This is a genomic window from Lancefieldella sp. (assembly GCF_057237245.1).
This window is the reverse complement of sequence record NZ_DBHHJM010000002.1, coordinates 204,920-312,596: the sequence shown is the minus strand read 5'-3', so window position 1 is coordinate 312,596 and position 107,677 is coordinate 204,920. Positions and strand designations below refer to the sequence as shown.

Annotated in this window: 96 protein-coding genes and 4 tRNA genes; 62 read left to right on the top strand and 38 right to left on the bottom strand. The window is 47.6% G+C overall.

Annotated features, from left to right (window positions below; all coding sequences use genetic code 11):
- Positions 1 to 122: 122 nt before the first annotated feature.
- Both ACO5GU_RS03360 and ACO5GU_RS03355 read right to left on the bottom strand, forming a co-directional pair.
- Positions 123 to 198: transfer RNA gene (locus ACO5GU_RS03360), tRNA-Gly, on the bottom strand.
- A gap of 22 nt (positions 199 to 220) precedes the next feature.
- Positions 221 to 297 (bottom strand) — tRNA-Pro (locus ACO5GU_RS03355).
- Between the two features lie 155 nt (positions 298 to 452).
- Between ACO5GU_RS03355 and gdhA the strand changes: the two genes are divergently transcribed.
- Positions 453 to 1,784, top strand: coding sequence for an NADP-specific glutamate dehydrogenase (gdhA, locus tag ACO5GU_RS03350; RefSeq protein WP_484930111.1), 1,332 nt, complete (start codon positions 453 to 455; stop codon positions 1,782 to 1,784).
- Between the two features lie 179 nt (positions 1,785 to 1,963).
- Here the strand turns inward: gdhA and ACO5GU_RS03345 are convergent, their stop codons facing one another.
- Complete coding sequence (locus ACO5GU_RS03345) at positions 1,964 to 2,611, bottom strand: DNA-3-methyladenine glycosylase (RefSeq protein WP_484930109.1); 648 nt, start codon at positions 2,609 to 2,611, stop codon at positions 1,964 to 1,966.
- Positions 2,612 to 2,774: 163 nt separating this feature from the next.
- Between ACO5GU_RS03345 and carA the strand changes: the two genes are divergently transcribed.
- Together carA and carB are read left to right on the top strand one after the other, a co-directional pair.
- A complete protein-coding gene (carA, locus tag ACO5GU_RS03340) occupies positions 2,775 to 4,028 on the top strand; it encodes a glutamine-hydrolyzing carbamoyl-phosphate synthase small subunit (RefSeq protein WP_484930121.1) in 1,254 nt (417 codons plus the stop codon).
- On the top strand, positions 4,028 to 7,249 hold the full coding sequence (gene carB / locus ACO5GU_RS03335) for a carbamoyl-phosphate synthase large subunit (RefSeq protein ID WP_484930107.1): 3,222 nt from the start codon (positions 4,028 to 4,030) through the stop codon (positions 7,247 to 7,249). The genes carA and carB overlap by 1 nt, the downstream gene beginning before the upstream one ends.
- 47 nt (positions 7,250 to 7,296) lie before the next feature.
- On the opposite strand, the gene ACO5GU_RS03330 is transcribed toward carB, so the two are convergent.
- Positions 7,297 to 8,304: an HNH endonuclease gene (locus ACO5GU_RS03330; RefSeq protein ID WP_484903030.1), complete on the bottom strand. Its 1,008-nt coding sequence runs from the start codon at positions 8,302 to 8,304 to the stop codon at positions 7,297 to 7,299.
- A gap of 210 nt (positions 8,305 to 8,514) precedes the next feature.
- Between ACO5GU_RS03330 and ACO5GU_RS03325 the strand changes: the two genes are divergently transcribed.
- The 4 genes from ACO5GU_RS03325 (at position 8,515) to clpX (ending at position 12,134) form a co-directional block, all read left to right on the top strand.
- A tRNA-Leu gene (locus ACO5GU_RS03325) sits at positions 8,515 to 8,600 on the top strand.
- A 59-nt stretch (positions 8,601 to 8,659) separates the two neighbouring features.
- Entirely contained in the window at positions 8,660 to 10,069 is a 1,410-nt protein-coding gene (gene tig / locus ACO5GU_RS03320) for a trigger factor (protein ID WP_484855597.1), read from the top strand.
- A 131-nt stretch (positions 10,070 to 10,200) separates the two neighbouring features.
- The gene (locus tag ACO5GU_RS03315; RefSeq protein ID WP_475003006.1) at positions 10,201 to 10,809 is read left to right on the top strand and encodes an ATP-dependent Clp protease proteolytic subunit; all 609 of its coding nucleotides are present in this window, start codon (positions 10,201 to 10,203) and stop codon (positions 10,807 to 10,809) included.
- Between the two features lie 26 nt (positions 10,810 to 10,835).
- Positions 10,836 to 12,134 (top strand): ATP-dependent Clp protease ATP-binding subunit ClpX, encoded by a 1,299-nt coding sequence (gene clpX, locus ACO5GU_RS03310; RefSeq protein ID WP_484868250.1) that lies wholly within the window; start codon positions 10,836 to 10,838, stop codon positions 12,132 to 12,134.
- A gap of 44 nt (positions 12,135 to 12,178) precedes the next feature.
- Here the strand turns inward: clpX and ACO5GU_RS03305 are convergent, their stop codons facing one another.
- The 3 genes from ACO5GU_RS03305 to ACO5GU_RS03295 all read right to left on the bottom strand — a co-directional run bounded on the left by ACO5GU_RS03305 (position 12,179) and on the right by ACO5GU_RS03295 (position 14,839).
- Positions 12,179 to 13,255, bottom strand: coding sequence for a glycosyltransferase family 8 protein (locus ACO5GU_RS03305; protein WP_035428735.1), 1,077 nt, complete (start codon positions 13,253 to 13,255; stop codon positions 12,179 to 12,181).
- 86 nt (positions 13,256 to 13,341) lie between these two features.
- On the bottom strand, positions 13,342 to 14,112 hold the full coding sequence (locus ACO5GU_RS03300) for a TatD family hydrolase (RefSeq protein WP_484930104.1): 771 nt from the start codon (positions 14,110 to 14,112) through the stop codon (positions 13,342 to 13,344).
- Positions 14,105 to 14,839: a tRNA threonylcarbamoyladenosine dehydratase gene (locus tag ACO5GU_RS03295; RefSeq protein WP_035428738.1), complete on the bottom strand. Its 735-nt coding sequence runs from the start codon at positions 14,837 to 14,839 to the stop codon at positions 14,105 to 14,107. Before ACO5GU_RS03295 ends, ACO5GU_RS03300 begins: the two co-directional genes overlap by 8 nt.
- Positions 14,840 to 15,022: 183 nt before the next feature.
- On the opposite strand from ACO5GU_RS03295, the gene ACO5GU_RS03290 reads away from it, so the two are divergent.
- The 10 genes from ACO5GU_RS03290 to adhE all read left to right on the top strand — a co-directional run bounded on the left by ACO5GU_RS03290 (position 15,023) and on the right by adhE (position 28,948).
- The gene (locus ACO5GU_RS03290) at positions 15,023 to 17,710 is read left to right on the top strand and encodes a valine--tRNA ligase (protein ID WP_484930119.1); all 2,688 of its coding nucleotides are present in this window, start codon (positions 15,023 to 15,025) and stop codon (positions 17,708 to 17,710) included.
- A 76-nt stretch (positions 17,711 to 17,786) separates the two neighbouring features.
- Positions 17,787 to 19,460 (top strand): formate--tetrahydrofolate ligase, encoded by a 1,674-nt coding sequence (locus ACO5GU_RS03285; protein WP_484930102.1) that lies wholly within the window; start codon positions 17,787 to 17,789, stop codon positions 19,458 to 19,460.
- Entirely contained in the window at positions 19,460 to 20,113 is a 654-nt protein-coding gene (locus tag ACO5GU_RS03280; RefSeq protein ID WP_484861286.1) for a cyclodeaminase/cyclohydrolase family protein, read from the top strand. Before ACO5GU_RS03285 ends, ACO5GU_RS03280 begins: the two co-directional genes overlap by 1 nt.
- A gap of 1 nt (position 20,114) precedes the next feature.
- A complete protein-coding gene (locus tag ACO5GU_RS03275; RefSeq protein ID WP_484930100.1) occupies positions 20,115 to 20,984 on the top strand; it encodes a bifunctional 5,10-methylenetetrahydrofolate dehydrogenase/5,10-methenyltetrahydrofolate cyclohydrolase in 870 nt (289 codons plus the stop codon).
- 21 nt (positions 20,985 to 21,005) lie between these two features.
- Positions 21,006 to 21,593 (top strand): GTP cyclohydrolase I FolE, encoded by a 588-nt coding sequence (folE, locus tag ACO5GU_RS03270; protein ID WP_035431661.1) that lies wholly within the window; start codon positions 21,006 to 21,008, stop codon positions 21,591 to 21,593.
- Positions 21,594 to 21,607: 14 nt separating this feature from the next.
- On the top strand, positions 21,608 to 23,032 hold the full coding sequence (locus tag ACO5GU_RS03265) for a bifunctional folylpolyglutamate synthase/dihydrofolate synthase (RefSeq protein WP_484930098.1): 1,425 nt from the start codon (positions 21,608 to 21,610) through the stop codon (positions 23,030 to 23,032).
- A gap of 86 nt (positions 23,033 to 23,118) precedes the next feature.
- A complete protein-coding gene (locus ACO5GU_RS03260) occupies positions 23,119 to 23,550 on the top strand; it encodes a zinc ribbon domain-containing protein (RefSeq protein ID WP_012808713.1) in 432 nt (143 codons plus the stop codon).
- A gap of 137 nt (positions 23,551 to 23,687) precedes the next feature.
- Positions 23,688 to 25,454 carry a threonine--tRNA ligase gene (gene thrS, locus ACO5GU_RS03255; protein WP_484930096.1) on the top strand — a complete coding sequence of 589 codons (1,767 nt, stop codon included), beginning with the start codon at positions 23,688 to 23,690 and terminating at the stop codon, positions 25,452 to 25,454.
- Positions 25,455 to 25,479: 25 nt separating this feature from the next.
- Complete coding sequence (locus ACO5GU_RS03250) at positions 25,480 to 26,262, top strand: PLP-dependent transferase (RefSeq protein WP_484930094.1); 783 nt, start codon at positions 25,480 to 25,482, stop codon at positions 26,260 to 26,262.
- 67 nt (positions 26,263 to 26,329) lie between these two features.
- A complete protein-coding gene (adhE, locus tag ACO5GU_RS03245; RefSeq protein WP_484858042.1) occupies positions 26,330 to 28,948 on the top strand; it encodes a bifunctional acetaldehyde-CoA/alcohol dehydrogenase in 2,619 nt (872 codons plus the stop codon).
- Positions 28,949 to 29,261: 313 nt separating this feature from the next.
- Here the strand turns inward: adhE and ACO5GU_RS03240 are convergent, their stop codons facing one another.
- The 9 genes from ACO5GU_RS03240 to ACO5GU_RS03200 all read right to left on the bottom strand — a co-directional run bounded on the left by ACO5GU_RS03240 (position 29,262) and on the right by ACO5GU_RS03200 (position 36,267).
- Complete coding sequence (locus ACO5GU_RS03240) at positions 29,262 to 30,305, bottom strand: hypothetical protein (protein WP_484930092.1); 1,044 nt, start codon at positions 30,303 to 30,305, stop codon at positions 29,262 to 29,264.
- 213 nt (positions 30,306 to 30,518) lie between these two features.
- The gene (locus ACO5GU_RS03235; protein WP_484930090.1) at positions 30,519 to 31,007 is read right to left on the bottom strand and encodes a dihydrofolate reductase; all 489 of its coding nucleotides are present in this window, start codon (positions 31,005 to 31,007) and stop codon (positions 30,519 to 30,521) included.
- Between the two features lie 137 nt (positions 31,008 to 31,144).
- Complete coding sequence (thyA, locus tag ACO5GU_RS03230; protein ID WP_484824670.1) at positions 31,145 to 31,993, bottom strand: thymidylate synthase; 849 nt, start codon at positions 31,991 to 31,993, stop codon at positions 31,145 to 31,147.
- A gap of 78 nt (positions 31,994 to 32,071) precedes the next feature.
- Positions 32,072 to 32,320: a hypothetical protein gene (locus ACO5GU_RS03225; protein ID WP_475002991.1), complete on the bottom strand. Its 249-nt coding sequence runs from the start codon at positions 32,318 to 32,320 to the stop codon at positions 32,072 to 32,074.
- 183 nt (positions 32,321 to 32,503) lie between these two features.
- Entirely contained in the window at positions 32,504 to 32,935 is a 432-nt protein-coding gene (locus tag ACO5GU_RS03220; RefSeq protein ID WP_484930088.1) for a (deoxy)nucleoside triphosphate pyrophosphohydrolase, read from the bottom strand.
- Position 32,936: 1 nt separating this feature from the next.
- Positions 32,937 to 33,653, bottom strand: a complete 717-nt coding sequence (locus tag ACO5GU_RS03215; RefSeq protein ID WP_484907144.1) for an acyl-[acyl-carrier-protein] thioesterase — start codon at positions 33,651 to 33,653, stop codon at positions 32,937 to 32,939.
- A gap of 59 nt (positions 33,654 to 33,712) precedes the next feature.
- On the bottom strand, positions 33,713 to 34,573 hold the full coding sequence (locus ACO5GU_RS03210) for a putative ABC transporter permease (protein ID WP_484930117.1): 861 nt from the start codon (positions 34,571 to 34,573) through the stop codon (positions 33,713 to 33,715).
- 5 nt (positions 34,574 to 34,578) lie between these two features.
- The gene (locus tag ACO5GU_RS03205; protein WP_484845695.1) at positions 34,579 to 35,160 is read right to left on the bottom strand and encodes an HD domain-containing protein; all 582 of its coding nucleotides are present in this window, start codon (positions 35,158 to 35,160) and stop codon (positions 34,579 to 34,581) included.
- 177 nt (positions 35,161 to 35,337) lie between these two features.
- Positions 35,338 to 36,267 carry a diacylglycerol/lipid kinase family protein gene (locus ACO5GU_RS03200; RefSeq protein ID WP_484813489.1) on the bottom strand — a complete coding sequence of 310 codons (930 nt, stop codon included), beginning with the start codon at positions 36,265 to 36,267 and terminating at the stop codon, positions 35,338 to 35,340.
- Between the two features lie 47 nt (positions 36,268 to 36,314).
- Here ACO5GU_RS03200 and rnd point away from each other — a divergent pair, with 47 nt between their 5' ends.
- The 7 genes from rnd (at position 36,315) to ACO5GU_RS03165 (ending at position 43,329) form a co-directional block, all read left to right on the top strand.
- Positions 36,315 to 37,496: a ribonuclease D gene (gene rnd / locus ACO5GU_RS03195; protein WP_484930085.1), complete on the top strand. Its 1,182-nt coding sequence runs from the start codon at positions 36,315 to 36,317 to the stop codon at positions 37,494 to 37,496.
- Positions 37,497 to 37,600: 104 nt separating this feature from the next.
- Complete coding sequence (locus ACO5GU_RS03190; RefSeq protein WP_484807243.1) at positions 37,601 to 38,287, top strand: zinc metallopeptidase; 687 nt, start codon at positions 37,601 to 37,603, stop codon at positions 38,285 to 38,287.
- 2 nt (positions 38,288 to 38,289) lie between these two features.
- Complete coding sequence (xseA, locus tag ACO5GU_RS03185) at positions 38,290 to 39,639, top strand: exodeoxyribonuclease VII large subunit (protein WP_484861910.1); 1,350 nt, start codon at positions 38,290 to 38,292, stop codon at positions 39,637 to 39,639.
- A gap of 14 nt (positions 39,640 to 39,653) precedes the next feature.
- Positions 39,654 to 39,917, top strand: coding sequence for an exodeoxyribonuclease VII small subunit (gene xseB, locus ACO5GU_RS03180; RefSeq protein ID WP_035428758.1), 264 nt, complete (start codon positions 39,654 to 39,656; stop codon positions 39,915 to 39,917).
- A 10-nt stretch (positions 39,918 to 39,927) separates the two neighbouring features.
- On the top strand, positions 39,928 to 40,272 hold the full coding sequence (locus tag ACO5GU_RS03175; RefSeq protein WP_484930083.1) for an HIT domain-containing protein: 345 nt from the start codon (positions 39,928 to 39,930) through the stop codon (positions 40,270 to 40,272).
- Positions 40,273 to 40,405: 133 nt separating this feature from the next.
- Positions 40,406 to 41,575: an acetate/propionate family kinase gene (locus ACO5GU_RS03170; RefSeq protein WP_035431633.1), complete on the top strand. Its 1,170-nt coding sequence runs from the start codon at positions 40,406 to 40,408 to the stop codon at positions 41,573 to 41,575.
- Positions 41,576 to 41,778: 203 nt separating this feature from the next.
- Positions 41,779 to 43,329 carry a Cna B-type domain-containing protein gene (locus ACO5GU_RS03165; RefSeq protein ID WP_484930082.1) on the top strand — a complete coding sequence of 517 codons (1,551 nt, stop codon included), beginning with the start codon at positions 41,779 to 41,781 and terminating at the stop codon, positions 43,327 to 43,329.
- Between the two features lie 556 nt (positions 43,330 to 43,885).
- On the opposite strand, the gene ACO5GU_RS03160 is transcribed toward ACO5GU_RS03165, so the two are convergent.
- From ACO5GU_RS03160 to pta, 3 genes are all read right to left on the bottom strand, one after another.
- Positions 43,886 to 44,380, bottom strand: coding sequence for a GNAT family N-acetyltransferase (locus tag ACO5GU_RS03160; protein ID WP_484810621.1), 495 nt, complete (start codon positions 44,378 to 44,380; stop codon positions 43,886 to 43,888).
- Positions 44,380 to 45,279 (bottom strand): aldose 1-epimerase family protein, encoded by a 900-nt coding sequence (locus ACO5GU_RS03155; RefSeq protein ID WP_484930080.1) that lies wholly within the window; start codon positions 45,277 to 45,279, stop codon positions 44,380 to 44,382. Before ACO5GU_RS03155 ends, ACO5GU_RS03160 begins: the two co-directional genes overlap by 1 nt.
- 75 nt (positions 45,280 to 45,354) lie before the next feature.
- Positions 45,355 to 46,335 carry a phosphate acetyltransferase gene (gene pta / locus ACO5GU_RS03150; protein ID WP_484930078.1) on the bottom strand — a complete coding sequence of 327 codons (981 nt, stop codon included), beginning with the start codon at positions 46,333 to 46,335 and terminating at the stop codon, positions 45,355 to 45,357.
- Between the two features lie 238 nt (positions 46,336 to 46,573).
- Here pta and glf point away from each other — a divergent pair, with 238 nt between their 5' ends.
- On the top strand, positions 46,574 to 47,776 hold the full coding sequence (gene glf, locus ACO5GU_RS03145) for a UDP-galactopyranose mutase (protein WP_484930076.1): 1,203 nt from the start codon (positions 46,574 to 46,576) through the stop codon (positions 47,774 to 47,776).
- A gap of 9 nt (positions 47,777 to 47,785) precedes the next feature.
- Entirely contained in the window at positions 47,786 to 48,820 is a 1,035-nt protein-coding gene (locus ACO5GU_RS03140; RefSeq protein WP_035431620.1) for a glycosyltransferase family 2 protein, read from the top strand.
- A 537-nt stretch (positions 48,821 to 49,357) separates the two neighbouring features.
- Here ACO5GU_RS03140 and ACO5GU_RS03135 read toward each other — a convergent pair.
- Both ACO5GU_RS03135 and ACO5GU_RS03130 read right to left on the bottom strand, forming a co-directional pair.
- Positions 49,358 to 50,020 (bottom strand): Maf family protein, encoded by a 663-nt coding sequence (locus ACO5GU_RS03135; RefSeq protein WP_484930075.1) that lies wholly within the window; start codon positions 50,018 to 50,020, stop codon positions 49,358 to 49,360.
- A gap of 110 nt (positions 50,021 to 50,130) precedes the next feature.
- On the bottom strand, positions 50,131 to 50,316 hold the full coding sequence (locus ACO5GU_RS03130; protein ID WP_035433296.1) for a ferredoxin: 186 nt from the start codon (positions 50,314 to 50,316) through the stop codon (positions 50,131 to 50,133).
- A 477-nt stretch (positions 50,317 to 50,793) separates the two neighbouring features.
- On the opposite strand from ACO5GU_RS03130, the gene ACO5GU_RS03125 reads away from it, so the two are divergent.
- The 4 genes from ACO5GU_RS03125 (at position 50,794) to ACO5GU_RS03110 (ending at position 55,965) form a co-directional block, all read left to right on the top strand.
- Entirely contained in the window at positions 50,794 to 51,408 is a 615-nt protein-coding gene (locus ACO5GU_RS03125; RefSeq protein WP_484930073.1) for a TetR/AcrR family transcriptional regulator, read from the top strand.
- Positions 51,409 to 51,460: 52 nt separating this feature from the next.
- Positions 51,461 to 53,179, top strand: coding sequence for an ABC transporter ATP-binding protein (locus ACO5GU_RS03120; protein ID WP_484872182.1), 1,719 nt, complete (start codon positions 51,461 to 51,463; stop codon positions 53,177 to 53,179).
- Positions 53,172 to 54,908, top strand: a complete 1,737-nt coding sequence (locus ACO5GU_RS03115; protein WP_484872181.1) for an ABC transporter ATP-binding protein — start codon at positions 53,172 to 53,174, stop codon at positions 54,906 to 54,908. The genes ACO5GU_RS03120 and ACO5GU_RS03115 overlap by 8 nt, the downstream gene beginning before the upstream one ends.
- A 550-nt stretch (positions 54,909 to 55,458) precedes the next feature.
- Entirely contained in the window at positions 55,459 to 55,965 is a 507-nt protein-coding gene (locus tag ACO5GU_RS03110; RefSeq protein ID WP_183684651.1) for an EXLDI protein, read from the top strand.
- Positions 55,966 to 56,210: 245 nt separating this feature from the next.
- Here ACO5GU_RS03110 and ACO5GU_RS03105 read toward each other — a convergent pair whose 3' ends face one another.
- From ACO5GU_RS03105 to ACO5GU_RS03075, 7 genes are all read right to left on the bottom strand, one after another.
- Positions 56,211 to 56,786: a GNAT family N-acetyltransferase gene (locus ACO5GU_RS03105; protein WP_484930070.1), complete on the bottom strand. Its 576-nt coding sequence runs from the start codon at positions 56,784 to 56,786 to the stop codon at positions 56,211 to 56,213.
- Positions 56,787 to 57,285: 499 nt separating this feature from the next.
- The gene (locus ACO5GU_RS03100) at positions 57,286 to 57,621 is read right to left on the bottom strand and encodes a type II toxin-antitoxin system RelE/ParE family toxin (RefSeq protein WP_035427394.1); all 336 of its coding nucleotides are present in this window, start codon (positions 57,619 to 57,621) and stop codon (positions 57,286 to 57,288) included.
- On the bottom strand, positions 57,622 to 57,918 hold the full coding sequence (locus tag ACO5GU_RS03095) for a type II toxin-antitoxin system RelB/DinJ family antitoxin (protein WP_035427395.1): 297 nt from the start codon (positions 57,916 to 57,918) through the stop codon (positions 57,622 to 57,624). It lies immediately after the preceding gene.
- A 172-nt stretch (positions 57,919 to 58,090) separates the two neighbouring features.
- Positions 58,091 to 59,080, bottom strand: a complete 990-nt coding sequence (locus ACO5GU_RS03090; RefSeq protein ID WP_484871507.1) for a hypothetical protein — start codon at positions 59,078 to 59,080, stop codon at positions 58,091 to 58,093.
- Positions 59,081 to 59,123: 43 nt separating this feature from the next.
- The gene (gene rlmD / locus ACO5GU_RS03085; protein WP_484930067.1) at positions 59,124 to 60,455 is read right to left on the bottom strand and encodes a 23S rRNA (uracil(1939)-C(5))-methyltransferase RlmD; all 1,332 of its coding nucleotides are present in this window, start codon (positions 60,453 to 60,455) and stop codon (positions 59,124 to 59,126) included.
- Positions 60,456 to 61,505: a tryptophan--tRNA ligase gene (trpS, locus tag ACO5GU_RS03080; protein WP_484930066.1), complete on the bottom strand. Its 1,050-nt coding sequence runs from the start codon at positions 61,503 to 61,505 to the stop codon at positions 60,456 to 60,458. It lies immediately after the preceding gene.
- A 75-nt stretch (positions 61,506 to 61,580) separates the two neighbouring features.
- Complete coding sequence (locus ACO5GU_RS03075) at positions 61,581 to 62,315, bottom strand: M48 family metallopeptidase (RefSeq protein WP_484930065.1); 735 nt, start codon at positions 62,313 to 62,315, stop codon at positions 61,581 to 61,583.
- A 257-nt stretch (positions 62,316 to 62,572) separates the two neighbouring features.
- On the opposite strand from ACO5GU_RS03075, the gene ACO5GU_RS03070 reads away from it, so the two are divergent.
- The gene (locus tag ACO5GU_RS03070; protein WP_484930063.1) at positions 62,573 to 65,956 is read left to right on the top strand and encodes an InlB B-repeat-containing protein; all 3,384 of its coding nucleotides are present in this window, start codon (positions 62,573 to 62,575) and stop codon (positions 65,954 to 65,956) included.
- Between the two features lie 465 nt (positions 65,957 to 66,421).
- On the opposite strand, the gene pflA is transcribed toward ACO5GU_RS03070, so the two are convergent.
- The 3 genes from pflA to pflB form a co-directional block, all read right to left on the bottom strand.
- Positions 66,422 to 67,219, bottom strand: a complete 798-nt coding sequence (pflA, locus tag ACO5GU_RS03065; protein WP_484930061.1) for a pyruvate formate-lyase-activating protein — start codon at positions 67,217 to 67,219, stop codon at positions 66,422 to 66,424.
- A gap of 13 nt (positions 67,220 to 67,232) precedes the next feature.
- On the bottom strand, positions 67,233 to 67,484 hold the full coding sequence (gene grcA3 / locus ACO5GU_RS03060) for an autonomous glycyl radical cofactor GrcA3 (protein ID WP_035427399.1): 252 nt from the start codon (positions 67,482 to 67,484) through the stop codon (positions 67,233 to 67,235).
- Between the two features lie 65 nt (positions 67,485 to 67,549).
- Positions 67,550 to 69,706 carry a formate C-acetyltransferase gene (pflB, locus tag ACO5GU_RS03055; RefSeq protein WP_484930059.1) on the bottom strand — a complete coding sequence of 719 codons (2,157 nt, stop codon included), beginning with the start codon at positions 69,704 to 69,706 and terminating at the stop codon, positions 67,550 to 67,552.
- A 370-nt stretch (positions 69,707 to 70,076) separates the two neighbouring features.
- Between pflB and ACO5GU_RS03050 the strand changes: the two genes are divergently transcribed.
- Entirely contained in the window at positions 70,077 to 70,658 is a 582-nt protein-coding gene (locus ACO5GU_RS03050; protein ID WP_484890418.1) for a 5-formyltetrahydrofolate cyclo-ligase, read from the top strand.
- 66 nt (positions 70,659 to 70,724) lie between these two features.
- Here the strand turns inward: ACO5GU_RS03050 and ACO5GU_RS03045 are convergent, their stop codons facing one another.
- From ACO5GU_RS03045 to aroA, 5 genes are all read right to left on the bottom strand, one after another.
- Positions 70,725 to 71,615: a type II 3-dehydroquinate dehydratase gene (locus tag ACO5GU_RS03045; protein ID WP_484930057.1), complete on the bottom strand. Its 891-nt coding sequence runs from the start codon at positions 71,613 to 71,615 to the stop codon at positions 70,725 to 70,727.
- Positions 71,616 to 71,801: 186 nt separating this feature from the next.
- On the bottom strand, positions 71,802 to 73,106 hold the full coding sequence (locus tag ACO5GU_RS03040; RefSeq protein ID WP_484930055.1) for a shikimate kinase: 1,305 nt from the start codon (positions 73,104 to 73,106) through the stop codon (positions 71,802 to 71,804).
- Positions 73,096 to 73,368, bottom strand: coding sequence for a chorismate mutase (locus ACO5GU_RS03035; RefSeq protein ID WP_484810438.1), 273 nt, complete (start codon positions 73,366 to 73,368; stop codon positions 73,096 to 73,098). The genes ACO5GU_RS03040 and ACO5GU_RS03035 overlap by 11 nt, the downstream gene beginning before the upstream one ends.
- Entirely contained in the window at positions 73,361 to 74,503 is a 1,143-nt protein-coding gene (gene aroC / locus ACO5GU_RS03030; protein WP_484930053.1) for a chorismate synthase, read from the bottom strand. The genes ACO5GU_RS03035 and aroC overlap by 8 nt, the downstream gene beginning before the upstream one ends.
- Complete coding sequence (gene aroA / locus ACO5GU_RS03025) at positions 74,504 to 75,784, bottom strand: 3-phosphoshikimate 1-carboxyvinyltransferase (RefSeq protein WP_035427405.1); 1,281 nt, start codon at positions 75,782 to 75,784, stop codon at positions 74,504 to 74,506.
- A gap of 102 nt (positions 75,785 to 75,886) precedes the next feature.
- Between aroA and ACO5GU_RS03020 the strand changes: the two genes are divergently transcribed.
- Positions 75,887 to 76,513 (top strand): bifunctional 4-hydroxy-2-oxoglutarate aldolase/2-dehydro-3-deoxy-phosphogluconate aldolase, encoded by a 627-nt coding sequence (locus ACO5GU_RS03020; RefSeq protein ID WP_484930051.1) that lies wholly within the window; start codon positions 75,887 to 75,889, stop codon positions 76,511 to 76,513.
- On the opposite strand, the gene aroB is transcribed toward ACO5GU_RS03020, so the two are convergent.
- Complete coding sequence (gene aroB, locus ACO5GU_RS03015) at positions 76,510 to 77,589, bottom strand: 3-dehydroquinate synthase (protein WP_484930049.1); 1,080 nt, start codon at positions 77,587 to 77,589, stop codon at positions 76,510 to 76,512. The two genes, ACO5GU_RS03020 and aroB, sit on opposite strands and share 4 nt — an antisense overlap.
- A gap of 111 nt (positions 77,590 to 77,700) precedes the next feature.
- Between aroB and ACO5GU_RS03010 the strand changes: the two genes are divergently transcribed.
- The 22 genes from ACO5GU_RS03010 to rsfS all read left to right on the top strand — a co-directional run bounded on the left by ACO5GU_RS03010 (position 77,701) and on the right by rsfS (position 101,246).
- Positions 77,701 to 77,777, top strand: a tRNA-Arg gene (locus ACO5GU_RS03010).
- 40 nt (positions 77,778 to 77,817) lie between these two features.
- Positions 77,818 to 80,262 (top strand): HAD-IC family P-type ATPase, encoded by a 2,445-nt coding sequence (locus ACO5GU_RS03005; RefSeq protein WP_484930047.1) that lies wholly within the window; start codon positions 77,818 to 77,820, stop codon positions 80,260 to 80,262.
- A gap of 33 nt (positions 80,263 to 80,295) precedes the next feature.
- A complete protein-coding gene (locus ACO5GU_RS03000) occupies positions 80,296 to 81,417 on the top strand; it encodes a zinc ribbon domain-containing protein (RefSeq protein ID WP_484853975.1) in 1,122 nt (373 codons plus the stop codon).
- 137 nt (positions 81,418 to 81,554) lie between these two features.
- Positions 81,555 to 82,094, top strand: a complete 540-nt coding sequence (locus ACO5GU_RS02995; protein WP_484885120.1) for a peptidylprolyl isomerase — start codon at positions 81,555 to 81,557, stop codon at positions 82,092 to 82,094.
- 31 nt (positions 82,095 to 82,125) lie between these two features.
- A complete protein-coding gene (locus ACO5GU_RS02990; protein ID WP_484885118.1) occupies positions 82,126 to 83,529 on the top strand; it encodes a tetratricopeptide repeat protein in 1,404 nt (467 codons plus the stop codon).
- Between the two features lie 70 nt (positions 83,530 to 83,599).
- Positions 83,600 to 84,643, top strand: coding sequence for a rod shape-determining protein (gene mreB / locus ACO5GU_RS02985; RefSeq protein WP_012808756.1), 1,044 nt, complete (start codon positions 83,600 to 83,602; stop codon positions 84,641 to 84,643).
- Between the two features lie 2 nt (positions 84,644 to 84,645).
- A complete protein-coding gene (gene mreC / locus ACO5GU_RS02980) occupies positions 84,646 to 85,737 on the top strand; it encodes a rod shape-determining protein MreC (protein WP_484821266.1) in 1,092 nt (363 codons plus the stop codon).
- 9 nt (positions 85,738 to 85,746) lie between these two features.
- Entirely contained in the window at positions 85,747 to 86,307 is a 561-nt protein-coding gene (gene mreD / locus ACO5GU_RS02975; protein WP_484847675.1) for a rod shape-determining protein MreD, read from the top strand.
- A 9-nt stretch (positions 86,308 to 86,316) separates the two neighbouring features.
- The gene (gene mrdA / locus ACO5GU_RS02970; RefSeq protein ID WP_314007853.1) at positions 86,317 to 88,326 is read left to right on the top strand and encodes a penicillin-binding protein 2; all 2,010 of its coding nucleotides are present in this window, start codon (positions 86,317 to 86,319) and stop codon (positions 88,324 to 88,326) included.
- 15 nt (positions 88,327 to 88,341) lie between these two features.
- Positions 88,342 to 89,568 carry an FtsW/RodA/SpoVE family cell cycle protein gene (locus ACO5GU_RS02965; RefSeq protein WP_484820365.1) on the top strand — a complete coding sequence of 409 codons (1,227 nt, stop codon included), beginning with the start codon at positions 88,342 to 88,344 and terminating at the stop codon, positions 89,566 to 89,568.
- Between the two features lie 3 nt (positions 89,569 to 89,571).
- Positions 89,572 to 90,564: a hypothetical protein gene (locus ACO5GU_RS02960; protein WP_052039074.1), complete on the top strand. Its 993-nt coding sequence runs from the start codon at positions 89,572 to 89,574 to the stop codon at positions 90,562 to 90,564.
- Positions 90,565 to 90,577: 13 nt separating this feature from the next.
- Complete coding sequence (locus ACO5GU_RS02955; protein ID WP_484930043.1) at positions 90,578 to 92,443, top strand: TIGR03960 family B12-binding radical SAM protein; 1,866 nt, start codon at positions 90,578 to 90,580, stop codon at positions 92,441 to 92,443.
- Positions 92,440 to 93,261 (top strand): TIGR03936 family radical SAM-associated protein, encoded by an 822-nt coding sequence (locus ACO5GU_RS02950; protein WP_484930041.1) that lies wholly within the window; start codon positions 92,440 to 92,442, stop codon positions 93,259 to 93,261. The genes ACO5GU_RS02955 and ACO5GU_RS02950 overlap by 4 nt, the downstream gene beginning before the upstream one ends.
- Positions 93,262 to 93,456: 195 nt before the next feature.
- The gene (rplU, locus tag ACO5GU_RS02945; protein WP_035427428.1) at positions 93,457 to 93,807 is read left to right on the top strand and encodes a 50S ribosomal protein L21; all 351 of its coding nucleotides are present in this window, start codon (positions 93,457 to 93,459) and stop codon (positions 93,805 to 93,807) included.
- Between the two features lie 38 nt (positions 93,808 to 93,845).
- Positions 93,846 to 94,100 carry a 50S ribosomal protein L27 gene (gene rpmA / locus ACO5GU_RS02940; protein WP_012808765.1) on the top strand — a complete coding sequence of 85 codons (255 nt, stop codon included), beginning with the start codon at positions 93,846 to 93,848 and terminating at the stop codon, positions 94,098 to 94,100.
- Between the two features lie 392 nt (positions 94,101 to 94,492).
- Positions 94,493 to 95,086: a hypothetical protein gene (locus tag ACO5GU_RS02935; RefSeq protein WP_484930039.1), complete on the top strand. Its 594-nt coding sequence runs from the start codon at positions 94,493 to 94,495 to the stop codon at positions 95,084 to 95,086.
- Positions 95,087 to 95,121: 35 nt separating this feature from the next.
- A complete protein-coding gene (locus tag ACO5GU_RS02930) occupies positions 95,122 to 97,047 on the top strand; it encodes an ABC transporter ATP-binding protein (RefSeq protein WP_484930037.1) in 1,926 nt (641 codons plus the stop codon).
- Positions 97,040 to 97,789 carry an energy-coupling factor transporter transmembrane component T family protein gene (locus ACO5GU_RS02925; RefSeq protein WP_484930035.1) on the top strand — a complete coding sequence of 250 codons (750 nt, stop codon included), beginning with the start codon at positions 97,040 to 97,042 and terminating at the stop codon, positions 97,787 to 97,789. Before ACO5GU_RS02930 ends, ACO5GU_RS02925 begins: the two co-directional genes overlap by 8 nt.
- Before the next feature lie 69 nt (positions 97,790 to 97,858).
- On the top strand, positions 97,859 to 99,307 hold the full coding sequence (obgE, locus tag ACO5GU_RS02920; protein WP_484930033.1) for a GTPase ObgE: 1,449 nt from the start codon (positions 97,859 to 97,861) through the stop codon (positions 99,305 to 99,307).
- 3 nt (positions 99,308 to 99,310) lie between these two features.
- The gene (nadD, locus tag ACO5GU_RS02915) at positions 99,311 to 99,997 is read left to right on the top strand and encodes a nicotinate-nucleotide adenylyltransferase (protein WP_484905286.1); all 687 of its coding nucleotides are present in this window, start codon (positions 99,311 to 99,313) and stop codon (positions 99,995 to 99,997) included.
- 104 nt (positions 99,998 to 100,101) lie between these two features.
- Entirely contained in the window at positions 100,102 to 100,740 is a 639-nt protein-coding gene (gene yqeK / locus ACO5GU_RS02910) for a bis(5'-nucleosyl)-tetraphosphatase (symmetrical) YqeK (protein ID WP_484930031.1), read from the top strand.
- Positions 100,741 to 100,769: 29 nt separating this feature from the next.
- Positions 100,770 to 101,246: a ribosome silencing factor gene (rsfS, locus tag ACO5GU_RS02905; protein WP_035436123.1), complete on the top strand. Its 477-nt coding sequence runs from the start codon at positions 100,770 to 100,772 to the stop codon at positions 101,244 to 101,246.
- Positions 101,247 to 101,256: 10 nt separating this feature from the next.
- Here the strand turns inward: rsfS and dinB are convergent, their stop codons facing one another.
- Positions 101,257 to 102,591: a DNA polymerase IV gene (gene dinB, locus ACO5GU_RS02900; RefSeq protein WP_484930029.1), complete on the bottom strand. Its 1,335-nt coding sequence runs from the start codon at positions 102,589 to 102,591 to the stop codon at positions 101,257 to 101,259.
- Positions 102,592 to 102,778: 187 nt separating this feature from the next.
- Between dinB and rpsP the strand changes: the two genes are divergently transcribed.
- The 7 genes from rpsP to glyS form a co-directional block, all read left to right on the top strand.
- Positions 102,779 to 103,162, top strand: coding sequence for a 30S ribosomal protein S16 (gene rpsP / locus ACO5GU_RS02895; RefSeq protein ID WP_484859791.1), 384 nt, complete (start codon positions 102,779 to 102,781; stop codon positions 103,160 to 103,162).
- 60 nt (positions 103,163 to 103,222) lie between these two features.
- Positions 103,223 to 103,468 carry a KH domain-containing protein gene (locus ACO5GU_RS02890; protein WP_484930115.1) on the top strand — a complete coding sequence of 82 codons (246 nt, stop codon included), beginning with the start codon at positions 103,223 to 103,225 and terminating at the stop codon, positions 103,466 to 103,468.
- A gap of 2 nt (positions 103,469 to 103,470) precedes the next feature.
- On the top strand, positions 103,471 to 103,992 hold the full coding sequence (locus ACO5GU_RS02885; RefSeq protein ID WP_484859498.1) for a ribosome maturation factor RimM: 522 nt from the start codon (positions 103,471 to 103,473) through the stop codon (positions 103,990 to 103,992).
- 1 nt (position 103,993) lies between these two features.
- Entirely contained in the window at positions 103,994 to 104,743 is a 750-nt protein-coding gene (gene trmD, locus ACO5GU_RS02880) for a tRNA (guanosine(37)-N1)-methyltransferase TrmD (protein WP_484930026.1), read from the top strand.
- Entirely contained in the window at positions 104,736 to 105,290 is a 555-nt protein-coding gene (gene lepB, locus ACO5GU_RS02875; protein WP_484917974.1) for a signal peptidase I, read from the top strand. Before trmD ends, lepB begins: the two co-directional genes overlap by 8 nt.
- A gap of 33 nt (positions 105,291 to 105,323) precedes the next feature.
- Entirely contained in the window at positions 105,324 to 106,238 is a 915-nt protein-coding gene (locus tag ACO5GU_RS02870; RefSeq protein ID WP_035431212.1) for a glycine--tRNA ligase subunit alpha, read from the top strand.
- Positions 106,239 to 107,677: glycine--tRNA ligase subunit beta (glyS, locus tag ACO5GU_RS02865; RefSeq protein WP_484930024.1), on the top strand; the 1,439-nt coding region annotated here is incomplete at its 3' end. It abuts the gene before it with no gap.

Here is a 107,677-nt window from a genome sequence, read left to right as displayed (position 1 = left end):
GTGCCCTTGGGAAGTCTACCATCACCAAACGTTGCACTTGCTTTGACAATTCAAGACTGAATAAGCAGGGAACAAGCAGAATTATGCCTTGAACAGGAGATAATTTAAAATAGGAAATTTTATGGAGCGGCGGACGGGACTCGAACCCGCAACAGTCAGCTTGGAAGGCTGATGCTCTACCAATTGAACTACCGCCGCAAGGGTAAAGCAAAAAGAAAAATGGTCGGGGTGACTGGATTCGAACCAGCGACCCACTGCTCCCAAAGCAGTTGCGCTACCAAGCTGCGCTACACCCCGAGCCGAGAGAAAAGTATAGGTGACAAATCGCCCAAGAGCAAGAATAAATTGCAATCTTTTTGAACTAATTTTTCGTATCTCAGATTTTTCTATTTTGTTATGTAATCGAAACATTGGATGACTATGCTATTCGTAACCACTTCGAAAGGGGTTTCATGAGCTATTCATCTAAGGTAATCGCACAGCTTGAAGAGCGTTACGCAGATCAGCCTGAGTTTATCCAGGCAGCAAAAGAAGTTCTTACCACCATCCAACCTGCACTTGACGCTCATCCAGAGTTCGAGAAAGCCGCATTGCTAGAGCGTCTTGTTGAGCCAGAGCGCATTGTTATGTTCCGCGTCCCCTGGATTGACGACGCTGGCAACGTTCAGGTCAATCGCGGATACCGCATTGAGTTTAACTCTGCAATTGGACCTTACAAGGGCGGCCTCCGTCTCCATCCAACCGTTAACCTTTCTATCTTGAAGTTCCTCGGCTTTGAGCAGATCTTCAAGAACTCCCTGACCACGCTTCCAATGGGTGGCGGCAAGGGCGGCTCCGACTTCGATCCAAAGGGCAAGTCTGACCGCGAGATTATGGCGTTTTGCCAGTCCTTTATGACTGAGCTTGCTCGCCACATTGGTCCAAACACCGACGTTCCAGCTGGCGACATCGGCACCGGCGCGCGCGAGATCGGCTACATGTTTGGCCAGTACAAGCGCCTTCGCAACGAGTGGACCGGCGTCCTGACCGGCAAAGGCCTCTCCTTCGGCGGCTCCCTTGCTCGCACCGAGGCAACCGGCTACGGCGCGGTTTACTTCCTCACCCACATGCTTGCCGAGAAGAACGATTCGCTCGCAGGTAAAACGGTCTGCATCTCGGGTTCCGGAAACGTTGCTACCTACGCTGCCCAGAAGGCACAGCAACTCGGAGCAACCGTGGTGACCGTATCTGACTCTTCAGGTTATGTTTATGACCCTGAGGGTATTGACGTTGAGCTGCTGAAAGACGTCAAGGAGGTTCGTCGCGCACGCATCAAGGAGTACGCCGACGCACGTCCTTCTGCTACTTTCTTCCCAGGCGAGCGTCCTTGGAGTCAGAAGTGTGACGTCGCTATGCCATGCGCAACTCAGAACGAGCTCGAGCTTGCTGACGTGCAGAAACTTGTTGCTAACGGCACCAAGTACGTCGTTGAGGGCGCTAATATGCCAACCACCCTCGAGGCAACCAATTATCTCATCGAAAACGGCGTCTTCTTCGCACCTGGCAAGGCTGCAAACGCAGGTGGCGTAGCTGTTTCCGGTCTTGAGATGTCCCAGAACGCCGAACACCTTTCCTGGACGTTTGGGGAGGTAGACTCCAAGTTGCAGGGAATCATGGAGAGCATCTACACCGCTGCTTCAGAGGCCGCAGCAACGTATGGCCACCCCGGCAACCTGGTCTTTGGCGCAAATATCGCCGGTTTCCTCAAGGTTGCAAACGCAATGATGGCGCAGGGTGTCTGCTAGTTCGCATAACACTTGGCGAGAAACCCGATGCAGCGGCATTCGATTGTCTATCTTCACTGCCGGCTTGGCTTCAACGTAACTACTAAAAAGGACCTTGGTCACCCAAGGTCCTTTTTTTGATTGCAAGTCATGATTGCATGTCTTGTTCGCACGCCTGACGCACCCTGTATACCCACGCACTACGCTCTTGAAACAAACTCGTTTCCTTCGATGAAAAAGCGCTTTGGAGCATCAATGTTTTTGCTGATGCCTACGCGAGGTGAACGCCCAATTGTTTCTCCTGGTAACAGAGGAGCAAAGCCCAGCACAAGCGGCTCAACTGTCAGGTCATGTCCGTAGAGTTCCTTGTTAATGCCAAGTGCAGCGCACACCTTACCTGGCCCGTTGGTGAGGTCGCGCAGCTTGAGCGGGTGCTTACGCGCACGTTCCGCTTGCTCTTTACCTGCATGTCCCGTATGCACTTTACCCGCGCGTCCTGCTTCACGGAGCTCGCGCATAGCCGCCGTGCCTTCAAGAGGCTCAACCGCGCGCACCAAGCAACCGCTGCCAAAGCCCTCAGGACCACACACCACATTGCAGCAGTGATGCATGCCGTACGAAACGTAAACGTAGAGGTGACCCGCAGGTCCAAACATGGCCGCATTGCGCTCGCTAGGACCGCCAAACGCATGACTTGCGGGATCATCTTGGTCGTAAGCCTCGGTCTCCACAATTCTTGCAACTAGTTTGTGTTTCTCGCCATTAAGCGTAATTGTCCTTGTCAGAGTGCATCCCAGCAGCAGCGGCGCGGCCACATCTGAGGGATTCTCTAGAAAATCTGGAAACATGCCATCTCCTTTATTGGTTATGCGCTACAATACTACCAACCTTTAAGGACGGTGCGAGACACCGGCAAGGCCCATAGCGTTGAGTGCGCATGTTCGCTGTTGAGCCTCCATAAGGAGTGCTTTTTTTATGGCTCGGCATGCTCCTACGCAGATCGGAGAGTATATGAATCCACTGGCAAGTGCCACCTCGCAGCCTCGCGCGCTGCTTGTTCTCGAAGACGGAACAACCTTCGAGGGGAGGTGCTGTGGTGCTAGTGGAGAGACCTTCGGCGAGATTGTTTTTAACACGTCTATGACCGGTTACCAGGAGATTATTTCCGATCCAAGTTACGCCGGCCAGATTGTCACGCTGACCTATCCGCAGGTAGGCAACTACGGTATCGATCCTGCGGTCATGCAACGAGACGTCTTGCACCTTCGTGGTTTTGTCGTCCACGACATGTGCTACGAGCCAAGCAACTGGACATCCAAGCAGAGCCTGCCAGAGTTTCTGCAGGAAAACGGCGTCGTTGCCATCGAGGGCATCGATACCCGCGCGCTGACCATGCACCTGCGCGACTATGGCGCACAGAAGGCGGCCATCTCCACCGAGGACCTGGATCCCGCCCATCTGCTCACGCGCGTCCAGGCGTCGCCCAACATCTCCGAGCACAACTTTGTCCCCGACGTCTCCGTCGACGCACCTCACATGGTCTCCGCTACGTCCAAGAAGCGCTTCAACGTTGTCGCATACGACTGTGGCGAGAAGAACGGCATTCTCCAGGGTCTTGCGGCAAACGGCTGCGAGGTCACGGTTGTACCGTGGAACACACCTGCTGAGGACGCCTTAGCCTACAACCCAGATGGCATCTTCTTCTCCAACGGCCCTGGTGACCCAGAGCAGGTTGACGCTACGCAAGAGGCCGCTCGCGGCGTTCTGGGCAAGGTTCCCGTCTTTGGTATCTGCCTGGGCAACCAGATGCTCTCCATTGTCGCAGGTGCAGATATCGAGAAACTCAAATTTGGCCACCATGGCGGTAACGAACCAGTCATGAATCTTCTGACCGGCAAGGTTGAGATTACTGCTCAGAACCACAATTACGGTCTGGTTTTCCCAAGTCTGGGCAAGCTTATTGCAGAGGAGTCCGGTGGAATCTCCGAGCACTTTGACAACCTCTGCGAGTGGTCCGCAAGGCGTATTGCTCCTGTTGTCCAGACAAAGGAGTTTGGCCGCGTCAGGCTCACACACGTCAACCTTAACGACGGAACTCCAGAGGGCATTCAGTTCCTGGATATTCCAGCGTTTTCCGTTCAGTATCACCCTGAAGCAAGCCCAGGACCTCACGATTCATCCTACTTGTTCAAGGCATTTGCTCGTTTGATGGAGGGACAGTCTGACTATCTTGCCATCGACGTTCGTGAGGGGAGGCGCTTCTAATGCCAAAGCGTACTGATATTAAGAAGATCCTGGTCATCGGCTCTGGCCCAATTGTTATTGGCCAGGCTTGCGAGTTTGACTATTCTGGCACTCAAGCATGCCGCGCCCTTCGCAAAGAGGGCTTTGAGGTTGTTCTGGTTAACTCAAACCCAGCAACCATCATGACTGACCCAGAAACTGCAGATAGAACTTACGTTGAGCCAATCACCGTTGAGTCTGTGACCCGCGTCATTGAGCGCGAGCGTCCTGATGCGCTTCTGCCAAACATGGGCGGCCAGACTGCTCTGAACTGTACCATCAGCCTTGGCGAGGCTGGCGTCCTTGACAAGTACAACATCGAGGTCATCGGCTGTAACCTGGAGTCCATTCGCACCGGTGAGGACCGAGAGCTCTTCAGCGAGGCTGTTCAGGACATTGGCCTGGAGGTTGCTCGCGCAGATATCGCTCACTCCATGGAAGATGCCCAACGCATTGTTGCTGAGCTTGGATACCCTGTGGTCATTCGCCCAAGCTTCACCCTTGGTGGCGCGGGCGGCGGCATTGCTCACACCCCAGAAGAGCTCGTAGAGATTGTTGAACAGGGCCTCTTGCTTTCCCCAGAGCACGAGGTGCTGGTAGAGGAGTCCATTGAAGGCTGGAAAGAGATTGAGATGGAGGTCATGCGCGATACCGCAGGTAACGGTATTGTTGTCTGCTCCATCGAGAACCTCGATCCAATGGGTGTTCACACGGGAGACTCCATTACCGTTGCTCCAGCTCAGACGCTTACCGATGAAGAGCTCCAGAACCTCCGCGACTACTCCATTGCTATTCTCGAGCGTGTAGGCGTTGCCTGCGGTGGCTCTAACGTTCAGTTTGCGGTCAACCCAACTAATGGCCGCGTCATTGTCATTGAGATGAACCCTCGCGTTAGCCGCTCTTCCGCGCTAGCGTCCAAGGCAACTGGTTTCCCAATTGCAAAGATGGCTGCGCTGCTTTCTGTTGGCTACACACTGGATGAGATTACCAACGACATCACCAAGGCAACTCCTGCTGCCTTTGAGCCTTCCATCGACTACTGCGTGGTCAAGGTTCCTCGCTTTGCCTTCGTCAAGTTCAAGGGCACCAGCCGCGTCCTAACCACCCGCATGAAGTCGGTCGGCGAGGCTATGGCTATGGGTAGAACCTTTGAGGAGGCCCTGCAGAAGGCGCTTCGTTCCCTGGAGCAAGATCGCGCTGGTCTGGGCGCTGACGGCCACGATGTCTTTGACGAGAAGAACTTCGATGAGCTAGTCAGCAAGCCAACACCAGAGCGTATTTTCTACGTTGCTGAGGCACTGCGCAGAAATTGGAGCGTTGAGCGCATCCACGATATGACCGGTATCGATCCATGGTACTTGCATCGTATGGCAGGCATCATCAACGCCGAGAAACGCATCAAGGAGCTGGGTCTTTCTGGTCTCACTACCGATAACATGCTTGCTGCCAAACAGCTGGGCTTTTCGGATGAGCAGCTTGCACACCTCACTGGCACCAAGACAGACGTTGTCCGCGCCGTTAGGGAAGTGCTGGGTGTTCGCCCGCAGGTCAAAACAGTTGATACCTGCGCAGGTGAGTTTGGTGCAACCACGCAGTACCACTACGTCACATACGAGAAGGGCAATGCCACGGAGTACGTGATGGCAGAAAAGCCACGCGTTATGATTCTCTCCGCAGGTCCTAACCGTATTGGTCAGGGTATTGAGTTTGACTACTGCTGCGTTCATGCTGCCTACGCTCTTCGTGAGCAGGGCTATGAGACGGTCATGGTTAACTGCAACCCTGAGACGGTCTCAACAGACTACGACACCTCTGATCGCCTGTATTTCCAGCCTCTGACCTTTGAAGACGTCATGGACGTTATTGAGGTTGAGAAGCCAGTAGGCGTCATTGTCACCCTTGGTGGCCAGACGCCAATCAAGCTGGCACGCGCCTTGAAGGACGCCGGCGTTCCTATCATGGGTACTCAGCCAGAGGCAATTGACCTGGCAGAGGACCGCGACCGCTTCGCAGCCCTTCTGGATCGCCTGAACATTGCCTGCCCTCCTTCGGCAGTTGCTTCTACCATGGACGAGGCTCGCGACGCTGCACGCCGCATTGGCTACCCACTGATTGTCCGCCCAAGCTACGTTCTTGGTGGTCGCGGTATGGCCATTGTCTACGACGACTCCGACCTGGTCACCTACATGGAATCCGCGACGCACGTCACGCCAGACCGTCCTGTCTACCTGGACGCCTTCCTGGAGGACGCAATTGAGCTGGACGTTGACGCCCTCTGCGACACCGAGGAGTGCTACGTAGGCTCCGTTCTGGAGCACATTGAGGAGTGCGGTATTCACTCTGGCGACTCCGCCTGCTGCTGGCCGCCCTTCTCGCTCTCTGAAAAGATTGTTGACCAGATTAGGGCCATCACCAAAAAGCTGGCGCTTGCCTGCGGTATTCGCGGCCTCTTGAACATCCAGTACGCCGTCCGCGACGAGCACGTCTTTGTCATCGAGCTCAACCCTCGCGCTTCTAGAACCGTGCCTTTCTCGTCTAAGGCAACTGGCGTCTCCCTGGCCAAATACGCATCTCGCATCATGGCTGGCGAGAAGATCAGTGAGCTCAGAGCACAAGGCCTGCTTCCAGACGAAAATCGCACCGTCGATTACTACGCGGTCAAAGAGGCGGTTATGCCTTGGTCTAGATTCCCTGGTGCTGACTCAATCCTTGGCCCAGAGATGAAGTCTACCGGTGAGGTCATGGGTATTGCTCGAACCTTCCCAGCAGCGTACGCAAAGACTCGTGAGGCAGTTGAGAACAAGCTACCTGAGCAGGGCTCCGTCTTTATCAGTGTGTGCGACCGCGATAAGCGCGCCATTGCTCCTGTTGCTATGGCTCTGGAGAACCTTGGCTACGGCATCTACACCACGGGTGGTACCGCAAAGACGCTGCGTGCGGCTGGAATTGACTGCACCACCGTCAATCGCATTTCCGATGGTCATCCAAATGTTGTTGACCTTATGCGCGATAAGACCGTTAGCTTCATCATCAATACGCCTCATGGTCACGAGGCTCATAGCGACGGCACCAAGATGCGCGCAGAAGCTGTCAGCCAGGGTATTACCTGCGTCACCGCAATGTCTGCAGCTACCGCTCTTATTCAGGCACTTGCTGCGGCAAGAAAGAGTGAGCCCGAGACCTTTGCACTACAAGATCTTTAAAACGTGCTTTATAAAAAAGGAGGCGGAATTTTCCGCCTCCTTTTTTATTACTCTGATTCAGCAGAATTTGATGCGGGGAGTTTTGACCCTTTAGACCTATTGCATTTCCAACAAAGTGTTTGAAGGTTATCAACAGAAGTTATGCCGCCTTTTGCTAGAGGAACAATATGATCAACCTCTAAAAGTAGATGTGGCTCTTGCGCTGTGCTAATACCACATTGTTTACAAGTATGATTGTCTCTATTTAAGATTGAGGCTCTAAGCGCAGAAGTCATGAGAGCACGTTGACCTGCAATGCTCTTTTTCCAATTTATTTTATGATTAAGATATTCAACCATTGCATTCAAATTGTTGATGTCCATAACAATAGTATTTTTGAGTCCTGCATTTCCACCATCTGATACATATTCAAAAATGAATTTTGGATAGTACGTGTCTGCAAGGTCTATATTCTTAAATCCAAGTTTTTGTGAGAGTTTTTTCTGTTCAAATTTCTTCACAATCCAAGGGATTTCAGAATCAATACTGTTCAAGATTTCTTTTTTCTCATCAATCAGAATCTTTTTACCATCGTTAACAGCAATAAAATTATTTAAAACAGTTTCGACTTTTTCAAGTGTTTCTTCATCTGCGTTAAAGTTAAAGTATTTGCAAACATATTCAATAGGTTTATTTTTTGAATTTGCACATACATTTCGAGAGCAGTTATGCACGTTAGGTGCTGCTGATTTACTGTCAAGATACTTTCTTTTAAAGTTCCATGAGCTATTATCGGCAAATGTAGAAGTTCCATACGAATGAATACCCGGAGCTAGTGGGGTAGATTTAAGTTCTTCAATATGGTCATTTAATTCGTTGCATTCATTAATGTGATGGTCAATACGATGTTTAATTGATAAAAATTCATCACTTTTAAAATACCTGTCAAGCCATATTCTATATCCAGTATAAGCAATGATGAGAGGTATGGAGATATAAGGCAATCCAACAATAAGTGAAAGAATAAACATGCCTAAAAAGAAATATACGGTGATCTTTATTAATTTTTTCTTCATGAATAACTCCTTCAAATTTTAAACAACACTTAAATACTAAGTAATATAGAACAAATTAAATGTAATCCATATCAAGTCAAAGCATATTTATTTTGTTATTTGTTATGTTTGAAGAGAGAATAAATACATAGAAGATTATCTGAATGAATCGTTATTTCAAGTTGCTCATTGAGGAAGAAGTTTGTTATTATTGCAAGGCTGCATAAATATGCGGGCGTGGCGGAACTGGCAGACGCGCTAGATTTAGGTTCTAGTGGACTAAGTCCGTGGGGGTTCGATTCCCTCCGCCCGCACCATGCAGAAATTTGGTTAAGAGCTGGTACGCCAGCATTTTTTACGAGACACTGGAGGAACGTTGAACATCACCGTTACCGCAGATAAGCCAGTTGACGAGAAACTCACCGTCAAGGTTACAGTTCCTGCTGCAGAGGTAGACGCTGCAATTAAGCAGGCTTACAAGGACATTGCAAACAAGTATTCCTTCCAGGGTTTCCGCAAGGGCCGCGCACCTCGTCCTGTTATTGACGGCATTGTTGGCCGCGAGGCAGTCCTTGCTCAGGCAACCAACGATCTTCTCGGCGCAGCAGAGCCACAGCTTCTTGAGGAGCTTGACCTTGTTCCTGTTGGCCGTGGTGATTACAACCAGGACGCAGACCTTCCTGTTGAGGGCCAGGATTACTCCTATGAGGTAGTCTTCAGCGTTCGTCCTGAGGCTAAGCTTGATTCTTACGATGCTCCTGCAATCAACATGCCTCCAAATGAGGCAACTGAGGCTGAGGTTGATCACCAGATTAAGCAGCTTCTGTCTTACCAGGCTAAGTTTGAGAACACCAAGGAGAAGCGCGCTGTCAAAGAGGGCGACACCATTGGTGTAGACATCAAGAACATTGAGGGTGCTGCTCACATGGAGGGCGAGGACCGCGTTCTTACCCTTAATGGCACCCAGGCTCCAAAAGAGCTTGAGGAGGCACTCATCGGCATGAAGCCAGGTGAGGAGAAAGAGGTCAAGTGGACTCACAGCCACACTCACGGCGATGAGGTTCACTCCCACGATTACGATATCAACGTCAAGGTTGTTGCTCACAAGAAGTCCGTCACTCCAGAGTTGACTGACGAGCTTGCAAAGAACACCTTTGGTTATGACACTGTCGAGAAACTCCGTGAGGCTGTTAAGTCTGAGATTGAGTCCGACAAGAAGAATTCTCTTCCAACTCTTAAAGAGGACCGTGTTGTTGAGGCTCTGGGCAAGCGTCTTCAGCTTGAGGAGGTTCCAGAGGAGTACAAGAACGAGGTCTTCAACGAGATTGCTCAGGAGTTTCTGAATGGTCTTCAGCAGCAGGGTATGAGCCTTGATATGTTCCTGGCTGCACGTGGCATTAAGACCGATGACTTCATCTCTGATCTTCGTGTTCAGGCTGAGGAGCGCGCACGTCAGTCCCTGGCTCTTGACGCAGTAGCTGCAGAGCTTAAGCTTGAAGCAACTGAGGAAGACATCCGCGCAGAGTTTGAGCGCGCTGGTGTTCCTAACGTTGAGTCTGCAATTGAGGAGTGGCGCAAGGCTGGCCGTCTTCCTGCAATCCGCGAGTCCATCCGTCGTTCTAAGGCTCTTGACTGGCTGCGCGATAACGCAACCGTCACCGTTGTCGACGAGATTGCTGAGGCTGCTAAGGAAGAGCAGAAGGCAGAGAAGAAGCCTGCTAAGAAGGCTCCTGCTAAGAAGAAGGCAGCTAAGAAGGACGAGGACGCAGAGAAGGACGCTGAGTAGTCCGCAGCTGGTTGGTTTTCTCGCCAGAAAGACTGCGCCAAAAGTTGCAGTTACTTTGAATTTTTCATACCCCGGGTTAGAGACATGCTTCCCGGGGTATGTTTCTAAGAAAAGACCTTTGAAGGAGGATTATGCATTATCCAACAAACATTCCAACCATTCCGTATGTTATTGAGCAGACTCCTCGTGGTGAGCGTACCTATGACATCTACTCCAGACTGCTCAATGATCGTATTGTTTTCTTGGGTGAGCCTGTAACGCGCGATTCTGCAAACCTGGTCATTGCACAGCTTTTGCACCTTGAGAGCCAGGACCCAGACAAGGATATTTCTCTCTACATTGACTCTCCTGGTGGAGACGTTTATGCAGGCCTGGGCATTCTTGATACCATGAACTTCATTAAGCCAGATGTTTCTACCATCTGCGTTGGTATGGCAGCATCAATGGGCGCTGTTCTTCTTGCAGCCGGTGCAAAGGGTAAGCGTCTCGCGCTTCCTAACTCTATGGTTATGATTCACCAGCCATCCAGTGGCGTTCAGGGTCAGCAGACCGATATCCAGATTATTGCAGATGAGACAAAGTGGATTCGCCAGCACCTCAATGAGTTGCTTTCGGATTATACTGGACAGCCTATCGAGAAGGTCAATGTAGACACCGAGCGCGATAATTATCTTCGTGCACAAGAGGCTTGTGACTACGGCCTGGTAGACCGCGTTATCTCTTCTCGTAACGATCAATAATTGTTCTTGTATTGAGGGTTTAAGTTATGGCTAAAGACCAGGACTTCTCGCCTTTTGGCGGATTAGATGAGATGCACTGTTCTTTCTGCGGAAAGAGTAGGTCGCAGGTAAATAAGCTTATTCAGGGTCCTGGTGGAGTCTGCATTTGTGATGAATGTGTCTCTACCTGCTCGGATATGATTGATGAGTCTCTCGGCTTTGATGAAGAGTCAGAGATTGAGACTCACTCTGATGAGCCCGTTATCAAAGACCTGCCAACTCCGCATGAGATTTACGATGAGCTGTCTCAGTACGTAATGGGTCAGGAAGACGCAAAGCGTGCTATGTCGGTTGCGGTGTATAACCATTACCGTCGTATTCTTTCAGGCAACGATGAGCCTCAGGAGGGCCAGGAGGATGTTGAGATTGCAAAGTCCAACATCTTGCTGCTAGGTCCAACTGGTACTGGTAAAACACTACTCGCTCAGACGCTTGCTCGTTTTCTTGAGGTTCCGTTTGCTATTGCTGACGCAACGACCCTTACCGAGGCTGGTTACGTTGGTGAAGATGTCGAGAATATCCTGCTTAAGCTCATCACTGCTGCTGACGGCGATGTTGAGCGTGCTCAGGTAGGCATTGTCTACATCGACGAGATTGATAAGATTGCTCGCAAGGCCGAGAATCTCTCAATTACTCGTGACGTTTCTGGTGAGGGTGTTCAGCAGGCACTCCTGAAGATTCTTGAGGGTACCGTTGCAAGTGTTCCGCCAACAGGTGGACGTAAGCATCCTCAGCAGGAGCTTATTCACATTGATACCACCAATATCTTGTTCATCTGTGGTGGCGCTTTTGTTGGCCTGGACAAGATTGTTGCTGACCGTATTGGTAAAAAGGGAATTGGCTTTAACTCTGACGTTGCTCAGAATGTTAAAGAAGGTGAGTCTGAGCTTATCGCCAAGGTAATGCCTCAGGACCTTCACAGGTTTGGCATGATTCCAGAGCTTTTGGGCCGTATTCCAGTTATCACTTCTACTCGTGAGCTTGGTGAGGAAGATCTGATGAGTATCCTCACAGATCCAAAGAATGCTCTTACCAAGCAGTACAAGCGCATGTTTGAGCTTGAGGGCGTAGATTTGGAGTTTACTGAGGATTCGCTCAGAGAGATTGCCAAGAAGGCCTTGGCTCGCGGTACTGGTGCTCGTGGTCTTCGTGCAATCTGCGAGTCTACGTTGCAAGAGACCATGTTTGATCTGCCATCAGATTTGGATATCACAAAGGTTGTGGTTACTCCAGAAAGCGTTGGCGGAGATAATGCTCCAGAAATCATCAAGGGCAAAAAGAAATAACTCGCATAGCAATAAAAAAGGAGGTCGAAAGACCTCCTTTTGCGTTATAAATTGCCGCCACCAAGTTTGTTGTATGACGTAATAAGTTGGGTGCGAGTTTTGGTACCTGGTGGAAAGACGGTATCAAATAAAGGCATCAAGCCGCGGAAAAGCACGCCGCTCTGCACACGGTGAGAAAGTCCTCTTACCGTACGTCTTGACTCTTCAAGCTGTGAGCGGAGCTCCTCAAGGTAAGGGGAGCGACGAGCATAGAACCAGAAAAGACCTGCAAGATCTGAGTTTGGATAGAGCCAAGGCCTGTTGTCTGGTCCTGCAAAATGCGCAATACAGATATTCTTACGAGCTTCTTCGTATTCTTCTCGCACGTCTTTTGGTGCCTGAGCAACAATGTGATCGCGACGGAGGAATTGCCAGTCTACCAGGTAATTCCACTTCATATTAATGCGGAGATAATGGCCGTTTACAAACCTGTTAAGAACATCTTGGTCAAGCCAGCGCCATGCACGCATGGTTGACACCTTCAGAAACTCTTCAGGAGAAATTTGCTTTCTAATCTCTTCCAGGTTCATCAAAATGACGCCCGCCTGGAAGTAATCGTGAGGATCATCCATACCTAGCTCATTTTTAAGGTAGGGGCCAACTGTGGCGTCATATCCATCAATTTGGCCAATAGTATCTGCGTCACGTGTAGCGCCTACCAAATACCCGGTGACATCAATATCGTAGAGCTCTGCAATATCGGTATTAACCACCAGGTCAGAGTCAAGGTAGATGGCTTTATTGACGTTAGGAAGCAGTGAGGGAGCAAGCAGTCTGTAGTAAGTTTCTGGTCTAAAGTGACCATGATGAGGAAGCTCAATATCACCAAGGGCAGCATCAACATCTAAGAAACCAACATGGACGTTATCAACAAGCTGAGCCTGACGAGTAAGCGTAATCATGCTGGTAGGAGTGAGGTCACGCGTCAAAACAATGATGTCGTAACGACGTTCTGGATTGACGTTCTCAATGATGGATTGAATTGCTACAGACAAATACGGCACAAAGTTATCGCTGCAGGCAAATACAAGCACAACGTCATTAAGAGCAAGTCCCAGCTCATCGGATGAGCTTGCAAGCATTGCTCCAGAAAGTTGCGCCCTGCCTGTTCCAACAAGGCGTTGTGTGGGTATTTTACGTAATCTTCTCATACGTAAGACTTTATCACTTAGACGCCAAAAACGCCTGCTGCGTTTGCCATTACTTCACTTTGCACAGAGTATCCACGGGCCTCACTGAGCCCAAGAAGAGCTCGCTTAAGGCTGTCCACAATGTACGCCGAGTCAATATCTGTGTGATCACTGGAGGGAAGGTCAGTCTCGGTAAGAAGCTTATCTTTTGGGTAGACCTTAGCGTATTCACGACCGCGCTTAGTCTTTAGGCTCATCTCGCCAACAGAGAACCAACAGCCAAGCTTAATAGCCCTTTGGAGCTCTTCTGAGCTACCGCTAAACCAGTGGATGATAGGAACACACTCTTGAGCGGCTCCTGTCTGTTCAAGAATGTCTAGCACCGCATCAACGCTTCTCACGGTGTGCATCGAGAGCACTCGTGGCTGGCTGTTGCGTGAAAACTCTGCTGCGCGTTCGCAGATCTTTGTAAAGGCCTTAACCTGCAGCTCTTGCAATCCATCAACACAATAGCGAGAAGAAAAATCTAGTCCAATCTCGCCAATGTAAGATGTCTGCTCCATAAGCTCTAGCAGGAGCTCTATATCTTTTTGAGTAACGCGCCCATCAGAGATGTACCAGGGATGTGCTCCTAGTCCCACACGGATGTTGTCTTGCGTAAGCTGAGGAGCAAGTTCTAGGTAGTCGTGAGGAGTAACGCCGCAGGTAAAGAAAGCTAATCCGGCGTCATGGGAACTTCTCGCTACATTGAGCGGGGAGTCCATAAGGTTGGCATGGACGTGCGCATCAAAATACGTGAGGTTATTCATGATCAAGCCCCGACAGATGCAGAATGACGTCTGACGCAATCATCTGACCCATAATAGGAGGGTAGTAGGACATAGTGCCTAGCTTGGCAGATTTTCCCGTTGCACCCTCTGGTGCAAAAACTGGTCGCGCTGGCTCAGGGGAGTAGAGCACACGGAAGTCGGCAAGTCCACGCTTCTTGGACTCTTTTCTCATTACCCTTGCAAGAGCATCGGTATGCGTTTTTGAAAGCGTAGTAATCTCCAGAAGTTCTGGGTGGATCTTATTGCCGCCGCCCATGCTGGAGATGAGGTAGATATCGTTTTTCTGACACCATGCCACAACAGCTAATTTGGCAGAAATGGTATCGATGGCATCAACTACAACATCTGGTTTTGGAAGAGCAGAGAGCTGCTCGTCAACGTTGTCTTTAAGCAAAAACGCGTCAAGTGTGACCACGTGAGCGTCTGGATTAATGTCCAGAATCATCTCTTTGGTAACGTCAACTTTTCTTTTTCCAATGGTGCTCACATAGGCAATAGCCTGCCTGTTTAGGTTGGATGCTTCTACTGCATCGGCATCCACTAAAACAAACGAGCCTACACCGCCTCTGGCCAGCGCCTGAACACAGTTTGAACCAACGCCACCAAGACCTAAGACCATGACGCAGGAATTTTGAATCTGTCCAAGGCGGTCTTTTCCTAGAACAAGTTCAAGTCGAGCAGTGGCTTCAGGAATTGTGGCAGACATAGAGCTCCTCATAAAAAGTATCTGCAGATAGTATAGCTTGTTACTTCACCTACGCTTCAAGAAGTGTAGACCGATAGTAATTTTAACTAATGGTAAGAAAGCACCCCATAAGTCGTCTTTTATTAGTAGAATAAATGAAGTAAATTTTGACGATGTTGTCAGCATATGAAAGGCAAGATTACTGTGGAAGAAATGCCCAAGAATTATGATCCTCAGGCAGCTGAACCTGAGCTCATTGAAAAGTGGATGAAGGCAGATTGTTATGGTCGTAGCAAAGGAACTGAAGACCGTACGGTAGTTATCCCTCCACCAAACGTTACTGGCATCCTTCACATGGGTCATGCCATGGATGACACCATCCAGGACACCTACATTCGTTATTCTCGCATGCGCGGTTACTCAACTCGTTGGATTCTAGGAACTGACCACGCAGGCATTGCAACTCAGACTAAGGTTGATAAGAAGCTTAAGTCAGAGGGTATTTCTCGTCTTGAAATTGGTCGCGAGAAGTTCCTGGATGCTTGCTGGGATTGGACGCGTGAGTACGGCGGAACCATTGTTTCTCAGATTAAGCGCATGGGCTGCTCCATTGATTTTAATGACGAGAAGTTCACTATGTCTCCTGAGTACACTCAGGCTGTTCGTAAGGTCTTTGTTGACTGGTATCATGACCAGCTCATTTATCGCGGTAAGCGCATCGTAAACTGGTGTCCTCATTGCGAGACTTCAATTTCAGATGATGAGGCAGAGTACGCTGACGAGAAGGGCCATCTTTGGTACCTGCGTTACCCACTCAAAGAGCCTGTTAATGGCATTGAATACATTACCGTAGCAACTACTCGTCCAGAGACTATGCTGGGCGATACTGGCGTGGCTGTTTCTCCTCAAGATCCAGAAAAGGCAGATCTTGTTGGAAAGACCGTTATTCTGCCCATTGTTAATCGAGAGATTCCAATTTTCTCTGACTGGCATGTTGACGCAGGCTTTGGTACCGGTTTTGTTAAGGTAACTCCAGCTCATGACCCTAATGACTTTGCTATGGGTCAGACTCACAATCTTGAGCAGATCAACATCTTTGATGAGCATGCTGTTGTTGTTGACGGCTATGGTGAGTTCTCTGGTCTTGATAGAGATCAGGCTCGCGAGGCTATTGTTGCTTGGTTTGAAGAGCATGGCCTGCTTGATCACGTTGAAGATCTTGATCACTCCGTTATGCATTGCTACCGCTGCGGCACAACGCTTGAGCCATGGCTCTCTGAGCAGTGGTTTGTTGCCGTTGATAAGCTCAAAGAGCCTGCAGCACAGGTAGTTAAAGACGGTCAGGTTACCTTCCATCCAGAGCGTTGGACTCAGACCTACCTCACTTGGATGGAGAATCTCCGCGACTGGAATATCTCCAGGCAGCTTTGGTGGGGACACCGCATTCCTGTGTTCTACTGCGATGATTGCGGCTGGCAGGACGCTCTTATGGAAGATACTGACGTCTGTCCTAAGTGCGGCGGTCATCACGTTCATCAGGATGAGGACGTTCTGGATACCTGGTTCTCTTCTCAGTTGTGGACTTTTGCTACACAGGGCTGGCCAGATCATCCTGAGCAGCTTGAGGGTCACCATCCAACGCAGGTCCTGGTAACCGCTCGAGACATCATTGCTCTTTGGGTTGCTCGTATGATTATGAGCTCGCTCTACTTTACTAAAGAGATTCCATTCCACGATGTCTACATCTACGCAACCATTTTGGCTAAGGACGGCAGCCGTATGTCCAAGTCAAAGGGTAATGGTGTAGATCCTATGGACCTGATTGCTAAGTATGGCGCAGACGCAATGCGTTATAACCTGCTTACGCTTATCACTAACAACCAGGACGTCAAGTTTGATGCTGTTCTTGATAAGAAGACCCGTGAGCTTATTGAGTCTCCAAGAACCGATCAGGCACGTTCATTTGTTACTAAGATTTGGAATGCAAGCCGCTTTGTTCAGATGAACCTTGACGGCTACACTGCCGGCATGCCAAAGGCAGAGACACCAGAAGATGCATGGATGTTCTCGCGCCTTGCAAAGGTTGTTGCAGAGACAACTGAGCAGCTTGAGACCTATGGCTTTGGTGAGTATGCCCGCAACATTCAGTCCTTCTTCTGGAATGATGTCTGCGACTGGTACATTGAGCTCTGCAAGGGCCGTCTTCTGGATGGAACTCCTGATCAGCGCCTGCAGGTTCAGCGCAACCTCGTCTTTGTCCTGGATGTCAGCATGAGGCTTTTACATCCTGCCATGCCATTTGTTACCGAAAGCGTTTGGGATGCTCTTCCTGCATCTGGTCTTTTAAGTCATGACGCAGAGTTCTTGATGGTCTCTGAGTGGCCAGACCCACAGAAGCTTGCAGCCTTTGTTGACGAGGCAGCTGAGCATAACTTCTCACTTGCTAAGACCGTTGTTTCTGCTGTTCGTTCTTCTCGCGCTCGTTACAGGCTGTCGCCAAAGACAGACCTCGCTGTTGTGGTTAAAGCTCCAGCACAGGATGTTGCAGCGCTGAAGGAGCAGGCAGCCTTCATCCAAAACGTTGGTCGCGTAAGCTCATTTGAGGTCGCTGAGGCTCCTCAGAAGCCTGCTGGTTCTGTTTCTGTCACCGATGCTGGCCTTGAAATGTACGTTGTTCTTGGTGAGCTTGTTGACCTTGCTGCTGAGGCCAAGCGTCTTCAGAAAGATCTTGAGTCTGCAAAGAAGGAACTCTCTGGCGTAGAGCGTACCCTTGCTAACCAGGGCTTTGTTGCTAAGGCAGCGCCTGAAGTCATCGAGAAGAAACGTGCACGCGCGGAAGAACTTACTACGCTTGTTACTCAGCTTGAGCAGCAGATTGCCGACTTCTCATAAGTAAAACTTGATGCGGCGTAACAGCCGCATCTTGTGTTTAGTACGTGCATGCAGTCCACTTTAGGTTAGGAACAACATGTCTGAGGTTACATCCGATATCGAGATTGCTCAATCATCCGAGATGCTTCCCATCTTTGAGGTGGCAAAGCGTGCGGGTATTCCAGAGAATCTTCTGGAGCCTTATGGTCGCTATAAGGCAAAGCTTGATGCACGTGCTCTGGCGGATAAGCCTCTTCGCGGAAAGCTTGTGCTGGTTACTGCTATTAACCCAACGCCAGCAGGTGAGGGAAAGACTACTACCTCAGTTGGTCTGGCGGATGCCTTGACCAGCTTGGGACAGTCTGCCATGTTGGCCCTTAGAGAGCCTTCTTTGGGTCCCGTCTTTGGCGTCAAGGGTGGCGCTGCGGGCGGTGGATATGCCCAGGTAGTTCCTATGGAGGACATTAACCTTCACTTTACCGGTGACTTCCACGCTATTGGCGCTGCAAACAACCTTTGCGCTGCCATGCTGGATAACCATATTAAGCAGGGCAACAGTCTCAACATTGATCCACGTCGTGTTGTGTGGAAGCGCTGCGTAGATATGAACGATCGCCAACTCAGAAACGTTGTTGACGGACTTGGCGGCATTGCAGATGGCATGCCAAGACAAGACGGCTTTGATATTACCGTTGCCTCCGAGGTCATGGCTGTATTCTGCCTTGCTTCCGGCATCAAAGACCTTAAAGAGCGCCTGGGCAGAATGGTTATTGCCTACACCTATGACCGCAAGCCTGTTACCGTCAGCGATATCCATGCCGAGGGCGCTATGACAGCGCTGCTCAAAGACGCTATTCAGCCTAACTTGGTCCAGACGCTTGAGCACACACCTGCTCTTGTTCACGGTGGACCTTTTGCCAACATTGCTCACGGTTGCAATACGGTTGAGGCAACAAAGACTGCCCTGCGTCTTGCTGATTACGTTGTTACCGAGGCTGGCTTTGGTGCAGACCTTGGTGCCGAGAAGTTTTTGGACATTAAGTGCAGAGCTACTGGCCTTGCTCCATCAGCTGTTGTTCTGGTGGCAACCGTTCGTGCACTTAAGTACAACGGAGGCGTTGCCAAAGCAGACCTTAACCAGCAAAACGTTGAGGCGCTTAAAGAGGGCATTCCTAACCTGCTTCGCCACGTTGACAACATCCAGACGGTCTACGGTCTTCCTGTAGTCGTTGCCATCAATGCATTCCCAACCGATACCGCTGAAGAGCTTGCTCTGGTAGAGGAGGAGTGTAAGAAGCGTGGCGTAAATGTTGTCCTGTCTGAGGTTTGGGCAAAAGGTGGAAAGGGCGGCCAGGCTCTGGCAGAAGAGGTCATGCGCCTTTGCCAGACTGAGTCTAAGCTCACCTTTGCCTACGATGTCAAAGAGTCTTTGAAGCAGAAAATTACTGACATTGCTACCAAGATTTACCACGCCGACGGTGTTGAATTTGCTCCAAGTGCCGCCAAGCAGCTTCAGCAGCTTGAAGAGCTTGGCTTTGGTGAGCTTCCTATTTGTATGGCAAAAACTCAGTACTCCTTTACTGATGACCAGACCAAATTGGGTGCTCCAGAAAACTTTAAGATTACCGTGCGAGAAGTTCGTGTTTCTGCAGGTGCCGGCTTTGTAGTCTGCCTTACTGGCTCTATTATGACCATGCCAGGACTTCCAAAGGTTCCTGCTGCAGAGCACATTGATGTTCTTGATGATGGAAGAATTGTGGGTCTTTTCTAATGTCTTATCCCTCTTCACCTGAAGAAGTAGCGTTTACAACGTATAGTGCAGACTCTTATGCTCAACACCTTGCTGCTAAAGAGCCTATTCCTGGTGGCGGTAGTGCTGCCGCTTATGTAGGGGCACTTGCAGTGTCTTTGGCTTCAATGGCTGGTGTGTACGCACAAGGAAAACCTGCCTATGCCCAGCATGAAGATGATCTTGCAACATACATCGCCCGAGCTGGAGCTCTTCGCCAAGACTTCATGGAGCTTATGGATGAGGACTCTCGCCAGTTTTTGCTGGTTTCCAGCGCGTTTAGTGTGTCTAAAGATGATCCAAAGCGCGTAGAGATTGTTGAGGATGCTCTTAAAGAAGCAGCTCAACCTCCGCTAAAGGTTATGAGAAAAGTGTGCGAGTCCATTGAACTTCTCGAAGAGATGCTTATCAAGGGGTCTCGTATGCTTTTATCCGACGTAGGTTGCGGTGCCGCTCTTGCGCGCGGTGCTTTGATTGCAGCTTCTCACACGTTGTTTGTAAACACGCGCTCCATGCATGACACGACGTATGCTCAAACATTGCTTGATGAGGCAGATAAGCTTCTGGACACCTATGTATCACGAGCTGATGCCGTAAGTGATGCGGTGAGCGCACAGCTGAGACAGGAGGCATAACATGAGCTCAGAAACTCTGTCACAGGAGCTTCGTGGCGCTCCTGTTGCTAAAGCAATAACTGAAGAACTTGTTGCTCAGGTTCAGGAACTTCGTGCACAAGGGGTAACTCCTAAACTGGTTATTGTTCGCATTGGACAGAAAAGCGATGACCTTACCTATGAGCGTGCGGCTTATACGCGTGCGGAGAAGGTAGGCTTTGAAGTTGAGACCATTGAGCTTCCAGAAGATGCCACACAAGAGCAGGTAAATGCTACGTTTGACCAGGCTTCTGCCGACGCATCGGTGCATGGTTGTCTGCCCATGCGTCCTTTTCCTGCTGGAATTGACGAGCATGAAGCACTTCAGCATCTAGCACCAGAAAAAGATGTTGATTGCGCAACTGATTCCATGCTGCTGGCAACACTTTGTGGAACTCCTGGTGCTCTGGGACCTTGTACTGCAGAGGCAGTTCTTGCGCTTCTCGATTTTTACCAGGTACCCCTTGAGGGAGCGCCTGTTGCAGTTGTTGGTCGCTCAAACGTCATTGGTCGTCCGGTAGCTGCGCTTTTAAGTGCAAGAAACGCTACAGTGACGGTGTGTCACAGCAAAACCAAAGACCTTGCTGCTATGCTTAAGCAGGCAGAGGTTGTGGTGGTGGCCGCAGGTCGTGCACACCTTATTGGAGCTGACTGCGTAAGAGCAGGACAAACCATCGTTGACGTGGGCATTAACTGGGATGAAGCAGCTCAGAAACTTGTTGGCGACGTCAACACAGAGCAGGTAGCTCCTCTGGTAAGTGCTTATACTCCTGTTCCTGGCGGTGTGGGTAGCGTGACAACGGCAATTCTTGCTCGCCATGTTGTTGCCGCAGCTCAAAAAACGCTTGCATAAGAGTGAAAGGTAGGTTGCCTCATGGCAGCGGAAAATAACTATAAAGAGCTTGACCAAGAGCGCGTAAAAGCCGCGGTCAAGGAGTTTTTGCTTGCTATTGGCGAGGATCCAGAGCGAGAAGGTCTGCTTGATACACCAGACCGTGTTGCTCGTGCTTGCGTGGAGCTCTTTGGTGGCATGCAGGAAGATCCTGCAGCTCACCTGCGTAAACAGTTCCATGAAGAGGGCAATAAAGAGATGGTTATTGTCCGCGACATTCCTTTCTCGTCTACCTGCGAGCATCACATTCTGCCCTTTGTGGGCAAGGCGCACGTTTGCTACATTCCACAAAATGGTCGTATTACCGGCCTTTCCAAAATTGCTCGTTGCGTCAGCGGATATTCTCGCCGCCTGCAGGTACAGGAGCGTTTAACGGGCCAGATTGCAGACGCCATGGTAGAAGAGCTTGATCCTCTGGGCGTTTTGGTGGTTATGGAGGCCGAGCATACGTGCATGAGCATGCGCGGTATTAGGGCATCGGGTGCTTTGACCACCACATCTGCGGTTCGTGGCATTTTTAAAACTAACGAGAAAACCCGTGCAGAAGCTATGCGTCTGCTTGGTCTATAAGAGGTATGCGAACAATGAGTTATTCCGTTCCTTTTTCTGTGCCTGAGCTGAGCTACGAGCAGTCTTTAAAGGTGCTTCACGATACAAAGAAGTTTGGTATTCAGCCCCTGCTGGAGAGCGTGGAAGACATGCTCAAAGAGCTTGGCAATCCTGATCTCTGCTTTAAGAGTGTCCAGATTGCAGGTACCAACGGCAAAACGTCTACCTCCAGATACAATGCAGCCCTGCTCAAGGGAGAGGGTCTCAAGACCGCTCTGTACACGTCTCCCGAGCTCATCAGCTATACCGAGCGTATGGAGATCAACGGCACACCCGTCTCTGAGGCGGCTTTTGCTCACGGCGTTTCAGCTGCTCAGGTAGCAGGGGAGCGCGTAAACGCTCAGCGAGCCGCCTTGGGCGAGCGCCCTTATGACATCACCGAGTTTGACCTGCTCACGGTCGCAGCTCTAGTGGTCTTTGCCGAGGCAGAGATTGACGTCTGTGTGCTCGAGTGTGGCATGGGTGGCAGATGGGACGCAACAAGCGCCGCTCAAAACATCACCTCCGTTGCCATCACGGGCGTTGGCCTGGATCACACGCGCATCCTAGGCGATACCCTTGAGGCTATTGCTGGCGAGAAGGCCGCCATCATCAAGCCTGGTCGTACCTGCGTGCTTGGCGTGGGAACGACAACTCCTCAGAGCGTCCAAGACGTATTCTTGTCCCAGGCAGCTTCCGCAGGCGTTGTCCCAACTCTTCTTGTAGCTGACAAGTCAGAAGACGTTGAGGGAGAGGTTTCTGCTGGTCAGTCGTCTGACCATCCAGAGCTGCCTCACGCACATTTCTTCATTACCAAAAAGCCTAAGAGCATTGGTTTTCCGCTTGAGCTTACGGTTGTCACGCCTCGTGCAACCTACGAAGATCTTGCCGCACTTAAACCAAGCTACCAGGCAGCAAACATTGCTCTGGCAACCTGCTTGGCCGAGGATTTTCTTGGTCGTCCACTTGATGCAGAGAAAGCGTTTTTCTCCACAACCAGGTGCCCTACACCAGGTAGATTCCAGTTGCTTCAGCCAAAGCCTTTAGTCCTTATCGACGCGGCTCACAACCCCCAGTCAATTGAGACATTCTTAACTGCTATCCGCTCAATTGAGCCAGAAGTTACCAATCGTCCTATGCTTTTGACTGCAGTTTTTGCAGATAAAGACGTTAAGGGCATCGCAGAACTTCTCGCCAAAGAGTTCCCTGAGGTAGCGGTAACCCAGACAGACAACGAGCGCGCCATGGATGCAGATGAGCTTGCTGAGCTGTACAAAGCCTGCGGCGCTAACGTGGTTGCTGTCTACAGAAGCGTCCCTGAGGCAGTGGACGCCTTGCGCGAGAAGGGCTTTGTGGCATGTGGAACAATTTCACTTGCTGGTGAGGTTGCTGCACAATTTAGTGATGCTTTGGTAAAATAAATTTATCTGCGACATTTCGCCCCATTTTGAGGCGGTTTGTCGTACGATTTAGGAGAGAACAAAAAGCCAGCAGAAGGGGCTGTCAGATGCAGGAGATTCTTGATCAGATTATTACACCTGAGGTACGTATGGTTATTTACCTCATGGTCATTTGCGTCGTAATGCTTTATATCCTTTCCATCATCTACGTTATTCGCGATGCTCAGCGCCGCGGCGCAGAGCCTTGGTGGATGTGGGCAGTCATTTCTGTTGTTCCTGTTGTTGGTCTGCTTGCATACGTTATTTTGCGTCCAAGCAGCTACCTCATTGACCGCGAGGAGCAGGACCTTGATATTGCCCTTCGTGAGCACCAGCTGTCTCACTACGGCATCTGCCCTAAGTGCTCCGCTCCAATCGACCGCGATTTTATCGTATGCCCAATCTGCAATACGCAGGTTAGAAACGTTTGCCCAACATGCCATCGTCCACTGAATGCAGACTGGAAGGTTTGCCCTTACTGCCGTACTCGCATTCAATAACGTTTGGTTTTGTTCTTTATGATGGCAATCTGGTGTTTTACAACAGAGACTATGTAGGCGTCTGCTCCTAAGCTCCTGTGTGAGCAGAGTAGGCGCCGTGCCTGTTTCTATGAGTAGCTACCTCTGAGGGGTTTTACATGAAGGTTTTATATAACGACGGCCATGTTGGCGAGATTAACGATGCAGCTGAAGAGCTTGAGGTTATTCGCCACGATGCAGCTCACCTGCTTACTCAGGCTTTGAAGCGTCTGTACCCACACGCACAGTTTGCCTATGGTCCAGCAACCGAAAACGGTTTCTACTATGACGTTGATCTTGGAGACACTAAGGTTAACGAGGATGATTTCCCAGCTATTGAGGCTGAGATGAAGAAGATTGTCAAAGAGAACCTCAAGATTGAGACATTTGAGCTTCCTCGTGATGAGGCTATTGCCTACATGAAGGAGCGCGGCGAGTCTTACAAGGTTGAACACATTGGCGATCTTGCTCCTGACGCACACATCACCTTCTATAAGCAGGGTGAATACGTTGACATGTGCGTTGGTCCTCACATGCTCTACACCAAGGGTGTTAAGGCTTTCAAGTTGACTAGCATTTCTGGTGCGTACTGGAAGGCTGATAAGAACAACAAGATGCTCACCAGAATTTATGGTGTTGCGTTTGGCTCCAAGGATGAGCTTGCTCAGTATCTCAAGATGATTGAAGAGGCCGAGAAGCGCGACCACAGGAAGATTGGCCGCGAGATGGAGCTCTTCATGATGTCCGACTTTGGTCCAGGCTCTCCATTCTGGCTTCCAAACGGTATGGCTCTGCGCAACGCTCTGACCGATTACTGGCATGAGATGCAGGCTCGCTTTGGTTACCAGGAGGTTCAGACTCCACTGATCCTCTCGCGTTCCCTTTGGGAGACTTCTGGTCACTGGGATCACTACAAAGAGAATATGTACACCACCACGGTAGATGAAGAGGACTTTGCCATTAAGCCTATGAACTGCCCTGGTGCTTGTTTAATTTATAAGTCCAAGCCACGTTCTTATAGGGATCTTCCTATGAAGCTGGCTGAGGCTGGTCTTGATCACCGTTACGAGATGAAGGGTGCCCTGCACGGTCTGTTCCGAGTTCGTGAGTTTACTCAGGACGACGCACACCTCTTTATCCGCCCTGATCAGATTACTGAGCAGGTCACGGATGCATCTCACCTCATCACTGCTTACTATGCACAGTTTGGCTTCCCATACCGCGTTGAACTTTCTACACGCCCAGAGGATTCTATGGGTTCTGATGAGGATTGGGAGCGCGCTGAGCAGGGCCTGCGTGACGCACTTGAGTCTATGGGCATTGAGTACGTTGTCAACGAGGGCGACGGTGCGTTCTACGGTCCTAAGATTGACTTCCATCTGACCGACTGCCTTGGTCGCTCTTGGCAGTGCGGTACCATCCAGCTTGACTTCCAGCTGCCTCACAACTTCCAGCTTGAGTACATTGACTCCGACGGCACCAAAAAGCAGCCAATCATGATTCACCGCGCTGGCTTTGGTTCCTTCGAGCGCTTCATTGGCATTCTGACCGAGAACTATGAAGGCAAGTTCCCTGTCTGGCTGAGCCCATGCCAGGTCAAGGTTCTTCCTGTCTCCGAGAAGTCTCGTCCTTATGCTCATGAGGTTGCCGAGAAGCTTGCAGCTGCTGGTATTCGCGTTAAGGTTGACGACCGTGACGAGAAGATTGGCTATAAGATTCGTGAGGCTCGCTCACTTGACCGTGTTCCTTACATGCTCATCCTTGGTGAGCAGGAGGTTGAGGCAGGAAACATTTCTGTCCGCGACCGCTCCAACGAGACTCACACGGCAGAGCTTGACGAGTTTATTGCTCAGGTTGTCAAAGAGAATGCTGAGCGCGTTGGTTAAACAGGCTTCAGACAAAGTGCAGGTTATGGGTGGCACCGCGCAGGATGGCGCAGGCGGCACGAAGAGTGTCGGTGCAATCGACGGCGTCAAGCAAACCGTAACTGACGTTGTCGCGCAAACCGTAACCGACGTTGTCACGCAAACCGCAACCAATGTTGTAGCTGAATACGTAAAAATGACAGGGGCAGGCCGTGCGCGGCTTGTCCCTGTTTCCTATGTAGACGAACTTCTCGCCACACTGGTTTCGGGCGGTGTAACCGTCGTGGAGCCGCTTGCTGGCGTGCCCGTTGAGGTGTGCGACATCAAAGGCAGAGCTGCGGCAGGGGAGCTGCTTGTGGCGGATGTGCGTACGATTGGAGCCGAGTTCAGCCCGGCATGTCGTCTGGGAGCAGAGATCGCAGTAGCCGAGGACGCTCGGGTGCCGGGATATGTTGTCGTGTGCATGCGGAAGTGCTGCATACCGTGGGTAGCAGAGGCGGTTGAAGCCAAGGCGTGCTCTACAGATGACGTGACGGTTTCTGCTACGGGAGCGGAAGAGCAGGCGAGTGCACGGGTTTCTCGCCACGCGGCAAGCGATGCAGCGCAGGTGGTTGCCACGTTCCTGGCGTGCCATCCGCGCGTCGAGGCGGTGCGCTATCCGGGTCTCAAGACGGACCCGAACTTTGCGCGCGCAACATCGCAGCTGGTGGGTGGATTTGGTCCATACGTGGATTACATGTGGAAAGAATCGCCAGGTGAATGGCATAGATTTACAGCAACTGATGAAGACGCCAGAACGCAGATTATAAATTTTGAGAGAGTCGGTTAACGGTAAGCATTTGATTAGCATACCTTGGTATAATTTGAACTAATGTTCCTAAATAGAAGGGGATTTTATGGCAAAGAAGGCTACTCAAATTGAGGATGTTGATACTTTGCTCAAGCGCCTCGAAGAGATGCGCGAGGCACAGGCAGAGTTTGCAACATTTACTCAGGAGCAGGTCGATAAGATTTTCTATGAAGCTGCTCTTGCGGCCGAGAAAAATCGTATCCCTCTTGCTCGCATGGCAGTTGAAGAAACTGGCATGGGTGTAATGGAAGACAAGGTTATCAAGAACCATTACGCAGCAGAGTATATTTACAACAAGTACAAGGACATGAAGACTTGTGGTGTTGTAGAGGATGATCCAGCTGCAGGCTATCGAGTTGTAGCCGAGCCAATGGGTATCGTAGCTGCAGTTATTCCAACCACTAACCCTACTTCTACCGCAATCTTTAAGACACTTCTTGCTCTGAAGACAAGAAACGCCATTATTATTTCCCCGCATCCACGCGCTAAAGACTGCACTATTGCCGCAGCTCGCATTGTTCGCGATGCTGCCGAGAAGGCCGGCTGTCCCAAGGGTATTATCGACTGGGTTCCAGTTCCTTCCATCGACCTGACCGCAGCAGTTATGAGCAACGCTGACATCATCCTAGCAACCGGTGGTCCAGGCATGGTTAACGCTGCTTATTCTTCTGGTAAGCCAGCTCTGGGTGTTGGTGCAGGTAACACTCCAGCTATCATTGATGACACCGCAGACATCAAGCTTGCAGTTAACTCCATCATTCACTCTAAGACCTTCGACAACGGCATGATCTGCGCTTCTGAGCAGTCCGTTACCGTTCTCGACAGCGTTTATGACCAGGTCAAGAAGGAGTTTGCAGACCGCGGTTGCTACTTCCTCCAGGGTAAGGAACTCGATGCAGTCCGCAAGACTGTCATTATTAACGGAGCTGTTAATGCAGGTATCGTTGGTAAGTCCGCTCACTTCATCGCTAAGACTGCCGGTGTCGAGGTCCCAGAGAAGACCAAGATTCTTATTGGTGAGGTAACCTCTGTTGAGCCTTCAGAGGAGATGGCTCACGAGAAACTCTCTCCAGTTCTTGGCATGTATCGTGCAAAGACTTTTGACGAGGCAATTGCTAAGGCAGAGCGCCTTGTTGCTGACGGTGGCTATGGTCACACCAGCTCTCTTTACGTCAACATTAACGAGAAAGAGAAGATTGCTAAGCACCAGGCAGCAATGAAGACCTGCCGTATTCTGATTAATACCCCTTCCTCTCAGGGCGGCATCGGAGACATCTACAACTTCAAGATGGCTCCATCCCTAACCCTTGGCTGCGGCACCTGGGGCGGCAACTCCGTCTCCGGCAATGTTGGCCCACAGCACCTGCTTAACTACAAGTCTGTTGCAGAGAGGCAAGAGAATATGCTTTGGCTTCGTGTACCTGAGAAGGTCTACTTCAAGAGGGGCTGCATGCCTCTTGCTCTCCGTGAGCTCAAAGAGGTTTATAACAAGAAGCGTGTCTTCATTGTTACAGACCAGTTCCTTTACAAGAGTGGCTTCACCAAGACCATCGAGGAGACTCTGGATTCCCTGGGCATCGTCCACTCTTCATTCTGGGACGTTGCTCCAGATCCAACGCTTCAGTGTGCTCTTGAGGGTGTAGCTCGCATCCGCTCCTTCGAGCCAGACTGCATCATCGCAATCGGCGGCGGTTCTGCTATGGACGCAGGTAAGATTATGTGGTCTATGTACGAGAATCCGGAGGAGAAGTTTGAGGACATGGCGGCAGACTTCATGGATATCCGCAAGCGTGTCTACAACTATCCTAAGATGGGCAACAAAGCATTCTTCGTTGCTATCCCAACTTCTTCTGGTACCGGTTCCGAGGTAACTCCATTTGCCATCATCACTGATGCTGACAATGGCGTTAAGTACCCACTTGCAGACTATGAGTTGCTGCCTAACATGGCAATCGTTGATACTGACAACATGATGAGCCAGCCTAAGGGCCTGACCTCCGCTTCTGGTATCGACGTTCTTACTCACTGCCTCGAGGCATTTGTCTCCATGATGGCATCTGACTACACAGATGGCATGGCTCTTCGCGGCATGAAACTTGTCTTTGAGTACTTGCCACGCGCTTACGATAATCCAAACGATGTCGAAGCACGCGATCACATGGCAAACGCATCCTGCCTCGGTGGACTTGCATTTGCTAATGCGTTCCTTGGTATCAACCACTCTATGGCTCACAAGCTGGGCGCTTTCCACCATATTCCACATGGTTGGGCAAACGCAATCGTCCTTACTCGCGTAATGCGCTACAACGCAGCCGAGCGACCAACAAAGATGGGTACCTTCCCACAGTATGATCACCCACACACCCTCGCACGTTACGCTGAGGCAGGTCGTTTCTGCGGCGTTACCGGCAAGGATGACCGTGAGGTCTTTGAGAACTTCGTCAAGAAGATTGAGGAGCTCAAGGCATACATCGGCGTCAAGGAGACCATCAAGGACTACGGCGTAGATGAGAAGTACTTCCTCGATACCCTTGACGAGATGTCTGAGCAGGCATTCGATGACCAGTGCACTGGCGCAAACCCACGCTACCCACTTGTCTCCGAGCTCCGCGAGCTCTACCTGGATGCTTACTACGGTCGCGAGCCAGGCTTCTACGAAGACTAATCCTCGCACGTAGCGCGTCCACCGCGGAGCGCGTAAAGCACAAAACTAGAGCCGGTTACCTAAAACCCAGGTAACCGGCTCTTTTTCTAGCTAACAAAATTCGTTGTCTGATCAGCCAATGAGCTGTTTGATTGAAACCGTGACCCCAGAATCACAAAACACACCTATGTCACATAATCTGTCAAAAAAGGCTATACATTGCTTCAAAAATGAGTGCTTGATGCAGAATATCTTCATTTGGTGTGCTATTCGCATCGAATTTTGCAGATTATCTAACTTTGCTGTGTTGTCACATAAGGCAATTCAGGGATAGTTAAACTTTATATATCATTTCATTCATAAATCTGTATATCGAATCAAGTTTATTCACCAAAATGAATTGCTCATGAGAATACCGGCGTAACGTTCGTCTAATCCGGTACAGATTGCTATCACCTAAGTCCTTTTTAATGCTCAGGAACAGATTTTGCATCGCAAGCTGGTTTCTGTAGATATCTGTATTCACAAAGTACTCTTTAATGCTCACCGAATTCAACTCATTTGTTCTTTGATTATCTTTTCTTTGCTGGTAGAAGTCATCATGATAAGCACCGTTGTATTCAACAGCTACTAAATTCAATCCAGACAAATTTGATTTGGACATCTTCCCGAATAGCAAATCAAGCTTTCGTTCCTTTGCTTGTACCCTTGGGTTTATCAGGTCTTTTATTAGATACGATTTATTCAGCGCAAGCGGCATTTGATTAAACCCGCCTTCCCGATATGGAAGAGCTGATCTAAGCGCCATTTTAACCTCCATGGGAGAGGCAGCATCAGAAAAGAAATACTTCATATTTCGTTGTGTTGTTCGTAAGCCAGGTGAATAGGAATCGAGCGCGCTCAATAGAGATATGAGCTCGTCCGTAGTCAATAACGGCGTATTAAATTCGCAGAGATCACCGTTTGGGAGATGACCATAACTAGCCATCATTAAATTCGCAAGCACAAATTGATGAAGAGGACTTTTATTCCTAGAGAGCAAGCAAACAGCTAGGGGAGGCGCAACACAATAGATATTTTGATCCAAATCAATAAGGAATCCTGTCGGCAAAAGGCATTTGAACTGGTGAGATACTCGCTCATCGCAAAATCTTGTTTTTGAATTGTTTCTTAATAGTTCATGTGTAGTTTGTCCCAAGACAATGCCGTATGCTTTCCTTAGAAAACAAAGCTTTTCATCGTATATCTCGGTCGAACACGCTGAATACGTCGCGCGCAAATCCCTTGTTGTCCGTTGCAACAAAACATCTTCATTTCCGCGTATCTTAAGTTGTGCACAGATTTGTAGTGCAGTTTCATGCGAGAAAATAATATCCATTCGTTCCTCCTTAAATTGAGTAACGAATATAACAGCAGGATTTTTCAGCAACCTGTCAGCAGCTTGACAGACTTCCGTTTCTTTTCTGTCAAAACAAGACAAGCCCTCTCATACCTGCAGGTAAAAGAGGGCTTGATAACAGAGCAAATTAAAGTTCAAATGAAACAGTCTAATCAATCATCACAAAACTTATATGACTAATCAAGATGTCAGCTAAACGTGCTCGTAGGTCACAAACTTGAAAGCGACACCTTCTGGAGTTACATCGCCATCTTCCTCGTTACAAACTTCCCATGCAGGGTCTTCGTCCAGGTTGGGGAAGTACGTATCCGCATTGACCACGGTATCGTGCTTCGTCACGTACGCGTAAGAGCACTTGTTGAGAAGAGCTCGGTAAATTGAAGCTCCACCAATAAGCCAGACCTTCTCGGGAACTTCATCCGCAACTAAACGAAGCGCTTCCTCTGCCGACGACACCACCTCAACACCTTCGACCTGATAATCGGCATTTCTAGAAATGACAATGTTGCGGCGACCTTTAAGCGGTCCACCAGGGAAGCTCTCCAGCGTCTTTCTGCCCATGACAACCGTGCAACCGCGCGTGTGCTCAACAAAGTACTTCATGTCGGCCTTGTTGGGGATGAGAAGATCTCCGTCGCATCCGATGCCCCAATTGCGTGTTACAGAAACAATTGCGTTCATGTGGTTCTCCTGGCAAGTATCGTCTTAAATGAAATGATGATCTTAGCTTGAGCGTCCGCTCGGGCGCGCCTACAACAACGCCAACCGCGTCCGTTCAGGCGTGCCTGCAGCGCCAGCCGTGTCCGCAGCAACTGCGCCTAAACCGCAATCGGAATGTTTTTGATCTGCGGACCATGCTGATAATCCTCGACAATGAGGTCGTCAGTAGTGAAGTCATAGAAGTTGGTGATGTTAGGGTTCAGGCTCACCTTTGGTGCATCAAAGGTGGGGCGAGAAATCAATTCTTTAACAATGTCAACGTGACGATCATAAATGTGAGCATCGGCAATCATGTGAACCAGTTCGCCGGCCTCCATGCCGCTAACCTGCGCAACCATCATCAACAGGATTGCGTATTGACAAACATTCCAGTTGTTAGCAGCTAGAATGTCCTGGCTACGCTGAACAAGCAGCAGGTTAAGCGTAGGTTTATCCTTACCTGGCTCCTGAGTAACGTTGTAAATTGCGTTGAATGCGCAAGGGTAGAGGTTCATCTCAGAAAGATCGGCAAAGGTATACAGGTTGGTCATAATACGACGGCTGAACGGATTCTCTTTGAGGTCCTTGAGCACGCGATCCATCTGGTCATAGTCGCCATCGGAGTAGTGAGAAACCTGTCCAACCTGATAACCGTAAGCCTTGCCAATGGAACCAGACTCATCAGCCCATGAATCCCAGATGTGAGAGTTAAGGTCGTTAACGTTGTTGGACTTCTTCTGGTAAATCCACAGAACCTCGTCCATGGCGCTCTTGAGCGCAGTGCGACGAAGCGTCAGCGCTGGAAACTCTTCGCGCAAATCATAGCGATTGCAGACGCCAAACTTCTTGATTGTGTATGCGGAGGTACCATCTTCCCAGGTAGGACGGACCTTCTCGCCCTCGGTGGTGGTGCCGTTTTCAATAATGTCGGAGCACATATCAATAAAAATGCGATCTGCTTTGCTCATATTCAATCCTTCAAAATACCGTTCAAAATGGAATAAACACCTGCTAGTTGTACGTATAGCAAGTCTTTTCCAAGTACATTACCAGTTGCTGTCAGTATAAGCGCTGTAGGGGTCTCCAAAAAGCGGGCTTGTACTCGTACGAGTGTCCGCAACACAAGAACGTCCCAGTCCCGAGAGCAGCATAATAACTATAAAAAATAGCAAGCCTGCAGGGAAAGGAGAGCCGTCAGGCATCTGCGACGGATCGTTTGGGTCAAAGTCAGGGCCCTCGCCGCCAAATTCATGCCTGTTGTCCCTGGTATCTTGGTTGTCGTCTTTCTTTGCCATCAATCCTCAATCAAACGCTTACACTTTGATGATACCCGTCGTCGCCCAAGGATTTCATGGCGAGAAACCCCTCTTTTTGTCACTCCACATTCTCTGCAAAGTATTCTGCACACGACAGCTTGTCCGCGCCCACAGCGCTCGCGCCAGCGGTTCACGCGCCCGCGGCTCACGCGCCCGCAGCTCCTACAGGTGCTGCGATGCAAAGATGTCGTTCCAGAACGTGCCAAGCTGTTTGATGAGCTCAATGTCCGCAGGAAGCCACTGCACATCAAGCAGCTCGTTTTGAGCAAGCCAACGAAACTCCGAGTGGATCTCTGGGTCCGCGACAGGCTCCTCAGACTCACCCAGCGTGCAGATATAACAATCCATATGCAGGTCAAAGGTGGGGTAGGAGTAAGCTACCGTGTCATAGAAAAACGCTGCCTGCACGCTACAGTGCAGCTCTTCTTGAATTTCTCGACGCAGCGCCTGCTCTGAGGTTTCTCCAGCCTCAACTTTTCCGCCAGGAAACTCCCAGAAGCCAGCATTATCCGCATCAGCTCTACAAGCGGCAAGTATTTTGTTGTCTTTATAGAAGATAGCTGCAGCTACATTGACTGTTTTGGTCTCGGCCATGTTATCCCTCCAGCCTGACTGTTGCAAAAACGGTGGAACTCTCGGCATCTTTGAGCACTACCGAGAAACCCGTCTCATCGGTGTATACCTGGGGAGTAATGGTGTCGCCCAAGCGTGCCTGACTTCTGTACTGAACCACAATGCGGCGCAGCTTGTGAGAATAGCCAAGGGCCACAAGTGTGTCGACAGCCATGAGCACGTACTGAGCATTATTAACGTGCTTGTTTGTATCCAGATGCTGCTGGGAAACAAGAATGGCTGGACCATCAACAGCATTTCCCTCAAGTGCAATTTTGCGAGGAGTTGGTGGCAAATCTACGCGAGGCTCGCCGGTAATGTAGACGCTCTCGCTCTCTGGAACGCGAGCCGCCTTGCCTTCTTTAATGTTCATCAAATACCAGGTAGAGTCCGCTTTTACGATAGTCGCGCCGCTAGCATCATTAATAACAAACGACCTAGATGCTTGAAGACCCTTCATCTGATATGACCAGGTACCTACGCAGATCTTCTCGCCAAATTGAGGAAGACGGTCAACTTGGATTTGCCACGTTGCCAGGACCCATGCGTATCCCTCGCTGGTCAGCTGTTTAAAGCCGCGGCCAATATCTTCTGAGTGGAACGTCGAGCAATCCTGCAGGTAGTTCATAACGCCTACCAGGGAAAGCTTTCCGGTCTCATCGCACTCGCTATATCTAACTCTACTTTCAATGGTGTACATATAAATCCAAACTCGAAATCAGCGTTTGCTGAGGTATTACAATATGCCGAGAAACCCGTCTAGTTGTCCCATGGGAACGAACCCGGCAAGCGGTCTCTGACTTTTTGCGTGGTATCGTCAAGTTTCTGTTTAGTTACCTGGACTTTTTGCGAAACCTGTTGAGCCTTTTTGGTCGCAATAAGAGTTGCATTCTGAGCTGCCGCATTTGCCTTTTGAGCAACAGCATTTGCCTTTTGAGCTGCTGCGTTTGCTTTCTGCGATGCGTTTTGCGCTGCAGCGCTTACTTTCTGCGAAGCATTCTGTGCGGCTTCTTCAACCTTCATTGACGCATCTTGAGCTGCGGCTTCAACTTTGTGATGGGTAGTAGGCCCATTCCAAAGAAGGCTAGCAACCGTATCCAGAAAATAGAGGGTGACTACAATAAACGCTACTACCGAGACAGTATGCTTGGAGAAAATCATCAAAATATTAAGCATCGTTGGAACGAGCACAAAGACTGAGGTAACAGAAAACGCGCCAAATACCGCGCTGGCCTGGGGACAAATTCGACCATGCAAATTGAACTTAAACATGGAGTAGTCCCACCACTTCTTTTTAAAGCGACGTTCCAAAAAGAGGCCGGTCGAGTACTCAATAACTGTGGCTAAAACTGCACCTATGATAAAGACAATAATTGGATCAGAAATCTGGCCTAGTACCAGCCATTCCGCAATCGCTCCAATGCCATAAATAGGGCAGGTAGGACCAAAAAGAAAACCGCGCTTGGTAAATTCTCCCTCAACAACGGAGCAATAAATGGTCTCGTATACCCAACCACCAAAAGAAATCAGCGCAAAAATTATGACCATCTGAGGCAGATGCTGCACAAAGAGCTCAATATTCTTATCGAGTGCAAAGAGTGTACGCAGTGTCTCAGTCATGGTGCTCACGAGAGGTTTCCGTAATCCATGTAGTCGTTAAACTCATCTGACTCACTGTTTGTTGTGCCCTGAAAATCGCTTTCAGGTGTCGAGAAACCCGTTGGGCGGAAGCCATCTTTTTTGTATGGATTGCCTGTCAGCGTTTCTGCAGTTGAACAAGCTTTATCGCAGGTTGTTACAATCCAAGCCTCTTTGGTATGAGGTGGAATAGGAACAAGAGGAAACATGTGATGCAAGATGATGTCTTCCTCAACAGGGGTTAAATCAGGGAAATCCTCGCGGGCATTATCAAGTGCATGGCGAGGGTGCGTAAATCCGTGCCAGTTGTCTGGTGCGGCCTCGTGATCGTGCCAATCATAGAGGTAGTAGTCATGAAGAAGCGCGCCACGTACAAGGGCATGCTCGTCAACTTTGATGCCAGCATTCATGGCAAAGGCAAGGCTGCTATAAGCAACCGCAATAACGTGGTCGAGTGTGCTGGTAGTTCCATGTTGTGTAAAAGTTGCAAGCTGATAGAGTCTTCCAGACTTCAAAATAGGAGTCGAAAGCTCATCGAACCTCTCGCGAATTTTAGAAACGTCAACCAAAAAATATCCCATCAACTGTGCGCACACATTAGAAAATCGTGAGCGTACCTTAGCAATGTATCTATAAAAGATTAGTTAATCTGACGGTTACGTGCAATCTTTTTGGCTGAATGTTACGAAAACGAAAGAAAAGAAAACGCAAGCTTTGGCGGTGCTTATTGTGCTGTTTACCTGCGCTTACGCTTTCTTGCTGTAAGGGCTCATGTGGTCCACCACTACGTTTACCGCACCTGGAAGGCAGCGAGCGGAGTAAGCGTAGATGTCGTGGCAGGTAACCTCGCCATTTACTTCAAGAGGCATAGGCGATGTTGATTCAACGGTAATTTCTCTGCCACTAAAGCTATTGAGATAAGGCCTGCCAAGCGAGTCTCCCGTGCGATCAAAGAAACCAGAAAGCAGCGGACGTACCAGCTTTGCAGTCATGTGAGTCTCAATGACAATAACCTCAAGCAGACCGTCATCCATGCGATTACCAGGGGCTAGTTCAATTCCCGCTTGCATCATAGAGCTGTTTGCAATGAGGCAGCCAATGCCTTGAAGCTTATGCACTTTGCCGTCAACGGTAATTTTGAAGTCATGAACTGGTGGCATGAGGTTGGCAAGGGCTGCTGTAAAGTACGCGGCTTCTCCAAAGGTTTGCTTGTGGGGGATAGCCGAGCGCATAATCTCGGCATCAAGGCCCGTACCAGCCATTAAAGGCACGCCAGCTACATGGGTTTCTCCCGATACGGTGGTCCAGGTAATTTCACCCAGATCAAGCTGAGCCGTCTGAAGGTTTCTGCAGGCCAGCGCTAGTGCGTTAGGCTCAGGCGCATTTCCGATACTTGCAGCCAGAAGATTGGCTGTTCCAGAAGGGAAGACCAAAATAGGTGTCTGACAGCCTCTCAGGCCATAGAGCAGGCTAGATACCGTGCCATCACCGCCCGAGAGTACCACTACGTCAAAATCTTCAGGCTGAACAGAACTCAGGACCTCGTCTGTGTGCCAATGGCTCTCGACAAGTTTTACCAGGCATTCGTCGCCACACTTCAGAAGAGCGCGCTCAAATTCAAAGATTGCATCAGAGCTAAAACCCGAGCAAGGATTGTGAATGATGAGGGTTCTCATATATCCTCCGAAGATTTGCGACAAGCTGGTATATCATTTTGATACGTATGAGTGTATCGCTTTACGTCAGGTACTTAATCGGCAATTGGATGGACGCATTGTATATAGCAACCTCAGAAGAACTTTCCGCATTTTGCGAGCGAGCAAAGACCTCGCATATCCTTGCAGTTGATACGGAGTTTCTTCGCGAGAAAACCTACTTTCCCAAGCTTTGCCTGGTGCAGGTTTCTACAGGTTCCGAGATTGTCGCAATTGATCCGCTGCTTATTGATGACCTTACTCCTCTTAAAGAGCTCCTGGAAAACCCGCAGATTGTCAAGATTTTCCATGCGTGCTCACAGGACCTTGAGGTCTTGCTAGAAAAAATGGACTGCGCATGCGCACCTGTTTTTGATACGCAGGTAGCAGCCGCATTTTTGGGTATGCGCCAGCAGGTAAGCTACGCCGGATTGGTAGAAAATTTTGCTAACGTTAAGCTTGCTAAAGCTGAGTCTTTAACAGACTGGTCAAAGCGACCGCTTGATAAAGAACAGCTGGTATATGCCGAGGATGACGTCAGATATCTTCCTGCAATTTATCATCAAATGATCGAGAAGCTCATCAAGCTTGACCGTTTGAGCTGGGTAAAGCCAGAGATGGACCAGCACACCAATATTGAACAGTATCGTCGAGACCCCTATCAGGCATATCTCCGTTTAAAACGTTCTGGCTCGCTTACGCGCAGGCAGCTTGCTATTGCTCGAGAGGTGTGCGCCTGGCGAGAAGAAACTGCGGCTAAAAGAGATGTTCCACGTAAATGGGTGCTTTCTGACGAACTTATTATTGAGATTTGTCGTCGTGTGCCTACAACACCCGATAGACTACGCAAAATTCGCGGTACTGAGCAGATTTCTCAAGGTGGGGTAGTGCATCTTTTGGATGCAATCAAACGTGGTCAAAAGACCCCCGCTGATCAGTGTCCAAAAATTGAGCATCATGCTCATCCTTCAGCTGGTTCTGAAGGTGTTGTTGAGCTTATGTATGCCCTTATTAGGATTGTTTCAGAAAAAGAAGGAATTGCATCTCCTTTGATTGCCAATAAAGATGACCTTACTGATCTGCTTTTGGATAAGGTTGATGCAAGACTTAAAACTGGATGGCGCTATCAATTAGTGGGCAAGCAGCTTGTTGGACTACTCAATGGCGAGGTAGGACTTACCGTCAAAAACGGTCGAGTAGAGCTGTTGTAATAAAAGCGTTTTAACCTAGGGTTAAGTGTGATTACTCTTGCAAACCTGACTTTTTGTCCGGTGAGTTGGGTATACTCATCTTTATACATAGATAGGAGAAAAATATGTATTACTCTGGTGCGTTTATCCCATACGTTGTTCTAGTAGTTGCCTCGTTGGTGCTCGGATTGGGCACTCAGTGGTACATCAAGCATGAATTTAAAAAGTATTCTTTAGTTCCTTCAGGGTTTAATGCCACCGGCGCTTCTGTTGCTCGCGCCATGATGGACACAAATGGAGCAGCTAATGTTGGTATCAAGAGGATTTCTGGTGAACTTACCGATAACTATGATCCACGCGATAATTGCCTGCACCTTTCTGATGCAAACTTCTCTGAGGGTAGCGTAGCCTCCGTTGCTGTTTCTTGTCACGAGGCGGGTCATGCAGTTCAGACAGCCAAAATGTATATGCCATCTCGCGTTCGTTCCGCTCTTGTTCCTGTTGTTAATTTGGCATCTGCAGCGTGGATTTATGTCTTTCTTGCTGGTGTCTTGCTCAATGTTTCAGGCTTGACTGTGCTTGCAATTTGGCTCTATGCATTTACCTTCTTGTTCCATATAGTTACGCTTCCTGTAGAGATTGATGCCTCAAGGCGTGGATTGGCTTTTTTGAAGGCAAACGCTCCCGCAGGCTTTGACTACAATGGCGCTAAAAAGGTACTAATTGCTGCTGCTCTTACGTACGTAGCTGCTGCAATGGTTTCTGCACTACAGCTTCTATATCTACTTGGTTCTTCTAGAAACAGGAACTAGTAATGGATCAGATTCAAGAGAAAGAAGATTCTGTTCTTTCAGTATCTGATGCAGTGCTCTTTGCAAAAAATGAAGTTGCCTCAATGCCATCTATGACGGTAGTGGGAGAGGTTTCTGGATTTAGGGGTCCAAACTACAAGTCCGGTCATTGCTACTTTGACGTAAAAGACCCTGTTAGCTCCATGGCGGTTATTGTCTGGTCAAAGATTTATGCTGCTAGCGGCATTACGCTGCAAGACGGCATGAAGATTCAGATGACAGGAAAGTTTGATATTTACGCTTCAAGCGGCAAGCTTTCTTTTCATGCGCGCACCATTCAGATTGCTGGAGAAGGAGACCTTCGCCAAAAGGTTGCTCAGCTTGCTAAAAAGCTAGAAAAAGAGGGTCTTACTGATATTTCTAGAAAGCGCTACATTCCAGAGTTCTGTACACGCATTGGCGTAGTTACGTCACTTTCTGGCAGCGTCATTGATGATGTTAAGCGTACACTTGCGCGCAGAAACCCTCTTGTAGAGCTTGAGGTATCTGGCTGTGCTGTTCAAGGTACTCATGCACCTGCAACTATTATTAGAGCTCTCCAGGTTGCTGCAACTACACGGCCAGATGCAATCTTGCTGGTGCGTGGTGGTGGCTCATTCGAAGATCTTATGTGTTTCAATGACGAGGGAGTGGCTCGCGCTATTGCTGCATGTCCAGTTCCTGTTATCACGGGCATTGGTCATGAGCCCGATACCACCATTGCAGATATGGTTTCTGATAGAAGGACCTCAACGCCAACAGCTGCTGCAGAGTCTGTGGCTCCCGCTATTAGTGAGTTACAAACTACGTTTAACAACAGAATTTCTCGCCTTGGAAATGCTACAAGAAAGATTTTGCAGTTCTATAAAACGGGACTTACAACTGTTGAGCAACGCTCTAACTTGGCAATGAAAAATGCTCTAGCAAGTAAACAGTACCAGCTAGAGAAGCTATCAGATCGTCCTTGTTTGAAAGATCCTGCTTATATTATTTCTACAAGAACAGAAGACCTTAATCAGACTGAGCAAAGGCTTATGGACGCTCTGCCAGCGCTTCTTGCAAGGAAGAAAGAGACGCTTTCTGTTGAGTCACAAAGGCTAACCAGAGCTAGTGCTGCCATGCTCCATCCACATGAGGCTTTGCTGTCTTCGCTTGCAGGAAAATTAGATGCACTTTCTCCTCTAAAGGTTCTTACAAGGGGATATGCGTATGTTCAAGATGAAAAGGGGTCTGTCATTAAAACGGCCAAAGATGCCTCGGTTGGAGATTCTTTGCTTGTCAAAATGACGGATGGAACAATCAAGGCAACTGTTTCTGATATTGAGCTCTCATAGATTAGGGGAACAACATGGATACTAAGAAGACCGAAGAGCTGACTTTTAAAGACGCTTCTATTGAACTTGAGCAGATTGTACGTAAGCTTGAGGGCACAGATTTGGAGCTCGAAGAGTCTTTGGCTCTGTATGCTCGTGGTGTTGAACTGGTTAAAGACCTTCGTGGAAGACTTGATACGGCAGAGCAAAAAGTTAAGGTTCTACTTGATGAGTCTCAGGCAGGAGCTGCAATTACAGATACTACCGCAGCACCTTCTACTGCATATTTAGATGAGTAAAGGAGAAACTATGTCTGACTGCATTTTCTGTAAGTTAGCTAACAAAGAAATCCCTACAGAGTTTCTCTATGAGGATGAAAACGTTGTAGCTTTTAATGACTTAAATCCTCTTATGCCTGTGCATGTTCTTGTTGTACCAAAGAGTCACTATGACAACATCATTGATGGTATTCCTGCTGCAACACTTGAGAGTGTTACTAAGGCTATAGCCGCAGTAACAGAAAAGACAGGAATTAAGGAGACTGGATTCCGTGTAATTACCAATACCGGAGAACACGGCGGACAGTCAATCAACCACGTCCACTTCCACGTTTTAGGTGGCAAGCAGTTGGATGATTCAATGGGCTGTAAATAAAAATATTCAAGTTTTTTGCTTGTCTATTTAACTCCAGGGTATCTTGGGGTTTATGATGTCATGCGGTTATGTTTATTTGAAGTAGGAGAGAAAGACTTACTAGTCTGCACTGCTTCACGGAAAGAGGAGTCACATGAACGTACTGGTTATCAACGCAGGTAGCTCATCTCTTAAGTATCAGCTTCTTGACGTTGACACCCGCGAGGTTTACGCAAAAGGAAACTGCGAGCGTATCGGTATCGAAGGTTCTTTTGTTGGTCACGAGGAGCTTGGTGGAGAGAAGCAGAAGCTTGAGGTTGCTCTTCCTGATCACAAGACTGCTATTAAGCATGTCTTTGACATCCTTAAGACTATAGATAAGCCAATTGATGGCATTGGTCACCGTGTTGTTCAGGGTGGTTGGTACTTCCCAGAGTCTGCTGTTGTAGACGATAAGGTCTTGGCTCAGGTTCGTGAGGTTGCTCCACTTGCTCCTCTTCATAACTATGCTGAGGCTGATGTTATTGAGATTTGCCGTGAGCTCTTCCCAGAGGTTGGCAATGTAATCGTTTGCGATACTTCTTTCCACTTCAATATGCCAGAGAAGGCACATCGCTATGCTCTTCCTCGCGATGTTGTTGATAAGTACCACGTCCGCAAATACGGCGCTCACGGTACTTCTCACCGCTACATTTGGCGTGCAACCAATGAGTTTACTAACGGTCAAACTCACAAGCTGGTTAGCTGCCACCTTGGTTCTGGTGCTTCTCTTTCCGCTATTGAGGATGGTCGCGATCTTGAGACCACCATGGGCCTTACTCCACTTGATGGCCTTATCATGGGCACTCGTTGCGGCACTATTGACCCAGCTACTGTCTTCTATCTCTCTCGCGTTGGTGGTTACTCCATCGATGAGATTGACACTATGATGAACAAGCAGTCTGGCCTTCTCGCTCTGTCTGGTCATTCCGATTCTCGTGATATTGAGGATGGCGCTCACGCTGGCGATAAGGACTGCCTGCTTGCACTTGATATGTTCTATTATCGTACGTCTCAGCTCATCATGGAGATGGCTCAGGCTATGCACGGCTTTGATACCATGGCATTCTCTGCTGGCATTGGTGAGAACTCTGACGAGATGCGTCTTGGCGTTGTCAAAGAGCTTGAGTGGATGGGTGTCAAGATTGATGAGGAGAAGAACAAGGTTCGCTCCGGTGAAATCCGTGACATCTCTGCTCCAGATTCAAAGGTACGTGTCCTGGTTGTACCTACCAACGAGGAGTACATGATCGCTCTTGACGTTCAGGAGCTTCTGGGTAAGTAGGCTTTCCTTACAATCCAAAAAAATATTAACTCCCGCACTTCGTGTGGGAGTTTTTTTATGGAGATATAGATAGTTCTTTGACATGAGTACTTTAGAACTTTATATTTTTAAGTAAGAAGTTAGAGTTTCAAAGAAATTTTATTGTTTTGTACAGCTATTTGTGTGCAGATAAATAAATCTTTGAACTAGCTGTGAGGAGCATCATGCAGTCTAAGGGTTTAGTTAGCAGGTCTTTGAGCTTTGCGGTTATGTTTGTGCTCACTGTATTTGCTGCGCTCACTGTATTCAACACAAAGGCACAAGCTGTTGAGTACACACCAACTATTTCAAATGCTAGCTATACAACATTAGTTGGTAGTAACGTGCGTGTAAATTTTGATTATGCGCTCAACAATGGTGCCCCTGCACAACCAGGTGATACCTTTACTATTATGCTTCCTCCAGAGCTAGAGAATAATACTCCAGCTCCTTTTGAGGTTATGGGTGTAGATGCAAACGGAAATAGTATTTCTGTTGGTACGGCAACTCCTACCAGTAACCCTAATACCATGACTGTTACCTTCAATAACAATATTGCGGGCCTTCTTAACGTTCATGGCCAGATGTCTTTCTCGCTCAATTGGTCAAGCGCAATTGCACAGAGAGGCAATGGCAGCACTACGCTCAATATTGGTAACACCAGCCTTAACATGACGTATGGCGGTTCTATTGCTGCAATGGATACTGCAATTACTAAGTACAACAGAACTGGCGCAACTGCAGAGACAACCTATACGCTTCCTTCTGGTGCAACTATTACAACTGGAAATGATTATTACGTTACCAGCTGGGTTGTTAACCTAACTCCATCTGATATTACCCAGGTTGGTCTGCTTAATGCCACTGTTAAGGATCAGATTGTAAATCCTTATACCGTTGATGCATCAAAGCTTACTGGTACTGGCGTTAATCCTTCAGATGAGCTTGCTGGTCCATATCTTAAGCACTCTTTTGTTCTCCACCTTGTTAACGGTGCTGTTCAGACTCTCTCTGCAGATCAGATCCTTCCTGCAATTACCTTTACTCCTAATGGTTACACTCTTGATTTTGCTCGACTCAATAATCAGGTTAACTTTGCTGGTTTCCAACCACTTATCCAGGATTGCTGGCTTGAGTACAAGACCATTGTTCCAGCCAACGTTACCCAGGTAGACAATAGAGCAACTCTTGATTTTGATGGCAACACCGATAACTTCACTCGTGAAGGTTGGTGGATTAATCCTCGCGGTGCCGGTACTGCAACTGGCGAGCAGCAGGTAAGCGTTTCTGTATCCAAGGTTTGGGAAGATCAAAATAACGCTGACGGTACTCGTCCTACTTCAGTTACCGTACACCTTTATGCAGACGGCGTAGATACTGGTAAGAGTGAGGTTCTCTCTGACGCAAATGGCTGGACTGCAACATTTAGTAACCTCGATAAGAATCAGGCTGGCACTACAACAGCTATTACGTACACCGTTGTTGAGGACGAGGTTGAGGGTTATACGGCTGAGGTAACAGGTGATGTTACCAGTGGCTTTACTATTACTAATACTCACATTCCTCCAACTCCAACCACTCCACCTTCAGAGACTCCTAAGAAGCCAAAGCAGCCAAAGAAGAAGGAGCCTAAGCTTCCTTCAACTGGTGATGCTTCCTTTGCTGCAGCGTCTGTAGCAGCTGCGTCTTCTGTTCTTATTGCAGCTGGTGTTCTTGGTAAGAGGCGCGCTCAGTAACGCACGCTACAACAACGTAAGTTAAACGTAAAAGAGCCTGTGAGATTTATTCTGAACTGCCTCCCATTTCTTGGACCTAAGAAATGGGAGGCAGTTCATATGCAGGTGATTATGATTCTGCAGCGTGTTAGCGTCGGCTTTTAGGCCTGATGCACAAAATAGCGCAGCTTTGGTAGGTTCTGCTGAAGAATTGACATGTTCTTAATCAAGATAGCTAGGCAGCTAAGCGGTCGCACTACCTGATATGCATCTCTATGCATAAACTTCATCTAATATGCTTGAACATGAATAGAGAAATATAAGAAATTTAACTATCGATAAATTCTGTATCTACGGAACACACCTAAGTCAGATAATCTGCTCAGATGCGGGCATTTTACACACCTAATGAAGATAATCTGCACGTTTGAGGTATTTTCAGCGTAATGTATACGTCTTTTTGACAGATTATCTGACTTAGGTGTGTTTTGAACTGCCTCCTATTTCTCGTGTCCAAGAAATGGGAGGCAGTTCATTCACAGGCTCTCTTTTTGTTCAAAGCGTTTCTCGCTGTCTATTAGGCTACAAAATGAAATGCGTCACGAGGTGTTTTATCGTGTCCAACTACCTTGCCGCAATACACAAAACCAGCATGTGTAAGCGTCGTAGTCATAGCGACATTTGCTTCATGAGTATCTGCGCGAACGTTTGAATAGTTTTCGCAAATCCAATTGAATATAAAAGAGGCAATTCCGTGACCTGTATATTTAACAGCCACTCGGTGAATAACAACGTAATCCAGGCTGTTTATCCAAGCGCCTTCAGCAATATTGACGTATGCCTCGTCAGGACCGGGTAAGAGCGAAAAACAACCAATAATTTCTTCAGATGTTTCATCTTCAGCGACTACAAAAAGACCACATCTTTCATAATCAGCAACAGCGTCTTCTAAAAGAGGATAGTTCTCATTCCATTGAAACGTGTTATTTTGCTGATACATAGTCTGACGACCTATGTCGTACAAATCTGCAACAGCGCAGAGGTCTTTAGCAGCAGCTCTTCTAATGTGCATTAGAAGACCCTGATATTCAATGTTTTAGCTATACTTTGGCCAGGCTCAAGGCTTATGATACCTGGCTTGTGCTCAAAGACGCCATCAGTGTCAACGGTATCTGCAATGCCACACCATGGCTCAAGAGCAACAAATGGACAACCAGGAGCAGCACTCCAAATGCCCAAATAATCAAAGCCTTCAAAATCCATTTGAATACCATGAACCGCAGAAGGAGCTTCTGTGCTAGCCGCAAGTGTAATGCGTCTATCAGGGACGTCTTCAAGTGTGATGGTCTTCTCGCGATCAATAAGCTCCCAAGACAAATCAAGCGTATCAGAATCCACAATAAGTTTCTGAGGTGTAGCGTAGTCACAAAGTCCATCGTCGGTAATAGAAGGGCCAAAGCTGGTCCAGGAGCGCGTAAACAAGAGGCGATACTGATCCAAAGAGTCTGCCTCAACACCCGGCACAGGAATGTTGAACGCAGGATGCGCGCCAAGAGTGAACGGCAGCACAACGTTTCCCGTATTGGTGACCTCATATGTCTGTGTCAACGTATCGCCATCTAGCGAGAAAGTCAGTCTAAGTTCAAAGTTATAAGGGTAAGCCTTGCGAGTCTCTTCCGTGCTCTTTAACTGGAGCGTTACAGAAGAGGTGCTCTGCTCGACAACCTCAAATTGGTTGAGGCGGGCAAGACCATGACGGGCAAGAGATACGGTGCCTTCTGCAGACTCTGCCTTGCCATCTTTAAGTACGCCAACAATGGGGAAGAGGATAGGGGCTCGCCTTGGCCACCAGTTGGAATCTCCCTGCCAGAGGTATTCTGACTCACCTTTGCGTAAGCTCATGAGCTGCGCGCCCATGGTGTCAATTGAAGCGGTAAGAGAGTTGCTAGAAATAGAAATAATTTCAGACATAAATGCCTCCAGCTAAAGAATAAGCCAGCCTCTTTTGAGACTGGCTTAGTATACCAAGTTAGAAGTGCAGAAAGACTAGTTATTGTCTGCCATCTGAGCCTGAACAGCAGTAATTGCAACAACGCCAACAATGTCGTCAGCGGAGCAACCACGGGAGAGGTCGTTGACAGGACGAGCAATGCCCTGAAGGATTGGACCGTATGCCTCAGCACCACTGAAACGCTGAACAAGTTTGTAGCCAATGTTGCCGGCCTCAAGGTTAGGGAAGACCAGGATGTTTGCGTTTCCTGCAACCTTAGAGAAAGGAGCCTTGAGCTTGCCAACCTCAGGAACAAGAGCTGCGTCAAGCTGAAGATCGCCGTCGAGTGCAAGCTCAGCGTTCTTCTCGTGAGCAAGCTTTGTGGCCTCCTGGACCTTCTCGGCAGTTGCGCCACCAGCAGAGCCCATGGTGGAGTAGGAGAGCATAGCAACGCGAGGCTCATCGCTCATAAATGCGCGCCAAGAATCAGCGGAGGCAAGAGCAATCTCGGAGAGTTCCTCTGCAGATGGGTCAATGTTGAGGCCGCAGTCAGCAAAGAGCAGGGTGCCGTCCTCGCCAAAGTCAGTAGTGGTGCTCATGATGAAGAATGCAGAAACAAGCTTGGTACCAGGAGCAGTCTTGATAATCTGCAGTGCAGGCCTTAGGGTGTTTGCGGTAGAGTGGCAAGCGCCAGAAACCAGACCGTCAGCGTCGCCCATCTTAACCATCATGGTTGCAAAGTAGGTGGCGTCGTTCATCTGCTTGCGAGCTTCCTCAATGGTGACGCCCTTGCGAGCACGAAGTTCAGCAAACTTCTGAGCATATGCCTCATGGCGCTCGTCAGTAGCAGGGTCTACTACCGTTGCGCCTGGAACATTAATCTGCTCAGGATCGCCCAGAATAATGACCTTTGCAATACCTTCTGCAACAATCTTCTGAGCTGCATCGATGGTACGCTGATCCTCGCCCTCTGGAAGAACAATAGTCTTCACGTTGGACTTAGCGGTTTCTTTCATACGGTCAAGAAACTTGCTCATGTGTCGTGCTCCAATCATACTTTGATATCTGCGCCTCGTTGAATTTTGCACTTCTCAGCTTGTAGTTTGTATAAAAGCTAGACACAAAAAGCTAAGAAATGCATTTTCATACCAGTTGAATATTTTACGCCTAACGGCAGAGCTTTGCGCCCCGCGTGGCTCACTTTATAGACGCGTGTTAAAATGAGTGAAGTTTCACATACAAATCCTGCGCACTTAGGCGCACACGGAGGTTTACATGTCTATCAATCATGGTCTTCCTGCCGGTTTTAACCCCGACAACTACGATGTTATTGTTGTTGGAGCTGGCTATGCAGGCGCAGTTGTTGCTCGTCGTATGGCAGAAAACTGCAATTCAAAGGTAGCAATCTTTGAGCGCAGAAACCACATTGCCGGCAACGCTTACGATCGCCTTGATGACGCAGGCGTTCTTGTTCACGAGTACGGTCCACACATCTATCACACCATGAGTGACCGCGTTCACCAGTTCCTCTCGCGCTTTACTGATTGGACTGACTACCAGCACAAGGTTCTGGCTAACATTAACGGCCAGCTGATGCCGGTTCCTTTTAACCACCAGTCTTTGAAGCTTGCCTTTGGAGAAGAGCGTGGCGAGAAACTCTATCAGAAGCTGGTTCTTACGTTTGGTGAGAACGTCAAAGTTCCTATCATGGAGCTGCGCGAGAAGAACGATCCAGATCTTGAAGAGATTGCCGACTACGTTTATGAGAACGTCTTCCTGCACTACACCATGAAGCAGTGGGGTAAGACTCCAGACCAGATTGACAAGTCCATCACAGGTCGCGTTCCAATCTTTGTCGGCGATGATGATCGTTACTTCCCAGGCGCAACCTATCAGGGCATGCCAAAAGAGGGCTACACCAAGCTCTTTGAGAACATGCTCGATCATGATTTGATTGACGTCTTCCTAGATGTTGATGTCCGTGACATCATGAAGCTCACCGCTTCTAACGTGGCTGTTTGCGCGAAACCATTTGCAGGTGAGGTAATTTACACCGGCCCTCTGGATGAGCTCTTCAACCTTGATCAGGGCGCTCTGCCATATCGTACGCTTGATATGCAGTTTGAGACGCTTGATCAGGACCAGTTCCAGCCTGTTGGTACTGTCAATTACACCACCAGTGAGGACTTTACTCGTATCACCGAGTTCAAGAATATGACTGGTCAGGTTCTTCCGGGTAAAACAACTATCATGCGTGAGTACTCACACGCCTATGTTCCAGAGAGCGGCCAGACCCCTTATTACGCTATTCTCGAGCCAGAAAATCAGGAGCTGTATCGCTCTTACAAGGAGCGCACTTCTGGCATTCTGAACTTCCACGCAGTTGGTCGTCTTGCTGAGTATCGTTACTACGATATGGATGGCGTTGTTGCTTCTGCTTTGGAGCTTTCTGACGAGCTTATTGTTCATCAGGCATAGGGAGCTTGCATGAATAAGACAATCACCTTTGGTATTCCATGCTATAACTCTTCTGAGTACATGGATCACTGCATTGAATCTATTCTTGAGGGCTCTGATTATGCCGATGACGTGCAGATTGTTATTGTTGATGACGGCTCTGTAAAGGATGATACTGCCGCTAAAGCTGACGCTTGGCAGGAACGTTACCCCAACATCATTAAGGCAGTCCATCAGGAAAACGGCGGCCACGGCATTGCTGTTATGAAGGCTGTTTCTCATGCTGATGGTGTGTACTTCAAAAACATTGACTCAGATGACTGGGTAGATGGTGACGCTCTGAAGACTTTCCTTCAGCAGCTCCGCACCTTTATTGCCTCTGATAATCCTGTTGACCTGGTTCTCTCTAATTACGTCTATGAGCACGTTGAGGACAACACACAGAACTTTGTAGACTATCGCGATGCTGTTCCTACCAACAAGATTATTGGCTGGGAAGAGATTGGCCGCTTCAAGCTGTCTCAGTACCTTTTGATGCACGCAATTACCTACCGCGTTGAGGTTCTGCGCTCTGCAAATATTCAGATGCCTGAGCACACCTTCTATGTGGATAACGTCTACGCTTACGTTCCATTCCCTAAGGTAAAGACTATCTACTACGTTGATGTTGACCTATATCGTTATTTCATTGGTCGAGATGATCAATCAGTTAACGAGAAGGTCTTAACAAGTCGCGTTGATCATTATTGGCGTGTTGCTCGTAATATGATGCATGCATATCACATCTACGACGACATCTCTTCTCCACGTCTTCAGACGTACATGATGAGCTACTTCACCATCATCATGGCTATCTGCTCAGTCTTCTCTAAGATGAGCGACCGCGAGGATGCCATGGATCAGTTGGAGGAGCTCTGGGATGAGCTTCGCGCTTATGACAAGAAGATGTACCGCAAGGCTCGCTACGGTCTTGTAGGCACCGCTACAAATCTTCCTGGCAAGATTGGTAAGACGGTCACTATTGGTGGCTATCGTGTAGCTCAGAAGGTTGTTAAGTTCAACTAAACGTTCTTTCAAATCTAAAAGCAAAACCCTCGCATCCTGAACTACCTCCCATTTCTTATGTCCAAGAAATGGGAGGCAGTTCATATGCGGGTGATTATGATTCTGCAGCGTGTTAGCATCGGCTTTTAGGCTTGGCGTACAAAATAGCTCAGCTTTGGTAAGTCTCGCCGAAGAATTGACATGTTCCTAATCAAGACAGCCAGGCAGCTAGGCGGTCGCACTACCTGTTATGCATCTCTATGCATAAACTTAACCTAATATGCTAGAAAATGAATAGCGTCATATAAAAGATTTAACTATAGGTAAATTCCGCACCTAAGGAACACACTTAAGTCAGATATTCTGCTCAATTGCGGGCATATTACACTTCTAAGTCAGATATTCTGCATGTTTCAGGTATTTTCTGCGTCATGTATACGTCTTTTTGACAGATTATCTGACTTAGGTGTGTTTTGAACTGACTCCTATTTCTCGTGTCTAAGAAATGGGAGGCAGTTCATCCATGGCGATACGAGGGTTTTCATTTATAGAGGCGCTTTAGTGCTTACGACCCGCAAGAGCGTGCTCTAGATAGTCATGATTGCCGGTAAATTTAACCAGCTCACGAGAAAGCAAAGAGACGGGGAGCCCCACGACATTCTCGTAATCCCCCTGAATGCTCTGAACTAGATAGCGACCATTTCCCTGAATGCCGTAAGCTCCAGCCTTGTCCATTGGCTCACAGGAGGCAACATAGGCAGCAATCTCGTCTTCGGAGAGTTCAAAGAACGTGACGTCAGTAGTCTCCACAAACGTTACGGCAACAACAGATGGTGCTCCGTCAGGAGAAGGGGACTTGAAAGCCTTAAAGCGTCGCAGAGCAACACCGGTGGATACGTGGTGAGTCTGACCAGAAAGCTTAGAAAGCATGTGTTTGGCGTCTTCAGCGTTTGTAGGCTTGCCAAAAACCTGGCCGTCGTCTGTCCAGACAATGGTATCTGCGGCAAGCACAATCTCATTGTTGAGCTGCTCAAAGTTAGGCTGCTCCATGAGCTTATAGCAAACCGCAATGGCTTTTTCTTGAGCCAGGCGCTTTACCAGTGCAAGGGGTTTCTCGTCAACTTTTTGAGCTTCATCAATATCAGCAGGCATAACCTGTGGATCTATTCCCATAGACTGCATAAGCTCAAGGCGCCTAGGGGATTGTGATGCAAGAATCATATGCGTTCCTATCAGTTGTACTTACGCTGATACTGTACCCAAAAAAAGAAGCCTGATAGGCGAGAAACCCATCAGGCTTACATACTAAGAAAGAAAAGCTAGGCTAAAAACTAGTCAAGCTCAATAGCGGTGACTGGGCAGCCGTCGCATGCCTCCTGTGCAGCATCCTCTGCAGCCTCAGGAACCTCTTCCTCAATAGCGTGAGCAAGACCGTCGTCGCCGATCTCGAATACCTCAGGAGCAGTGCTCTCGCAGAGACCGCAACCGATGCAATCCTCATTAACTGTTGCCTTCATAATACATTCCTCTCCGTATCTCGAGCCCCTTACTCGAGTAATACTTATCTTGCATTCAAGACTACTTGATTGCAATGTATTTTTTACACGTTTCTTTGCTGTTATGCAACAACAAAGACGCAGATAATTGAAAGAACATTACTTGAAGTAGTAAGTGCACATCTGACCTGCATATATAAAAGGTTTAATTTTTAGAATTTGATACATTTTAACGGCATCGCCGCTTAGGGTACGAACCTAATACTAAGGGGTATGAAAATTTAGTATGTGGTACAAAAATCAATAAGCTCACAGCGACGTTCATCCAAAAATTAAACTGAGAAGTATTACGCGTTACAAGAATCTTGTTCTATCTGTCAGGGTTCTTTTTTTATGCAACATTAGGCGAATTGCCATTACCGCATAAAATTTTTGACAAACAAGTTAGTTTATGGTAGTTTGCTCCTTACCGAGAATAATCTCGGTAAGGAAAGGAAAATGATGGTCAGAGAACGATTAGATCCGGAAATGCGTAAGGAAGACATTCAAAAGGCTGCTATGGCACTCTTTTCTTCTAAGGGCTTTAACAATACGACGATGGATGATGTTCGTGAAAAATCCGGTTTATCAGCCGGCGGGTTATACCACTACTACAAAAATACGGCAGAAATCCTCTACGACATTATGGACAGAGGAAGCAGGATGCGTGAAGCAACGGTCACAAACACGGTTCAACATATGGGGAACAAGCTTACGCCACATATCTTGGCTGAAGTTGTCGTCGATAAAATGTTGGCGAATAATTCTTTTACGTCTATCTATGTCATGTTTCTTGGTGAGATTAAGAAAAATGAACAGCTTAATGCATTATATGAAAAACTCAAGAGGGATTCTATTACTTACTTTAAGAATTTTATGAATGGGTACGACTGCGGATTGCTTACTGATGATGACTATGAATTTGTAACGAATCTCATCAATGCAAGCTTGTTATCCTGTGAAATTTTAGATACGCGTGAAAATTTTCTAAAGAACAGGCAGCACTTGGTATCCATGCTTGAAGGTTATTTTACTCGTTCGACTTTTCAGGAAGCGGATGTTTCCGGACTCTAAAATCTTCCATCGATTTCCGCATTTTATTCATTAACTAAGGAGGTTTTTTGATATGAACTTATTGAAAAAGTACATCGCCAAAAATAAGACCGGCTACTTTTTCTCGGTTCTTTTGGCCGTTTTGGGTGTACTGGCAGGACTTTTTACCTATGTGCTCTTGAGCAAAATGATCGTTGCCCTCATTGCAGGGAATACAGATTTTGCTTTTTATACTAAAGGAGTCCTCAGTATTCTCGCGCTGCTGTGCGCAAAAGAAGTTTTTATGGGTATTTCCACCACGATTTCTCATACAGCGACCTATGGTGCTTTGTGTGAAATCAGGCGAGATATCATGGACAAACTTTTCAAAATGCCGTTAGGAAACATTTTGAATTTAAGCACAGGAAAGCTAAAAGATGTCATCGTGAATCAAGTTGACAGCATGGAGACAACCCTGGCACACCTGATTCCTGAAATGACCGCTAATATTGTTGGCCCGGTTTTACTTCTTGTTTACATGTTTGTACTCGATTGGCGCGTTTCGCTCTTGGCACTGGTTCCTCTTGTAATCGGAATGTTCTTTATGGCCGGCCCGATGAAGCGCATGCCTAAAATGTTTCCCAAAGCAGTCAAAATCGGTCAAGACATGAACAACTCGATTGTGGAATATATCAACGGCATCGAGGTCATTAAGTCTTTTAATCAAGGCGATACATCCTATAAAAAATACAGCGATAATGTTTATGCCAAAGCAGATTATTACTGCAAGTGGATGGGCTCGAACAACAACGACTATGCGGTGAGCATGTCGCTTGCACCGATGGGTATTTTAACCATCATTCCGTTTGGTCTTTTCTTCTGTATGCAAGGTAGCCTAAGCGGCGCTCATCTTTTGATGTTGATTATTTTATCGTTTGGCACAATCTCAAATATCATGCAGGTGATGTCTTATGAGGACGATATGGGTCGCATCAAAACTATTGCCGGTGAGATTGAAAAAGTTCTCAACTCAAAAGAGTTATCCCACGCAACCGGTACACAAAACATTTCACGCTATGACATCACTTTCGATCACGTGAATTTCTCTTACGATGACAACAAACAGGTTATCAAGGATGTCAATCTGCACATCAATGAAGGTAGTGTCAATGCACTCGTCGGGTATTCTGGCTCAGGGAAATCGACCGTTGCAAAGCTCCTCGCCGGATTTTGGGATACTGATAGTGGCACCATAACAATTGGTGGCATAGCTCTCACGGATATGCCTTTAGAACAGCTTTCGGATGCTATTTCTTATGTATCTCAAGACAATTATTTGTTTGATATTTCCATCAAAGATAATATTCGCATCGGCAAAAAAGATGCAACGGATGAGGAAATTATAGAAATCGCTAAAAAATCGGGCTGCCACGATTTCATTATGAAGCTCTCACAAGGCTATGAAACGGTTGCCGGAGAAGGTGGCGGGCATCTCTCCGGCGGTGAGCGCCAGCGCATCTCTATTGCACGCGCCATGCTCAAAGATGCACCGATTGTCATTTTGGATGAAGCCACTTCCTATATCGATCCTGAAAACGAAGCTATTTTGCAAGATGCCATCGCCACATTGGTAAAAGGCAAAACGCTCATTATTATTGCCCATCGACTGAAAACCATTGCAGATGTGGATCAAATATTTGTAATCAATGATGGATATGTTGAAAATCACGGAACACACGATGAACTCTTAAAAGATTCTCCGATTTACCAAGAATTGTGGAGTGCAGCCATGCGAGGTGAAGAAAATGATTAATACATTTAAGAAGTTATGGAAATTTGCAGAGCGTGAGCAAGGAATGATCCGCTCTTCGGTGATCTGGAGTTTTTTGGGTGCGATTTTTAACGTTTTTCAATTTATGGCCATCTATTTGGTCATTGCGGCGATTATAAAGCAGGAAATTACGTGGCAGACGATTGGTATGTGCAGCGCATTCTTATTGCTTTCCTTACTGGGTATCATTATTTCCAAGAAAAATTCCATGCTTAAGCAAACGCATGCCGGCTATTTTACAGCCGCAAATAAGCGTATCGCTATGGGAGAAAAAATCAAAAAAGTGCCAATGGGCTTTTTCAATGATTTTAGCTTAGGAAATTTAACGGCCATTGCGACGACAAAGTTGGACAGTCTCGAAACTTGGGTGCCCACACTTTTTATTATGGTATTCGGCGGTCTGCTTGTAACCGTGGTATTTATCCTGTCCCTTTTTATGTTGCATTGGAAAATTGCACTCATTGCTATCGCTGGGTCTTTGATTTTCTTGGCAGCTGCCGCTTTAATGCAGCAAAGATCTAAAAAGAGTTCGGATCGAGTTTCTGTTGTACAAAATGATCTCACGAAAGAAGTGCTGGCAACCTTGCAAGGTATGCAGATCATCAAGTCCTATAACTTGGGCGGACAAAATAACAACAAGCTGGATCAAAGTTTTGAAGAAACAAAAAAATCGACGTTGAGCCTTGAAAAGGCCGTTACACCTTACACGGTACTGCTAAAAATCATCATTGCGATAACGATTTCGGTTATGATTGCCACAGCACTTTCATGCTTCTTTTCGGGAGAACTTTCTTTGGACTATACCATCATGACGCTGGTTGCCAGTTTTGTGATTTTTAATAGTTTATTGGCTTCTGGTAGTGCTATGGCCATGCTTAGAACCATTGACAACGCGATGGATTCTTATGATTATGTCAATCAAATGCAAGATATGCCGGAAGGTCATATCAATGATGCACTTCAGCAACACGATATTGAATTTAGAAATGTTTCCTTTGCCTATGGCGAAAAACCAATCTTAAATAATGTGTCTTGCTATATCCCTGAAAGATCAATGACGGCTATCGTAGGGCCGTCTGGTTCAGGAAAAACAACTTTTTGCAATTTGATCTCTCGCTTTTGGGATGTCAATTCAGGAGAGATTCGCCTTGGAGGAAAGAGCATAAAAGATTACTCCCTTGAATATCTCATGAATAATATTTCGATGGTCTTCCAAGATGTCTATCTTTTTGCCGATACGATTGAAAACAACATTAAATTCGGATGCCCAAATGCCAGCCGCGATGATGTGATTGAGGCGGCAAAAAAGGCCCAGTGCCATGACTTTATTTCTGCCTTGCCCGATGGCTATCAGACCATGATCGGAGAAGGTGGAACAAGTCTTTCCGGCGGTGAAAAACAGCGTATCTCCATTGCCAGAGCAATACTGAAAGATGCACCGATTATCATCTTTGATGAAGCTACTGCAAATGTTGATCCGGAAAACGAAGACAAGCTGAAAGCAGCCATTGAAGCCCTTACTCAAAACAAAACCGTCATCATGATCGCGCACCGCTTGAAGACGATTCGTAATGCGAACCGGATTTTAGTACTGAACAAAGCAGGGATTGAGCAGTGCGGCACACATGATGAATTGATGCTGCAAGGAGGTCTTTATCGAGATCTTATCGAATCGAGAAGCAAGGCGGAAAGCTGGAGATTCGCAAATTAAAGTTTGGAACTAACAACAACATCTTTGACATAAAAATTGGTATATGCAATTTTAGGTTATGAGATCATGATTCCGATTACTCTGATTGCAGGGATTGTCTGCGAGCTGATTATCGGAAAGATACATGTCATCTACCTTTTCTCCAGAACAAGCAGCACATGTGGAGACTGTAGCGTTGCTACAAAAGGTCAATACCTGAAAATCCTTCATTAGTAGCTGCAAAGCTACTAATGAAGGATAAATTTGCAGAAATAGCTGTCAAGGAAACTTATAGAGCAAAATCAATTAAGGGAAATGTTTATAACTGGAATACAGTAATAGGGGATGGTCGCAGAATCATCCTCTATTTTTTGTACAAAAAACGAAGAACTTTGTATATTGCATTTTGATATTAGGCTCCCAATATCAGTGAAGAATCACAGTATTCAACATCATAATGATGGAAAGAAAGTCTATCTTGACAAAATAGCTCTATATGATTATAACTATGTTCATAGTTATATAGATACAAAACTTCAGATACAAGTTACAAAAATAAGAAGGTATGGTTATGGCCACAAAAAATATTTATGTTGCAGAAGCAGATCTACACTTATTTGATGATGCTGCCAAGTACGCCGGAAGTGTTTCTGCCGCTGTGATACAGGCACTTCAGGACTTTCTAAGTGTTCAACGCAACAAAAGCGAAGGATATGACAAGATTGAGTTAAACCTCTATGAAAAAGGGGTAAGAAGAAAGGTAATGTTCTATGGTATGGAGATTACTCGTGTAGAACGTCCGGTAGACGGTGGAATAAGGATTGACACGATTTATAAAACTGCAAAAGGGCAGCTTGCAGTGGCAACCAAGGTTCGCAAGGAGCTTCCGAATTGGGCGAAAGGAAATCCACACGTATGGGAAAACCCGCAGTCTTGGTCACATGATTTTTGGAATCTGGGGGACAGAGTGTTAAACGTATATCCGGACATAGAGAGCCTAAAGGAGAAGGATGCGTATCTTGCCGAGTGCTGCGAATCTTCTCTTTCGGAAAAGCCTTATGAGTTTTTAGATATTTAGATTAGGTATAAATACTAGATTTACAGAACTATAACAAGCAAATAATGAGGTAACTTCGTGTTTATAAAAGACACCCCCTAAAAAGAAAAAATCCAGCGTCAATTCACGCCGGACTTTCATTTACGTTCTTCCGTTTCGTAAGTCTACAATAAGCCCTTATTTACAGTGTTATTCTAAGCGACAGCCACCAAACTTTGTATCATTTTGAGAAAATCATCCTTTATCATCCTATGCATGAATCGTGCTTAATTAACATTTCCCACTTCACACCCTGGGTGCAAGGTGGATGCACTTAGCTCTTTTTTGAGCATAACAATTTCACTAGTCCTGTACTCTTCAACAAATCCATTCTTTAAAAACATCGTGACTGATGGATTGTCTATGGCGACATCATCATAGAGCTGCTTAATACCGTTCTGTTTAGCCGCATCACAGAGCAAATTTAATCCAATGCTGCCATAGCCCATTTTTCTATATGGTGCGTAGACTATGACATCTGCCATATAGAGATTTTGATCACTGTCGTAATGGTAGGCGACCTCTCCAATAAAATGACCGCCGCTATCCTTTAAATACCTGTAATAACGTTTATTCTCATGCTTTACAATCCAAAAATCATACCAGCCATGCCAAGTCTCTTTTGGGAAAGGAATTGTACCTCCCCATACATGGTTATATGACATCGTTTCTTCGTCTGCCATCATTTTCTGACGAAACCAAAGATCTTCTAATGACGGTGTATATAAAGTAATAGGACTTTTGCATTCTTCTTTCATCAGTAGGTTCACGCGTCCTTTTCTTGTCTGTTTTTGGAACCACATTTGATGCTCTTAAATGTCTTTTTCAGCCTCTGCTTGAGTTTCCACCGTATCGATTACTGCGGACTGTTCATTTTGCACTGTGCTTGTGTAGTAGGTGCTAGACAGTCGATCAAACAAGAAGCGCCTGTTCATCAGCATCAACACAACAGTAATGATAAAGAAAAGAATTAAAGCCGCAAATATAACGGGAAACAGTGCCAGGAATAGCATCGAGTCTGGAGTCTTATTAAACTCATTAGTCAAAAACAACAGGCCGTCAGGAATTAGATAGAAATAGCTCGTAATGAACAATCCTCTTAGCAAAGTGCGAGAAATTCTTTGTTTCTCGTATGAGAGCTTAAAACGCAATAAGGCGCTACCAAGCGTTTTACCATTAAAGAGTGGGATTACGGCAAAGTAGAGTTTATATACAGTGCAATATGTTCAATTCTCATAGCTGTCTCCTCAAACTTTAAAGGTGTTTGTTCTATCGTTTACCTTCTTACTTTTAAACAAAGAATTACTCATTCAAATTGATTCTATTTAACACTTTGAGCTGATCGCGCTTTGCGTAAATGACATTCAAGATATATACCTTGCCAGATGGAACATCCAGCCTGTAATAAACGTAAAAGTTCTTAACAATGATTTTCCGCACACCTTTGGAGCGCCACGGTTCTGGTTCTACAGGAGCAATGCTGGAGGCCATATAGGTAAGTTTTTGCATCTCTTCTTGAAGTGTTCGAATATAGTTCAGCGCTACATCTGGAACCAACAGAGTGCGTGCAATATAGTCTCTGATTTCAAAAAGATCTGCTTCGGCATCCGGTGTGACGATAATGTCATAGGAGTCCACTTATTTCAGACTCCTTTCTAACTCAGTAAACACTTCGTTCATTGGCTTACCCTCACCAGAGAGCGATTGGATATAGCTATGCTGAAGTTTTGCATTAAGCTCAGTATCTGACATTTCATCTAGAGCTCTTGGTTTTGACGGGATTGTTAGAGAAAAAGGAATGCCATGACGATAAATAATCTGACGATAAAGGGAATTAATGACAACGGAAACAGGAATACCAAGTTTCTGAAGGATGTCTTCTGCTTCGACTTTTACATTATTTTCAACGCGGGCGCTTACAGTTGTATCTTTCATATCAACACCTCCTAGTAAGTATATTGTAATGCATTGTCTTGCAATTTGCGAGACAATGCATATTTTACAGTCTACGGATAATCTTTCAGATAATTTCGAAAATCAGCTATATCTTTTGCGCATATTTCATGAACTGCCGTATCTTTCAGTCGTTTTTGGTCGAATTGACATTTTAAGAGAGTTTGTTATTCATTCTTTGTCTGGAAATTTCACTAGCTTCATGAATCGTATCAGCAGTCAATAATGTATCAATCATTGCCCATTTGCGACCAGATGCGTATATCTTTCCAGTCTTAACGACTTTTGATGGTATAATTGGTTTCCCAAGGCTGTACACAAAATGCTCATATTCATCTTCCACATTAGGCATTTCTTCAATTTCATCGTGGATATTTTTTGTTATCGAATAGCTTTCAATATGATGAATTGACTGTAATTTTCCTTCATACCGAAAACCTATATAATTAGGTGGTTCTTTAGGCCAACCGTTAATTCCAAATGGGTGAAAATATTTCATTTTCTTTTCTACTAATTCTATCCATGTCAAATCACAATTTTTTGGGTTTTCAGTTGAAAGTGAAACCACATATACCCAATTTGATTCTTTTGCCTGCATAGTCATTATATCTCCTAAATATCTCATTAATTCTTTTAACAAGTCTTTTTGTGATCTGCTAGAACTAGTTTTTGCAGAGTTTGCTAGTTCGTATATTCTCTTCCAGGACAGATGATTTACTGGAATATCATTTATAACCTTAAAAGGCAAATATGCGTTTGCATAATCTTCACTACACTCTGACATTGAAATAATAGCTTTATGTGAGACTGGACTTTCTATAATATTTTTTCTTTGTGAGTATAAAGTGAGTTGCTCAGCTCCTGGTAAAATCCAGCCCCTTTTGGCTTCAATAATTATATAAAATGAAGTAGTATCAGTTATTTCTAAATCCGTTATACCTTTATTCTTCTCAAATTCCTGATACTTAATCCTAACATTTTGTGCATCAATCTCTAGTGACATCACCTCATTGATTACTGCTTTAAGAAATTCGGGACAGCGTGCTAATGCCCAAGCAATACTTTTAGTTATGTCGTTCTCAAGATTTCCTATTAACTGAAATATATTATTTACTTCAGTGCCGTATGCAACCAACTCTGACATATTTTCTTCTCCTTGCGTGTAATTTTAGACCTTATATATAGTTTTAAATCTTTATTTTGGACAGCAATACTACATTCTCCACATGAAACGTTTGAGGAAAAAGATCAACGGGTATGATGCTTACGGGTCTAAACGTTCCTGCATCAACAAAGCGGCGTAGGTCACGCGCAAGGGTTGCCGGATCACATGAGACATAGGCAATCGCACGAGCACTCTGCTCAGAGAGCCGCTTCACAACTTCAGGAGCAAGTCCTGCACGAGGGGGATCAACAATAATAACATCTGCGTCTGTATCGGGGAATTCTCTGCCCGCGTCTCCGCCTACCGCATCAACGTTATCAAGCTTGGCTAGTTCAAGGTTGCGGCGAAGATCTCTAACGGCTGGACCATAGGCTTCAACAGCAGAGACAAATCCTGCACGTTTTGCCAGAGGAAGCGTAAAGGTTCCTGCTCCACAATAAAGGTCCATAGCCTCATCGTCTGGCTGAACATCCAAACCAGAAAGTACAAGCTCAACGAGTTTCTCGGCACCCTTGGTATTGACCTGGAAAAAAGAAGGAGCAGAAAGCTGCATCTTCTGGCCGTCAATGAGCTCGCTCCATGAGCCGGAGCCGCTCAGACGCTCTACGCCTACAACACGGCGGGCTTTACTAGGACCCTTGGTCATAACGCGAACAATACTTGTTGCTTTTATTGCGTCGCCTAAAACGCGCGCCACTTGTGTGCGTGGGAAGCCGCTCGGAGCGGTCCAGAGCGCAACTTCAAGCTCTTTAGTGCGTCTAGACACCCTGATGCCAATACGTTCTATATCAAGCTCGTGAGAGCCCGAGAGGTAGGAGAGGGCCCCGCTTACGGCACCAACAGCCTTCTGGTTGCTCTTATCCAAAAGCGGACAGTCTTTAATGCGAACAATGTCCTGTCCGTTAGGTGCATACATACCTACCAGCGTTTTATTGCCATTGCGTTTAAACGCCAGTTCAATTTTATTGCGATAGCCCCATGGTTCGCCAGGGGAAACAATGTCTTTTACCAGTTCAGAGACAACGTCGTGTGAAAAATGTCCAATGCGTTCAAGAGCAGATATCACGCCGTTGCGTTTCTCGACAAGTTGCTGCTCGTAGAGCATGTTGCCCCAAGGAGTGGCACCCGTGAGCACCACAAAGGGATTAGGGCGTGGCTCTCTGAATGCAGATGCTTCCAAGACCTTTACAAGTTGTGCACGAGAAAACCTGTCTGTATCCTCGGTAATCTGCACACTGACGGTATCTCCAGGGACGGCGCCTCCAGAGATAAAGACCGTTTTACCTTCTGATGTATGAGCAATAGCGTCTGGACCGTAGCTCATACGTTCTACATGTAAGGTGAGCTCAGACACTTAGTAGACCATTCCCATTGCTTCGCGGACCTCGTCGAGCGTGGCGTTAGCAATAACGTTTGCACGAGCGTTTCCGTCGTGGATGATATCGCGAATAAGGTCTGGCTGAGCTGCAAACTCTGCGCGCCTCTGACGAATTGGCTCAAAGTAGGTGTTAACAGCATCGATGACGTAAGCCTTAAGAGCTCCACCGCCGCCCATGCCAATCTCGTCAGCAATCTCTTTTGGATCACGGCCAGTACAAATGCCAGCAGTGGTGAGAAGCGCAGAAACGCCAGGACGGTTGTCTGGATCAAAGGTAATCATGCGCTCGGAGTCAGTCTTGGACTTCTTGATGAGCTTGGCAGTTTCTTCAGCTGTCATAGAAAGTGAGATAGCGTTGCCGTAAGACTTGCTCATCTTGCGACCATCAAGACCAGGAATCAATGGGGTAGAGGTGAGAAGGCCAGAAACTTCTGGGAACACTTTGCCGTAGCGCTCATTAAAGCGACGGGCAATCTTAGAGGTAATCTCAATGTGAGGCAGCTGATCGCGACCAACAGGAACAACATTTCCTTTACAGAAGAGAATGTCGCATGCCTGGTGGACAGGATAGGTGAGGAGAAGACCGGTGAGAGCATGTCCAGATGCTTCCTGCTCTGCCTTAACAGTTGGATTTCTATGAAGCTCAGACTCGGTAACAAGCGAGAGAAACGGCAACATAAGCTGATTGAGAGCTGGGACTGCAGAATGCGTGAAAATCATGGTCTTTTCTGGATCAATTCCGCAGGCCAGATAATCAATAACCATATTGTAGACATTGTCTGCAATATGCTCAGTGGTGTCTCTGTCTGTAATGACCTGATAGTCTGCAATAATAATATTGGTATGAACACCAAGATTTTGGAGTCTTACGCGCTCAACAATAGTGCCAAAGTAATGTCCAAGGTGAAGTCTTCCAGTAGGACGGTCACCAGTAAGCATGTTGTACTTTCCTGCATGCTCTGGCAGATCTGCTTGAATCTCATTTGAGCGACGGAGTGCCGTCTCGTAGCTGCCCTCATTTGGCATAAAAACTCCCAAACTTTCAAGTTCGTATGCAGCGCCTCACTGAGACGCCCGCGTTTCTAGTCAACAGTGCTTATTCTATCGCAAAGACGGCCGAGCGCCTTTGAGGCTGGCGCGGACTTCTTTCCAGTTTGGATAGAACGTGGCGAGAAGCGCATAGAATTCGCGGTTGTGTCTGCGAACGTAGAGGTGGGTGAGTTCGTGAGCGATAACGTACTTCAGAGCCTCTTTGTCATATTCGGCAAGCTCAAGGTTGAGCGTGATGGCTCCTGTACATGTGTTGCAAGATCCCCAACGGCTTTTCATGCGGCGTATTTTATACCGTGAGGCTTGCTTTTGAGCTCTTGTTTCCATGGCAGCGGTAAGCTCAGGCAGGACCGTGCGCATCTCTTGAGCGAGAAACTCATCAAATGTTTTACGAACGGCTTGCTGTGAAGCTTCGGAGGCAAGGTCGTCCAGGTAGCGGTTGGGAAGCGTGATAACAACGTCGTGTGCAAAGATGCGCGCCGCCCGCTTTGGTCCGTGAATGATGCGCAGGTTGTATGGGTGTCCCCAAACGCTCACCGTATGTCCGGAGGCTATGGGAGTGGGAACTTGGAGGTTCTTCTCGCCAAGTAAAGAGGCGCGAGAAAGAGCGGTGCGAATCCAATCAGATTTGGATTCGACAAAGGCGATTGCAGCCGCTTCGGAAGTGTGCCACGGATAGCTCACGTCAACGCGACCTTCTCGACTAACACGCAGATTGATGTTCTTGACGGCCTTGCGTGTGAGCTGTACGGAAATGCCTGCTATCTGTACGGTTTTGGCGGTCACATGAGTCCTTACCATGATTTGGTTGATGGTTTGTAACATAGTATTACACGCATGTGACGCAGGAAATAGGGGAGGCAGTATGGATAGATCGGTCCTGCGCGCCTGAAAGCAAAGCTTACAGATTATGAACTTAGTGTGTTGATACTATAAAAATTTTGCGATATTGCCCTATAACAGTGCGATTTGTTATCCGATAGATTATATATAGACTTTGAGGATTTATTTATAAAGTTATTCGGGGTTATTCAGGAGGCACCATGAAAAGAAAAGGTGCAATTTCAAGGATTATTCTTGTGGCGCTCGTAGCATTTTCAATGTCTATGCCGACTCCTGCGCTTGCGGAGATGAGCACAGAGTTTGGGAGTGCTCCGGCACAGGGGTTTGCAGAAGCAGTCGGTACCACGGCTTCTGCACAAGCGGAGAAAAACAACGGTTTATCTACTGAGTCATCCGCTGAGCCGAATGAACTGAAGGATGATACTGTCAGGCATGAAGAAACTCGCACGGATGCAAACTCCACATCAGAGGCACCTGCAAGCGATTCTTCCGAAAGTTCCACCAACTCTCAAACAGAACCTGAAAAAACTCAAGCCCAAACTCAAACCAAGGAGGATTCTCAGAAGAACCTTGTCCAAGAGACTTGGACAACAACTGCTTCTGACGGCACTCAGATAACGGTCTCGGGAAAGCTCCCTTCCGGCGGTAGCGTGTCAGCTGTTCCGACAAGTGCCTCCATTAAAGGTCAGACAACACTTCTCGCCTTTGATATTACCATTCGCGATGCCCATGGAACAAAATGGGAGCCGGCCGGCTCTCCAATCGCCGTAAACATTTCCTCCTCCCGCATTTCCGGCAACTCCGTCTCGGTCTGGCATATTTCTGACAGTTCATCCGTAGAGCAGGTGAGCAGTCCTACATCCGCTGCAGGCTCCGTGTCTTTTACGGCAAAAGGTTTTTCGGTCTATGCCGTAACTACGCCTGATACGCACTTCACAATAACCTATCGTTTTCATGTAATAGATGCATCCGGTACCGATTCCATTGTGTCAACTCAGAAACTCTCTGATGATGAGCGCTTGATAGAGCCCGCTACTCCATCCGGAGACGGAACGTTCCGCGGATGGAAAACTTCTTCGGGATCTACCTTTACTGACTTTGGAAAGACTGCCGCAGAGCTTAACGGCGCTGCCCTTGATGCTGCGGCTGAAGCATCCCCAGTTGATTTGTATGCATCTTTCACTGTATACAATCGCCATGTCGTTTACTTCATGTCTGCTACCGATTTAAACCGCGTGCTCAGTGCGGTGACGTATGCGGATGGCGACACCATTCAAGGTAGCAGCATTCTTCCGCTCGTAAACACCGGCAATCCTGAAACGCAGGCCGTGGGCTGGTCTCGCACAAAAGGAGCAACCCAGCCGGATGCAAGTCTCGGTACCGTCAATGGTCAGGATGTCTATCTTTGGCCTGTTGTCAAAGCCGGACATAGCATCACCTTTGATAGCGCCGGCGGATCTTCCGTAGCCACCGAGTATGTTGATACTGACGATGTAACCGTTGCGCCGAGTAATCCAACAAGAACTGGATATACTTTTGCAGGTTGGAAGACTTCCGATGGTGCAGCCTTCACTTTTGGCTCAAAACTTACCCAATCTATCCGTCTTACCGCTTCATGGACGCCGAACGCCAATACGGTCTATCATGTGAACTACTGGGTGCAGAAACCTACTGATCCTTATAATGCGGCTTCAGCCGACAAGACCTATGCTTTATATACCGTCCAAGGTTATACGGCCGCTACCGACGCAACCGTTTCTCCTGCAACTACAGATGTTGCATCAAAAATTGCCGCTATCAATGGCCAGTACTACGGTCATTTGCTCCTTGACACCGAACGGAGCGACAGCTCGGCTACGGTTTCCGCAGATGGTAGCACAACGCTAAACGTGTATCTTGATCGCTCGCTGGTACGTGTTAATTTTTACAATAGCAAGACTGACTATACCAATGACACCGATAAAACAGGGGTTGAAAACTACTCAGGCAATGCTGCCCATACGTTCTTAGGGCTCTACGGCGCAACATTTACGCCTATTGAACCTGAAGCAGGGTATCGCTGGGATGACGGTAATCTTTGGTATGCCAAGAGTCCTTCTAGCTTTAATTCACCAGGCAGCAGAAATCGCACGGCAAGCCGTTTTAATTTTTATCCTAATAAGGTAAATCTGACCAAAGACTTTGCCATATTTACTGACAATGCAGACGGGAACGGCTACAGTGCATATACTGCTTCTTGGATACCTGCCGATGGAATATTTAGTTTCAGTACAAACCTGGCAATGTTTTCTTACGTCAAGTACGGCTATTACACGCCTACCGGAACTCCTAAAGATCCGAAAGATCTAAACCTTGATACCGACGTTACTCAGTGGTTTGATATTTCTAAGGGAGAAGGTCCTGCGATATATGATGCTGCCAGCGGAGACGTTGTTTTTAAGCCTCTTCCTACAAAATATCTTGTTATGGTCAGAAAGCGCATTACCTATAATCTGACTCTCAAAAACGCGGCAACTTCCGTTACCTCTGAAACCACAATCTCATCTGAACAGCGTAAATATGGAGCTTCGTTAGCCGACATCTCAAACTCAACGCCAAGTCGTCCTGCCGGATTGCCACAGTACTACCGGTTTGTCGGCTGGTATCGAAATGCTCAGTTGACCATGCCTCTCACCTCTGATAACTCCATGCCCTTAAGTGATACCTCTCTGTATGCCAAATGGGAGCCGGTACCCGTTAATGTCACGTATGTGTACAACAATGGAACACCCAACAAGACCGTGTCAGTACCCGCGCAAACAACCCTCGATGAACCAACGGGTGTAACGCGCGATGGCTATGTTCTTGTCGCATGGCTCCGAAACGATGGAAAGCCGTATCGTTTTGGAAGTCCCGTGACGGAAGACATTACCCTTACGGCAAAATGGGTTCCGATAAACCAGACCCACACCATCACCTATGATCTTGCCGGTGGTACAGGCTTTGTTTCAGATCCGATGCACTATGCCGAAGGCTCTGATATTCGTGTGCTTGATGCTTCCGGTGTGACTCCTCCTGCAGGCTCCCGTGGATTCATTTGCTGGGTTGCAAGTGACGGAACACGCTACTATCCGGGGGATTTGATTCCGATGGGAACCTCGGATATTTCCCTGCGCGCCGTGTGGGCAAACTCCAATGCCGTACGTCTTGCGTATGATCTCAACTACGAAGGCGCTCCCGGTCGTACATACTCAGATTTCGTTGAGTCAAACGATACTCTTACCATTGATGCGGCAGATCCGGTGCGAGCAGGATATCGCTTCTTAGGCTGGTCTATCTCAAAAGATGGCGGCACACTGCTCCATCGGGGCGATAAGGTGGAAGTTGACACCATAAATACAGAGGGAAATGTACTTTATGCTCAGTGGGAACGTATTGATGAGCCGACGCCTGCTGAAAATAAGACTACTTCAACAAAGGCTCCCGGTGCACTTCCCGATACGGGAGATAATTCGCCGGCCATGATTTTCTCGCTTGCTGCTACCGGTCTGCTTGTGTTTGTAGCATCTACTCTGCATCGTCGTCGCACAGAGTCTCAGGCATAGAGCCGCGATTACGATTCAGTGGTTACGGAAAAGCAGTAGTAAGAAGATAGCGATAACAGTTGAGAAGGGCACAGCAAAACGCTGTGCCCTTTTTGTGATATGTCTGTCGGCGTCTGTGTCATTGTTGTTTAGCGGTGATGATTAGTCACATTGCCTCAACTGCACATATTTTCCCTTTGCAAATGCTTGTTTCAGAGCTGTAATGCCAACGGCGAGAAGCAAGAGAGCAAACGACCATACTGTCAGAACAATAATTGCAGTCATAGGTTTCAGATTGACACCTTTTAATACTCGAAATGTTGGCCAAATCCCAAGATAACCAACAATGTTTCTTACATCAAAATATGTCATGGGAAGAAAACGAATCAGGGAGGTATTGAAATCTCTTACCGAGAAGTACCTCGGATAGAGAGGCAAATATACCAACTAAATTGCTACCAGCAGCTAAATGGGCTGCTGGTAGTTTTATGAAAGTCGTTTGCGTTCAAGGGAACGAGCGATAAGGACTTGCTTGCGCAGCTCAGGAATCTTTTTGCCATCCATGGCAGGAGTGTCAGCAAGTTTGTAAGGGATACCTAGCTCTTCATACTTTTTTACGCCCATCACGTGATAGGGAAGTAGATCTAATCCAATAACGTTATCCCAGTGAGCAATGATTCTACCAACGCCAGCAAGTTCTTCTGGTGAATCAGTAATTCCAGGCACTACAACATGTCTGATAAGAACTTTAATACCCCTACGATTAAGCTCATCGCCAAACGCAAGCGGTCTTTCTGAACCAACTTCACAAAGACTAAGGTGGCCCTTTGGATCAGAGTGCTTGATATCAAGGAGCACTAAATCTGTATTATCAAGAACGCGCTCAAATTTTTCTGGAGTTTCTGGATTATACGCAATGCCAGAAGAGTCAAGACAGGTATGAATGCGTCCTTGCGGGTCATTATGAGCCGCCTCAAACAAAGCACCGATAAACTCAGGCTGAGCGAGTGGTTCGCCGCCAGTGGCTGTAATTCCGCCGTTTCTATAAAAAGCTCTATTGCGGTTAAAGGTGGTAAGAATTTCTTTTACTGATGTTTCTGTTCCAATACCAAATTGCCAGGTATCTGGGTTATGGCAATAGGCGCAGCGCATGGCACACCCCTGGGCAAACACAACCAGGCGAGTTCCAGGGCCATCTACGGTACCGAAGGTCTCAATAGAGTGGACCCGCCCACAAACTGTGAGCGGGTCATTGAGATCCATGTGAGTATCAGAACAAGACATGGACAAGAAATCCTTAGAGAGCGTCGTGGAAGGTACGAGAAATAACGTCGTCCTGCTGCTCTTTGGTAAGGGAGTTGAACTTAACAGCGTAACCAGAAACGCGAATGGTCAGCTGAGGATACTTCTCTGGGTGTGCCTGAGCATCAAGAAGTGTGTCCTTAGTAAATACGTTAACGTTGAGGTGATGACCGCCCTTCTCGGCATAGCCATCAATCATGTTTACCAGGTTGTCAATCTGCTCGGATGCTACTTCGTTGGATTGCATGTGTTTCTCCTTACGAGTTTGTTGGCGAGAAGAAACGTGTAGATAGATCTTCTCGCCAGGGCTTGTTATTTACGATCCTCAGCACCTTCAGCTGCGGATGGGTCTGCCTCACAGGCGCAATCAATCTTGTTCTCAATCTGAATATCAAGGTTCATATCAGAGAAGTCGATGTGCTCAAGGTCTAGCTCGCTACCGTGGAAGTAGACGTCAGAGCCCTTACCAAGAGCGTTAGGAATGATTGAGAAGGTATTGGAAATACCGTCTTGTGCGTCGTTGAATGGAAGCTTAGCAACGGATGCCAGGGATGCTACGGCACCGTGAGTATCGCGGTGGTGCATTGGGTTAGCACCAGGAGCAAAAGGAACGCCAGCGCGGCGGCCGTCAGGGGTGTTACCAGTAGCCTTACCATATACAACGTTAGAGGTAATGGTCAGGATAGATGTGGTTGGAACAGAATCACGGTAGGTGTGGTTCTGGCGAATCATGTTCATGAAGATCTCGACGATGTCATGAGCAATGGTGTCAACACGGTCATCATCGTTACCGTACTTAGGGAAGTCACCCTCAGTGATGTAATCGGTAACAAGGCCGGTCTCATCGCGGACAACCCTTACCTTTGCGTACTTAATTGCAGAGAGGGAGTCAGCAACAACAGAAAGGCCTGCGATGCCTGTTGCAAACCAACGGTGAACATGCTCATCGTGCAGAGCCATCTGGATGCGCTCGTAGCTGTATTTGTCATGCATGTAGTGGATTGCGTTAAGAGCGTTGACGTAAACGCCTGCAAGCCAGCGCATCATGTCCATATACTTGGAGAAGACATCGTCGTAATCAAGGTATTCGCCTTCAACTGGACGGTACTTAGGACCAATCTGCTCGCCGGTCTTCTCGTCACGGCCGCCATTGATTGCGTAAAGCAGGCACTTGGCAAGGTTTGCGCGAGCACCAAAGAACTGCATCTCTTTACCAACACGCATGGAGCTGACGCAGCAAGCAATTGCGTAGTCATCGCCATGATAGACGCGCATAAGATCGTCATTTTCGTACTGGATAGAGCTGGTGGTAATGGAGATCTTTGCACAGTAGCGCTTGAAGCCCTCTGGAAGCTTGGTGGACCACAGAACGGTCAGGTTAGGCTCTGGGCTGGTACCCATGTTCTCAAGAGTGTGGAGCCAACGGAAGCTGGACTTGGTTACCATGGGTCGGCCATCAATGCCAATGCCGCCAATGGACTCAGTAACCCACTGAGGGTCTCCAGAGAAGAGTTCGTTGTACTCAGGAGTACGGGCAAACTTGACCATACGGAGCTTCATAACCAGGTGGTCAACAATCTCCTGAATCTCAGACTCAGTGAAGGTACCACGAGCAAGATCGCGCTCTGCATAGATGTCCAGGAAGGTGGTGTTACGGCCAATGGACATTGCAGCGCCATTCTGCTCTTTAACAGCAGCAAGATAGCCCAGGTAGAGCCACTGAACAGCCTCTTTGAAATTCTCTGCAGGGCGGCTCAAATCAAAACCATAAATTTCACCAAGCTGCTTGAGCTCCTTAAGAGCACGAATCTGCTCGGAAAGCTCCTCACGATGACGAATGGTTTTCTCGTCCATGACCGTGCTGGTGCCATTTTTCTGATTTGTCTTATCGGCGATAAGAGCGTCAACACCGTAGAGAGCAACGCGGCGATAGTCGCCGATGATACGGCCACGGCCATATGCGTCAGGTAGACCAGTGATGATGTGGGAGTGACGACATTTACGCATGTCCTCGGTGTAGACATCAAATACGCCAGCGTTGTGAGTCTTGCGACGATAGGTGTAGAAGTCAACAATCTCTGGGTCAACCTCGTAGCCGTAGGCCTTACAAGCAGCCATTGCCATACGAATGCCACCGTCTACCATAAGGGCGCGCTTTAGTGGCTTGTCAGTTTGAAGACCAACAATCTGCTCAAGTGGCTTATCAATGTAGCCAGCCTCGTGGGAAGTGATAGTGGAAACCTGCTTGGTATCCATATCAAGTACGCCACCGTTTGCGGTCTCTTGAGCAAAGAGATCCATAACATCCGCCCAAAGCTTTGTGGTAGCCTCAGTTGGACCAGCGAGGAAGGAATCATCGCCATCGTAAGGGGTGTAATTCCTCTGAATGAAGTCTCGGACGTCAATTGCTTTTTGCCAGTTACCACCGACAAAGCCGTCCCAAGCCTCCTGTGCTGGTGTTTCCTGCATAACACACTCCTTTTTACATGGATTTTTGAGTCCATGTTCATGCTGAGCGTGTTGAGTGGAGCATGGCCGCTCAGCAGTTTACAAATAGCAATCTTGAGACTAATTTTGACAGCAGGTATGTCTTTGGACAAATGACGTCAAATATTAGTTGCGACCTCTAACTTTACTCAATATGTAGTGCCAAACAAGTGACAAATACGCAATATTTTGACAAGTTAGAAAAGGTTTACATTTGCGCAGGTCAGAAATTTGCTAAAAAGAAAGCTATATAAAAATTGTTGAGAATTAGTCACATTTATTGCGACAGGTGTCTGTTTCTTCTCCAAATGTCCACAAAAATGTTGTTATTCTTAGCTAGAGGGGAGGCTTTATGGATACTGCGGCATTAGAAAAACAACGTTTGCGAGAAGAACATCTAGCAGCAAGAGAAGCTCTTTCTGAGCAAGAGAGGTCCGTGCTTGATAATCGCATTACTCAGAAACTTCTTGCAACCTCTGAATATGCAGAAGCAACTACTGTTTTAACGTATGTTTCTGTTTCATCTGAAGTTTCTACCAGGATGTTTATTGAGTGTGCTCTACGCGATGGGAAAACGGTGGCGGTACCTCGTTGTCTACCTGGACATTGTTTAGAGTTTGTTGCCATCGCTTCATTGGAGCAGCTGGTAGCGGCACCATTTAACTTGTTAGAACCAGCAAAAGAGCTGCCTGCTGTAACTGAGGACCAGAAGAACAATTCGATTTGCATTGTTCCAGCGCTTCTTGTTGATACAAAGGGGTATCGCTTGGGTTATGGTGCTGGTTTTTATGACCGGTTCTTGTCTACGTACCCTGGCAAGAAAATTTGTCTTGCTTACCAGCAAAGTTTGAGTCGGACAACGCTTCCTCATACAGCATTTGATGTTGCCGTAGATGTGGTGATAACCGAGTCAGAGGTACTTACGTGTGCATAAAAAACCTGCTGCAATTTAGCATTACAGCAGGTTTGTGTTTCTCGCCAAGTGGTTATAAGCAACTGACTATGCTTCATCTTTGAGATGAGCCGCCATCAGTTGGATTGCTTCCCTGTAGCTGTCAATTCCTTTACCAGCAACTGTAGCAAAGCATGCATCTTTTATATAAGAAATGTGCCTAAAGTCTTCTCTGGTAGAGATGTCAGTAAGATGTACCTCAATCATGGGAATTTGCACCGCTAGTGCCGCGTCGAGCAGGGCAACTGAGGTGTGCGTATAGGCGGCAGGATTGATAATAATGCCATCGTAGCTGCCCAGCGCATCCTGGATTGCATCAACTAGATCACCCTCATGGTTTGATTGATAACACACACAATCAGAGAAACCTTGAGAGAGGGCTTCTTCCTTACAAGTTTCTATAAGGGTTCTGTAGTCAGCTTTTCCATAAATCTCTGGCTCACGAATGCCCAGCATGTTGATGTTTGGGCCGTTGATTATGAGTAGGCGAGGAGCGTCGAGGTCATCCTCATAGTTGTCTTCAAAGTCGTCTGCGTCTAAGTCAGAGGCAAGGCTGTCAAAGTCTTCTTCGTCTTGATCAAGGGTATTTTTTTGAGCAAGCAAAGAGATGAGCTCATCTACCTCTTCGTTGTGTTGAGTGGGAAGATCTGCTCGCTTCTCATCTAACGAACAAAAAGTCTTTTCTGGCTCACCCAAAATGTGATTAAGGGCATCGTTTACCTGGCTAACAAGATTGGGGCCAAAGACTACCTCAAGACCGTTTGATCCCTTTCCCACAATACCAAGAACGCCAGTAGCAGTGGCTAACTGTTCATGGTCGATAAGCGTCATATCATTGATGGAAAGGCGAAGTCGTGTCATGCACACTTCGTTGTGAGTTAAGTTTTTTGAGCCGCCTATTGCATTTAGGATCTCGTGAGCAATAGCATTGCCGTCCATTGGATATCTCCCCAAGTATAACCACATATCAAACACTTAACCGTTTGACTTGGTCTAGCATTCTCGTAGTCTTATGAATACACACCTACGAGGCATAAGTATAGGGGCTTTAACGTGCCAAAATTCAAAATCTACGAACCATCCGGTGAACGGTTAAAAAATAACTGCGAACGCTTACTGTTATGTTTAAAGTGTGTCGAGAAGACCCTTGGCATCTGCGTCTGGACTACCGAGACAAGAAAAGGTTACGTCAGCCCATGCTTCGTAGAGCGGAATACGTACTGCAGCAAGTTCTTGTATGCCAACACTTTGTGAGAGTGGTCTTCCTGCAATAGCCAGGTCTTCAAGCGGGCGCGTAAGGTAGACAAGCTTGCCGTTTTGACGGAGCGCTTGGTAGTTTGAAGGTGTAACAACTACGCCACCTCCACAAGAGATCACCGCACCATTCATGCTGGAAATCTCTTGAATTATTTCATGTTCTAGATGTCTAAATGCTGCTTCACCGTGTATTTGTAGGTAGGTTGCCGCTTCGCAGTGAGCTTTCTGCTTGATGAGAAAATCAGTGTCTATCCAGGGACGATTCAAGAGCTTTGCTAGAGCTTCTCCCGTAGAGGTTTTTCCAACTCCCGGCATACCAATAAGCACGATGTTTTCTTTTGAAGCATGAAGCTCACGCGAGATGTTTTCTATCTGAGAGTCTGATACTTCTGTGCCCAGAAACAGTGAACTGGCTTTAGCTGCTTGCGCTACTAGCATTTTTAGTCCGTTTGCGTTTTGCAGTCCAAGGCTAGCTGCATCAAGTAGAAGCTGAGAGCGCAGTGGATTATAGATAAGATCAATCACGCATTGTAGAGAAGTAAAAGCAGAAAGTTCCTCTTTTGAAAGAGGAGAAACACCAGCATGTGGGAACATTCCTACTGGCGTTGCATTGACAAGAAGATGAGCGTCATAGTGGAGTTTAAGCTGGTCATAGGTAATTGCGCAGTCAACATATGAAGAACTTTCGTGAGGGTTCCTGGAGACTCCCGCAACATATGCACCACCTTTTTTGAGCGCATAGCAAATTGCCTGACCAGCGCCACCAAAGGCCCCAAAGACAATTGCTTTCTTTTGGCTCAAGTTGACCTTGAGGCTTTTAATCAGAGACTCAAAGCCATATACATCGGTGTTGTCTGCTGCTATAAAACCATTAGCATCTTTTACCAGTGTATTTGCCGCTCCTACAGCTTGCGCATCCTCAGAAACTGAGTCCGCAAGAGCGTAGGCATCCTTTTTGTAGGGGATAGTAACGTTCAAACCCTGCCAAGGTTGGTCTTTGAGAAAACCCTTCAGCTCAGAAGCAGAAAGCTCATGAAGCTGGTAGGGAAATGATCCCAACTTTTCATGAATTTCTGCCGACCAACTATGAGTGAGTTTCTCGCCAATAAGGCCGTAAGGAGCAAGAGGGGCTGTAGGGTTACTTGAACCTTGTTGTACAGTTTTAGAGCTCACGAGGTGTCTCCTGAACTGCCTTTGCAGCTTTCATCAAAACCTCAAGTAACTCTAAAGCATACGGTTCAAGTTCATTCGAAACAGTGGCTTTAACCTGTTCTCTTTTGGCATCTTCTCTTGAGAAATCAAGAACGGCGAGCTCATGCTCTTTTTTGTAAGCACCAATTTGTTTGGCAACCGTAATCCTTTGCTCAAAGAGGCCAAAGATTTGCGCATCAATTGAATCGATTTCCTGGCGAAGCGTCTCTAATTGATTAGTCATTGTTATATCCGTTCTGCTCAGAGGGCCAGGAATATAAGGTGTCGAGAAGGGCTAGCGCAAAAGCACTTTCAACACAGGGAACAGCGCGCAAAACTGCAGTTACATCATGCCTGCCTCGAACAATAAGCTGCTCTGGTTCCATAGTTTGAAGGTTTACTGAGTTCTGTGGTAGACCAATGCTCGAGATAGGTTTTAATGCACATCTAAACCAGATGGGAGCGCCTGTTGAGATTCCACCAAGGATGCCTCCGGCGTGATTGGTGGTTGGCATAACGGAGCCGTTACGCACTTCGTAAGCATCGTTATTTTCAGAGCCAAGGAGATTAGCAACTTCCATTCCGCTACCAAATTCTATGGCTTTAACAGCGGGAACACCAAAGACTGCAGCAGAGATGGTATTTTCTAGTCCGTGGAAATGAGGGCATCCAATACCTGCAGGAACGCCCGTTGCTGCACACTCGATTATGCCGCCAACGGTATTTTTCTCTGAGCGCAGCTGTGTAAGGAGTGCGCGGGTTTTCTCGCCAGCTTGAACATCGAGGAAGGGAAGCTCTTGAGGAGCAGTTTGGAGCAGCTGATCCATTTGGTAAGCAAGTAGCTTGTTGGCCTCAAGTGAGTTGTCTACGAGCTCAAGGGGAGTATCGCTGACGTCCTTTATTTTGAGAACGTGAGCGGCAATAGTTATGCCTTGAGCTTGCAAAATCTGGAGCGCTATGCCTCCTGCAATGCAGAGAGGAGCAGTGAGGCGAGCAGAAAAATGTCCTCCACCCGTTTGCTTGTACGAGTCTCCCCATTTTGCCCAGGCAGCAAAATCGGCATGTCCTGGTCGTGGGACAAGCTTTGTAGCTGCGTAATCTTGTGGACGAACGCTTGTGTTAGGTAGCTCCGCCGTGAGCGGGGAGCCATCTAGAATGCCTTCTGCTGAAATTCCAGAGACAAACTGTGGATCATCAGTCTCTTTACGCGGAGTATCCCATGGATGCGATGGTGACCTTCTTTGAAGAAATGCTTTGAGAGCGGCTAGGTCAACCGTAAAACCAGCAGGTAAACCTTCAATTGAGCAGCCGATTTTTGGAGCATGAGACTCGCCAAAAATAGATACTTTTACTGTTGTCCCAAAAGTTGAGGTCATCATTTATGACTCCATACTGTGGCAGACGCCGCCAAGCTGCTTGAAGTGCTCAAAGAAGAGCGGATACGACTTATTGATTGCCTCGGCATGGGTGATGACAACAGGACCTGTTGCATACGAAGCCAAAATAGTTGCCATCATCACCATGCGATGATCATTGCATGAGTCCACAATGCAGCTGATGGGCTGTTTTCCTCCTGTGATACCAAGTTCTGTCTGATCTTCAGAGAGTTCAACGGTCACACCAAATGCCTTAAGTACGTTGCAGATACTTTGAACGCGGTCGGACTCTTTAAGACGAAGGCGCTGAATATTGGTAAGCCTACTTGTTCCAGGGATAAACGCAGCTAATGCAGCAAGTACCGGGGCAAGATCACACACCTCGGAGACAGAAATGGTAAACGGCCGCAGGTGATCCATCATACAAGCTGCACCCTTTTGCTGGCGAGAAACACGTGCGCCCACAAGCGATAACGCGGCCAAGATAGCTCTGTCTCCCTGGATACTTTGCATGGAGAGTCCTGTGACCTCTACGCCTTGTCCAATTGCTCCCGCAGCAAGCCATGGTGCAGCGTTTGACCAATCTCCTTCGATTGAATAAACGCCTGGACAAACGTAGTGTTGAGGTTCAATGGTATAGGTGGCATTCTTTGCATCAAATACAGTAGTAACGCCAAAGTCTTTCAATACGTGCTCTGTGATAGCCAGATAGTCTTTTGACTGGATGGACCCTGTAATCTGTAGTGTTGAAGATACGTTTAACAAAGGTAATGACAGCAAAAGTCCAGAAATAAATTGAGATGAAATATCTCCTGGTAGCTCAAATAAACCGCCAATAAGTTTGCCTGAAACCTCAAGGATCTTCTCGTCTTGCCAGCTAAAAGACATACCATGGGCAGAGAGTTCTGAGACAAGCGGCTCTAGGGGTCGAGAAAAGAGTCTTCCTTCTGCAGAAATTGTGGCGTTTACGTTTAGCACGCCTAGAAGGGGGAGTAAAAACCTGAGCGTGGTGCCAGATTCTTTGCAGTTAAGCTGCACGTTTTGAGGGCGGTTTTGCTCTTTTACAGGGACAACTCTAAATCCCTGTTTAGTTCTAGCGATAGTGGTGCCTAAAGCTTTAAGACAATCAACAGTTACTTGAATGTCCTCTGATGTGTAAGGACAGGTAATGTTGGTGGTGCCGTTTGCAAATGAAGCGCAGATGAGCGCGCGATGAGCGCATGATTTTGACGGGATGGCTTCTACCGTTCCAAACAAATCATGAGGAGTTATTGAAACATCCATTTTTCACACGCTCCATAACTAATTGCTTGATGTAAGAATACCGCAGTTGAGTGTCAGAGAAGGATATGGTTAAAATTGTTTGAAGATTAAAGGAGGAAGCAAGTGAATAAGCCTTTTAGTGCCGTAACTCAGGTTTTACGTGGTTATACGTACAATCAGGTTAAAGCTGTCGTTGAGGTTCTTGTTGATTCTCCTGTACATAACGTTGAAGTAACCATGAACACTCCAGAAGCTGCCTCGTTAATTCAGAAGCTGTCCAGTGAATATAGCTCTGATATCAATATTGGTGCTGGTACCGTGCTTACTCTTGAAGATCTGCGGACAGCTCATAAAGCTGGCGCAACGTTTGTTTTATCACCAACGCTGCTCTCTGAAGAGATGTTTGACTACTGCAAAGAGCATGAGATTTTGAGTGTTCCGGGAGCGTTTTCGCCAACAGAGATTGCTCATGCATTTGCTCTTGGTGCAGATATTGTCAAAGTATTCCCCGCAAATGAGGTTAGTTATGGGTACGCTAAAAAGGTATGCGAGCCTTTAGGAAACTTACCGCTTATGGCGGTTGGTGGCGTTACAACAGATACTATTGCTGAGGTATTTGCTGGTGGATATGCCTATGTAGGAACTGCTAACGGCATCTTCAACAAAAACGATATCCTGGCTGAAGACAAGACTGCCCTAAACGAGTCAGTACGTAAGCTTGCAGAAGAGTTGGAGTGTCTAGGACGTTAGTCTTCTTTTGCTAGCTCAATCAGCTGTTTAAGTTCTGCAAATGACTTGCGCTCAATGCGAACATCACCAATGCCATAAATAAGCGCCATATCAATTGAATCTGCGTGGTTTTTCTTGTCATGAAGTGCTGCGCTGTAAAGCTCATCGGCAGTAAATAAAGTGCTGGTAGGAAGGCTATAAGCTTGTGTGAGTGTGGCGATGTTCTTAGCGTCTTCAACAGAACAAAGACCAAGCTTGGAACAGGCTTTTGCCAACAGGGAAGTTCCAGCAGCCACACAGGAGCCGTGTCCTAGTTCAAAGTTGCTGAGCGTCTCAATAGCATGGCCAAGTGTATGGCCCAGATTGAGCAATTTTCTCGACCCTGCTTCTTTGAAGTCTGCTTCAACGATTGATTTTTTTATTTCGATACACGCTTGAATGAGTTCTTGCCTATGCGGTACGTCGATGACCTGCATAGGTTTTCTCGCCAAAGAGATTTTATTGAAGAGCTCATGTCCAGAAAGAATGCCATATTTAATAAGCTCTCCGCAGCTATCTTGCAAGAGGGGAGTCGGAATAGAATTCAGCAGCTCAAGGTCAACAATAACCGCCCTGGGGTTATAGAAGGCTCCAACCAGATTTTTCCCAAACGGTAGGTCAATGGCAGTTTTTCCACCAATTGAGGAGTCAATCATTGCCAAAAGAGAGGTGGGGATGTGTACGAGCGCACAACCTCGCATGTAGGTTGCTGCAACAAATCCCGCAAGATCACCAATAACACCTCCGCCAAAAGCCACAATAATGTCTTCTCGCGTAAAACGGTTTTCTGCAAGGATGCTTACCAGCTTTTGATATGACTCAAATGATTTTGCGTGCTCACCTGTGGGAACTTCGGCAGTTGTGACAGAAAAGCCAGCTGACTCTAACGAGGCGAGAAGTTCTGCGCCAAAGAGCTTGTTCAAATTTGGATGAGTGACCACAAGAATCTTTGACCCTGAGGTGCAGGAATGAATGAGCTTACCAGCCTGCGTAAGCAGGTGATGCCCTACATGAATTTGATATGAGTCGGATGTTAGGTCAACAGAAATAGTATTCATGAACTCCTCATTTGCTGGTTGAATTCATTTTAGCATGGGAAAATACCAGAAGAAAATTACGCAAACCGTTACAAAAGGCAGTAAGTAGGCTGGGGTATACTTATGCACCATGACTCCGTAGCTCAGTGGATTAGAGCGTTTGCCTCCGGAGCAAAAGGTCGTGGGTTCGAAACCCACCGGGGTCACCACGTGCAAAAAACCGGCCATCACTGACTGGAGATTGTTTATATGTCATTGCAGGGTACTGAAGGCAAGAGTAGCAAACGTTTTGAAGAAACGTATGAAGGCTTGACGTCAAAAGAAGTTGCAGAAAGAGTTTCTACAGGTAAAGTTAATACTAATACAGACGTCAAAACCAAATCTATTGCTCAGATTATTGCAGAGCACAGCTTTACGCTCTTTAACATAGTTAATGTTTTGATGGCGCTGCTTGTTGTTGTAACGGGACAGTACAGAAATGCACTGTTCATGACCGTAGTTCTTGCAAACCTGGTCATTGGTATTGTGCAAGAGATTCGCGCAAAACGCATGATTGACCGTCTGTCTCTTATGACAGCTCAGAGTGTTTGTGTAATTCGTGACGGAAAAGATACCTTTATCAAACCAGACGAGCTTGTCATCGATGATCTTGTGCGCTTGAAGACGGGCGATCAAATTCCTGCTGACAGTATTCTTGTGTCAGAACACGTAAGCGTTGACGAAAGCCTTCTAACTGGTGAGGCAGAGCCCGTGCAAAAGACCACGGGAGACGAGCTTCTCTCTGGTAGTTTTGTCGAGAGGGGCAGTCTTGTTGGTAGGGTATGCCGTGTAGGTCAGGAAGGCTATGCCGCGCGTATTAACGCAGAAGCTAAGTTTGTAAAAGAGATCAATTCAGAGATTCTTACCACCATTAAGTCGATTATTCGCGCAGGTTCCATTGCATTGATTCCGCTGGGTATTGGTCTTTTTGTTCGTACCTATTTCATTGGTAACGCGGATTTGAATGAAGCGCTTCTTTCGATGATTGCTGCCGTTATCGGCATGATTCCTCAAGGACTCGTTCTTCTCACCAGCTCGGTTCTTGCTATTGCAACCATTAGGCTTGGCCAGAAAAATGTTTTGGTTCAGCAGCAATACTGCATTGAAACGCTGGCACGCGTAGATACCCTTTGTTTGGACAAGACAGGTACTATCACCACGGGAAACATGGAAGTTGCTCGTGTTTTGGATGCTTCATTTACGCCAATTACTGAGGCTGCGGGAGCTCTGCAAGCGGCTGTAAACGTTGTCGGCGCAAACAAAGATGACGCTAACGATACGGCTACAGCAATCCTTGCGTACGCATCCAAGCAGGGGATTCAAAGTAAACGTCCTTCTCGCGTTGTGGCGTTTTCTTCCAAGAGAAAGTACTCTGGCTGCGTCACTGAGGACGGACAGGCATTTGTTATCGGTGCTGCTCAGTTTGTGCTTGGTCCCGAGGCAGCAGACGTTATTGCGTCGTCCGATGCGTTTGCGTCCATTGAACGCGTGCTGGTTGCCTGTAGCGTTGATGGATTTGACCAGAATGATACTTTCCAGGGAACTCCTCAGCTCCTAGGTTACGTAGTACTTAGGGATCAGATTAGAGAGACCGCTCCACAAACCATTGCATACTTCCTTGAACAAGGCGTTGACCTGCGTGTTATTTCGGGCGATGACCCTCGTACTGTCTCCGCTATTGCTGAGCGAGCGGGTGTCCCTCATGCCGACGGTTGGGTAGACGCTACTACGCTGCACTCAGAAGCAGATATTGCTGCGGCTGTCGAGAAGTACCATGTATTTGGTCGCGTTACGCCAGAGCAGAAGCGCGAGCTTGTTATTGCACTCCAGAATCTTGGCCACACTGTTGCCATGACCGGCGACGGCGTCAACGATATCTTGGCGCTGAGGCAGTCGGACTGTTCTATTTCTGTTGCTTCTGGTTCTGCTGCGGCTAGAAATGTTGCAGAGATTGTTCTGGCAGACAACGATTTTGCCCATATGCCAGAAGTTGTTGCCGAGGGAAGGCGCTCTATTAACAACCTCCAGCGATCTGCTGCGCTCATTCTTGTAAAGACGGTTTATACTGCGGCTTTAGCGCTCTATTGCATTATTGCGCCACCATACCCCTTTATTCCTGTTCAGATGTCGCTGCTTTCATTTGCAACCGTTGGCCTGCCATCGTTTGTGTTGGCGCTTGAGCCAAATCACGATCGCGTAAAGGGCAACTTCCTGGTCAACATTTTGCGCAAGTCACTACCTGCTTCTATTGCGGTAACTATCATGCTTGCGCTTCTTATGACTGCAGGTCATCTGTTTAAGTTGAACCTGTCTCAGGTGTCTACGATGGCGCTTATCACTACCGCAACAGTTGGTTTTGCGCTGCTCAGAAGGATTTCTTTGCCGCTCACCAAGCTCCGCATTGCGCTTCTTGTTGTATGCATTGCCATTGTTGTTGGCGGATGTACGGTTGCTCAGGACTTCTTCCGTATTGCACCTCTCACCCCACGCATCTTGCCGTACTTGGCAATTTGTCTGGTGATTTCCGTTATTATCTTCAACAGAATTTCCGAGCGCTACACTCACAACTATACAAAGGATCGATTCTTTGACCTGGTTGTGAGATTAATGGGAGGAAAGTCAACTTATAGCTCTTCTGCTGATATAAACGATTAAACTGAAGCACAAGCAAAGAGTTGTGGAGGGTGTATGCGTTGTCCAAACTGTGGATCTGAGGTCGATGAGGGGGCTTTAACCTGCCCTCATTGTCAGATTGATCTAAGTTTGACCCAAAGGATTCCTGTTACTCAAGCTCATTGGTGCCCCCATTGTGGTGCCTTGGTGGCCGCCGCCGCAGAAAGCTGCCCCAAATGCGGTCTCCCTCTGCCACAGGCGGTGCCCGCTGCTCGTCCCGCTCGAGCCATCAGGCCCACGCGCAATATCTCGCTCCCAGAGATTGACGCCGCTCCAGCGCCTGGCGAGAAACCCGATCCACTCGTAGATTCAGACCCTCATGCAGCATCTTCTGCTGCAGCAGATTCTACTGTTTTGCAGCAAATGCCAGCCGACAGCGCTGACCCAGATGCCACCAGCGCGTTTGCCTCAGTAAGTCGTAGACCAGCTCCTCGTTTTGAGTCTGCAATTCCTTCCGAGCCTTCAAAAGAGAACCTCCCTGAGGCAGAAGGAATCCCTCGCACACGCGTTATTCTGCTCTCAGCGCTTCTTGTCACAACGCTGGTAGTAGCTGCTATTTTTATCATTACGCACCCATGGGACCCACAGGCAACCGATAATCGAGCAAAGGTTGACGCTCCAGTCTCATCTACTCCTACTACCACTCCTGTTACGCATCTCACAGGTCAAGACACTAGTGCAACTCAGCAAAACACAAGTTCAGATGCTGTTTTTGACGCACTTGATAGTGATTATCAGAAGCTTGGAGACCTCTCAAAGCGCCTTGATGATAACGAGAAAACCTTTGATCAGCTTGCCATTACTGGCTCTGATCAGGAGCGCGCTGATGCTCAACAGGAAGCAGAGCAGATTTCGCTGGATATTAGTAATGTTATTTCTGACCTTTCTAGTCTTGATGACTCCAACGGAAACTATCGTCAGACTATTGAAAATCTCACTAAGCTGGGTAACTGGCTTCGTAATCGCTCCGATGCTTTGAGTGAGGGATGGAAGCGCTCAGTTGCTTCTAACAATCCTTCTCAGGACAAAGACAACATCTTGGCGCCAGTTGATAACATCAGAGACTCCAGCGGCTCCAGCTCATACCAGAAACTTTTTGATGAAAATTACGTGAATTGGAAGCCACAAAAGCAGTAAATCTCTACCGTTCAGCTGCTTTAATTTCAAAAATCTCATCATACTGGTAAAATAATTAGGTTAGAAAAGAAGTTCTTTATTACTAAGGGTTTCTCGCGTTTTTTCTTCTCTTAGATGTAAAGAAGCTTGGAGGAATTATGTTTGGACTTGATCCATTGTATACACCAGAGCGCCAGGTTGCTGGTACTGAGGTTGCCGTCTTTGATACCAACAAGGGAATCATTAAGGTTCAGCTTGACGGTAAGGGCGCACCTATTCATGTGGCAAACTTCTGCGAGCTTGCAGAGTCTGGCTTCTATGACGATACCAAGTTCCACCGTCTTGTTCCTGGTTTTGTAGTTCAAGGTGGAGACCCAAACACTCGCGAGATGAGTGTTGAGGATGTTGTGTTTGGCAACCCTGGTCCTGACGGAATTCCTGGTACCGGTGGTCCTGGTTATCGCATCAAAGAGGAGTTCACCACAAATCCTAACAACTCTCACGTTGACGGTGCCCTTGCTATGGCTCGTTCTCAAGATCCAAATTCCGCAGGTTCTCAGTTCTATTTCTGTCTTGGTCCACAGCATGGCTTGGATTCTGGATACACCGTATTTGGCACAACTATCGAGGGAATGGATGTCATTTCCCAGTTAAAGGTTGGCGATATCGTCAATTCCATTAGAATTGAAAACGCTTAAAGCCAAGTCGCACAGACTCTTGGAGGATATTGTGAATCAACAGGCATTTGAGTTAGGTAAATCTGCATATGATAAGGGCGACTGGTTTGTAGCTATCAGTCAGTTTGATGTGGCTAAAGAGCCAGGCGAGGTAAACGGTCAGATTGACCACCTTCTTGGAAACGCTTATATGAAGCTTGGACAGTTTGATTCCGCAGCTTCTGCTTACAAGTCCGCTCTTGCTGACGCTTCCTACGGCAAGGTTGGCGCTCTCTCTACTAATCAGGGTCGCGCACTTCTGGCTGCTGGTAGGGTACAGGAGGCTATTGCTGCCCTTACTAACGCTGTCCAGGACGTCTCTTACGCAACTCCTTATAAGGCACAGCTTGCTCTTGGTTCTGCATACGAGAAAATCGGTGATATTCGCAACGCCGGCATTGCTTACAGAAACGCTGCAGTTGACGAGAAGAACCCTAATCCTTCATCAGCACTTTGCAGCCTAGGTGCATGCTTCATGGGTCTGAACAGACCTGTTGATGCAGTTGAGGCATATCGTACCGCTCTTGATTTTGCTAATCCTTTGGATAATTCCAATAAGATTTATGCAGACCTTGGTCTTGCATACGTTGCAGCTAATCGTATGTCTGAGGCAGTTGATGCCTTCACTCACGCTACTGCTGATGGCAGCTTTGTTCTGTCTAATCAGCAGCAGTCTGCTTTTGATGCAGCTCGCAAGGCTATTACTGCAATGGCTTCTGGCAAGCCATCTGAGACTGATGCCTTCCTTCAGGCAGCTGGCTATGGTGCCTACGATCCACTGGATCCTACAGGTATGTCCGGCGAGCTCATCCCTTCTGCAGAAGACACTGGCTTCTTCCAGATTACTGAGCAGGAGATTATTGAGCAGGATAAGAAGGACAAGAAGATTAGGCGTAAGCATCGCCATACCGGCCTTAAGGTCTTTATCACTATTCTTATTTTGCTTATCTTAGCTGTTGGTGGCGCTGGTTATGCTTACTATCGTGGCTACGGATGGCCAACCCAGCAGTCTGTTGTTCAGGATATTTTCAATGCTAAGGCACAGGGCACCGATATTGGCCGCTATGTTTCTAGCTCTGTCTCTAGCACAACGCTTCAGCAGATTTCCAACAGCCTGCCAACAAGCTCCGCTGTTACCATTAACGGTGTCGACCAGAGCATGACTCACTCTACAGTTAATGCTTCTGTCAGTCTTTCTAATGGCGGCAACGTTGACTACACCATTGAGCTTGTCCGTGATGGTATTGGCTGGAAGGTTGCAAGCGTTACCACTTCATACGTAAGCCAGAATAATCAGAACTCCGGCACAACTTCTGGTACTAACGGCTCTAATTCGGGAACTACCTCTGGAACTAATGGATCTAACTCCTCAAATTCCTCTAATAGTTCCTCCAGCTCTTCAAAGTCTGGTAACTAGTACTAAACTGTTTTAACCGTTCTTTCTGCAGGATAATTACGCACACGCGTAGCACGTTTGATTGGATATCATGTCTATCTTCGATTCGCTCTTCGGAGAATATGGCGGAGACCTAGCCATCGATCTGGGAACTGCAAACACCCTTGTTGCAGTTCGTGGTCAGGGTATTGTCATCAATGAGCCATCGGTTGTTGCAATCGATAAAAGCGAGAGCCGCGTTCTGGCCGTTGGCGCTGATGCAAAGCGTATGATTGGCCGTACCCCTGGCTCCATCATTGCTGAGCGCCCTCTTAAAGACGGCGTCATTGCAGACTTTGACGTTACTGAGGTTATGCTTCGTTACTTCATCGAGAAGGCTCGTGAGCGCAAATATCCTTGGTCACCACGTCCACGCGTAGTTGTTTGCGTTCCTTCTGGCGTTACATCTGTCGAGAAACGCGCTGTTTTTGAAGCAACTATTCAGGCAGGCGCTCGCCAGGCATTCTTGATTGAAGAGCCTATGGCTGCAGCTATTGGTGCAGACCTTCCAATTGAGGATCCTACAGGTTCTATGGTTGTAGACATTGGTGGCGGTACTACCGAGGTTGCTGTTATCTCCATGGGCGGTATTGTTGTCTCGCAGTCCATCAGAACTGCAGGTGACGAGTTTGATCAAACTATTCTTGAGCATGTTCGTGATGCCTACAACCTCTCTATTGGTGAGCGTACCGCAGAAGACATCAAGATTAAGGTTGGCTCAGCAGCTCCTCTTGCAGAAGAGCTTGACGTTGAGGTAAACGGTCGTGACGTCATGAGCGGTCTTCCAAAGACTGTTCGTATCGAGTCAGAAGAGATTCGTCGTGCCCTTGATCGTCCTCTTGACGAGGTCACCAAGGCTGTCAAAGATGCGCTTGATGTGACTCCACCAGATCTTGCCTCTGATCTTATGTACTACGGTATTTTGCTTACCGGTGGCGGCGGCATGCTTCGCGGTCTTGATCAAAGACTTCGTGAAGAGACTGGCGTTCCCGTTAACGTAAGCCCAACCGCATTAGAAAATGTTGTTACCGGTTGTGCAAAGGTTCTTGAGGCTAACGCATTGTCCGGTGGATTTGTTCAGAGTGCAGGCCAATAAATATGCCATTGTCTCATCAGATCCAGGGTGCTTCAACAGGCCTTGGATCTAACAATAATAAGCATACGGGTGGCCGTAGTTTTATTATTCTTTCGCTGCTTTCAATTGTGTTATTGACGGTCAGCGCTCGTATGGGTACAGAAGGACCGCTCGAGATGGTTCGAGGTGGGTTCTCTACTATTACCATGCCTTTTAGAATGGCGGGTTCTGCTATTGCCATGCCTTTCCAGGGCATTGGTAACATTTTTAGTAACTTAACAGCAGACCAGCAAACGCTTTCTGACCTCAAGGCAGAAAATGAGCAGTTGCGTTCAAGAAATGCAGAGCTAGAAGAGACAAATCAGTCCACCCAGCGCCTGCAGGGTCTTCTCGACCTCAAAAATACCTATAACCTGCAGTCCACGGGCGCCCGTGTTATCTCTGGTTCTACTGACTCGTTCAATAACACCATCGTGATTGACAAGGGAACTTCGTCCGGGCTGGCTGTTGGCATGCCTGTTGTTGATAGCGGTGGCGTTATCGGCCAGATTATTGAGTGTAGTCCTACAACCTCTACCGTTCGTCTTATCACTGACGAGAAGAGCGGTGTGGCTGCTATGGTTCAAAGCAGTCGAGCTCAAGGCATGCTTATGGGTTCTGCGTCAAGACAGATTACTCTTAACCTCATCAACACCAACCAGAAGGTTGCCGTAGGCGATACAGTTGTTACCAGCGGTCTTGGTGGCGTATTCCCTAAGGGCCTTCCTCTAGGTAAGGTTACCAGCGTTGAGGCAGCTCCAGGATCGCTCTATTACACCATTGTTGTTGAGCCTTATGGAAATGTCAGCACTAACGAGGAGGTAATGGTTATCACGTCTCTTTCTGAGGAGCAAAAAGCTACCGCAGATGATATTGCAGAGGCAGATAAGCAAAACACTCCAACAGCAACTGATTCAGACGGTAAGGATAAAGACTCAAAAGACGGATCCTCTACGTCTTCATCGAGCGGTTCAACTGGCAGCGGTTCAACAAACAACACAACAAACACTCAGCAGAATGCAACAGTTGCTGCTCCAACGGGTAATACACAACATAACAGCGGAAGAACAGATTAAGGGGGATGCATGCAGGTTTCTGATAGAAATAAAAACACACGCAGCATCGCCGTTCTTGCTGTTATTTGCTTCATTTTGCAGATTATGCTTACACCACAGGTTTCTTTTGGTGGGGGAGTTATCAATTTTGCACTGATTTTCTCGGCAGCTATTGCGCTGAGATATGGTGGTAAAACCGGCGTGATATGCGGCTTTATTGCTGGTCTTATCTATGATTTGACTTCTCCTAATCCTATTGGCCTCATGGCACTCTTGCTTGTGGTCAGTTCTTATTTCATGGGCCAAGAGGTACGAGACAGAATCTCTGGCAATTTTGGTACCTCTATGGGCTTTGTTGCTCTTCAAACTTTTGGTGTCACCTTTATGTATCAGCTCATTAATTCTTTGATTGGCTCTGGTGGCAACTTCTTTGAGGGGCTGCTGTTTAAGTCTTTCCCCACCATGTTGTTTACCATTTTGGCAGCGCTGCCTGTTTTCTATGTGCTTTCTCATTCTCAAAGGTCTCATTCATCTTTGGGTGGAACTTCGCTCTACCGCGGATCTCACCGAGCTCCTCAGCGCCTTAAATAAGGGGTTAGTATGAATTTCACCCTTGTTATCCTTGCTTGTTGCGCTGTTGCAGCAATTGGTTTGATCATTGTTTACCTCACCTTTGGTAGAAAAGACTCGCCGTTTACCTTTGATATTGGTGGCGGTGCTCCCAAGGCGTCTGGTGGTTCTGACGGCTCTGCCGAGAAGACCCTCTCGTCCAGACTTATCGGATTTGCAATTGCTGTTGGCGGCATGTTTGCAGTGCTTATTGGTCGTCTTTGGACCATGCAGCTCTTATCGTCAGCTGACTATACCGAGCAAGCAGAGAGAAACCGTACGCGCACCGTTACTACCGCAGCTCCTCGTGGTCGTATTTTGGACAGAAATGGCGTGGAGATTGTTACTAACAGGCCAAGTCCAACGGTAGTAGCTCGCGCAGACGTTGCAGAAGACTACATTAAACTGCAGATTCTTGCTAACCTTTTGGGCATGCCTATGTTGGCGGTGCGCAGAAAAATCATGGATACCTCTGATGGCGCCCAAGCGCTTCGCACGGTTTCTGTAGATGTTTCTAGGCGCGTAGTTGCCTACATTTACGCTCATGGCGCATTGCTTGATGGCGTTTCAATTGAGGAGCGCACCCAGCGCGCCTATCCAAACGGTTCTCTTGCAGCTCATGTTGTTGGCTACACCGGAACCGTTACACAAGAGCAGCTTGAAAGCAGTAAAACTGCGGATGGCGGCTTTGTGTATGCCCACGGCGATATCGTGGGACAAACGGGTGTTGAGTATCAGTACGAGTCCGCTCTTCAGGGTGTTCGTGGTGAACAAACGGTGTATGTTGACGCTGCTGGTAATGTTTTATCTCACTCAACGTCTATTGCTCCTCAGAGCGGCTCAGATGTTGTTTTGACCATTGATGCAAACATTCAAAAAGCAGCAGAAGCATCCCTTGTCAGTGTTATCAACACAGTTAGATCACAAGACTTCCAAGGTCGTAGTGCAAGCGTGGTTGCACTTGATTGCACCAACGGTGAAGTTATTGCCATGGCAAGCTATCCAACGTATTCACCTTCAATGTTTGTTGGAGGTATTTCCAGTTCTGACTGGGATACGCTTTCTTCTGAAGAGGCAAACTATCCGCTGATGAATCGCGCAATTGCTGGACAGTATCCATCTGGATCTACCATCAAAGCACTTACTACCTTTGCTGGACTCAAATACGGCATTTGTGACGGAAATTCCAGCTGGTATTGCACGGGTTTCTGGACTGGTTTTGGCGAGCAGTACGGCATGCACTGCTGGCTTCTTTCTGGTCACGGCACCGTTAATCTGATTACCGGTATTACCAACTCTTGCGATATTGTTTTTTATGAGATTGGTAAGGGCTTCTTCTATAACAACGATCATCCAGAGGGCATGCAAGAGACATTCCGTGCCTTTGGACTTGGTGCGCTTTCTGGTATTGACCTTCCAGAAGAGGCATCTGGCCGCGTTCCTGATGCAGAGTGGAAGTGGAATTACTTTACTAGCTCACCTGATGATGCTCGTAAGTGGCAGGGTGGCGACAACTGTAACCTTGCAATTGGACAGGGCGATCTTTTGGTAACCTGCCTTCAGATGGCAAATGCGTATTGTGGCATTGCAAATCGAGGTCCAATTTATAAACCACATGTTTTGAAGAGTATTAACGCCAGAAATGGCAATGGCTCTGTTATTGAGTATAAAAACGAGGTCATTCTGACGCCAGAAGAAAAAGACGAGCACCGAGACATTGTTGCTCGCGGCCTGTATGGCGTTGTCTACGAGGAGTCAGCTACTCAGACTATCCACTGGACTAATCTGGATGTTACTGTTTGTGGTAAGACGGGTACTGCTGAGCAGCAGTCTATTGGCGAGCCCGTTGGTTGGTTTGTTGGCTATGCACCTGCAGATAAGCCTCAGTATGTTATTGCTGCAAACCTTGATTGTGCACCTGCTGGTGCTAGCTCTGGTATGTATATTGTTCGAGACGTCTTTGGCGCAATTTATAATCAGCCAGACAATGTTGGTAGGTAAGGAGGCGAGAAACCCATGGCACTTGATTCATCTGCAGTTACAAAACAGAGAATGAACTCACCTTTTAGGAGACGTGGAGGTATTCCTTCAGGCGGTCTTGCCAAGAAAGAGAAGCTTACTGGTAAGAATATCTTGAGTAATCTCTATCTAGCACAGCTTGTTCCCGCGGCACTTCTCGTCCTCATCGGCATTGTGGTTATCTGGACCGCATCGATGAACATTGCCGAAGCTAGTTTTCCTAGGCACCTTCTGGGTATTGGTTTGGGCCTTGTTTTTGCCACGCTTATGTGGCGCTATGACTACAGAGCACTTGCAAATATGACAAATGTGCTGATTGTTGGCGTAGTTGTATTGATGATTTTGCCTAAGATTCCCGGCTTTGGCGTTTCGGTTAAGGGTATGACTGGTTGGGTTAATATCCCACTTGTAGGATTTAGATTTCAGCCGTCTGAGCTGGGAAAGATTGTCACAATCTTCCTTATGGCTTCGGTGAGTGCTCAGTATAACGGTAAGGTAGAAACGCTTAGAGACTATGTAAAGCTTTGTGGAACATTGATGGTTCCATTCGGCTCCATTATGCTTTTGCCTGACCTGGGAACTGGCCTGATTATTTTGGTTATCGGAGCCACCATCATCATTTGCTCTGGTGCAAAACGTTCTTGGATTCTTGTGACCGTTCTTTTGCTCATTGCTGTTGTTGCTCTTGTTGTTGTGACTTCTATGATTCCTGGTATTCCTCACATTCTTAAGGAGTACCAGATGAAGCGTCTTACCGTCTTCTTGGATCCTTCTGTTGATCCGTCGGGAGACGGCTATAACCTGCAACAGGCAAAGATTGCCGTAGGTTCTGGTGGCTTTATTGGAAAAGGACCAGGTAACGCTACGCAGGCAAGTGGACGATTCTTACCAGAGGCACACACAGACTTTGTTTTTGCACTCTTCTCGGAAGAGTTTGGCTTCCTTGGTGCATTCGTTATGCTTTCACTTTTTGCATGGATGATTTTTGCAACCATTCTGTTTGCCATGAAGACCGAGAATACCTTCTCTAAACTGGTACTTGTTGGTTGTGCGGCCATGTGGTCGTTCCAGGTTTTGCAGAATGTTGGCATGTGTATTGGTATCATGCCTATTACTGGTATTCCATTGCCTTTTATCAGCTTTGGATCAACATCGATGATTGCTCAGCTCGTTTCTGTAGGAATCGTCCAGTCTGTTTACAGACATAGAACAAAGGCGGCATAAGCCATGGCAAAAAGAAACAGCTTGGGCAAACTTGCTACCTCTGTATTACAAGAATTCCGCGGGTCGCTTTCATCTCTAGAGCCAACTTATACGCATATCTACGTTGATTCCCTTGCTTCTGAAGAGGTAATCCTGGCTGTACATTCGTATTTTATGCCAGAGAGAACAGATGCAACGGTGCGCGTCTCTAAACTTGCCGACGGTGTTTCGTTTGTTTCTGGAGGCATTGGTCGCACGGGAAAGAATGCTGCTATTCCTGATATTGCGGTGATTATTCCTACGCCAACATCACAGTACGAGGACGCCCTTACCATGTTGGTAAGTCATTCAATTCCTTGTGCGGTGGTTGTAGAGTCTGCAGTTGAAGCGCAACAAATTGCTGATACGCTCTACAACACGGGGCTTATTAGCATTGTTGCGGGCACCACTGAAGAAGTGCTCTTTGATCGACTCTCTTCATGGATTGCAACTGCAACAGAAAAATCAGTCTCTTTTGCGGCAGCGTATCCTCTTTGTAGAACTCAAGTGGTCAAACAGATAACCGCTGCTTGCGCTAAAGAAAATGCAGCTATTGGAGCTGTAGCATTGGTTCCTGGCTCTGATATGCCGCTGATGACAGCGCGCCAGATCAGACTGGCGCTTGATATTACCGCCGCCTATAACATCAATATGAATGTTGAAACCATCGCCGAACTTCTCGGCGTTGTGGGCGCGGGCTTTGGATACCGTACGGTTGCACGCACGGTCGCAGGCGCAGTTCCAGGGTTTGGCTGGGCGCTTAAGGCTGGCATGGGGTACGCAGGTACTCACACTACTGCTCGCGTCATTCACGCGTACGCTCGCAAAATTGCCGAGAAACGCGACGAGGTAGCAGCTGATTCTTCTACCAAAACCGGCGCTTCGAGTGCTTCTACAGGCGCAAGCGCAACAGCAGATACAAATTCACAATCAAATACCGTAGAGATAGCAACCACACAGTCCCTCGCCAAAAGATAGAAAGTAGACTATCGTGCGTGTTAAACGAGAAAATCTCTTCCATCTCATTGAGCCCATGCTTCCGCATGTCGAGAAACCCTCAAGATACTTAAATCACGAGTGGGGAGCAGTAGAGGAGCAAGAGGGCCCTTTTCACGTTTGTATGGTCTACGCCGACGTGTACGAGGTGGGTCAGCCTAATTTGGGCATTGCCATTCTCTATAACGCTTTGAATAAGGCACCTCATATTTCTTGTGAGCGCGCCTATCTGCCTTGGACTGATATGGCAGCTTTGATGCGCAAGCGCAATGTTCCTCTGCTTTCGTTGGAGGGTGCTGCACCTTTAGCATCTTTTGATGTAGTGGGCTTTACCCTTGCGCATGAAATGATCGCAACCAATATTATAGAAACGCTTGATTTAGCAGGCATTCCATTGCTCGCTGAAGAACGTGATGATGAGGACCCACTTATTTTTGGTGGCGGTCCTTCTGTTTGGAACTCAGAGCCGCTGTCCCCGCTCTTTGATGCAATTCTATTAGGCGACGGTGAAGAAGCGCTGGTAGAGATGTGCGAGTGCGTGAGAACTTCCAAGCTTGAAGGAGTTTCTCGCCAAGAGATTTTGCAGAGGTTGTCTGAGATTCAAGGTGTCTACGTACCATCGCTTTATCAGATTGTGCACGACAATACCTCAACACGCTGGGGTTATGCGGTCCCTAAAGAGGGAAGTAGTGCACCAAGCGTGGTCTATAAACGTTGCCTGCCAGATCTTTCGGTGACTGACCCAGTGGCCCAGCGCATTGTTCCGTATACCGAAATTGTTCAGGACAGGCTGGCTCTAGAGATTCAACGAGGTTGTGCTCGCGGCTGTCGGTTCTGTCAGGCCGGTATGACGTATCGTCCTGTTCGCGAGCGCCCTGCTCAGCAGATTGTTCAAGCAGGCGAGGAAGGCCTTTTGAAGAGCGGCTACGATGAGGTTTCGCTCACGTCGCTCTCTACAACGGATCACTCTCAGTGCGGCTACATTCTGCGCCGTATGAACTCTGATTTGCGTAAACGCGGCGTGCGAATCTCCATTCCTTCCCAGCGTATGGACGCGTTTGGCGCGGAGATGGCAGACGCCGTTTCTACCTCAAGGCGTGGCGGACTGACGTTTGCACCAGAAGCAGGCTCCCAACGCATGCGTGATGTCATCAACAAAAATGTTACCGAGGATGATCTTGAGTCCGCTGCAAGAAACGCGTTTGAAAACGGTTGGCGCCGCATGAAGCTCTACTTTATGATGGGCCTTCCAACCGAAACCGATGAAGACATTCAAGCCATTCCTGCAGTTGCAAAGCGTATTTTGGATATAGGTCGAGAAATTGGTGGCAAGGGCGTTACGGTTTCTGCTTCCGTTGCCGTATTTGTGCCCAAGTCCTACACGCCATTCCAGTGGGTTGGCCAGATTTCTCGTGAGGAAGCCCAGCGTAGACAGCAGTTGCTCTTGTCGTCAAACCACGATAGGGGACTCAAGATTGCCTACCACGATTCTGGAACGTCCCTGGTAGAAGGTGCGCTTTCAAAGATGGGCCGCGACGGTTTTGATTTGATTTACCGGGCTTGGAAAAATGGTTGTAAGTTTGATGCATGGACCAGCGAGTTTAATCTTGATGCTTGGAATGCGGCTGCAGAAAGTCTGGGTTTCTCGCTGTCTGATATTGCAACAGAAACCTTTGATATTCAGGCAAAACTTCCTTGGGACCATACGTCTCCTGGCGTCTCCAAGGGCTACCTACAGCGAGAATATCGTCGAGCAATGGACGAGGTCACCACACCAGACTGCACGTTTACCTCTTGCACGGGATGCGCGGTATGCCAAACCTTGAAGGTCGACAACGTTTTGATGGGGGTGCGCTCATGACGGATACGCAGAAAGAGAGCGTAGCTCCTGAGGTGGCTGAGCCCGTGAAGAAGGATCGGCGCGCTGGTAGACCGCAGATCCAGCCAGAGATTATGACGGAACGTGGAGCAGAGATTTTTAGGCTTCGCGTGGCTTACAAGAAAGACGACCGCCTTGCGTTTTTAGGACACCTTGAGCTTATTGGCACCATTGAGCGCTGTGTTCGTAGAGCCCAGTTACCGTTTAGGGTGGGTAACGGCTTTGCAAAACGCATGGGCGTGCAGTTCTCTCAGGCGCTTCCTGTTGGCGCTTCGTCTGAGGCGGAGTACTTTGACTTGAAGCTCACAGAATACGTGGACCCGGATGAAGCGTTAGAGAGGTTGTTGTCGGCAACGCCTCCCGCGCTTGCTCCGTTTGCTGCCAACTACGTTGATCGGTCGCTGCCAGCGCTTGAAGCATGGTTGAATGCCGCTCACTGGCGATGCGACATTTTGGGAGAGGATCTTAAGTCCGAGGCGTTGCGTTGGGGGTTTGAGGATCTTCTCGCCAAAAAAGAACTGACGTACATGCGCGGAGATAAGCAAAAAGTGGTCAATTTAGAGACAACGTTTGCGGGCTATGACATTTCTGACAGCTCATCTGAAACGTGCATTTCATTTGAGCTTGATACACTCCAAGATCCAAGAGCAGCGCTTAGACCTGCAGTTTTGATTTATGAGGCTCAAAGAATTGCAGCTCAAGCTGGAGTGGATGGCCTACAAGGCATTGACTCGTTGAAGGTGTGCCGAGTCTCACAGGCACACGTTACAGAAAATGGACTCCTTGTGAAGCCTCTATAACATGTAGTTTTGTCTTGGAATTTTCTGAAATATGCAGTAGACTATTTCGAGTTGTGTTTCTCGCCGAGGGACATGGGACACCGACAGTTTCCCGCGGATGCCACAGGTCACGGCGGCGAAGATCTTTGCTCGGATCTTCAGAAATGCAAAGATAGTATTAATCGTTGCAAGAATCAGCAATGAAGGGTTACACACATGTACGCAATCGTAGCAACTGGTGGCAAGCAGTATAAGGTTGCCAAGGGCGACGTAATCAGCGTCGAGAAGCTTGATGCGCAGCCTGGCGATAAGGTAAAGCTTGATGTTCTTATGCTTAACGACGGCAAGAAGGTTGTTGCTGACGCTGCCACTCTTTCCTCTAAGAAGGTTACCTGTGAGGTTCTTGAGCAGTACAAGGACAAGAAGGTCCTCGTCTTCAAGTTCCACAAGCGTAAGCGCTATCACCGCGCCAATGGTCACCGTCAGAACCTTACTAAGCTGAAGGTTACCGCGCTCCCTACCGCTCGTAAGGCTGCTGCTAAGGCATCCGACGAGTCTGCAGAGTAATTGGTCACTTCTGATATTGAGATAGGCAGGTAGCATTTATGGCACACAAGAAAGGTCTCGGCTCTTCCCGCAACGGTCGTGACTCACAAGCACAGCGCCTTGGCGTTAAGATTTACGGTGGTCAGGCAATCAAGGCTGGCCAGATTATCATCCGTCAGCGTGGTACTCACATCACTCCTGGCGTAAACGTTGGTCGCGGCAAGGATGACACTCTCTTTGCACTTTGCGATGGCGTTGTTGAGTTCAAGAAGGGTGCTAAGCACGTCGTTAACGTCGTTGCTGCTGAGGCATAAGTTTTCTTGAACATTCACAGTTCATTCAAGGGGTCCTTCGGGACCCCTTTTTGTTTCTCGCGGTATCTTACGCGTACCGTTCACAGTTTCTAATTTGTTTCTTAATGTATTTCTTGACACAATCTGGCAAAGTAATGGTATTCTTCTTACATTGCAATTTACGCTCTTGGGAGGAGGACATATCATGCGCGCTACAGGCACTCAGCAGTGGTGGTGGAACAACTTGTCTTTCTCCGGTCAGCGATGAGTTGCTTCTGCATACGCATTTAGAGGCTCTCGGGTGACCGAGAGCTTTTTTTGTGCGTACGTTTCTTGCTAGATCCGGATGGCGAGAAACCCGTGTTGTTAAAAGTTTTGTTTGTACGTTTTAGTTTTGCGTTAAAGGAGTTTGTATGTCTACAGAAAATCTCAATCAGGTCAACGCCGCAGACACAGAGACAGGATCTGCAGAGCAGGCACCACGTGTTGTTACTGTTTCAAAGTCTTCAGGTGTTTTGGATGTTACTTCTCTAGTTCTTGTCGCTGTTCTTATTGCCGCAGGTTTTATTCTTAACCTAACCGTTGGCAAGGCAATTAGTGCTATTGGAATTGGTCCAGAGTTCATTATCGCGTCGTTCTGCCTGGCTATTCTTCTTTTGAAGCCAAACGCTGTTCAGAGCCTGGTTATTGGTCTTATCGCAGCTACCGTTATTCAGCTCACCACCTCTGTCCCTGGTGCTGATTTTGTTGCAGAGGGCGTAGCTTCACTTGTTATGTTTGCCTTCACAAGGTCTGCTCTTGCAGATAAGCCAGTAATGCCAGCAATTGGTTCTTTTGTAACCACTCTTATTTCTGGCCTGATTTTTGCTGCCATTGCTATTCCAGCAAAGGGTGCAACTATTGAGCTTTTCTACGTAATGCTTCCTGTCATCGTGGGAACCGCATTCTTTAATGCTATTGTTGTTCAGGTTCTTGCGGCTCCTCTTAAGAAGGTTTTGGGCCGATAAGTTCCTAGATACGCACTTATTTCCTGGAGAACACTGTGTCTATTATTGAAGTTCAATCTGTTTCATATAGCTATCCTGATAGCTTAGTGCATGCTCTGAATGAGCTGTCACTGAGTGTTCAGGAGGGTGACTTTGTAGGTATTGTTGGTCCTTCTGGCGCAGGCAAGTCCACGCTTGCTCTTGCGCTTTCCGGCGCTATTCCTCATCACTTCAGAGGTAATTTCTTTGGAAAGATTCTTGTTGATGGAATGGATACCTGCACAGTTGCGCTGACTGATATCTCTAAAATTGTGGGTTCTGTCACCCAAGATATCAACGCGCAGATGGTTGCTTCAATTGTTGAGGATGAACTTCTCTTTGGTCTTGAGAACTTTGCAGTTCCTCATGCAGAGATTCCAGAGCGCATTACCTATGCTCTAGAGACAGTTGGTATTGCCAACCTTCGCTTTAGAGAGATTGCCTCTCTTTCTGGTGGACAGAAGCAAAAGGTTGCTATAGCAGCACTTTTGGCGCTTCAGCCACAAGTTATGGTGCTTGATGAGCCAACAGCTGCTTTGGACCCAACGTCGTCCGAGTTAATCTTCCAGACCCTTTCAGAGCTCAACAAAACCAAAGGCATTACGGTTGTGGTAATTGAGCAAAAAGTGGGTCTTCTCGCCAAGTATTGCTCAAAGATTGCTGTTATGGACAAGGGCTCCATTTGTGCATACGGTAGCGGTGAGGAAGTGTTTTCTCAGGTAGATTTACTGCAAGAGGTTGGCGTTGATGTTCCTCGTTGCGTGCGCGTCTCAAAAGGCGTCTATGAGCTCTCTCATCAGTCTGAGTATGCTCACTTGTTATCTGAGGCTAATCAGGCTGTCTGCGATGAAACTGCGTTGTCAGTTCAGTCAGTCGCCAATCAGCTTGCGTGCTGTGTAGGCGCTCTCCAGCATCGCAGCATTTCCCTTACAGAGGACTCTGAACCATTAGCTACTAATGACGTTGAGTTAGCAGGGGAGACATATCTTCCAAACATAGATGGCCCTGTGATCGCTGAATCGAGCGGACCATTTGACAGGATTGGTATTCTTCAAGACGCAGAGCAGACAAGCGTTCAATCTGTTCTTGACGTTATCGACGCCACTTTTAAATATCAGGGAAGTACTGATGGTGTTGAGCGCGTCTCCCTCAGCTTGCACCCTGGCGAGCTTGTGGCGCTTGTCGGTCAAAACGGCGCAGGTAAAACAACTTTAACTAAGCTGGTAAATGGCCTGTTGCGTCCTCGATCGGGAGACATTCATATTAAGGGTTCTTCATGCAAGGATTGGAAGACGTCGAAGATTGCTCAGCACGTCTCTACACTGTTCCAAAATCCCGATTACCAGATTTGCAAAGAGAGCGTCCTTGAGGAGATTGCGTTTGGTCTTGAGCTCAAGGGTGCGTCTGCAGAGGATGCGCGCAAGAAAGCGCTTGAAGTAATTGATCGCATGGGGCTTGATGCAGATGCGTCGCCGTTTATGCTTTCTCGCGGTCAGCGTCAGATGGTAGCACTTGCTTCTGTGGTTGCCTGCGAGCCAGATATTCTTGTGCTTGATGAGCCAACTTCGGGTCTGGATTACAAAGAGTGTATGCAGGTCATGAATATGGTCAAATCACTGTGCGAGAAGGGCTGTGCAATTCTTATGGTCTGTCATGACATGGAGGTTGTGCTGGACTTTGCCACAAGAATTGTCGTTATGGCTCATGGTAGCGTGTTAGATGATGGAGAAGTTACACAGATCTTCTCGACAGATGAGGTTTTGAAGGAAGCGTATGTTGAGGCTCCTCAGATGATTCAGCTGTCAAAGCTTGCTGGAGCGCATGTGGATTCATCATTTACTGGGCTTAACAGCGCTTCCGAGGTGCTTGACGCATTGCAGCATCAGTTTGAGATTGCTCGTATTGCAGCCACGCTTAATGGTAAGGAGGCTCCTCGTGGGTAGTGTTATTGATTACACCGAAGGAACAAGCTTCCTTCATAAGGCAAATCCTGTGGCCAAGCTTGTGTTTGCGCTTGAGCTCTTTGTAGCCGCCTTTGCCGCTCAAGGAACGCTTGAGGTACTTGCGATACTTGCGCTCACTATTTGTGTGGGAGTTGTCTCACAGAATGCTCAGAAGACTTTTAAGCTGGTATTTGGCTTTGCTGTCTTAGGTCTTATCTTGTGCGTTGTACAGACGCTTGTTGCCCCTGCTGGTCAAACGCTCTTTTTATTCATCACGGTAGGTGGTTTGGAGCGCGGCTTTAACGTTGCCCTAAAAACAATTGCGCTGGCACTGCCACTGCTTTCTATGCTTTCGCTTATGCGTGTAGAAGATCTGATGAATGCGCTGGTAGAAGTGGCGCATGTCCCATACCCCTATGCATTCACCATTGCAACGGTTTTGCGCTTTGTTCCAGTCTTTGCTTCCGAGATGAACCATATCATGGAGGCTCAGATGGCTCGCGGTGTTGAGTTTGATACCAAAAATCCAATTAAGAAGCTCCAGCTTACCATGCCTTTGATTGTTCCTCTGCTGGTAAGCTCGGTTAAAAAAGCTGATGCCTCAGCACTTGCAGCTGAGCAGCGAGGTTTTTATTTAAGGAACGCTTCATCTGCATTTAAACGCTATCCTTTGGATCCATCAGACTTTGCCTTGATGATTCTTGGCGTTGCGGTAATTGTTGTTATCCTCGTGTTCTCATAAGAACTTCTCGCGTTTTCACTATGCTTCGCTGGTAAATGCCGTAACATTAAGGTATTAGAAGGAGGACACGTGGAAACTTTCACTGATCTTTGTCATATCAACGTTAAAGGTGGAGACGGCGGCGCAGGCTGCATGTCTTTTCGCCGAGAAGCATATGTACCAAAAGGCGGTCCAGACGGCGGAGACGGTGGTCACGGCGGCAATGTTGTCATTGTTGCAGACGCGCAGCTTTCGTCCCTGATTGATTACCGCTACAAGCATCACTTTAAGGCCGAGCGCGGCACTCACGGTAAGGGTGCTCGCCGTCATGGTTCTGACGGACAGGATTTGCTGCTCAAGGTGCCCCTGGGAACTGTTGTGCGCGAGCTTGATCCAGAAACGCAAGAGCCACTCTACGAGATTGCTGATCTTACTTCTCCCGGCGAGCAGGTAGTTGTTGCTCCTGGTGGCAATGGTGGCCGCGGTAACATTCACTTTGTCACCTCAGTGAGGCGTGCACCAGCATTTGCCGAGAAGGGCGAGCCAGCCCAAGAGCACTGGATTGAGCTTGAGATGAAGCTCATGGCAGACGTGGCCTTGGTGGGCATGCCTTCTGTTGGTAAGAGCTCTCTTATTGCACGTATCAGTGCTGCTCGTCCAAAGATTGCTGACTATCCTTTTACCACCCTTGTTCCAAACTTGGGCGTTGTTCGCGCACAGAACGGTCAGTCGTTTGTCTGCGCAGACGTTCCCGGTCTTATCGAGGGTGCCTCAGAAGGTAAGGGTCTTGGTCATCAATTCCTTCGTCATATTGAGCGCACAGCGCTTATTGTCCATATGGTCGATGTTACCGGTGGCTATGAAGGCAGAGACCCAGTAGAGGACTATCACGCTATTAATGAGGAGCTTAAGGCTTACGCTTCAAAGCTCGCTGATCGTCCTCAGATTGTGGTTGCAAACAAATGCGATATGCCTGGTACAGAAGATGCTATTGAGGCTCTCAGAAAAGCCGCTGAGGCGGATGGCAGGACTTTCTTTGCTATCTCTACGGTAACTGGTTTAAATCTTGATGATTTTGTTACTACCTGTGCTGCAGAAGTGGCAGAGCTCCGCAAAGAAATTGCCATTACTACGCCAACGGTTGACCGCAGTGAGGCTTGGGAGCATCAGCGACTTCGTCGTGATAACAAGCTTCGCATTGAGCGAGAAGAGCGTCATGCTTGGCGTGTCTCTGGCGGCCAGATTGAGCGCATGGTTATTCAGACCGATTGGGACAATGATGAGGCTGTGGCATATCTACAGCGTCGTCTTGATCGTATGGGGCTTGAAGTACAGCTGGCAAAGGCTGGTGCAGTTGACGGCGACGAGATTCGCATTCTTGAGCTCACCTTTACCTATGAGGATCCAAATAAACCAAATACAGATGGTATAAAGATTCCTGATGAGGACGCCTCAGACCAGCAATTCGAAGATGTTGAGTTTGAAGAGGCTCCATCTGATCCGTCTCATGTGGCTGAGACTTCTTCAGAAACTGAGTAGAGTATGGCAGCCGACGTCTTAAATAACATGCACCCTGGCTTGCCTCGTTTGGGACAGGATAAAAACCGCACCTATCGTCTGGGAATCATGGGTGGAACCTTTGACCCTATTCATAACGGTCACTTGGTAGCCGCTGAGCAGGCATATGATGACCTTGATCTTGATGTGGTTGTCTTTATGCCTGCTGGTCGCCCTGCGTTCAAACAAAATAAGGGAGTTACTAGGGGAGAAGACCGTTACTCAATGACGCTTCTGGCAACCTCAGATAATCCTCATTTTGTTGCTTCTCGTTTTGAGGTGGATTATGAGGGCATCACTTACACCGCTGAAACGCTCAGAAGATTGCGTAAGGTATATCCTTCTAACGTTGAATTTTTCTTTATTACTGGTGCAGATGCAATTGCTGATATTGTCGCCTGGAAAGATGCACAGACCGTAGCCGAGCTTGCTCACTTTGTTGCTGCAACGCGTCCTGGTTATGAGCTGAGTCGTGCTCAAAAGGTTATTGCAGACTCACCGTATGACTTCAAGGTAACCTATCTTGAGGTTCCCGCACTAGCAATCTCATCAAGCTATCTGCGTAGTAGAGTTCAAAATGGTCAAAGCCTCAGATACCTAACTCCCGATTCTGTAACAGGTTACATTCACAAGCATGGGCTTTATGGCGCCGACACAACACCGCTTAATTAAGTGGTCAAGCCAAAGCGACCCGCTGCTCAGATTGACATACGTCAGTAACAAGGTAGTGTCAAACAGGTAGAGATTAGGCTTAAGTCAATATTTTGTAGGACATAATGGAAAGAACACTTATAGCAAAAGATATTGTCTACACCGCAGAACAACAGGCGCTTATTGATCAGCTTGAGTCCGATTTGAAGAGTCATATGTATCGCAAGAACTCTAAGCGTTTTGCGCATTCTATCTCTGTGGGACATTGTGCAGAAACGCTTGCGCAGGCTTATGGTGCAGATATGTTGAGCGCTCGCGTTGCAGGTATTTTGCATGATTGGGAGAAACTTCTTCCTGATGCAGAAACCATCGAACTGGCAGAGCGCTTTCGTATCCAGACAGAAGCTCCTTATCAGAAAATTGTTGGACTCTTACATGGTCCTCTCGCCGCAAAAACGCTGCCAGCCATCTATCCTTGGCTTTCTGAGCAGATTCTCAGCGCCATTCAGAAGCACACTGCGGGCGACCGTCAGATGAGCAAGCTAGACAAAATCTTGTATGTAGCTGATCTTATTGAGCCTCTGCGTCCAAACTTTACATCGGTCGAAGAAGCAAGAAATGTATATTTACGTGGCGGTTCTCTCGATGAACTTTATGAGACGGCGTTTTGTAGCGTTATGATGTATGTGATTTCATCAAGGAGTTATTTGTATCCAAGCTCAATTGCCCTATACAATGAGATGATTGAGAAGACATCTAAGTAGCCTAGCTACATGAGAAAACGGAGAAATTCATGGCTGTAACTTCACTTGAGCTTGCAAAGACTGCTGCAATTGCTGCAGATCAAAAGAAGGCTGAAGATATTCTGGTACTAGACCTTACTGGTCTCAGTGACGTTTGCGATTACTTTGTTATCTGTACTGGTGGAAATGCTCGTTTGGCTGACGCTATTGTTGATGAGGTCCGCGAGAAGGTCACAGCAAACTGCGGCATTCGTCCAATTTCTACTGAGGGTCGCGACGGTCTTAATTGGATTCTTATTGATTACGGTTCAGTTGTTGTTCATGTATTCCAGCCTGAGGTAAGGTCCTACTATCGTCTTGAGCGACTTTGGGCGGACGCTCCTCGTGTTGAGCTGGATATTGAGGGCGCTATGACTTCTGAGATTCCTTATGCCGATCTTCCAGAGGATGCTTTGGCTCCAGCTTTTGAGCTTTCTGAGGATGACCTGGTAGACAATCTTCCAGAATCTGCTGATCCTACTGAGTAGTGCTGGTGTACTAGATTTGTTCGTTTTTGCCTGTAGGCATGGTGTCAGAAACGCGATGCTCAAAGCGTAGGTCTCTACCGTACTGCACAGCATCAGCGCCAAATTTATCTTTGAGTTTATCGGTTACCTCGGAGAGATGACGTAAGTCACTCCGAGGTTTCTTTTTTGTTGTAGGACTAGGGGCTGCGGCATCAAATGTGTCATTAAATTGATCAAAAAGAGACGTTTGAACAGGCTTGCTCTGTGTCTCATCTGTAAATGAGCTAATGCCAACGCCAAGCAGTCTTACTGGCTGCCCTTCTTTCCAAATGGTAGGAAGCAGGCCAACGGCAATCTCTGCAAAGAGGTGCTCATCATCAGTTGGTGTAGACATTCTTTTTTGAGCGGTATGAGACTCTGTTGCAGAGGCTTTTACTTTGAGGGTTACGGCATATCCTTGGAGCCGCTTTCGGCGAAGACGTCTTCCTACAACACCAGAAATGTGTCTGATGGCTTCTTCTATTTCTTGTTTATCAAACAAATCTGTTTCAAAGGTTCTCTCGTTAGAAACAGACTTAACGTCACGAGGCTGAGCAGCTTCATGAACTTCAGAGACTTCTTTTCCTTGTGAGCGCAAAATCATCTTTGAAGCTGTATTGCCAACAAGGGAAGTGAGATACGTTGCATCTGCTCTTGAGAGTTCTCCAAGCGTTTTGATTCCCTGTTGATGAAGTACCTTTGCCATAGCAGGACCAATGCCACTCATTGCTTCAATGGGCAGTGGCGCCAGAAAGCGACCTTCTGTACCAGGAAAGACCGCAGTAAGACCACGAGGCTTTTCTTGCTCAGAGGCAATCTTGGCAATTGTCTTGTTTGTTCCCAGGCCAATGGAACAAGTAACGCCTAGCGCAGCAACTTTCTTTTGTATGCGCTTACAGATCTCCAAAGGATTTTCTTTAGAGAATCTGCCTGGAGTGATGTCAAAAAATGCCTCATCAATAGAAACCTGCTCAACAAGGGGAGTCTCATCTTTGAGAAAACTCATAACAAGAGCGCTCATTTCAGAGTATCTGTCATAGCGTCCTGGGGTCCAAATTGCTTGCGGACAAAGCCTTACCGCAGTAGCTGAAGGCATGGCAGAATGAACGCCAAACTTCCTTGCTTCATAAGAGGCGGTTGAAACAACGCCTCGTTTGTGGGGTGAGCCTCCAACAATTACTGGTTTTCCGCGCCACTCAGGATGATCAAGTTGTTCTACAGACGCAAAGAACGCATCAAGGTCAAGAAGCCCAATGGCTTTACCATGCCACTCAAAATTACACGATTTACGTGCGTTTTTATCTGATATGTCTTTTGATGTTTCCATAGAAATAGTGTATACTTTTTGTACAAATAGAACAAGTGTTTCATAAACAAATTACGAGTACTTTTTGAAGAGAGCAAATTTATACTTTTCGAGGTTAATGCGTTGTTGTACACTTGTAACCCGATTTGTGGCTTTGCGGTGCAGCCCATCTAACATCCGAGGCACCGCTCGTATGGAGGAGTTTTCATTGGCAGTTAAGATTCGTCTGGCCCGTCACGGTGCCAAGAAGCGTCCGTACTATCGCGTAGTTGTCGCTGATGGTCGTATGCCTCGCGATGGTCGTTACATTGAAGAAGTCGGTCGTTATAACCCACTGACTAGCCCAAAGACGATTGATATCAACCTTGAGAAGGTTGATGAGTGGGTAGCAAAGGGCGCTCAGCCAACAAGCGCAGTTTCTCACCTCATTGAGATCGCTCGTACTGGTGCTCCAGTTGCAGAGAAGAAGACCAAGCTCTCCAAGAAGGCACAGGCAAAGGCTGCTGCAGCTGCAGAGGCTGCTGCTGAGGCCGCTGCTGAGGCTGCTGCCGCAGCTGCTGCTGAGGAGTCCGAGGCTCCAGAGGCTGAGTAAATCGTGTCTGAATTCACAGAGCCCACTGAGGTAGACGCTGTCGATCAGGACATTCAGGAGATGCCCTCTGACAAGGTTGCTGATCTTGTTGAGTACATCGTTTGTGGTCTTGTCGATAATGAAGATGCTGTTGCACTCGACGTCACCGATCGCGAGGATGGATCCTTGATTGAGGTTTCTTGCTCTGAGGAAGACGCTGGACGTGTCATCGGCCGCAAGGGTAGAACCATTAAGGCTATTCGTACTTTGGCTCGTGCTCTTGGCCAGCGTGTTGGCACCTCTGTTGATGTCGAGGTTGTAGGCTAATTTTGCGTAAACACTGGCGAGCAATTGCTCAAATTGTTAAAACGCATGGTAAAAGAGGGGAGGTTGTGACGGTTCCCGTTCACAGCCTTCCTTCTCTTATAGCTGAAGGCATGACAGTTGTTCCTGTTCCGCCTGCGCTTAAGGGCCCTAGAGAGTTCTCAGTTGTTTCTGTTGAGTCAGATGATAGAGAAGGTAGTCTTGTCACTTTTGAAGATGTAACTACCATCTCTGATGCAGAAGAGCTTATTGGTAAAACGCTTCTGGTAGAAGAAGATTGTCTTCCAGAAAACTTTGGTCTGGTAAATGTTTCTCTACTTGTGGGTAGAGAAGTACGTGATACAGAACATGGTTTTCTGGGTGAAATTACAGAAGTTCTTGTTGGACCTACACAAAATGTGTGGGTAATAGAGGGGCCTTTTGGACAGGTGCTGATGCCTGCCGTGGATGAATTTATCAAAGAGGCCCCAGCCGAGGGCTCCATTACCGTCTCAATTCCTCAGGGCCTTCTTAGGTTAGGTGAGTAGCATGCGTCTAGAAACGCTCTCAGTATTTCCTGAGGTCTTCTCGCCCTATTTACATGCTTCTATTATGGGCAGAGCCCAGAAGGCAAACATTTTTGAGTTCTATGCGCATGACTTGCGTGACTGGACGCATGATAGGCATCGTACGGTAGATGATGCTCCTTTTGGTGGTGGACAAGGCATGCTTATGAAGCCTGCTCCCATCTTTGAGGCAGTTCGTGAGATTTCTGATCAGGCAGAACCTAAGCCCCACGTGGTGTTTTTCTCGCCAGTTGGTAGGCCGTATTCTCAGGCTATTGCCCAAGAGTTTGCTCAAAAAGAGCGCATTTTATTTGTTTGTGGTCGCTATGAGGGCATGGACGAGCGCGTCTATGAGCTGGCAGATGACGTCATTTCTCTGGGAGATTACGTGCTGACGGGCGGAGAGCTTCCTGCGCTTACCGTGATTGACTCGGTTGTGCGCTTGCTTCCTGGTGCGCTTGGCGATGAGATGAGCTCACAGGATGAGTCATTCTCTGACGATGGCCTTCTTGAGTATGCTCAGTACACGCGTCCAGCAAATTTTGAGGGGCGAGAAGTTCCGTCTGTGCTTCTTTCAGGAGACCACGGAGCGGTAGCAGTCTGGAGACGACAATCTGCACTTGCTCGCACTCGTGCGTGGCGTCCAGACCTCTTAGAGAGCGCTCAGCTCACTGAGAAGGACAGAGCGTATTTAGCAGAGCTTGATCAACAATCTGGTGATGACGATGAGTAGTGGACATTCCAAAGTTCTTGAAATTTTTGAATACCTGGTAATTGTTGCAGTTGCTGTTGCGCTGGCATTTTTTATTAGAACGTTTGTGGCTGAGGTATATGAGGTCCCAACAGGGTCCATGCTCAATACCATCCAGCTGGGGGATCGTTTGGTAGGAGAGAAGCTTACCTATCGATTTGGTGGTACTCCGCAAGCAGGTGATGTGGTTACCTTCACTAGTCCTCAGAATCCCGATACGCTTTTAGTTAAGCGCGTCATTGCTACAGCAGGTCAAACGGTAGATTTGCGCGACGGTGCTGTATATGTTGACGGTCGGCTTATGGACGAGCCTTACACTGAAGGCAAGCCAACCTATTCTCTTGCGGATCGCACGGGTGCCGTAATTCAGAATTATCCGTATACTGTTCCTGCAGGTCATATTTTTGTTATGGGGGATAACAGAACAAACTCGCTGGATTCCAGATATTTTGGAGCTGTTGCGGTTTCTACCGTGACCTCTAAGGCAATGTTTATTTTCTGGCCCTTTGACCATGCTCGCGGGCTATAGTACTTACGTCGGACATTTGAGAGAAAGAACATCATGGGCGCAACACCACTAACGTTTCAAGATATGATTTTGACCCTTGAACACTACTGGGCAGAAAAAGGTTGCACAGTCATGCAGCCATATGACTCTGAGGTAGGTGCCGGTACCTTCCACACCGCAACTATCTTGCGCTCACTTGGTCCAGACGCCTGGCGTACCTGCTATCCACAGCCTTGCCGTCGTCCAGCTGATGGACGCTATGGCGAGAACCCCAACCGCCTGCAGCACTACTATCAGTTCCAGGTTTTGATTAAGCCATCTCCTGCAGACTCTCAAGATCTCTATCTTGGTTCACTCGCCGCTATTGGCCTTGATCCAAAAGACCACGACGTTCGCTTCGTTGAGGACGACTGGGAGAGCCCAACGCTTGGTGCTTGGGGTCTTGGCTGGGAGGTCTGGCTCAACGGCATGGAGGTTACTCAGTTCACGTACTTCCAGCAGGTAGGTGGCATTGAGGTAGACCCTGTTCCTGTTGAGATTACCTATGGTCTTGAGCGTATTGCTATGTATGCTCAGGGTGTAGATTCCGTCTATGACCTGGTATGGAGTTACCTGCCAGATGGCACGCCAATGACGTACGGGCAGGTATTTTTGGAGAACGAGCGTGAATTCTCAACTTATAACTTTGAGGTAGCCAACATTGAGCTTATGCGCGAGAAGTTCGACGAGTATGAGGCAGAGTGCCACAGCTGCCTTGAGCGCAAGCTTCCACTACCTGCATATGACTGCGTTATGAAGTGCAGCCATGCATTCAACCTACTTGACTCTCGTGGTGCTCTTTCTGCTGTTGAGAGAGCTAACTATATTCTTCGCGTTCGCACCGTTGCTAAGGCATGCTGCGAATCGTATTTGGAGGAGGTTGCTTCTAAGAAAGCACCTGCAGCAACTACTCAGGAGGAGGTGGCTTAAATGGCTGAGGTTAGAGACTTCCTTTTTGAGATTGGTTCTGAAGAGATGCCTTCTGCTCCATTACAGAAAGCTATTGCTCAGTTCAATAAGCTCGTCGTTTCCGGACTTAAAGACTCTGGCTTGTCATTTGGAGAGGTTAAGATCCTCTCGACACCTCGTCGTTTAACTGCCTATGTAAAGGACGTTGCTGAGGCTACAGAAGAGATTTCCGAGGTCAAGCGTGGTCCTAAGGCAGAGATTGCTTTTGATGCAGAGGGTAAACCAACCAAGGCTGCTGAGGGATTTGCTCGCAAGTGCGGTGTAAACGCTGATGCGTTGACTCGTCGTGTAGATACCGACGGTCATGAGTACGTCTTTGCAGAGCTCAATATTCCTTCAGTTCCTGCTACAAAGATTCTCTCTGAGCTGGCAACTTCTTGGATTTCTGCACTTGATTGGCCTCGTAGTCAGCGCTGGGGTTCTTTCCATGAGCGCTACGTTCGTCCTGTTCGCTGGCTGTGCGCTCTCTTTGGTTCAGAGATTGTTCCTGTTACCTACGCTGATGTAACTAGCTCAAACACCACCCAGGGCCATCGTGTTCTTGGACCTGGTTACCATGAGGTAGCCACTCCAGCTGACTATGAGCAAGTTCTTAAAGACGCTGGCGTTTTGCTTCAGGAGCAGAGAAAAGACGTTATTCTCGCCGGTATCAAAGAGGTAGAGGCTGCTCGTCCGGGCTCTCACGTTGATATGCCAGAGAAGGTCTTTGAGGAGGTCATTAACCTGACTGAGTGGCCTCAGGTTCTTGTGGGTACCTTTGACGAGGAATTCCTTAACGTTCCTTCAGAGATTATTACTGAGTCCATGCTTTCCAACCAGCGCTATTTCCCAATCTATGACGCTCAAGGTAAGCTGACTCGCGAGTTTATTGTGGTTTCTAATGCAGACCCATCTTGCGCCGAGCGCGTCATTGACGGCAACGAGCGCGTTGTTCGTGCTCGCCTCGACGATGCTAAGTTCTTCTTTGAGGAGGACTTGAAGCACACGCTTGATGAGTTTGCTCAGCGCCTTGAGACTGTTGTTTTCCAGGAGAAGCTTGGTACCGTTCTTCAGAAGACCCAGCGTATGGAGGCTCTTGCTGCAGAGATCGCGCTCGACGAGACATCCAGTCAGGAAAAGGCTGAACTTGCTGCTCGCGCCGCTCATCTTGCTAAGGCAGACCTTGTCAGCCAGGCAGTTGTCGAGTTCACCAGCCAGCAAGGCGTCATGGGTGGCTACTACGCAGAGGCAGCTGGCGAGAAGAGCGATGTAGCTGCAGCAATTCGCGAACACTATCGTCCTCGCTTTGCCGGTGACGAGCTCCCAAGTGGACAGATTGGTCGCTTTGTAGCTATTGCAGACAAGCTTGATACCATCTGTGGCATCTTTGCTATCAACGAGCCACCAACTGGCTCTTCCGA

Excerpts from the sequence above, each read along its gene's own strand:
- aroC (WP_484930053.1), bottom strand. The coding sequence starts at position 74,503 with ATGATGACCTCAACTTTTGGGACAACAGTAAAAGTATCTATTTTTGGC.
- nadD (WP_484905286.1), top strand. The coding sequence starts at position 99,311 with ATGGCAGCCGACGTCTTAAATAACATGCACCCTGGCTTGCCTCGTTTG.
- ACO5GU_RS02960 (WP_052039074.1), top strand. The coding sequence starts at position 89,572 with ATGGCAAAAAGAAACAGCTTGGGCAAACTTGCTACCTCTGTATTACAA.
- ACO5GU_RS03050 (WP_484890418.1), top strand. The coding sequence starts at position 70,077 with ATGGATACTGCGGCATTAGAAAAACAACGTTTGCGAGAAGAACATCTA.
- gdhA (WP_484930111.1), top strand. The coding sequence starts at position 453 with ATGAGCTATTCATCTAAGGTAATCGCACAGCTTGAAGAGCGTTACGCA.
- ACO5GU_RS03140 (WP_035431620.1), top strand. The coding sequence starts at position 47,786 with ATGAATAAGACAATCACCTTTGGTATTCCATGCTATAACTCTTCTGAG.
- ACO5GU_RS03300 (WP_484930104.1), bottom strand. The coding sequence starts at position 14,112 with ATGAATAACCTCACGTATTTTGATGCGCACGTCCATGCCAACCTTATG.
- ACO5GU_RS03115 (WP_484872181.1), top strand. The coding sequence starts at position 53,172 with ATGATTAATACATTTAAGAAGTTATGGAAATTTGCAGAGCGTGAGCAA.
- carB (WP_484930107.1), top strand. The coding sequence starts at position 4,028 with ATGCCAAAGCGTACTGATATTAAGAAGATCCTGGTCATCGGCTCTGGC.
- ACO5GU_RS03095 (WP_035427395.1), bottom strand. The coding sequence starts at position 57,918 with ATGAAAGATACAACTGTAAGCGCCCGCGTTGAAAATAATGTAAAAGTC.
- xseB (WP_035428758.1), top strand. The coding sequence starts at position 39,654 with ATGGATACTAAGAAGACCGAAGAGCTGACTTTTAAAGACGCTTCTATT.
- yqeK (WP_484930031.1), top strand. The coding sequence starts at position 100,102 with ATGGAAAGAACACTTATAGCAAAAGATATTGTCTACACCGCAGAACAA.
- ACO5GU_RS03165 (WP_484930082.1), top strand. The coding sequence starts at position 41,779 with ATGCAGTCTAAGGGTTTAGTTAGCAGGTCTTTGAGCTTTGCGGTTATG.
- ACO5GU_RS03275 (WP_484930100.1), top strand. The coding sequence starts at position 20,115 with ATGAGCTCAGAAACTCTGTCACAGGAGCTTCGTGGCGCTCCTGTTGCT.
- ACO5GU_RS03005 (WP_484930047.1), top strand. The coding sequence starts at position 77,818 with ATGTCATTGCAGGGTACTGAAGGCAAGAGTAGCAAACGTTTTGAAGAA.
- ACO5GU_RS03130 (WP_035433296.1), bottom strand. The coding sequence starts at position 50,316 with ATGAAGGCAACAGTTAATGAGGATTGCATCGGTTGCGGTCTCTGCGAG.
- rplU (WP_035427428.1), top strand. The coding sequence starts at position 93,457 with ATGTACGCAATCGTAGCAACTGGTGGCAAGCAGTATAAGGTTGCCAAG.
- ACO5GU_RS03240 (WP_484930092.1), bottom strand. The coding sequence starts at position 30,305 with ATGGATATTATTTTCTCGCATGAAACTGCACTACAAATCTGTGCACAA.
- ACO5GU_RS03160 (WP_484810621.1), bottom strand. The coding sequence starts at position 44,380 with ATGCACATTAGAAGAGCTGCTGCTAAAGACCTCTGCGCTGTTGCAGAT.
- ACO5GU_RS03235 (WP_484930090.1), bottom strand. The coding sequence starts at position 31,007 with ATGAACGCAATTGTTTCTGTAACACGCAATTGGGGCATCGGATGCGAC.
- ACO5GU_RS03190 (WP_484807243.1), top strand. The coding sequence starts at position 37,601 with ATGTATTACTCTGGTGCGTTTATCCCATACGTTGTTCTAGTAGTTGCC.
- adhE (WP_484858042.1), top strand. The coding sequence starts at position 26,330 with ATGGCAAAGAAGGCTACTCAAATTGAGGATGTTGATACTTTGCTCAAG.
- rsfS (WP_035436123.1), top strand. The coding sequence starts at position 100,770 with ATGGCTGTAACTTCACTTGAGCTTGCAAAGACTGCTGCAATTGCTGCA.
- aroA (WP_035427405.1), bottom strand. The coding sequence starts at position 75,784 with ATGGATGTTTCAATAACTCCTCATGATTTGTTTGGAACGGTAGAAGCC.
- ACO5GU_RS03225 (WP_475002991.1), bottom strand. The coding sequence starts at position 32,320 with ATGGCAAAGAAAGACGACAACCAAGATACCAGGGACAACAGGCATGAA.
- ACO5GU_RS03210 (WP_484930117.1), bottom strand. The coding sequence starts at position 34,573 with ATGACTGAGACACTGCGTACACTCTTTGCACTCGATAAGAATATTGAG.
- ACO5GU_RS03215 (WP_484907144.1), bottom strand. The coding sequence starts at position 33,653 with ATGTACACCATTGAAAGTAGAGTTAGATATAGCGAGTGCGATGAGACC.
- ACO5GU_RS03260 (WP_012808713.1), top strand. The coding sequence starts at position 23,119 with ATGCAGGAGATTCTTGATCAGATTATTACACCTGAGGTACGTATGGTT.
- mrdA (WP_314007853.1), top strand. The coding sequence starts at position 86,317 with ATGAATTTCACCCTTGTTATCCTTGCTTGTTGCGCTGTTGCAGCAATT.
- ACO5GU_RS02935 (WP_484930039.1), top strand. The coding sequence starts at position 94,493 with ATGTCTACAGAAAATCTCAATCAGGTCAACGCCGCAGACACAGAGACA.
- ACO5GU_RS03200 (WP_484813489.1), bottom strand. The coding sequence starts at position 36,267 with ATGAGAACCCTCATCATTCACAATCCTTGCTCGGGTTTTAGCTCTGAT.
- ACO5GU_RS03280 (WP_484861286.1), top strand. The coding sequence starts at position 19,460 with ATGTCTTATCCCTCTTCACCTGAAGAAGTAGCGTTTACAACGTATAGT.
- mreB (WP_012808756.1), top strand. The coding sequence starts at position 83,600 with ATGTCTATCTTCGATTCGCTCTTCGGAGAATATGGCGGAGACCTAGCC.
- ACO5GU_RS03135 (WP_484930075.1), bottom strand. The coding sequence starts at position 50,020 with ATGATTCTTGCATCACAATCCCCTAGGCGCCTTGAGCTTATGCAGTCT.
- ACO5GU_RS03345 (WP_484930109.1), bottom strand. The coding sequence starts at position 2,611 with ATGTTTCCAGATTTTCTAGAGAATCCCTCAGATGTGGCCGCGCCGCTG.
- pta (WP_484930078.1), bottom strand. The coding sequence starts at position 46,335 with ATGAGCAAGTTTCTTGACCGTATGAAAGAAACCGCTAAGTCCAACGTG.
- rpmA (WP_012808765.1), top strand. The coding sequence starts at position 93,846 with ATGGCACACAAGAAAGGTCTCGGCTCTTCCCGCAACGGTCGTGACTCA.
- thrS (WP_484930096.1), top strand. The coding sequence starts at position 23,688 with ATGAAGGTTTTATATAACGACGGCCATGTTGGCGAGATTAACGATGCA.
- ACO5GU_RS03220 (WP_484930088.1), bottom strand. The coding sequence starts at position 32,935 with ATGGCCGAGACCAAAACAGTCAATGTAGCTGCAGCTATCTTCTATAAA.
- ACO5GU_RS03265 (WP_484930098.1), top strand. The coding sequence starts at position 21,608 with ATGAGTTATTCCGTTCCTTTTTCTGTGCCTGAGCTGAGCTACGAGCAG.
- ACO5GU_RS03090 (WP_484871507.1), bottom strand. The coding sequence starts at position 59,080 with ATGTCAGAGTTGGTTGCATACGGCACTGAAGTAAATAATATATTTCAG.
- ACO5GU_RS03315 (WP_475003006.1), top strand. The coding sequence starts at position 10,201 with ATGCATTATCCAACAAACATTCCAACCATTCCGTATGTTATTGAGCAG.
- rnd (WP_484930085.1), top strand. The coding sequence starts at position 36,315 with ATGAGTGTATCGCTTTACGTCAGGTACTTAATCGGCAATTGGATGGAC.
- ACO5GU_RS03305 (WP_035428735.1), bottom strand. The coding sequence starts at position 13,255 with ATGCTTGCAAGCTCATCCGATGAGCTGGGACTTGCTCTTAATGACGTT.
- carA (WP_484930121.1), top strand. The coding sequence starts at position 2,775 with ATGAATCCACTGGCAAGTGCCACCTCGCAGCCTCGCGCGCTGCTTGTT.
- ACO5GU_RS03330 (WP_484903030.1), bottom strand. The coding sequence starts at position 8,304 with ATGAAGAAAAAATTAATAAAGATCACCGTATATTTCTTTTTAGGCATG.
- folE (WP_035431661.1), top strand. The coding sequence starts at position 21,006 with ATGGCAGCGGAAAATAACTATAAAGAGCTTGACCAAGAGCGCGTAAAA.
- ACO5GU_RS03120 (WP_484872182.1), top strand. The coding sequence starts at position 51,461 with ATGAACTTATTGAAAAAGTACATCGCCAAAAATAAGACCGGCTACTTT.
- glf (WP_484930076.1), top strand. The coding sequence starts at position 46,574 with ATGTCTATCAATCATGGTCTTCCTGCCGGTTTTAACCCCGACAACTAC.
- ACO5GU_RS03035 (WP_484810438.1), bottom strand. The coding sequence starts at position 73,368 with ATGACTAATCAATTAGAGACGCTTCGCCAGGAAATCGATTCAATTGAT.
- ACO5GU_RS03125 (WP_484930073.1), top strand. The coding sequence starts at position 50,794 with ATGATGGTCAGAGAACGATTAGATCCGGAAATGCGTAAGGAAGACATT.
- ACO5GU_RS03295 (WP_035428738.1), bottom strand. The coding sequence starts at position 14,839 with ATGTCTGCCACAATTCCTGAAGCCACTGCTCGACTTGAACTTGTTCTA.
- mreD (WP_484847675.1), top strand. The coding sequence starts at position 85,747 with ATGCAGGTTTCTGATAGAAATAAAAACACACGCAGCATCGCCGTTCTT.
- ACO5GU_RS03175 (WP_484930083.1), top strand. The coding sequence starts at position 39,928 with ATGTCTGACTGCATTTTCTGTAAGTTAGCTAACAAAGAAATCCCTACA.
- ACO5GU_RS03155 (WP_484930080.1), bottom strand. The coding sequence starts at position 45,279 with ATGTCTGAAATTATTTCTATTTCTAGCAACTCTCTTACCGCTTCAATT.
- ACO5GU_RS03000 (WP_484853975.1), top strand. The coding sequence starts at position 80,296 with ATGCGTTGTCCAAACTGTGGATCTGAGGTCGATGAGGGGGCTTTAACC.
- ACO5GU_RS03045 (WP_484930057.1), bottom strand. The coding sequence starts at position 71,615 with ATGGACGGCAATGCTATTGCTCACGAGATCCTAAATGCAATAGGCGGC.
- ACO5GU_RS02965 (WP_484820365.1), top strand. The coding sequence starts at position 88,342 with ATGGCACTTGATTCATCTGCAGTTACAAAACAGAGAATGAACTCACCT.
- pflB (WP_484930059.1), bottom strand. The coding sequence starts at position 69,706 with ATGCAGGAAACACCAGCACAGGAGGCTTGGGACGGCTTTGTCGGTGGT.
- trmD (WP_484930026.1), top strand. The coding sequence starts at position 103,994 with ATGCGTCTAGAAACGCTCTCAGTATTTCCTGAGGTCTTCTCGCCCTAT.
- ACO5GU_RS03170 (WP_035431633.1), top strand. The coding sequence starts at position 40,406 with ATGAACGTACTGGTTATCAACGCAGGTAGCTCATCTCTTAAGTATCAG.
- dinB (WP_484930029.1), bottom strand. The coding sequence starts at position 102,591 with ATGGAAACATCAAAAGACATATCAGATAAAAACGCACGTAAATCGTGT.
- lepB (WP_484917974.1), top strand. The coding sequence starts at position 104,736 with ATGAGTAGTGGACATTCCAAAGTTCTTGAAATTTTTGAATACCTGGTA.
- grcA3 (WP_035427399.1), bottom strand. The coding sequence starts at position 67,484 with ATGCAATCCAACGAAGTAGCATCCGAGCAGATTGACAACCTGGTAAAC.
- ACO5GU_RS03250 (WP_484930094.1), top strand. The coding sequence starts at position 25,480 with ATGGGTGGCACCGCGCAGGATGGCGCAGGCGGCACGAAGAGTGTCGGT.
- xseA (WP_484861910.1), top strand. The coding sequence starts at position 38,290 with ATGGATCAGATTCAAGAGAAAGAAGATTCTGTTCTTTCAGTATCTGAT.
- ACO5GU_RS03285 (WP_484930102.1), top strand. The coding sequence starts at position 17,787 with ATGTCTGAGGTTACATCCGATATCGAGATTGCTCAATCATCCGAGATG.
- ACO5GU_RS03105 (WP_484930070.1), bottom strand. The coding sequence starts at position 56,786 with ATGTGGTTCCAAAAACAGACAAGAAAAGGACGCGTGAACCTACTGATG.
- clpX (WP_484868250.1), top strand. The coding sequence starts at position 10,836 with ATGGCTAAAGACCAGGACTTCTCGCCTTTTGGCGGATTAGATGAGATG.
- ACO5GU_RS02995 (WP_484885120.1), top strand. The coding sequence starts at position 81,555 with ATGTTTGGACTTGATCCATTGTATACACCAGAGCGCCAGGTTGCTGGT.
- aroB (WP_484930049.1), bottom strand. The coding sequence starts at position 77,589 with ATGAATACTATTTCTGTTGACCTAACATCCGACTCATATCAAATTCAT.
- pflA (WP_484930061.1), bottom strand. The coding sequence starts at position 67,219 with ATGTCTTGTTCTGATACTCACATGGATCTCAATGACCCGCTCACAGTT.
- ACO5GU_RS02890 (WP_484930115.1), top strand. The coding sequence starts at position 103,223 with ATGCCCTCTGACAAGGTTGCTGATCTTGTTGAGTACATCGTTTGTGGT.
- trpS (WP_484930066.1), bottom strand. The coding sequence starts at position 61,505 with ATGCCAAATGAGGGCAGCTACGAGACGGCACTCCGTCGCTCAAATGAG.
- ACO5GU_RS03070 (WP_484930063.1), top strand. The coding sequence starts at position 62,573 with ATGAAAAGAAAAGGTGCAATTTCAAGGATTATTCTTGTGGCGCTCGTA.
- thyA (WP_484824670.1), bottom strand. The coding sequence starts at position 31,993 with ATGAGCAAAGCAGATCGCATTTTTATTGATATGTGCTCCGACATTATT.
- mreC (WP_484821266.1), top strand. The coding sequence starts at position 84,646 with ATGCCATTGTCTCATCAGATCCAGGGTGCTTCAACAGGCCTTGGATCT.
- ACO5GU_RS02870 (WP_035431212.1), top strand. The coding sequence starts at position 105,324 with ATGGGCGCAACACCACTAACGTTTCAAGATATGATTTTGACCCTTGAA.
- ACO5GU_RS02950 (WP_484930041.1), top strand. The coding sequence starts at position 92,440 with ATGACGGATACGCAGAAAGAGAGCGTAGCTCCTGAGGTGGCTGAGCCC.
- ACO5GU_RS03110 (WP_183684651.1), top strand. The coding sequence starts at position 55,459 with ATGGCCACAAAAAATATTTATGTTGCAGAAGCAGATCTACACTTATTT.